Source organism: Burkholderia sp. Bp8984, from assembly GCF_003853755.1.
Lineage (GTDB): Bacteria > Pseudomonadota > Gammaproteobacteria > Burkholderiales > Burkholderiaceae > Burkholderia.
Genome location: NZ_QTQN01000001.1, coordinates 57672 through 172623, shown reverse-complemented (window position 1 = coordinate 172623; position 114952 = coordinate 57672). Strand labels below are relative to the sequence as shown.

General features: G+C 66.6%; 101 protein-coding genes (1 of these 101 running past the window's edge). 54 read left to right on the top strand and 47 right to left on the bottom strand.

All coding sequences use genetic code 11. The features are described 5' to 3' along the window. Window positions 1-74 precede the first annotated feature (74 nt). From DID98_RS00705 to DID98_RS00680, 5 genes are all read left to right on the top strand, one after another. Entirely contained in the window at window positions 75-581 is a 507-nt protein-coding gene (locus DID98_RS00705; RefSeq protein WP_124519580.1) for a cupin domain-containing protein, read from the top strand. Window positions 582-769: 188 nt separating this feature from the next. Further along, a complete protein-coding gene (locus DID98_RS00700) occupies window positions 770-1795 on the top strand; it encodes a DedA family protein/thiosulfate sulfurtransferase GlpE (RefSeq protein WP_124519578.1) in 1026 nt (341 codons plus the stop codon). A 141-nt stretch (window positions 1796-1936) separates the two neighbouring features. After that, window positions 1937-3139, top strand: a complete 1203-nt coding sequence (locus DID98_RS00695; RefSeq protein WP_124519576.1) for an MFS transporter — start codon at window positions 1937-1939, stop codon at window positions 3137-3139. 654 nt (window positions 3140-3793) lie between these two features. Further along, complete coding sequence (locus DID98_RS00685) at window positions 3794-5176, top strand: amino acid permease (RefSeq protein WP_124519477.1); 1383 nt, start codon at window positions 3794-3796, stop codon at window positions 5174-5176. Window positions 5177-5435: 259 nt separating this feature from the next. Further along, window positions 5436-6371, top strand: coding sequence for a universal stress protein (locus DID98_RS00680; RefSeq protein ID WP_124519574.1), 936 nt, complete (start codon window positions 5436-5438; stop codon window positions 6369-6371). Window positions 6372-6903: 532 nt separating this feature from the next. Here DID98_RS00680 and DID98_RS35670 read toward each other — a convergent pair. Beyond that, a complete protein-coding gene (locus DID98_RS35670; protein WP_185500291.1) occupies window positions 6904-7314 on the bottom strand; it encodes a hypothetical protein in 411 nt (136 codons plus the stop codon). 614 nt (window positions 7315-7928) lie between these two features. Between DID98_RS35670 and DID98_RS00675 the strand changes: the two genes are divergently transcribed. Together DID98_RS00675 and DID98_RS00670 are read left to right on the top strand one after the other, a co-directional pair. Next, window positions 7929-8183, top strand: coding sequence for a DUF3562 domain-containing protein (locus tag DID98_RS00675; protein WP_124484851.1), 255 nt, complete (start codon window positions 7929-7931; stop codon window positions 8181-8183). Between the two features lie 238 nt (window positions 8184-8421). Continuing rightward, complete coding sequence (locus tag DID98_RS00670; protein ID WP_124484850.1) at window positions 8422-10221, top strand: methyl-accepting chemotaxis protein; 1800 nt, start codon at window positions 8422-8424, stop codon at window positions 10219-10221. A 44-nt stretch (window positions 10222-10265) separates the two neighbouring features. Here the strand turns inward: DID98_RS00670 and DID98_RS00665 are convergent, their stop codons facing one another. After that, window positions 10266-11303, bottom strand: coding sequence for a sigma-54-dependent Fis family transcriptional regulator (locus DID98_RS00665; RefSeq protein WP_124519903.1), 1038 nt, complete (start codon window positions 11301-11303; stop codon window positions 10266-10268). 378 nt (window positions 11304-11681) lie between these two features. Here DID98_RS00665 and DID98_RS00660 point away from each other — a divergent pair, with 378 nt between their 5' ends. Together DID98_RS00660 and DID98_RS00655 are read left to right on the top strand one after the other, a co-directional pair. Further along, window positions 11682-13649: an ATP-binding protein gene (locus tag DID98_RS00660; RefSeq protein ID WP_124519572.1), complete on the top strand. Its 1968-nt coding sequence runs from the start codon at window positions 11682-11684 to the stop codon at window positions 13647-13649. A 380-nt stretch (window positions 13650-14029) separates the two neighbouring features. Then, complete coding sequence (locus DID98_RS00655) at window positions 14030-14674, top strand: DUF4142 domain-containing protein (RefSeq protein WP_124519901.1); 645 nt, start codon at window positions 14030-14032, stop codon at window positions 14672-14674. 34 nt (window positions 14675-14708) lie between these two features. On the opposite strand, the gene DID98_RS00650 is transcribed toward DID98_RS00655, so the two are convergent. From DID98_RS00650 to DID98_RS00640, 3 genes are all read right to left on the bottom strand, one after another. Continuing rightward, a complete protein-coding gene (locus DID98_RS00650) occupies window positions 14709-15209 on the bottom strand; it encodes a PRC-barrel domain-containing protein (protein WP_124484847.1) in 501 nt (166 codons plus the stop codon). A gap of 63 nt (window positions 15210-15272) precedes the next feature. Next, window positions 15273-15704: a CBS domain-containing protein gene (locus DID98_RS00645; protein WP_044843097.1), complete on the bottom strand. Its 432-nt coding sequence runs from the start codon at window positions 15702-15704 to the stop codon at window positions 15273-15275. A gap of 343 nt (window positions 15705-16047) precedes the next feature. Continuing rightward, entirely contained in the window at window positions 16048-16296 is a 249-nt protein-coding gene (locus DID98_RS00640; protein WP_124519570.1) for a hypothetical protein, read from the bottom strand. 141 nt (window positions 16297-16437) lie between these two features. Between DID98_RS00640 and DID98_RS00635 the strand changes: the two genes are divergently transcribed. The 6 genes from DID98_RS00635 (at window position 16438) to DID98_RS00610 (ending at window position 22532) form a co-directional block, all read left to right on the top strand. After that, window positions 16438-16737 (top strand): hypothetical protein, encoded by a 300-nt coding sequence (locus tag DID98_RS00635; RefSeq protein WP_124519568.1) that lies wholly within the window; start codon window positions 16438-16440, stop codon window positions 16735-16737. Window positions 16738-16826: 89 nt separating this feature from the next. Further along, a complete protein-coding gene (locus DID98_RS00630; RefSeq protein ID WP_124519566.1) occupies window positions 16827-17018 on the top strand; it encodes a hypothetical protein in 192 nt (63 codons plus the stop codon). A gap of 17 nt (window positions 17019-17035) precedes the next feature. Beyond that, window positions 17036-17347, top strand: a complete 312-nt coding sequence (locus DID98_RS00625; protein ID WP_044843100.1) for a hypothetical protein — start codon at window positions 17036-17038, stop codon at window positions 17345-17347. Window positions 17348-17554: 207 nt separating this feature from the next. Next, the gene (locus DID98_RS00620; RefSeq protein WP_044843101.1) at window positions 17555-18433 is read left to right on the top strand and encodes a MipA/OmpV family protein; all 879 of its coding nucleotides are present in this window, start codon (window positions 17555-17557) and stop codon (window positions 18431-18433) included. Between the two features lie 107 nt (window positions 18434-18540). After that, window positions 18541-20235, top strand: a complete 1695-nt coding sequence (locus DID98_RS00615) for a VRR-NUC domain-containing protein (RefSeq protein ID WP_124519474.1) — start codon at window positions 18541-18543, stop codon at window positions 20233-20235. Further along, window positions 20232-22532: an ATP-dependent DNA helicase gene (locus DID98_RS00610; protein WP_124519564.1), complete on the top strand. Its 2301-nt coding sequence runs from the start codon at window positions 20232-20234 to the stop codon at window positions 22530-22532. Before DID98_RS00615 ends, DID98_RS00610 begins: the two co-directional genes overlap by 4 nt. A gap of 54 nt (window positions 22533-22586) precedes the next feature. Here the strand turns inward: DID98_RS00610 and DID98_RS00605 are convergent, their stop codons facing one another. From DID98_RS00605 to shiA, 4 genes are all read right to left on the bottom strand, one after another. Then, window positions 22587-23357 (bottom strand): IclR family transcriptional regulator C-terminal domain-containing protein, encoded by a 771-nt coding sequence (locus DID98_RS00605; protein ID WP_124484841.1) that lies wholly within the window; start codon window positions 23355-23357, stop codon window positions 22587-22589. 301 nt (window positions 23358-23658) lie between these two features. After that, window positions 23659-24030: a DUF4440 domain-containing protein gene (locus DID98_RS00595; RefSeq protein ID WP_124519472.1), complete on the bottom strand. Its 372-nt coding sequence runs from the start codon at window positions 24028-24030 to the stop codon at window positions 23659-23661. A 396-nt stretch (window positions 24031-24426) separates the two neighbouring features. Then, window positions 24427-25728 carry a UDP-N-acetylglucosamine 1-carboxyvinyltransferase gene (locus DID98_RS00590; protein WP_124519561.1) on the bottom strand — a complete coding sequence of 434 codons (1302 nt, stop codon included), beginning with the start codon at window positions 25726-25728 and terminating at the stop codon, window positions 24427-24429. 211 nt (window positions 25729-25939) lie between these two features. Further along, the gene (shiA, locus tag DID98_RS00585) at window positions 25940-27247 is read right to left on the bottom strand and encodes a shikimate transporter (RefSeq protein WP_124484839.1); all 1308 of its coding nucleotides are present in this window, start codon (window positions 27245-27247) and stop codon (window positions 25940-25942) included. 356 nt (window positions 27248-27603) lie between these two features. Between shiA and DID98_RS00575 the strand changes: the two genes are divergently transcribed. Continuing rightward, entirely contained in the window at window positions 27604-28731 is a 1128-nt protein-coding gene (locus DID98_RS00575; protein ID WP_044843109.1) for a 4-hydroxyphenylpyruvate dioxygenase family protein, read from the top strand. 71 nt (window positions 28732-28802) lie between these two features. Here the strand turns inward: DID98_RS00575 and DID98_RS00570 are convergent, their stop codons facing one another. From DID98_RS00570 to DID98_RS00550, 5 genes are all read right to left on the bottom strand, one after another. Next, the gene (locus DID98_RS00570; RefSeq protein ID WP_124519470.1) at window positions 28803-30038 is read right to left on the bottom strand and encodes an NADH:flavin oxidoreductase; all 1236 of its coding nucleotides are present in this window, start codon (window positions 30036-30038) and stop codon (window positions 28803-28805) included. A gap of 107 nt (window positions 30039-30145) precedes the next feature. After that, window positions 30146-31480, bottom strand: a complete 1335-nt coding sequence (locus DID98_RS00565) for a type II toxin-antitoxin system HipA family toxin (RefSeq protein WP_124570029.1) — start codon at window positions 31478-31480, stop codon at window positions 30146-30148. A 2-nt stretch (window positions 31481-31482) separates the two neighbouring features. After that, window positions 31483-31905, bottom strand: coding sequence for a helix-turn-helix transcriptional regulator (locus DID98_RS00560; protein WP_124519468.1), 423 nt, complete (start codon window positions 31903-31905; stop codon window positions 31483-31485). A gap of 198 nt (window positions 31906-32103) precedes the next feature. Beyond that, window positions 32104-33228 carry a bifunctional 3,4-dihydroxy-2-butanone-4-phosphate synthase/GTP cyclohydrolase II gene (gene ribBA / locus DID98_RS00555; RefSeq protein ID WP_124519467.1) on the bottom strand — a complete coding sequence of 375 codons (1125 nt, stop codon included), beginning with the start codon at window positions 33226-33228 and terminating at the stop codon, window positions 32104-32106. Next, a complete protein-coding gene (locus DID98_RS00550; RefSeq protein WP_124519466.1) occupies window positions 33225-34163 on the bottom strand; it encodes an alpha/beta hydrolase in 939 nt (312 codons plus the stop codon). The genes ribBA and DID98_RS00550 overlap by 4 nt, the downstream gene beginning before the upstream one ends. Window positions 34164-34444: 281 nt before the next feature. Between DID98_RS00550 and DID98_RS00545 the strand changes: the two genes are divergently transcribed. Further along, the gene (locus tag DID98_RS00545) at window positions 34445-35635 is read left to right on the top strand and encodes a helix-turn-helix transcriptional regulator (RefSeq protein ID WP_044843154.1); all 1191 of its coding nucleotides are present in this window, start codon (window positions 34445-34447) and stop codon (window positions 35633-35635) included. Between the two features lie 150 nt (window positions 35636-35785). On the opposite strand, the gene DID98_RS00540 is transcribed toward DID98_RS00545, so the two are convergent. The 3 genes from DID98_RS00540 to DID98_RS00530 are packed head-to-tail and all read right to left on the bottom strand — an operon-like array spanning window position 35786 to window position 37755. Continuing rightward, window positions 35786-36631 (bottom strand): PhzF family phenazine biosynthesis protein, encoded by an 846-nt coding sequence (locus DID98_RS00540; protein ID WP_124519465.1) that lies wholly within the window; start codon window positions 36629-36631, stop codon window positions 35786-35788. Between the two features lie 54 nt (window positions 36632-36685). Then, window positions 36686-37315 carry a LysE family translocator gene (locus DID98_RS00535; protein ID WP_124519464.1) on the bottom strand — a complete coding sequence of 210 codons (630 nt, stop codon included), beginning with the start codon at window positions 37313-37315 and terminating at the stop codon, window positions 36686-36688. Window positions 37316-37350: 35 nt separating this feature from the next. Next, window positions 37351-37755, bottom strand: coding sequence for a VOC family protein (locus DID98_RS00530; RefSeq protein WP_124519463.1), 405 nt, complete (start codon window positions 37753-37755; stop codon window positions 37351-37353). 133 nt (window positions 37756-37888) lie between these two features. Between DID98_RS00530 and DID98_RS00525 the strand changes: the two genes are divergently transcribed. From DID98_RS00525 to DID98_RS00485, 9 genes are all read left to right on the top strand, one after another. After that, on the top strand, window positions 37889-39235 hold the full coding sequence (locus tag DID98_RS00525; RefSeq protein ID WP_124484830.1) for a PLP-dependent aminotransferase family protein: 1347 nt from the start codon (window positions 37889-37891) through the stop codon (window positions 39233-39235). Window positions 39236-39481: 246 nt separating this feature from the next. Next, window positions 39482-40492 (top strand): DNA-binding protein, encoded by a 1011-nt coding sequence (locus DID98_RS00520; protein ID WP_124570088.1) that lies wholly within the window; start codon window positions 39482-39484, stop codon window positions 40490-40492. Window positions 40493-40615: 123 nt separating this feature from the next. After that, on the top strand, window positions 40616-41236 hold the full coding sequence (locus tag DID98_RS00515; protein WP_124570027.1) for a TetR/AcrR family transcriptional regulator: 621 nt from the start codon (window positions 40616-40618) through the stop codon (window positions 41234-41236). Between the two features lie 205 nt (window positions 41237-41441). Continuing rightward, entirely contained in the window at window positions 41442-42500 is a 1059-nt protein-coding gene (locus DID98_RS00510) for an NADP-dependent oxidoreductase (protein WP_124570025.1), read from the top strand. A 94-nt stretch (window positions 42501-42594) separates the two neighbouring features. After that, on the top strand, window positions 42595-42894 hold the full coding sequence (locus DID98_RS00505) for a putative quinol monooxygenase (protein ID WP_044843118.1): 300 nt from the start codon (window positions 42595-42597) through the stop codon (window positions 42892-42894). A 141-nt stretch (window positions 42895-43035) separates the two neighbouring features. Next, window positions 43036-43491 (top strand): (2Fe-2S)-binding protein, encoded by a 456-nt coding sequence (locus DID98_RS00500; protein ID WP_124484828.1) that lies wholly within the window; start codon window positions 43036-43038, stop codon window positions 43489-43491. A gap of 84 nt (window positions 43492-43575) precedes the next feature. Next, complete coding sequence (locus DID98_RS00495; RefSeq protein WP_124570023.1) at window positions 43576-45795, top strand: xanthine dehydrogenase family protein molybdopterin-binding subunit; 2220 nt, start codon at window positions 43576-43578, stop codon at window positions 45793-45795. 16 nt (window positions 45796-45811) lie between these two features. Then, on the top strand, window positions 45812-47140 hold the full coding sequence (locus tag DID98_RS00490) for a cytochrome c (RefSeq protein ID WP_185640810.1): 1329 nt from the start codon (window positions 45812-45814) through the stop codon (window positions 47138-47140). Between the two features lie 175 nt (window positions 47141-47315). Further along, complete coding sequence (locus tag DID98_RS00485; protein ID WP_124519460.1) at window positions 47316-48761, top strand: NAD-dependent succinate-semialdehyde dehydrogenase; 1446 nt, start codon at window positions 47316-47318, stop codon at window positions 48759-48761. Window positions 48762-48900: 139 nt separating this feature from the next. Here the strand turns inward: DID98_RS00485 and DID98_RS00480 are convergent, their stop codons facing one another. The 7 genes from DID98_RS00480 to DID98_RS00450 all read right to left on the bottom strand — a co-directional run bounded on the left by DID98_RS00480 (window position 48901) and on the right by DID98_RS00450 (window position 58042). After that, window positions 48901-49770 carry a 4Fe-4S dicluster domain-containing protein gene (locus DID98_RS00480; protein WP_124570021.1) on the bottom strand — a complete coding sequence of 290 codons (870 nt, stop codon included), beginning with the start codon at window positions 49768-49770 and terminating at the stop codon, window positions 48901-48903. A gap of 10 nt (window positions 49771-49780) precedes the next feature. Continuing rightward, window positions 49781-52759, bottom strand: coding sequence for a molybdopterin-dependent oxidoreductase (locus tag DID98_RS00475; RefSeq protein WP_124570019.1), 2979 nt, complete (start codon window positions 52757-52759; stop codon window positions 49781-49783). 54 nt (window positions 52760-52813) lie between these two features. Further along, a complete protein-coding gene (locus DID98_RS00470; RefSeq protein WP_124484823.1) occupies window positions 52814-53551 on the bottom strand; it encodes an OmpW family protein in 738 nt (245 codons plus the stop codon). Between the two features lie 115 nt (window positions 53552-53666). Continuing rightward, window positions 53667-55661, bottom strand: coding sequence for an acyl-CoA synthetase (locus tag DID98_RS00465; protein WP_124484822.1), 1995 nt, complete (start codon window positions 55659-55661; stop codon window positions 53667-53669). After that, window positions 55658-56614: a fumarylacetoacetate hydrolase family protein gene (locus DID98_RS00460; RefSeq protein ID WP_124570017.1), complete on the bottom strand. Its 957-nt coding sequence runs from the start codon at window positions 56612-56614 to the stop codon at window positions 55658-55660. Before DID98_RS00460 ends, DID98_RS00465 begins: the two co-directional genes overlap by 4 nt. Window positions 56615-56650: 36 nt before the next feature. Beyond that, window positions 56651-57721: a VOC family protein gene (locus tag DID98_RS00455; RefSeq protein ID WP_124484820.1), complete on the bottom strand. Its 1071-nt coding sequence runs from the start codon at window positions 57719-57721 to the stop codon at window positions 56651-56653. Window positions 57722-57733: 12 nt separating this feature from the next. After that, the gene (locus tag DID98_RS00450) at window positions 57734-58042 is read right to left on the bottom strand and encodes a hypothetical protein (protein WP_124519454.1); all 309 of its coding nucleotides are present in this window, start codon (window positions 58040-58042) and stop codon (window positions 57734-57736) included. Between the two features lie 149 nt (window positions 58043-58191). On the opposite strand from DID98_RS00450, the gene DID98_RS00445 reads away from it, so the two are divergent. Continuing rightward, window positions 58192-58941, top strand: a complete 750-nt coding sequence (locus DID98_RS00445) for a TetR/AcrR family transcriptional regulator (RefSeq protein WP_124484818.1) — start codon at window positions 58192-58194, stop codon at window positions 58939-58941. Between the two features lie 578 nt (window positions 58942-59519). Here DID98_RS00445 and DID98_RS00435 read toward each other — a convergent pair. Next, window positions 59520-60221 carry a TetR/AcrR family transcriptional regulator gene (locus tag DID98_RS00435; protein WP_124519453.1) on the bottom strand — a complete coding sequence of 234 codons (702 nt, stop codon included), beginning with the start codon at window positions 60219-60221 and terminating at the stop codon, window positions 59520-59522. Between the two features lie 155 nt (window positions 60222-60376). Here DID98_RS00435 and DID98_RS00430 point away from each other — a divergent pair, with 155 nt between their 5' ends. The 8 genes from DID98_RS00430 to DID98_RS00395 all read left to right on the top strand — a co-directional run bounded on the left by DID98_RS00430 (window position 60377) and on the right by DID98_RS00395 (window position 68832). Further along, window positions 60377-61240, top strand: coding sequence for an alpha/beta fold hydrolase (locus tag DID98_RS00430; RefSeq protein ID WP_124484816.1), 864 nt, complete (start codon window positions 60377-60379; stop codon window positions 61238-61240). A 16-nt stretch (window positions 61241-61256) separates the two neighbouring features. Beyond that, window positions 61257-62267 carry a VOC family protein gene (locus DID98_RS00425; protein WP_124484815.1) on the top strand — a complete coding sequence of 337 codons (1011 nt, stop codon included), beginning with the start codon at window positions 61257-61259 and terminating at the stop codon, window positions 62265-62267. After that, window positions 62264-64030 (top strand): bifunctional 3-(3-hydroxy-phenyl)propionate/3-hydroxycinnamic acid hydroxylase, encoded by a 1767-nt coding sequence (locus tag DID98_RS00420; protein ID WP_124570014.1) that lies wholly within the window; start codon window positions 62264-62266, stop codon window positions 64028-64030. The genes DID98_RS00425 and DID98_RS00420 overlap by 4 nt, the downstream gene beginning before the upstream one ends. 26 nt (window positions 64031-64056) lie before the next feature. Then, window positions 64057-64866, top strand: a complete 810-nt coding sequence (locus tag DID98_RS00415; protein WP_124570084.1) for a 2-keto-4-pentenoate hydratase — start codon at window positions 64057-64059, stop codon at window positions 64864-64866. After that, window positions 64863-65810, top strand: coding sequence for an acetaldehyde dehydrogenase (acetylating) (locus DID98_RS00410; RefSeq protein ID WP_124570012.1), 948 nt, complete (start codon window positions 64863-64865; stop codon window positions 65808-65810). Before DID98_RS00415 ends, DID98_RS00410 begins: the two co-directional genes overlap by 4 nt. An 11-nt stretch (window positions 65811-65821) precedes the next feature. Then, window positions 65822-66853, top strand: coding sequence for a 4-hydroxy-2-oxovalerate aldolase (gene dmpG, locus DID98_RS00405; protein ID WP_124570010.1), 1032 nt, complete (start codon window positions 65822-65824; stop codon window positions 66851-66853). A 78-nt stretch (window positions 66854-66931) separates the two neighbouring features. Then, a complete protein-coding gene (locus tag DID98_RS00400; protein WP_124484812.1) occupies window positions 66932-67987 on the top strand; it encodes an amidohydrolase family protein in 1056 nt (351 codons plus the stop codon). Between the two features lie 119 nt (window positions 67988-68106). Continuing rightward, the gene (locus DID98_RS00395; RefSeq protein WP_124484811.1) at window positions 68107-68832 is read left to right on the top strand and encodes an OmpW family protein; all 726 of its coding nucleotides are present in this window, start codon (window positions 68107-68109) and stop codon (window positions 68830-68832) included. Window positions 68833-68995: 163 nt separating this feature from the next. Here the strand turns inward: DID98_RS00395 and DID98_RS00390 are convergent, their stop codons facing one another. The 7 genes from DID98_RS00390 to DID98_RS00360 form a co-directional block, all read right to left on the bottom strand. Next, window positions 68996-69490 carry a TetR/AcrR family transcriptional regulator gene (locus DID98_RS00390; RefSeq protein ID WP_124484810.1) on the bottom strand — a complete coding sequence of 165 codons (495 nt, stop codon included), beginning with the start codon at window positions 69488-69490 and terminating at the stop codon, window positions 68996-68998. A gap of 81 nt (window positions 69491-69571) precedes the next feature. Continuing rightward, window positions 69572-70243, bottom strand: coding sequence for a membrane integrity-associated transporter subunit PqiC (locus tag DID98_RS00385; RefSeq protein WP_260428024.1), 672 nt, complete (start codon window positions 70241-70243; stop codon window positions 69572-69574). Window positions 70244-70269: 26 nt separating this feature from the next. Further along, a complete protein-coding gene (locus DID98_RS00380) occupies window positions 70270-71865 on the bottom strand; it encodes an intermembrane transport protein PqiB (protein ID WP_124570006.1) in 1596 nt (531 codons plus the stop codon). 39 nt (window positions 71866-71904) lie between these two features. Then, complete coding sequence (locus DID98_RS00375) at window positions 71905-73239, bottom strand: paraquat-inducible protein A (protein ID WP_124570004.1); 1335 nt, start codon at window positions 73237-73239, stop codon at window positions 71905-71907. A 129-nt stretch (window positions 73240-73368) separates the two neighbouring features. Continuing rightward, window positions 73369-74835 carry an efflux transporter outer membrane subunit gene (locus tag DID98_RS00370; RefSeq protein ID WP_185640809.1) on the bottom strand — a complete coding sequence of 489 codons (1467 nt, stop codon included), beginning with the start codon at window positions 74833-74835 and terminating at the stop codon, window positions 73369-73371. Beyond that, window positions 74835-78005, bottom strand: a complete 3171-nt coding sequence (locus tag DID98_RS00365; RefSeq protein WP_124570000.1) for an efflux RND transporter permease subunit — start codon at window positions 78003-78005, stop codon at window positions 74835-74837. The genes DID98_RS00370 and DID98_RS00365 overlap by 1 nt, the downstream gene beginning before the upstream one ends. After that, a complete protein-coding gene (locus tag DID98_RS00360) occupies window positions 78002-79168 on the bottom strand; it encodes an efflux RND transporter periplasmic adaptor subunit (protein WP_124570082.1) in 1167 nt (388 codons plus the stop codon). The genes DID98_RS00365 and DID98_RS00360 overlap by 4 nt, the downstream gene beginning before the upstream one ends. 342 nt (window positions 79169-79510) lie before the next feature. Between DID98_RS00360 and DID98_RS00355 the strand changes: the two genes are divergently transcribed. Further along, a complete protein-coding gene (locus DID98_RS00355) occupies window positions 79511-80275 on the top strand; it encodes a TetR/AcrR family transcriptional regulator (protein ID WP_409362326.1) in 765 nt (254 codons plus the stop codon). A 335-nt stretch (window positions 80276-80610) separates the two neighbouring features. Next, a complete protein-coding gene (locus tag DID98_RS00350) occupies window positions 80611-82101 on the top strand; it encodes an ISNCY family transposase (protein ID WP_124489885.1) in 1491 nt (496 codons plus the stop codon). A 241-nt stretch (window positions 82102-82342) separates the two neighbouring features. Here DID98_RS00350 and DID98_RS00345 read toward each other — a convergent pair whose 3' ends face one another. The 3 genes from DID98_RS00345 to DID98_RS00335 all read right to left on the bottom strand — a co-directional run bounded on the left by DID98_RS00345 (window position 82343) and on the right by DID98_RS00335 (window position 85392). Then, window positions 82343-82939, bottom strand: a complete 597-nt coding sequence (locus DID98_RS00345; RefSeq protein ID WP_124569998.1) for a plasmid pRiA4b ORF-3 family protein — start codon at window positions 82937-82939, stop codon at window positions 82343-82345. Window positions 82940-83078: 139 nt separating this feature from the next. After that, complete coding sequence (locus DID98_RS00340) at window positions 83079-84419, bottom strand: APC family permease (protein WP_124569996.1); 1341 nt, start codon at window positions 84417-84419, stop codon at window positions 83079-83081. A 127-nt stretch (window positions 84420-84546) separates the two neighbouring features. Continuing rightward, on the bottom strand, window positions 84547-85392 hold the full coding sequence (locus DID98_RS00335) for a carbon-nitrogen hydrolase family protein (protein ID WP_124570078.1): 846 nt from the start codon (window positions 85390-85392) through the stop codon (window positions 84547-84549). 178 nt (window positions 85393-85570) lie between these two features. Between DID98_RS00335 and DID98_RS00330 the strand changes: the two genes are divergently transcribed. Then, complete coding sequence (locus DID98_RS00330; protein WP_124484799.1) at window positions 85571-86389, top strand: response regulator transcription factor; 819 nt, start codon at window positions 85571-85573, stop codon at window positions 86387-86389. 272 nt (window positions 86390-86661) lie between these two features. Here the strand turns inward: DID98_RS00330 and DID98_RS00325 are convergent, their stop codons facing one another. The 4 genes from DID98_RS00325 to DID98_RS00310 all read right to left on the bottom strand — a co-directional run bounded on the left by DID98_RS00325 (window position 86662) and on the right by DID98_RS00310 (window position 91436). Then, entirely contained in the window at window positions 86662-88149 is a 1488-nt protein-coding gene (locus DID98_RS00325; protein ID WP_124569994.1) for an MFS transporter, read from the bottom strand. An 82-nt stretch (window positions 88150-88231) separates the two neighbouring features. After that, window positions 88232-89251 (bottom strand): cyclase family protein, encoded by a 1020-nt coding sequence (locus tag DID98_RS00320; protein ID WP_124569992.1) that lies wholly within the window; start codon window positions 89249-89251, stop codon window positions 88232-88234. A gap of 66 nt (window positions 89252-89317) precedes the next feature. After that, window positions 89318-90598, bottom strand: coding sequence for a CaiB/BaiF CoA-transferase family protein (locus DID98_RS00315; RefSeq protein WP_044844554.1), 1281 nt, complete (start codon window positions 90596-90598; stop codon window positions 89318-89320). Between the two features lie 73 nt (window positions 90599-90671). Further along, window positions 90672-91436, bottom strand: a complete 765-nt coding sequence (locus DID98_RS00310) for an IclR family transcriptional regulator (RefSeq protein WP_185500287.1) — start codon at window positions 91434-91436, stop codon at window positions 90672-90674. A gap of 228 nt (window positions 91437-91664) precedes the next feature. Here DID98_RS00310 and DID98_RS00305 point away from each other — a divergent pair, with 228 nt between their 5' ends. The 3 genes from DID98_RS00305 (at window position 91665) to DID98_RS00295 (ending at window position 95340) form a co-directional block, all read left to right on the top strand. Further along, window positions 91665-92567, top strand: a complete 903-nt coding sequence (locus tag DID98_RS00305; RefSeq protein ID WP_124569990.1) for a CoA ester lyase — start codon at window positions 91665-91667, stop codon at window positions 92565-92567. A 183-nt stretch (window positions 92568-92750) separates the two neighbouring features. After that, window positions 92751-93833 (top strand): porin, encoded by a 1083-nt coding sequence (locus DID98_RS00300; RefSeq protein WP_124569988.1) that lies wholly within the window; start codon window positions 92751-92753, stop codon window positions 93831-93833. A 46-nt stretch (window positions 93834-93879) separates the two neighbouring features. Beyond that, window positions 93880-95340 carry an MmgE/PrpD family protein gene (locus tag DID98_RS00295; RefSeq protein WP_124569986.1) on the top strand — a complete coding sequence of 487 codons (1461 nt, stop codon included), beginning with the start codon at window positions 93880-93882 and terminating at the stop codon, window positions 95338-95340. Here DID98_RS00295 and DID98_RS35665 read toward each other — a convergent pair. The 4 genes from DID98_RS35665 to DID98_RS00275 all read right to left on the bottom strand — a co-directional run bounded on the left by DID98_RS35665 (window position 95274) and on the right by DID98_RS00275 (window position 97770). Further along, window positions 95274-95495 (bottom strand): hypothetical protein, encoded by a 222-nt coding sequence (locus tag DID98_RS35665; RefSeq protein ID WP_185500288.1) that lies wholly within the window; start codon window positions 95493-95495, stop codon window positions 95274-95276. The two genes, DID98_RS00295 and DID98_RS35665, sit on opposite strands and share 67 nt — an antisense overlap. 94 nt (window positions 95496-95589) lie before the next feature. Next, window positions 95590-96252 (bottom strand): amino acid ABC transporter permease, encoded by a 663-nt coding sequence (locus DID98_RS00285; protein WP_124484792.1) that lies wholly within the window; start codon window positions 96250-96252, stop codon window positions 95590-95592. 29 nt (window positions 96253-96281) lie between these two features. Continuing rightward, window positions 96282-96932: an amino acid ABC transporter permease gene (locus tag DID98_RS00280; protein WP_124484791.1), complete on the bottom strand. Its 651-nt coding sequence runs from the start codon at window positions 96930-96932 to the stop codon at window positions 96282-96284. Between the two features lie 10 nt (window positions 96933-96942). Next, window positions 96943-97770, bottom strand: coding sequence for a transporter substrate-binding domain-containing protein (locus tag DID98_RS00275; RefSeq protein ID WP_124484790.1), 828 nt, complete (start codon window positions 97768-97770; stop codon window positions 96943-96945). A gap of 479 nt (window positions 97771-98249) precedes the next feature. Here DID98_RS00275 and DID98_RS00270 point away from each other — a divergent pair, with 479 nt between their 5' ends. The 12 genes from DID98_RS00270 to DID98_RS00215 all read left to right on the top strand — a co-directional run bounded on the left by DID98_RS00270 (window position 98250) and on the right by DID98_RS00215 (window position 111039). Next, window positions 98250-99188 (top strand): LysR family transcriptional regulator, encoded by a 939-nt coding sequence (locus DID98_RS00270; protein ID WP_124484789.1) that lies wholly within the window; start codon window positions 98250-98252, stop codon window positions 99186-99188. 99 nt (window positions 99189-99287) lie between these two features. Then, window positions 99288-100436: an aromatic ring-hydroxylating dioxygenase subunit alpha gene (locus tag DID98_RS00265; RefSeq protein WP_124569984.1), complete on the top strand. Its 1149-nt coding sequence runs from the start codon at window positions 99288-99290 to the stop codon at window positions 100434-100436. Between the two features lie 52 nt (window positions 100437-100488). Next, window positions 100489-101661: an ABC transporter ATP-binding protein gene (locus DID98_RS00260; protein ID WP_124569982.1), complete on the top strand. Its 1173-nt coding sequence runs from the start codon at window positions 100489-100491 to the stop codon at window positions 101659-101661. 2 nt (window positions 101662-101663) lie between these two features. Continuing rightward, window positions 101664-102722, top strand: a complete 1059-nt coding sequence (locus DID98_RS00255) for an ABC transporter substrate-binding protein (protein WP_124569980.1) — start codon at window positions 101664-101666, stop codon at window positions 102720-102722. Window positions 102723-102809: 87 nt separating this feature from the next. Further along, window positions 102810-104057 carry an ABC transporter permease gene (locus DID98_RS00250; RefSeq protein WP_124570076.1) on the top strand — a complete coding sequence of 416 codons (1248 nt, stop codon included), beginning with the start codon at window positions 102810-102812 and terminating at the stop codon, window positions 104055-104057. Between the two features lie 25 nt (window positions 104058-104082). Further along, window positions 104083-104916: an ABC transporter permease gene (locus tag DID98_RS00245; RefSeq protein WP_124484785.1), complete on the top strand. Its 834-nt coding sequence runs from the start codon at window positions 104083-104085 to the stop codon at window positions 104914-104916. A gap of 485 nt (window positions 104917-105401) precedes the next feature. Then, the gene (locus DID98_RS00240; protein WP_124569978.1) at window positions 105402-106751 is read left to right on the top strand and encodes an NAD(P)/FAD-dependent oxidoreductase; all 1350 of its coding nucleotides are present in this window, start codon (window positions 105402-105404) and stop codon (window positions 106749-106751) included. 55 nt (window positions 106752-106806) lie between these two features. Continuing rightward, window positions 106807-107253, top strand: coding sequence for a RidA family protein (locus DID98_RS00235; RefSeq protein WP_124484783.1), 447 nt, complete (start codon window positions 106807-106809; stop codon window positions 107251-107253). Between the two features lies 1 nt (window position 107254). Continuing rightward, on the top strand, window positions 107255-107932 hold the full coding sequence (locus DID98_RS00230) for a DUF1028 domain-containing protein (RefSeq protein ID WP_124569976.1): 678 nt from the start codon (window positions 107255-107257) through the stop codon (window positions 107930-107932). Beyond that, on the top strand, window positions 107925-109091 hold the full coding sequence (gene argE / locus DID98_RS00225; protein WP_124569974.1) for an acetylornithine deacetylase: 1167 nt from the start codon (window positions 107925-107927) through the stop codon (window positions 109089-109091). The genes DID98_RS00230 and argE overlap by 8 nt, the downstream gene beginning before the upstream one ends. Window positions 109092-109291: 200 nt before the next feature. Further along, window positions 109292-110182: an amino acid ABC transporter ATP-binding protein gene (locus tag DID98_RS00220; protein ID WP_124484781.1), complete on the top strand. Its 891-nt coding sequence runs from the start codon at window positions 109292-109294 to the stop codon at window positions 110180-110182. A gap of 92 nt (window positions 110183-110274) precedes the next feature. Next, complete coding sequence (locus DID98_RS00215; RefSeq protein WP_260428022.1) at window positions 110275-111039, top strand: class II aldolase and adducin N-terminal domain-containing protein; 765 nt, start codon at window positions 110275-110277, stop codon at window positions 111037-111039. A 110-nt stretch (window positions 111040-111149) separates the two neighbouring features. On the opposite strand, the gene DID98_RS00210 is transcribed toward DID98_RS00215, so the two are convergent. The 4 genes from DID98_RS00210 to DID98_RS00195 all read right to left on the bottom strand — a co-directional run bounded on the left by DID98_RS00210 (window position 111150) and on the right by DID98_RS00195 (window position 114329). Then, window positions 111150-111854: a GntR family transcriptional regulator gene (locus DID98_RS00210; RefSeq protein ID WP_124484780.1), complete on the bottom strand. Its 705-nt coding sequence runs from the start codon at window positions 111852-111854 to the stop codon at window positions 111150-111152. An 82-nt stretch (window positions 111855-111936) separates the two neighbouring features. Beyond that, the gene (locus DID98_RS00205; RefSeq protein ID WP_124569972.1) at window positions 111937-112728 is read right to left on the bottom strand and encodes an aspartate/glutamate racemase family protein; all 792 of its coding nucleotides are present in this window, start codon (window positions 112726-112728) and stop codon (window positions 111937-111939) included. Next, window positions 112725-113969, bottom strand: coding sequence for a D-amino acid dehydrogenase (locus DID98_RS00200; protein WP_124484778.1), 1245 nt, complete (start codon window positions 113967-113969; stop codon window positions 112725-112727). The genes DID98_RS00205 and DID98_RS00200 overlap by 4 nt, the downstream gene beginning before the upstream one ends. A 12-nt stretch (window positions 113970-113981) precedes the next feature. Continuing rightward, window positions 113982-114329 carry a RidA family protein gene (locus DID98_RS00195; RefSeq protein ID WP_124569970.1) on the bottom strand — a complete coding sequence of 116 codons (348 nt, stop codon included), beginning with the start codon at window positions 114327-114329 and terminating at the stop codon, window positions 113982-113984. Between the two features lie 306 nt (window positions 114330-114635). Here DID98_RS00195 and DID98_RS00190 point away from each other — a divergent pair, with 306 nt between their 5' ends. Beyond that, window positions 114636-114952: the start of an ABC transporter substrate-binding protein gene (locus tag DID98_RS00190; RefSeq protein ID WP_124484776.1), read on the top strand. 778 nt of this gene lie beyond the right edge of the window; the window shows 317 of its 1095 coding nt (coding positions 1-317); it begins with the start codon at window positions 114636-114638; its stop codon lies beyond the right edge, outside the window.

Genomic DNA, 114952 nt, shown 5'->3' with positions numbered 1-114952 from the left:
CGGTCGATCGCATCGTCGATCGGACGGGCCGCGCGTTGCGTGTCCGGTTCACTCCTTCATCGACGTCATCCGCCATGCCGATCTCCGCCGCCGACGTGATTCAACAGTTCGATCTGCAACCGCACCCCGAGGGCGGCTATTTCCGAGAAACCTACCGCGCGGCCGATACGGTCGTGCGTCCGGCCGACGGCGCGTCGCGTGCGGCGTCGACCGCGATCTATTACCTGTTGTGCGAGGGCGCGTATTCGTCGTGGCACCGGATCCGTTCCGACGAGGTCTGGCATTTCTACGCGGGCGATCCGCTCGAAGTGTGGGTGCTCGACGAGCGCGACGGCCTGACGATCCACCGGCTCGGCAACCCGCTCACGCACCCGGGCACCGTATTCCAGGCGGTCGTGCCGGCCGGGCGCTGGTTCGGCGCGCGCTGCGCGTCGCCGGAGCACGTCGCGCTCGTCGGCTGCACGGTTGCGCCGGGGTTCGAGTTTGCGGAATTCGAACTCGCGGACGCGACGGCGCTGGCCGCCGCATTCCCCGAGTATGCGGAATACGTCGCGGGGCTCGCGCAGCGCTCCGACGCATGAGTGTGCCGGCGGCCATGCCGGCCGCACCGAGCCGCCTTCGACGGCAGCCGTTCCGCGCGGCCGCGGCCAAACCCGTTTAGAATGCACGGTGGTGCAGGATCGGCCGCGGAGGTGCCGCGGCGATCGCTGCTTGCCGTATCGACGGCCGCCCCCGTCGCACGGACCGCATGTCTTCCAGGAGCGCCGCCGTGTGGCACTTTCCCATCGCGATTCCCTCGTCGCTCGGCCCGTGGGCCGTGTTCGCGAGCGTACTGATCACGCAGCTCGGCGTGCCGGTGCCGGCCGTGCCGATGCTGATCCTCGGCGGTACGATGGCGGCGATGGGGCAGGCGTCCTGGGCGAGCATGTTCGTGGCGGCGATCGGCGCGGCGATGCTCGCCGATTCGCTGTGGTTCTTCATGGGCCGCACGCGCGGCCGGCGCTTGCTGAACGGGCTCGTGCGATTCTCGCTGTCGCTCGACACGACGCTGCGCTTCGCGCGTAATGTATTTGAAAGATACGGCGCGCCGCTGCTCGTCCTCTCCAAATTCCTCCCTGGCCTCGGCCTCGTGTCGGCGCCGCTGCTCGGCACGACCGCGATCGGCGTCGGCGTGTTCCTGTTCTGGGATCTGGCCGGCGCGTCGCTGTGGGCCGCGTTCTGGCTCATCGGCGGCGCGGCCGTGCACGACCAGATCGTCCAGTTCGTGCTGTGGGTGCGCGCGAGCGGCGGCACGATCCTCGACGCGTTCCTCGCGATCTTCATCACGTTCCTGTTGTACCGCTGGGTGCGCCGCGTGCAGTTCCGCCGCTACCTCGCGCAAGTGCGCATCTCCCCGCCGCAACTCGTCGAGATGATGACGTCGAACGAGCCGCCGCTGATCTTCGATGCGCGGCCGCGCGCGATTCGCGAACGCGAGCCGTACCGGATTGCCGGTGCGGTGCCGGTCGATCTCGATTCGCCGGACCTGCTGGATCCGGAGCTGCTGAAGCGGCCGATCGTCGTGTATTGCGTGTGCCCGAACGAGGCGACCGCGAAGCGCCTGATCGCGAAGATGCAGCGCAAGAAGATGCTGCACAACATCAAGGCGCTGAAGGGCGGCCTCGACGCGTGGGAGAAGCACGGCTATCCGGTCGAGCCGCTGCCGGCCGATCTCGATTCATCGAGGTATTTCGTGCGGCCGGAACATGCGGCGCTCGCAGGCGAATATACGGTGCGCGCGACGTTGTCGAAGTGAGTCGTGCGCGGGATTCCGTTCATGACGGAAAGTGTCCGAAGCGTGCACCCAATTCGTGTGTGGTCCCGAACAGCCCAAGCGGATCAGTCCCTTTGCCAACACGTCGTGAAGGTGGAATAAATCTGCAGGGGCATACGCGGGATGCGCGTCGATCAGCCGGCCTTTCTGGGTTCTTTCTTTTTGTCGCGGCTCGCAGACCAGATGCTGCTCTTTCTGGTGCCGCTCGTCGTCTTTCAGGTCACTCGGAAAGCGACGTGGTCCGGGCTCGCCTTTTTCGTCGAGGCGTTCCCGCGATTCATCGCCTTTCCGGTCTGTGGCGCACTGAGCGACCGTGTGTCACCGATCCGCGTGCTGCGAGCGAGCCAGACCAGCCGGGCCGTCGCTTGCGTGATCGGCATCGCCGGCTATGTCGCCTGGAGCGGAATCGGATGGCTGATCGCATTGTCCGCCGTATGCGGCGCACTCACGAGCCAAGGTCTCGTCGCTCGTGAGGTGTTGCTGCCGCAGATCTTTCCGCAGCAGCGCTTCGAAAAAGTGTTGTCCTATACGCAGCTCGCCGATCAGTTGGGCGTCGTGCTTGGACCGATCGTCGCGGCGGCGCTGCTTGGGTATCGCGACTGGGAGTGGGCTGTCGCTTCCGCGGCGCTGCTGTTTGTCTCGGCGGATTTGCTGGCATTCGTCTGGCAACGGACCAGCACGGCACGCGTTGCGCCTCCGGAACACCCGGTGGGGCCGTGGTATGCACCGTTCGGTGTGGCGCTGAAGCATGTCGTCACGCTGCCGGGGCTGTTGCGGCTGATCCTGCTCGCAGCGGCGGAAAACCTCGTGATCGGGACGACACTTGCGACGTCGGCTGCGATGGTCACCGGTGCGTTTCGGCAGTCCGGCGGTTTCTATGCCGGACTGCAGGTCACGGGTGCCGTCGCGACAGTCGCGGTCCTGCTGTTCGTCGCGCGTATCGAGGTGGCGCGCGAGCGGCTCGGCATCGTCGCATTCGTCGCGATCGCGGCTGGCGGCCTCGCGATGGGCATGGCCGGTTCGATTGCGATGTACGTCGCCGGTTTCCTTTTGGTCATCGGTTTCGACAAGATGTTCAACGTGTACATACGCAGCGCCCGGCAGGCCATCATTCCCCCTCGGGACTATGGCAAGACGACGGGCGTCATCGTCCTGCTGAATAACGCGACGCAGCCGCTTGCCGGGCTGCTTGTGGGGCTCTTTTCCGGTCACGGGCGCGTTGCGCTCGTCGTGACGCTGACCTCGATCGGCATGGCGATACTGGGTGGCGTGGTCATTGCCGTTGGCGCCGGCCGGCCGCGAGCGACTGCGCGCGTTTCGGACTGACGCGGCGGTACCGCAAGGAATACGGCGCTGGCGACGCGAAACCGGTGTTCGGCGTGGTGCGAGATGAAGTCGCTGCATTCCCGGACGTGATCGTGACCGGGGCGGGGCAGGCGCTCGAACCCGGATGCGGGGCGATCGTAATCTCGCTGCATCGACCGGATCGAGCCTGACGGGTATCGACAGGGTCGACAGTCCGGCCGTTATCGAAGTAAATCGTGCGCGGGATGCCGCGCACGTGCCGATTTCGCCTCCGATCTCACGCTTCCCGTTTCCGGGAAAATCGGCTGGCGCGAAACATCCGATTATTCTTATAATCCCGCCTGCATATTGCGTGCGCTTGATTGCGCACATTCGACGCGCGTTCGTTCGCGCCGAAAGCGATTGATCCCATTGCCGCCCGCCACGCGCACAGCCTTGTCGCGCGGGCCGCACGGGCGTATTCCGTGAAAGGCCAGATCCGTTTTTCCGGATTGTTCCGGAAAATACCGATAATCAACGGTAATTCCAATCGGAGTGACGCAGTATCCGCAGCGTTTTTCATCCGGAAAACGGCGGCGGGGATTTTTCGTTTTCGGTTTGCCGGTATCGGCATGAACGGTCGCGCATTGACATCGACAATGACGGCGGCCCGTTCGCGGCTGCCAGGAGACGGACTTGAAACAACCAGAAGACCAGCTGCACCGCGGGCTGGAAGAGCGGCACATCAACCTGATGGCGCTCGGCGCGACGATCGGCGTCGGCCTGTTCCTCGGCTCGGCCGCCGCGATCCGCACGGCCGGCCCGGCCATCCTGCTGACCTACCTGCTGGGCGGCATCGCGATTTTCCTGATCATGCGCGCGCTCGGCGAAATGGCGATCACCAATCCGGTCGCCGGCGCCTTCAGCCGCTATGCGCGCGACTACCTCGGCCCGCTCGCGGGCTACCTGACCGGCTGGACCTACTGGTTCGTGTGGATCGTCACCTGCATGGCGGAAATCACCGCGGTGGGCGTCTACATGCACATGTGGTTCCCCGGCGTGCCGAACTGGATCTGGGCGCTCGCGGCGCTCACGGCGATGGGCGCGGTGAACTTCATCGCGGTCAAGCTGTACGGCGAATTCGAGTTCTGGTTCGCGCTGATCAAGATCGTCACGATCGTGCTGATGATCGTCGGCGGCGGCCTCATGATCGCGTTCGGCATCGGTAACGGCGGCGTCGCGACGGGCATCTCGAACCTGTGGGCCCACGGCGGCTTCATGCCGAACGGCATCGACGGCGTGATCGGCGCGCTGCCGATCGTGATGTTCGCGTATCTCGGCGTCGAGATGCTCGGCCTCACGGCCGGCGAGGCGCGCAATCCGGAGAAGTCGCTGACGAAGGCGGTGAACTCGGTGTTCTGGCGCGTGCTGATCTTCTACATCGGCGCGCTGTTCGTGATCATGTCGCTCTATCCGTGGGACCAGATCGGCACGCAGGGCAGCCCGTTCGTGATGACGTTCTCGCGGCTCGGGATCCCGGCCGCCGCCGGCATCATCAACTTCGTCGTGTTGACCGCGGCGCTGTCGTCGTGCAACAGCGGCCTGTTCAGCACGGCGCGGATGCTCTACAACCTCGCGCAGCAGGGCCAGGCGCCGGCCATGCTCGGCCGCGTGAATCGCAACGGCGTGCCGGTGTACGGCGTAGCCGTGTCGGTCGCGCTGCTGCTGATCGGCGTGCTGCTCAACTATCTCGCGCCGCAGCACGTGTTCACGTGGCTGACGTCGGTGTCGACGTTCGGTGCGATCTGGACGTGGTGCGTGATCCTGATCGCGCAGATGCGCTTTCGCCGCACGCTGTCGGCCGACAGGATCGCGCGCCTGCCGATCCGCGTGCCGTTCTATCCGCTCGGCTCGTTCGTCGCACTCGGGTTTCTCGCGCTGGTCGTCGTGCTGATGGCGTTCTCGCCGGATACGCGCGTCGCGCTCGTGATCGGCCCGGTCTGGATCGTGCTGCTCGGCATCGCATACGCGGTGTTCCATGCGAACCGGGCGAGCGCGCCCGCGTCGACGAAGTCGTAAGCCAAGCGGCCGAAAGTCGCCGCGCCGCGCGCCGCACAGGCGTGCGCGGCGCATCGCGGCCCGCACGGGTATTGATCGCGATCATGCACGTGCGGGCCGGACGACATATGCTGTCTGAATCGCTTGTCCGCGCTTCGCGTGGCCGTCCGCCGATCCGCGCGACCGCGTCGGCCGTCCGTCCGCCGTTCGTCGTTCGCCGCTGCCCGCGCGAAGCTCCGGTCGTCGTTCGCGACGACGCGTCCGCAAGGAGGCTTTCGCCATGCAGTCCACCCCGACCATCCCGCCGCTCGCGCGGATCTCGCTGGCCGTCGATCTGACGCCGGAGTCGCTGTCCGCCGCGCGCTACACGCGCACGCTGCTGCGTCCCGGCATGCAGGTGCGCATCGTCTGCGCGATCGACAATCCGCGTCTCGTGCTGCCCGACATCCCGCGCGTCGACGCGCTGCTGACCTCCGCGCGCGAGGAGATGACGCGTGAAGCTCAGGCGACGCTCGAACGCATCGCGGAACTGTTCGCCGGCAGCGGCGTGGGGATCGAGCAGATGATCATCGATACGTCGCTCACGGGCGGCACGGTGGCCGATGCGCTCGCGAACGACACGTCGGCATGGCACGCCGACGTGCTCGTGGTCGGCGCCAATCCGCACCATGGGCTGCTGCGGCTCGTCGAGGGGGCGGTGTCCGACACGCTGGCCGCGCGCGCGCGCTGCGCGCTGCTGATCGTGCCCGCCGACTATGTGCGGCCGTCGGACGGGCCGCTGCAGCGCCTGATGTTCGCCGTTGACGGCAGCGAGCCGTCGCTGCACGCGGTGCGCGTCGGGCTCGGCTTCGCGGTGCCGACGACGCTGCTGTACGCGGCCTATGTCGTCGATCGCGCGGTGCGTCTGACGGATCTCGTGCCGGTGCGCGCGCTCGAGGATGCGTATCGCGCGGAGGGCGAGGATGCGCTGGCGCGGATCGGTCCGCTGTTCCATGCAACGGGGAACCCGACCAAGCGCGGCATCGTCGAAACCCGTCCGACCAGCGACGACGTCGCCCATGCGCTGATGCGCGACGCGGTGCACTGGCATGCGGAACTGCTGGTGGTCGGCACGCACGGCCGGCGCGGCATCGCGGCCTGGCTGATCGGCAGCGTGGCGCGCCGGGTCGCGCATCTCGCGCAGGTGCCGGTGCTGCTCGTGCGCGAGGCCGCGTGAGGATTGCGCTGCGACGAATGCGAAGCGGACTTTCATTGACCTGCATCAGAAACGTCGCGCGTTTTGCATGAGATAGTCGCACGAGGTGCGTGTGCATGCGGCGGATGGTCCGTCGTCCGTACCCGACGCCGCGATTCGACACGTCGGTCCGGAACCGCGCGAACCGGCGCATGTCCGACGCCGTTGCGATTCAGCCGATTTCCGGAGCCGTGCCGCGCAGCGCATCGCGCATCGGCCGATCACGAACTCTCTGGCACGAGGGTAGGCAGCCGGCGGCTGCCTTGGATAACGGACGGGGTGCATTGCACCCCGTCCGCTTTCCTGGCCCCGTGCTGACTCTTTTCCTCGCAGGTATTGTTTTCGTCGATGTCGCCGTGTGGAACGGCGCGTGATGCCACGCGATCGCGCGATCGCGGATTCGGTGTGGATCGCGGCATGCGCTGCGCGCCCGGCGCGGTGCCGCGGCCTTCACGCGGCCGCGTGCGGCGTCGGCTGCGTAAAGGCGCTGCGTTCAGGCCCCGCGTCCAGGCCTTTACGCGGAGCGAGGCGCTCGCAGGTCGCGCGGGCGGTGCGCGTCGCGGCATACGCGTGCACCGCGACGCACGCCATGCAGTCGGCCTCGTCCGCCCGGCGTGCGATCGCGCAGCCGCGGCCAGCCGGGGCGCGTCTTGCGGCGCGGCCTCACGACGACCGTTGCGCCGGCACCGGCCCGCGCGCGGAGAGCCGCGGCGAACCGCTGCAGCGCGAGCACCGATCCCGCGACGCTCTGGTACTTTTCGCGGCCGATCTGCCCGTCGAGCGTGATGAGCAAGCCCGATTCGCGCGCGAGTGCGAGCAACGCGTCGAGATCTTCGGGCGGCCGGATTGCTGCCGGCACGGCGGTCGCGGCCAGCATGCGCGTGCGCCGCTGTCCGTCCCGCGCCGGGAAGTTGCGATGAATCATGATGGGTCTCCCTGCGCCCGACCCCGCGTGCCGGCTCGAGGGCCGGCTGAGCGATGACCGGGTATGAACGCATCGTTCATGACATCAGTATCCGCCGCGGAGACCGCGCTGCCAATCGGTGCGTGCTGAAGTCGCTGTCAGACGTTGCGTGCGAGGTATCGGAATCCGCTGACACGTCGGACCGGCGAGCGGCCGCTGCGGCGCGAGGCGGGCAGGCGGGCAGGCGCGATGTGCGGCGCCCCCGATGTGCGGCGCCCCGATCCGGTGCATTCGAACAGACGAATCGCGGCCGTCGCGCGTCGCTTGACGCAGGACTTTCGCGGGTCTAAGGTCCCACACTGCATCGGCATCGCGCGACGGTTCATCGTCCGAGCGATCGCGCGGTGCCGCGCCTCGGGGTGGCGTGGCAATCCTTCCAGTCGTTCGCGGGCCCTGGGCGCCGCGAATCCTGCGCGCGAGCCGGTCCGGCGACGGATCGGCGCGGCGGCACGCAAGGTGCCGTTGATCGCGCGCAACCACGCTTCGGCGCATCGTACGCCGGGCGGCTGTCCAGCCTTTAATCTTCCGATAGCGTCATGTTTTCCTTTCGTTCCTCGACCGTCAGGAGCCCGTCGATGTCACAGGACAATTTGCTTGATGCCTTGAAGGCCGTCGCCGCAGAGCGCGCGATCGGCGCCGATCAGTTGCGCACGATGCTCGACGATGAAGTGCGAGCGTTGTCGTCCGATGCCCGCGTGCACGATTACATCCACGTGTTCGCGATCCGCCACCTGCGCGAACGGATGCGCAGGCAGGACGAACTCGAGCGCGACACGCCGGCCAGTACGCCGCGCGACGAGCCGGATACGCGTACCGGCCGCCGTCTGTAAGGGACGATCGGCGCGACCGGCGCCGCGGTGCCTCATGACAGCGGAAGGCCCCTGAGCGCCGCGCGCGCCTCCGGCACCGCTGCACGCCTGCATACCGACAACGCGCCTGCCTGCCGGTCGCGCCTTTCTTCATATATTTGACCGAATCGACACAACGGCCTCAAGTAAGCGGCGCGGATGCCGTTTACCCGGTGAATTCGTCCACCGGGCGTTCGCGCTCCCTTACCGAGTCGTTGCCATGTTCTCGTCCATCCGCACCCGCATCCTTGCCGCGTGCGTCGCCATCGTCGTGTTCGCGCTCGTCGCCACCACGCTGATCAATTACTTCATCGCACGCGCGTACAACAACGACGCGATAGACCGCAACCTGACCTCCGTCGCGAGCGGCCACGTGGTCGGCATCGGCGACTGGGTCGCGACGAAAAGCCGGATGATCGCGTCGTTGCAGGACGCCGCGCTGTCGCCCGATCCGCTGCCGGTGTTCAAGCAGATGGCCGCGGCGGGCGGCTTCACGAACGTCTACGCGGGCTATGCCGACAAGGTGTTCCATTTCTCCGACCCGACCGGCATCCCGCCCGACTACGACCCGACCGGCCGTCCGTGGTACAAGCAGGCCGCCCAGGCCGGCAAGCCGGTCGTCACGCCGCCGTACGTCGATGCGGGCACCGGCAACCTGGTCGTCACGTTCGCGGTGCCGATCCTGCGCGACGGTGCGCTGAAGGGCGTCGTCGCCGCCGACGTCGCGATGGACAGCGTGATCGCGAACGTGAAGTCGATCCACCCGACGCCCGCGAGTTTCGGGATGTTGATCGACAGCAGCGGCCACGTCGTCGCGCATCCTGACGCGAAGCTCACGCTGAAGCCGGTCGCCGACGTGTCGCCCGACCTCGGCGGCATCGGCGCCGCGACGCTGGCGGCGTCGAGCGCGCCGGTCGAAGTGCACGTCGGCGGCGACGCGAAGCTGGTGCGCGCGCAAGCCGTGCCGGGCACCGACTGGTACGCGCTGGTCCTGCTCGACAAATCGGAAGCGACGGCCGGGATGCGCTCGCTGCTGACCGCGTCGCTGATCACGCTGGTGGTGATCGTCGGCGTCGCGTCGCTGATCGTCGGCGCGATCACGACGACCGCGTTCCGCCGCCTGTCTCAGGTGCGTCAGGCGATGGCGTCGATCGGCTCGGGCACGGGCGACCTGACGCAGCGCCTGCCGGCCGACGGCCGCGACGAGGTGGCCGATATCGCGCGCTCGTTCAACAGCTTCGTCGACAAGCTGAACGACGTGATGCGACAGATCCGCGACGCGAGCGAATCGGTGCGCACGGCCGCGAACGAAATCGCCGCGGGCAACCAGGACCTGTCGTCGCGCACCGAATCGGCGGCGGCGAGCCTCGAGGAAACGGCCGCGTCGATGGAAGAAATCACCGCGACGGTCGGCCAGTCGGCGGCCGCTGCCGGCCAGGCCGATGAACGCGCGGCCGCGGCGTCGCGGATCGCGTCGCACGGCGGCGTGGTCGTATCGGACGTCGTGTCGACGATGGAGAAGATCGAGGAAGCGTCGGGCCGGATCGGCGACATCATCGGCGTGATCGACGGGATCGCGTTCCAGACCAACATCCTCGCGCTGAACGCGGCCGTCGAAGCGGCGCGTGCCGGCGAGCAGGGCCGCGGTTTCGCGGTCGTCGCGCAGGAAGTGCGCAGTCTCGCGCAACGCAGCGCGCAGGCCGCGCGCGAGGTGAAGGTGCTGGTCGAATCGACGGTGGCGAGCGTGTCGGCCGGGTCGGGGCAGGTGCGCCAGGCCGGCGAGACGATGCGCGAGATCGTGTCGAACGTCGCCAACGTGACGACGATCATCTCCGAGATCACGCACGCGGCGAACGAGCAGACGCGCGGCATCCAGGAAGTGAACCGCGCGGTCACCCAGCTCGACGAAATGGTGCAGCAGAACGCGGCGCTCGTCGAACAGTCGACCGCGGCCGCGACCGCGCTGCAGACGCAGGCGAACGCGCTCGCGACGACGGTCGGGCAGTTCAAGGTCGCATGACCTGCGCCGGTTGACGCAGGGCGCGCCGCGGCGCGCGGCGGCGCTCAGGCGCGGCCGTCGTCGCGCATCAGCGCGAGCCGGTTGTAGAGCGTCTTCAGGCTGATGCCGAGCGCTTTCGCGGCTTGCGGCTTGTTGCCGTCGAAGTGCTGAAGCGTCGCCGCGATGAAACGTTGCTGCGCATGGTGCAGCGTCGCGCCGAGTGGCAGCGCCATCGCGTCGTCCGACGTGTGGGCGGGCGGCGCTGCCGGCCTCGGCAACGCGACGTCGATGCCGTCGTCCGCGAGGATGTACGCGCGCTCGATCGTGTTGTGCAGCTCGCGCACGTTGCCCGGCCACGAATAGGCGCGCAGCGCGGCGATCGCCGCGTCGGTCAGCCGCTTGTGCGAGCGGTGCCGCGCGTTGAGCGCATCGACGAACTCATGCGCGATCGCCTCGACGTCGCCGCTGCGCTGGCGCAGCGGCGGCACATACAGCGCGAACGCGGCGAGACGGTAGAACAGGTCCTCGCGCAGCCGGCCGTCGCGCACGGCATCGGCCGGATTGTGGCGGGTCGCCGACAGGATGCGCACGTCGAGCGGAATCGAATCGGTGCCGCCGACCCGAATGATCGTGTTCGATTCGAGCGCCCGCAGCAGCTTCACCTGCAGCGCCGCGGGCATCTCCGCGATCTCGTCGAGCAGCAGCGTGCCGCCGCACGCGGCTTCGAAAAACCCCTCCCGTTGCGCGATCGCGCCGGTGAAGCTGCCTTTTTCGTGACCGAACAATTGCGCTTCGGCGATGTCCGCCGGAATCGCGCCGCAGTTGACGGGCACGAACGGCCCGTCGCGTCGCCCGCTGAGGTCGTGCAGCCGGCGCGCGACGATATCCTTGCCGACCCCGCTTTCGCCGGCAATCATCACGCTCGCGCGGGTCGGAGCGATTTTCTCGATACGGCCGAGCAGCGTGCGCATCGCCGCGGAGCGGCCGGACAGCCGGCGCGCGTCGGCGCCTTGCTTCGGACGGTTTGCGGATTCAGCCATAAGCGTCGGCGGCCCGTTTTGAAAATCGGCACCGCACGTTCCCTTCATTGCAATATCTATCATCGACAGCGAAACCGCACGGAAGGTGCCGCGATTTAGAAATTTACAATGTCCGGTGCGGGGATCGAAGAAATACGCGATCACGGGGGCACGATGCCGACAGGCGGCAGCCGACACCGCGTGTCGATGCTTTTTTGCAGCCGACCGATGAAAAATCGCAAGTCGGCAGCGCCCGCGTTCCGCGCAAATGCGGCAGGGCGGCCGAGCGACGCGGCGCGGCGGCACGCGCAGCGCGCCGCGCCGCGAAGCCGCCGCGCGGCCGTGCCGCGGGTACGCGCGTTGCGCCGGCCCTTGGGCTCGCCCCCGAACGCTCGACGGCACATGCCGGCCGCCGAGGCGGGAGCCGTCGAGCGACGGTCGCCGGGGCGATGCAGGGACACGATGAGGATCCTTACCCGTGAACTGTTCCGGCAGGGCGCATGGGTCGTGCTGGCCGTCGGGGTGGCGTCCGCGCTGCAGGCGTGGGCGATGCACGTCGTCGGCGTACATGCACCGTTTGCACAGCTGCCTTTCTACGCCGGTGTTGCGGCTGCGGCCTGGCTGACGTCGTTCGGCGGCGGCCTGGCCGCGATCGCCGCGAGCGCGGTCGTGATCGGCGCGTTGGGCTGGCGCGAGGTGACGCTGCCCGCGCTGCTCGCGCAGGCCGGCGCCTTCGTCGCGATCGGTTTCGTCGAATGCGTGCTCGTGATGGTCGTCAAGCCGCTGCTCGCAAACGATCGGCTGCACGGCGCCGAGGATGCGGAGGAAAACGACGCACGCATGCCGCGTCGCGAACCGGCACCCGCGGCGCGCTCGCTCGACGACATCCTGCTGCGCCGCGTGGTCGATGCGTCGCCCGACGCGATCGTCGGCGTCGATGCGGTCCGGCGGATCACGAGCTGGAACCCGGCCGCGCGGCGCCTGTTCGGCATCGATGCCGCGGCGGTGATCGGCCACGACGTCACGACGCTGATCGCGCCGCGCTGGCTGCGGTTGCATCCGGTTCCCACGACGTTCGCGAACGCGCGCCCGCCTGCAGGCCCGCTCGACATTCTGTGCCTGCGCCACGACGGCGGCCGCTTTCGCGCGACCTTCGTGGCGGCGCCGATCGTCGACGCGCAAGGCAACTGCACCGGCATGTCGATGACGCTGCGCGAAGCGCGCGAACGCCGCCGAAGCGAGCGGCGCAACCTGCGTTCGTTACGCGGTGCGCGCGACGCGCGCGTGCAGGCCGACGAGTCGAACCGGCTGAAGGATGAACTGCTCGCCACCGTATCGCATGAACTGCGCACGCCGCTGAACGTGATCTACGGCTGGGTCGAGGTGATGCGCAGCGCCGACGGCCAGAGCTTCGCTCACCAGGCGATCGATGCGATCGACCGCAGTGCACGCTCGCTGTCGCGGATGGTCGGCGACCTGCTCGACGCCTCGTCGCTCGCAACGGGGCGGATGCGGCTCGAGCGCGCGCCCGTCGATCTCGTGCGCGTCGTGCGGGAGGCGGTGCGCGAACTCGGCGCGACGGCGGAGGCGAACGGTCTCGAACTGTCGATCGCGTGCGAGATGTCCAACTGCGTGATCTCCGCGGACGGCGAGCGGGTGCGCCAGATGCTGTCGAACCTGCTGTCGAACGCGATCAAGTTCACGCCGCCGGGCGGCAGCATCAAGGTGTCCCTGACCCGGGCCGGCGCGCGCGTGCGGCTGTCGGTCGCCGATACCGGCCAAGGCATTTCGGCGGAACGCCTGCCGCATCTGTTCGATACGTTCAACCGGCCGGAAGGCGCGTCGGCCTCGCCCAAGCGTGGGCTCGGACTCGGCCTGTCGATCGTGCGCAACATCGCACGGCTCCACGGCGGCGAGGTGACGGCTGCGAGCGATGGCGCCGGGTGCGGCACGACCGTGACCGTGATGCTGCCGGTGGACTGGGGCGCCGACATGCCGAACGGCCAGCCGTTACGGCCGAGCGGTGCGTCGACGGCGGTCGCGCTCGACGGCCGGCGCGTGCTGGTGGTCGATGACGATGTGACGTCGCGCGCGAGCCTCGCGGCGGCGCTCGAAACGCTCGGTGCGCAGGTGTCGACCGCGCAATCGGGGCGCGACGCGCTCGACGTGGTCGCGCGGCAGCACCCGAGCGTCGTGCTGTCGGATCTCGCGATGCCGGACGGCGACGGCTTCTGGCTGCTCGACCACATCCGCCATTTGCCGAACGGCAGCGGGCGCCTGCCCGTCGTCGCGGTGACCGCGCATGCGGGTGCGGCGGACCGGAACCGCGTGATGGCCGCCGGCTTCGACGCGTATCTGTGCAAGCCGGTCGACATGCCGACGCTGGCCAGCGTCATCGTCGACGTGTCGAGCGCCGAGCGGCATCGCTGACGCGCGGGGCCTCCGCATCCCGCGCCAGGCGGCACGATGAAGGGATCGAACCTTGCCCGGCGCATCGGCTCCCGGCGGCAGGCCGAGTCGACGGGCGGCGTACCCGACGAGCGGCGACGCGCGACGGCGATTCGGGTCGTGCCCAACATCGACGGTTCGCGCGGTGTGTGCGACAGGCTGCGGATCCGCGGGAAGTCACGTATGACACGACGTTCGCGGAGCGCACGCTGCGGGTAACCGCCGCATTGTCGATCGAGTATGTCGAGGGGGCATGGAGCAAAGGCGCGTGGACCGATTTCCCGCGTCCGCGCATCGTCCCGCATGACGGGCCGGTTGCCGCGTTCGGCAGGGCCGATCCGTCGACCGATACGGAGGTCCGGATGAAAACGAGCGACAGGAATCTCCGCCGATCCGCCGCGGTTGCCGCCATCGTGTGCCTGGTGGGATCGGGTGCGCTCGCGGTGTTGCGCGTGCCGGCGTTCGCGCCGGCGCATGCGCAGGCGCCGCCGGCATCGTCCGTTCAGGTCGCGCCGGGCGTCGTCAGTCCCGGCGCGACCGCCGACGAGGCGGACATGACGCGGCGGCCGAGCGGCATCGACGCCGAATTCATCGACAAGGCGGGCATCGTCGGCAAGACGGAGCTGCAGGCGAGCAAGCTCGCGCTCGACCGGTCGTCGAATCCGCGCGTGAAGACCTTCGCGCGCCGGATGATCGACGATCACGTTCGCATGACCGCGGAATTGCGCCGGCTCGGCACGCAAAAGGGCTTGCCCGTGCAGACGCGGATGCTGGTCGATCCGGCGGTGAATGCGCTGCGAAGCAAGAGTGGCCATGCGTTCGAAAAGGGGTACATCGAGCTGGCGGGAACGAACGCGCACGACGCGGCGATCCGGCTCTACTCAGCCGAGGCGCGCGACGGCCACGACCCGCAGCTTCGCGCGTTCGCGGTCAATGCGCTGCCGACGCTGAAGGCGCACCTGAGCGCCGCGCGCGCACTCGAGCGTGCGATCGCGGCCGCGCACTGATCCGCACGGCGATCCGCGCGCCCCGGCGCGTCCGTCAGTGCGGCCGCGTGTCGCTTTCCGGGCCCTCCGGCGACGCCTCGAAGGGCGGCGCATCGAGTACCGTTTCGCCTTCCTCGATCAGCCAGTACGGCGATGCGCCGTAGTACGCGTGCAGCCCCTCGGCCCAGGCGGGATCGGCCATCGTCGGCCAGCGGTCTTTCTCGAAGCCGGGCGCGTCGCGCACGCGCTCGGTCGAAACGGGCAGCACGAAGCAGCGGCGCCCGGCGTCGAGCGTCAGCACGTTCCACGGCACCGCGAGCAGCTTGTCGCCGATCCCGAGCAACCCGCCCGACGACACGACCGCATACGCGATCCGGCCCGAGCGGATATCGAGCATGATGTTCGTGATCTTGCCGATGTCGTCGCCGTCCAGCGTCAGCACGCGATCGTCTTCCAGCGTGCTGGCGGCCATCACGTCCGGCCCCGGCCCGCCGGCCGAACGGCCGCGGTCGCCGACGATGCGCGCCTGCGTGCGCGACGGTCTGTCCGTTGTCATCGCTGTTCTCCTGGTCGAAGCGGCGCGGCGCACACGGCGCGCGGGCCGGGTGAGGTGCCGCGGTCAGCGGCGGCGCGGCAGGGACACGTCCTCGAGCGTGTTCGCCAGCTCGTCGCGCGCCGGGCCGCCCGCGCGTGTCGCGATGTCGCCCAGCGACACGATGCCGACGATCTGGTGATTGGCGTCGAGCACCGGCATCCGGTGCAACTGCACGTCGGCCATCCGCTGCTGGACGTCGCCGACGCCGTCATCTTCCACGCACCACTGCACCGGCGCGGATGCGACCACCTTCACCGGGGTATCGGACGAATGCCCGTGCGACAGCGCTCGCACTGCGAGGTCGCGGTCCGTCACGATCGCGACGAGCCCGGTGTCGTCGCAGACCGGCAGCACGCCGATGTCGAAGCGCTGCATCAATTCGGCCGCATGGCGAATCGTGTCGGTCGGCGCGACGCAGACCACGTCGCGCGACATGATTTCATTGACGCGATACATGAACGCCTCCTTCGTGAACGAGACGACATGGAAGCAGAACGCGTGCCGCGTTCAATCGGCACAGGCCGGGCCTGCGCGGCCGGGCCACGGAGAAATTTGCCAGCCGGCTTGTACATCTTCCACGGCGCCAGCCGCGGCCGGGCCGCGAGCGACGCTCAGTGGCCGACGCCCGTCATCACGACGATTGCGAGGACCAGCGCACTCTCGATCGCGGCGAGCGCCGCGACGCCTGCGGCGCCGCTGACTTCGTGCCATGCACGTTCGATGCGTTTCATCACTTCACTCCGGTTGGGCCGGCCGGGCGACGCTACGCTGCCGCGCATCGCGGGCCGGGGTGCCGCCGTCAGCCGTGATCGCGGGGCGGTGGCGGGGCGTCGGGCGCGCGACGTTCGCGTTCGCCGGACGGCCTGGCGGGGTCGATGCGGGTCGCACCGCCGACGGCGGGCGGATCGCTGGCCGGGAACGTCTCCTCGAGCCCTTCGTCGATGCGCTCTTCCGTCTTGTCGTCGGACGGCTTGCGCGACGTGGCTAGGGAGAGCGGGCTGGCAGCCGGTGACACGGCGTCTCGGCTACCGGGGGCGGATGCGGTCATGATCGAACCTCCTTATGGGTACGAGGGGTGCAAGCACCGTACCCGCGCAGCGCGGGCGGCATGACGCTTGCAGCCGTCGAACCGGCCGAGCGGGCTGAGACGTGGCCGGCCCGCCGCCGGCGTGGACGAGAGGACATCGTGATGAATGAACCCAGGGAAAGAATACGTTACGACGCGAACGTGTGCGGCGGCGATTTCAGTCAAGTGCGCGAGCGTTTCGACACATGGAAGCGCGAATCGCAGATCCACCGGCCCGAGCGGCGCATGTTCGACGGGAAGGACGAGGTTCGCGAGCTGAACCCTACCGTCTACGCGGGGCCGGAAAGCGCACGGCGGGCGCTCGCCGCGCGATGCGCGCCGTCCGATCGATTCGCACTCGCGGCGCGCCTCGCCGCCGAAGGGCGCACGCTGTGGCTGGTGATGGCGGCCTACGATGCATGACCGGTGCGCGGCTGCCCACCGGGCAGGCACGCCGCTTGCGCGCGCTCGCCGCACCCATCGACACGCGCGAGCCGCCGCGCAGGAGCGACATGAGTACACGATCCATGCTGCACCGTCCGGAGCCGACGCCCGACTTCGATCCCGATCCGGCGCTGCCCGAGCACGACGATCCGTTCGATCCGCCCGTGCTCCCGGGCCTGCCGCAAGGCGATCCGCCGTCGCAGCCGCCGCCGATGCGGATGCCGGGCGAGGGCAGCGAACCGCGGCCGGCCGCGCGATGATCAAAAGGAGGACCATCATGGACATTCACGTGCAATCGCCCGACAAGCGCGCGATCGCCCAGGTGCTGGGCCGCTATTTCGAGTCGCGTTCATTGCGTTACCACATCGAGGAGTTGCCGGGCGGCGTGCTGCATATCGGCTTTCGCGCGAGCGGGCGCCCGGTCGCCGTCACCGTGTCGTTCGACGACACCGCCTACGACACCTACACGCACTGGGACGCGAGCCAGAAGCAGCTCGCGCTCGGGCGTCTCGCGGACGGCTTCTCGCGCATGATGGCGAAGCGCAGCCCGGCCGCGCTCGCCGGCGACTATCACGTCGAGCGTTTCTGATTCCGCAACCCTGCGCCGGTTCATGCCGGAATACGGCAAAGTGCCCGCGTTCAACGGGCGCTTTGCGGCTTCGCGCGCGCCAGCGTAGGATGTTCACAATTCAGCGCACGCTACGTTCGCGCCGTCGGCTGCTCGCCGTTGCAGCCGGCCAGGCTGCGACGCGCTTTCCCTCAGGTTCGTTTCGTGCAACCGACGGAGACCGCCTTGATGACAGTTGCCCGCCCGTTGTTGTCGCCCGGCACCCGCCGGTTCGTGTCCGGCCTGTCGGCCTTCGCCGCGCTCGCGGCGGCCGGTGCCCGCGACGCGTCGGCCCAGACGCCGTCGCCGCTCGGCGAATGGCAATACTCGGCGGGCGTCCCGCTGCAGAAACTGTTCAGCCCGACCGTCCCCACGTGGCAGGTCAGCGTCGGCGCGGCGATGACGCTGCAGCCGCGCTACGCGGGTTCCGATCGCTATCGCGTGATGGGCGGCCCGAATCTCGACGTGCGCTATCGCGACCTGTTCTTCCTGTCGACGGGCGACGGGCTCGGCGCGAACGTGTTGCGCGGGCCCAACTGGCGCGTGAGCCTGTCGGTCGGCTATGACCTCGGGCGCCGCTCGGCCGACGACCTCGACCACCTGAACGGGCTCGACAACATCAACGCGGCGCCGGTGATGAAGCTCGCGGCCGACTACGTGATCTCGAAGGATTTTCCGCTCGTGCTGCGCGCGGATGTGCGGCGCAGCATCGGCGGCTCGAACGGCTGGGTCGGCGATTTCTCCGCGTACATGCCGATGCCGGGCAGCAACGAACACTTCTTCTGGTTCGCCGGGCCGACCGTGTCGTTCGCCGATTCGCGCTACATGAACAGCTGGTTCGGCGTGCCCGCGGGGGCGTCCGCGCGCTCGGGGCTGCCGGCCTATTCGTCGGGCGCGGGGATGAAGTCGTTCGGCGCGGGCGTGACGATGGTGTGGTTCGTCAACAAGCACTGGTTCGTGACGATGGACGGCGCGATCGAACAACTCGTCGGCCGCGCACGGCGCAGCCCGATCACGCAGCAGTCGACGAACGGCGTGTTCGACATGTCGGTGAATTACCAGTTCTGACCGGGTCGGCGCCGGCGGGGCAGCCGCATGGCGGTGCGCGGCATGCGGCATTTTTCGTCACATTTGATATGATTCCGACCTGTACAAACGTACAGTGATCGATCCCCGTGACGCCTGCATCGCCGACGCCCCCGGCGTTTTACTACCTGACCAATTTCGAACGCGCGCTGGCCTGGCTCGGCGAGCGCTACGACGACCTGCTCGATGCGAGCGAACATGCGTTTCTCGCGCATTTCGCGCAACTGCCGAAAGCGTCGCGTGCGTTGCTCGTGCGGATGCTGATGCGCAGCGGCACCGACTTCCGCGCGAGCAAGCTCGCGTACGACGAAATCGGCAGCACGCTCGACGCGGCCGCGCCGCTCGTCGAGCTCGGCTGGGTCGATCCGGCACCCGCGCTCACGCTCGACGAGTTGTTCCTGCTGTCGACCAAGGCCGACCTGCTGAAGATGTTCCCGTCGCTCGCGGCGCACGCGGGCGAGCGCAAGCCCGAGTGGCTCGAGCGGCTGCGGCCCGCGCACGACGTGGCGCAACCGCTCGACGCATGGTGCGCGCAGGCCGACGATTGCGTGCTGCGCGTGACGGTCGGCGCGCTGTGCGACCGCCTGCGGCTGATGTTCTTCGGCAATCTTCATCAGGACTGGAGCGAATTCGTGCTCGCCGATCTCGGCGTGTTCCAGTACGAAAGCGTGCCGTTCGCGCCGTCGTCGCGCGCGTTCCAGCAGCGCGACGACGTCGACGCGTATCTCGCGCTGCAGACCTGCCGAGAAGCACTCGACGCATGGCCCGACGACCAGCCGTTCGACGATCTGCTGCAGGCGATCGACGCGGTCGGCTGCGCGCAGCCGTGGCTCGCGACGCGCCGCGCGAAGCTGCTGTTCACGCTCGGGCAGACCTGCGAGCGCCGCGCCGACTGGGCTGCCGCGCTCGACGCGTATGCGCGCAGCGCGTGGCCGGGCAGCCGGCACCGGCGCATTCGCGTGCTCGAACGCTGCGGCCGCGACACCGATGCGCTCGCGCTGGCGCTCGATGCGCGCGGCGGCTTCGAAAGCGACGAGGAGCGCCAGCGCGTCGAGCGGATGCTGCCGCGCCTGCAGCGCCGTCTCGGGCAGCGGGTCGAACGCGCGGGCAGCACGCCCGACGTGCCGCGCGAGACGCTCGTGCTGATGCGCCCTGAAGCGTTCGTCAGCGTCGAATACGCGGTGCGCGACCATCTTGCGCAGCCCGATGCGCCGGTTCACTACGTCGAGAACACGCTGATCAATTCGCTGTTCGGCCTGCTGTGCTGGGAGCCCGTGTTCGCGGCCGTGCCCGGCGCGTTCTTTCACCCGTTCCAGCGCGGCCCGGCCGACCTGCACGCGCCCGATTTCGCCGTGCGCCGCACGGACGCGTTCGCCGCCTGTTTCGCGCAACTCGACTCGAGCGCGTACCGCGACACGATCCGCCGGCACTTCGCGACGAAGACGGGGCTGCAATCGCCGTTCGTGTTCTGGGGCGTGCTGACCGGCGAACTGCTCGACGAGGCGCTGGCCTGCCTGCCGCCCGAGCACCTGCGGCTGTGGTTCACGCGCCTGCTCGCGGATATCCGCGGCAACCGCTCGGGGCTGCCCGATCTCGTCCGTTTCTGGCCCGGCGAGCGGCGCTATGAATTGATCGAGGTGAAGGGCCCCGGCGACCGGCTGCAGGACAACCAGACGCGCTGGCTCGCGTACTGCCTCGCGCACGGCATGCCGGTGCGTGTCGTCGATGTCGAATGGGCCGGAGCCGGTGTCGAGCAGGCCGAAGCGGCGGGATTGTCCGCATGAGCTACGTCGTCGCGGTGCGGGCGATGTGCGAATTCACCGCGCGGCGCGGCGATCTCGACCTGCGCTTCACGCCCGCGCCGACCGCGCTCGAAGGCATTGCCGGTCATGGCGCCGTCACGTCGAAGCGCGGCGCGCGCTACGAAACCGAGATCGCGTTGACCGGCACGTGGGGCACGCTCACCGTGCGCGGGCGCGCGGACGGCTACGACCCGGTCGCGAACCGGCTCGAGGAGATCAAGACCTACCGCGGCAGCCTCGACGCGATGCCGGCCAATCATCGCGCGCTGCACTGGGCGCAGGCGAAGGTCTATGCGCACCTGATGTGCGACGCACGCGGACTCGCGGAAATCGACGTCGCGCTCGTGTATTTCGACATCGTGTCGGAGCGCGAGACCGTGCTGACCGAGACGCTCGGCGCAAGCGCGCTCGCCGCGTTCTTCGCCGAGCAGTGCGCGTGCTTCGTCGGCTGGGCCGAGCGCGAGACCGCGCACCGCTCGGCCCGCGATGCGGCGCTGCGCGCGCTGACGTTTCCGCACGGCCGATTCCGCAGCGGCCAGCGCGAGCTGGCCGTGTCCGTCTATCGCGCGGCGCGCGACGAGCGCTGCCTGATGGCGCAGGCGCCGACCGGCATCGGCAAGACGCTCGGCACGGTGTTTCCGCTGCTGAAGGCGTGCGGCGAGGGCGAGCTCGATCACGTGTTCTTCCTGACCGCGAAGACGCCCGGTCGCGCGCTCGCGCTGGAAGCGGCGACCACGCTCGGCGCCGGCACGCCGGCGCTGCCGCTGCGCGTGCTGGAGTTCGTCGCGCGCGACAAGGCGTGCGAGCATCCCGACCGCGCGTGTCACGGTGAATCGTGCCCGCTTGCGCAAGGCTTCTACGACCGCCTGCCGGCGGCGCGCGACGCGGCGATCGGCGCGGGGCTGCTCGATCGCGATACCGTGCGCGAGGCGGCGCTCGCGCACGACGTCTGTCCGTACTATCTCGCGCAGGAGCTGGCGCGCTGGTCGGACATGGTGATCGGCGACTACAACTACTACTACGACGGCAGCGCGATGCTGCATACGCTCGCGCAGCAGAACCAGTGGCGCGTCGGCGTGCTCGTCGACGAGGCGCACAACCTGCTCGATCGAGCCCGCAAGATGTATAGCGCATCGCTCGACCCGTTCGCATTCGCGGCCGCGCGCGAGGCGGCGCCCGCGGCACTGCGCAAGGCGTTCGACCGGCTCGCGCGCGCGTGGGGCACGCTCAATCGCGCACAGGCCGCGCGCTATGCGGCATACCCCGAGATTCCGGGGCCGATCGTGTCGGCCGTGCAGAACCTCGTCGCGGCGATCGGCGAACACCTGACCGATGCGCCGCGCGCGAACGGCGACGCGCTGCTGCGCTTTCATTTCGAGGCGATCCAGTTCGGCGTGCTCGCCGATGCGTTCGACGGCGCGTCGATCTTCGACGCGACGCTGCACGGCGAGCCGCTGCCGCGCCAGGCCGGGCTCGACGGCGTCGCACCGGCCGGGCGCCGGCGCCGCATCCAGTCGACGCTGTGCGTGCGCAACGTGATTCCGGCCGGCTTTCTCGCGCCGCGTTACGACGCCGCGCGCGCGACCGTGCTGTTTTCCGGCACGTTGAGCCCGTTTCATTTCTATCGCGACACGCTCGGGTTGCCGGCCGACACCGGCTGGCTCGACGTCGACGGGCCGTTCCGCGCCGAGCAACTGATCGTGCGCGTCGCGAGCCACGTATCGACGCGCTGGCGCGACCGCGACCGTTCGCTCGAACCGATCGTGGACCTGATCGCCGCGCAGTATGCGACACGGCCCGGCAACTACCTCGGTTTCCTCAGCAGCTTCGACTATCTCGGGCGCGTCGTCGCGCTGATGCAGACGCGTCATCCGGACGTGCCCGTGTGGGCCCAGGCGCCCGGCATGGCCGAAAGCGAGCGCGACGCGTTTCTCGCGCGCTTCGACGCGGGCGGGCGCGGAGTCGGCTTCGCGGTGCTGGGCGGTGCGTTCTCGGAAGGCGTGGATCTCGTCGGCGAGCGGCTGATCGGCGCGTTCATCGCGACGCTCGGGCTGCCGCAGGTCAACGATGTCAACGAACAGATGCGGCGCGCGATGGAGGCGCGCTTCGGCAACGGGTACGACTACATGTATCTGTACCCGGGCCTGCAGAAGGTCGTGCAGGCGGCCGGGCGCGTGATCCGCACCGAACACGACGAGGGCGTCGTGCATCTGATCGACGATCGTTACCGGCGGCGGGAGGTGCGCGATCTGTTGCCGCGGTGGTGGCGGATCGGGTGACGGGCGTGACGGATGTCGTGCGCGGGATGTCGTGCGCGCGGCTCGCGTGAATCCCTAAAGCACGTTGAGCATCGCGAGCGCGGTTTCCTGCAGATGCGGCAGCACGCGCCGCACGGCCGCGTCGGTCGTCTCCGCGCCGATCGGCATGTTCGTGCTCAGCGCGGCGACGACTTCGCCGTGACGGTTCTTCAGCGGCACCGCGATGCCGCGCACGCCGACCTGCAATTGCTGCTCGATCACCGCGAAGCCCGCGTCGCGCGCGTGGTCGACCTGTTCGAGCAGGCGTGCCTTGTTGGTGATCGTGTGCGGCGTGAACGGCGCGAGTTCGGTGTCGTCGAGCCACGTGCGGACGGCCTCGCGATCCGGTTGATGCGCGAGCAGCACGACGCCCGGCGACGTCAGCGGGGCGGGCACGCGCGCGCCGAGCACGAAGCCGGTCGTCATCACGCGCGACACGCCGTTGCGGGCGATGAACACGAGTTCCCAGCCGTCGAGCACGCTCACGTACGCCGATTCGTTCAGCGACGCGCTCAGTTGCTGCAGATAGGGCTGGACCGTGCGCGGCAGGCGCGCCGAATCGAAGTACGACCAGCCGACCCGCAGCACGCGAGGCGTGAGGCCGTACAGCTTGCCGTCGGTGTACACGTAGCCGAGCGATTCGAGCGTCAGCAGGTAGCGCCGCGCGGCCGTGCGCGTGAGGCCGGTGCGGGCGGCGGCCTGGGTCGGCGTCATCCGCGCGTGCTGGCTGTCGAATGCCTCGAGGATCATCAGGCCCTTTTCGAGGCCGGCAATCCAGTCGCGTCGGTCGAGGTCGGGCTTTTTCATGGTCGGGGGCGCGTCGTGCGCGGTGTTCGTGCGGGAGTGGGCGATTATCGCGCGGCGCGGCGGACAATGCGACATGCGGCCAGCCGGCGCTATCCGTTCGGCCTTGCAGCCCGTGCATCGTGGCAACGGCCTCGATCGAGGGCTGCGAGTACCTGTACACCGAAGATATGCATGACGGCTTGCGGGTGGAGGGTGATCCAGTATTGCGGAATCCGTTTGTCTGAGCGCCGGCGGTTTCGGGCACGCGCTCGTCCGGCGTTCTGGTCGCGACGGGCGGTCAGGCAGCGCGAGGTTCTCGGGCTCACGTGTGTTCGTGACAAAGCGCGGCAATCCGCCATCGGGTGTCGCTCACGCACCACAGCTCCAGAAAATCGAAGCGAGAATCCATCGTTCCGTCGTGCCAGACGAATCCAGTTCCGGATATCGTCGCCCATTGCGCGTGCTCGGCGATCTGTATCGCGTCATCCCGGTATGCAACACGACGTGTGACCGTCGCCCGTTCGGCCGACAGGGCGCGCATTCGAGCGAGAAACTGCGCTTTCGGACGAAAGCGATTTTCGTGCTGGATAAAGAAGTGCGGGCTTGCCACGAAATCGAGTTGCTCGACGTCGGCGTGGCGATACGCATCGATCCAGACTTCGCGCATCTGCATCAGTGTGAATCGAGGTTCCATGTCGCTTGCATTCCGGTTGAAGTGCGAGTTGCCGTGTGTGCGGCTATTCGCTTGGGAAGGAACGCAGCCTATGGCTTCGACAGGTGTTTGGGCAATCGGACAGGTCTGAATCTGGCGTTCGGCGAGCGATGCAATGCATTGGCGCCGGCGACATCCAGCTCATGCGCTCGAGCAATCCCGGCCGAGGGGCCGTGACCGTAATGGTGTGATCGATGCTGCCACGTCGACGCGAACGACGTCGATGCCGGGACGGGAAGTGAGGCGGGGGCGTGGCCGATACGCACCCGACGGCGGCCGATGGCTGAAGAGGGGGCAGCGGCGCGTCGGCGCCGCCGGTCGAATGCAAAAAGCGGCGGATGCGGCGCGCCTGTTACGCCCGCCGCATCCCGATTGCCATTACTCGCTGCTCGTCCACTCGACGTTCGCACCGACCGAACGCAGGTTTTCGACGAAATGCGGGTGCGCGCGGCGGATCGGCAGCGCGTTCATGATTTCCGAGCGGCCTTCGATGCTCGCGGCCACCATCAGCAGCGCGATCGCGACACGGATGATGTACGGGCTCTCGACGCGCGCCGGCGTCAGTTGCAGGCCGCCGAACGTGATCAGCCGGTGCGGATCGGACAGCAGCACGTGCGCGCCGAATTTCGACAGTTCGCCGGACCAGCCGAGCGCGCCGTCGTAGACCTTGTTCCAGAACATCGCGCTGCCTTCCGCACGCACGCCGAGCGCGATGAAGATCGGCAGCAGGTCGACCGGCAGGTACGGCCACGGCGCGGCTTCGACCTTGGTCAGGATGTTCTGCGTGAACGGCCGGCGCACGCGCAGCGGGCCGTCGCGTTCCGCACGGGACCAGCCGTCGCGGTGCGTGACGGTCACGCCGAACTTCGCGAACGTGCGGTCGATCAGCGGGAAATGCTCCGGCGACGAGTTGCGCACCGTGATGTCGCCGCCGGTGATCGCGCCCAGCGCGAGGAACGTCGCGATTTCGTGGAAATCCTCGGCAAAGCGGAATTCGCCGCCGCCGAGCTTGCCGCCGCCCGTCACGCACAGGCGCGACGTGCCGATGCCTTCGATCGCGACGCCGATCATCGCGAGGAACTGGCAGAACTCCTGCACGTGGGGCTCGGACGCCGCATTCATCAGCGTGGAGGTGCCGCCGGCGGCCGTCGCGCACAGCGCGAAGTTTTCGGTGGTCGTCACCGATGCGTAGTCGAGCCAGTGATCGTTGGCCGTCAGCGGGCCGTCGGCACGGACGATCAGCGAATCGGGCGTGCGCTCGATGTGCGCGCCGAAGCGCTCGAACACTTCGACGTGCGGATCGATTTCGCGCACGCCGAGCGTGCAGCCCTTCACGTCGTTCTCGAGGCGCGCGACGCCGAAGCGCGCGAGCAGCGGCGGAATCAGCATGATCGACGAACGCATCGCCTCGGGCAGGCGGTGAACGGCCGGGTCGAACGTCGTGTTGCGATGGTGGAGTTCGAGAATGCCGGTCGTGAAGTCGACCGACACGTCGCTGCCGAGCGTGCGGAAGATGTCGAGGATCTTGCGCACGTCGGTGATGTCCGGCACGCCGACGAGGCGCAGCGGCTGATCGGTCAACAGGGTGGCGCACAGGATCGGCAGGACGGCGTTCTTGTTCGCGGACGGCTTGATGTCCCCGCGCAGCGGAGTGCCGCCGTGGACGATGAGATTCGACATGATATGGGGGCGTATCTGTGACTGACGTAGGCCCATATGATGCCATTGGTCGGCGGGTGACGTGGAATGTTCAGAGGGCAAAAAGGGCTTCTGCGCGCGGGATTGACCGTGTTTGACGTTGGGCGAGGGCCGGGCCCGTCCGGCTCGCCGGGGATAGTAGCCGGTGTGAAAATGGCCGGCGCGTATTGCGGCCGGCCCTCCGGTCATCTCCTCACTCCGCCGCCCGCATCCGCGCGGCGACCACCAGCGAGATCAGGCAACCCACCGCGAGATAGCCGGCGACCAGGTGCCATGAACCGCCGGCCAGGCTGACCAGCGCCACCGCGATGAACGGCGTGAACCCGCCGCCGACGACGCTCGCGAACTGATAACCGACGCCCGCGCCGCTGTAGCGGTATTCCGCACCGAACAACTCGGTGAAGAGCGGCTGCTGGACGCTCACGATCATGTCGTGCGCGGCATTGGCCAGCAGGATCGAGAAGACCACGATCCACGCGATCGAGCGCGATTCCAGCGCGACGAAGAACGGCACCGCCGACGCGAGGCCGATCAGCGCGCCGATCAGGTAGATGCGGCGCAGGCCGAAGCGGTCCGCCAGCCACGCGAAACACGGGATCGTCACGCAGCTGACCGCGCCGACCAGCAGGCCGATGTTCAGGAACAGGTCGCGCGACATGCCGAGGTTCGACGTCGAATAGCTGAGCGCGAACGCGGTGACGATATACATCGTGAACAGTTCGGCGAGCCGCAGCGCGACGATCAGCAGGAACGCCTTCGGATGGCGCGTCAGCGCCTCCAGCACCGGCAGGCGCAGCTTGCGATTGCCGTGCTCGACCTTCTCGACGAATTCCTGCGACTCGTCCATGCTCTTGCGGACCCACAGCCCGATCAGCACCAGCACGATGCTGAACACGAACGGCAGGCGCCAGCCCCACGACTTGAACGCGGCCTCTCCGAGCGTATGGCTCAGGATCGACACGATCCCCGTGGCCAGCACGAGCCCGACGCCGTAGCCGACCTGCACGCCGCTGCTGTAGAACGCCTTTTTCTGCTTCGGTGCGCTCTCGACGGCCATCAGCGCCGCGCCGCCCCATTCGCCACCGACCGCGAAGCCCTGGATCGCACGCATCAGCACCAGCAGCACGGGCGCCCACCAGCCGATCGTCGCGAAGCTCGGCAGCAGGCCGATCGCGACGGTCGACAGCCCCATCAGCATCACGGTCAGCACGAGCATCCGCTTGCGGCCGAGCCGGTCGCCGTAATGGCCGAACACGACGCCGCCGAGCGGCCGGAACAGGAAGCCGACGCCGAAGGTCGCGAACGCCGCGAGCGTGCCCATGGTCGGGCTGACCTTCGGAAAGAATTCGGAATTGAAGACGAGTGCGGCGACGATCCCGTACAGCAGGAAGTCGTACCAGTCGACGACGGCACCGACGAAGCTGCCGATCGCGGCCTTGCGGGCCTGGCTGCGCGCGCGGGCGCCGGCGGCGGCGTCGAGGGTGTCGAAGGTTGGGGTCATGGCGAAGTCTCCTGGCATGGCGCATCGTGGAATCGTGGCGGCGCCGCGTCCGATGCTGCATTGAAGTCGATGGGTGGACGGAGAATAGGGCGCGCGCCGCGCGACGGCAATTGGCCGATCGGACAAAATGCGCGATTATCGCTCTTTTATGTGCGATTATCGAACGAATCCCGGGTTTGCACTAGGCGAGGCATTCGTATCCCGTTCGGCCAGGGTGTGCCGGCGTGAACGATCTGGTTAAAATCGGGACCATCAAAACCTTGCCCGAATCGGGCGGACACCCGGCCACCCCATCGGCCGGGGATGCCGCACGCGCGGGCGTCATCCCCATCGACCGCATACCCCCGGAGACTGTAATGCCCGGCAATTCCCACCCCCTGTCCAGCGATACGCCGCCCGTTGCCGATCCGGCCGCCAATCCGCTCGGGATGGCCGGACTCGAATTCGTCGAGTTCGCGGCGCCGGTGCCGGACGCGCTCGCGCAACGCTTCGAGCAGCTCGGATTCAAGGCGATCGCGCGCCATGTCAGCAAGAACGTCACGCTGTACCGGCAAGGGCAGATGCAGTTCCTGATCAACGCCGAGCCCGATTCGTTCGCTGCGCGCTATGCAGAGGAATACGGGATGGGCGTGTGCGCGATCGGGCTGCGGGTGGCCAGCGCACGGCGCGCGTTCGAGCGTGCGATCGAGCTCGGCGCGTGGGCGTTCGAGGGCGAGCGGATCGGGGTCGGCGAGCTGAAGATTCCGGCGATCCAGGGGATCGGCGATTCGCACCTTTATTTCGTCGATCGCTGGCGTGGGCGGGACGGCCAGCGCGGCGGCGTCGGCGACATCTCGATCTTCGACATCGATTTCCGGCCGATCGACATCGCGACCGCGCATACCGATCTCGATTGCGCGGGCACGGGCCTGCAGCAGGTCGACCATTTCACGCAGACGGTCGGCGCGGGGCGCATGCGCGAGTGGCTCGACTTCTATCACGACCTGCTGCACTTCCGCGAAATCCATGAAATCGACGCGCACTGGCATGTGTCGGAAGAGTCGCGCGTGATGGTGTCGCCGTGCGGCGCGGTGCGGATTCCGGTCTACGAGGAAGGCACGCGCCGCACCGAGCTGATGCACGCGTATTTGCCGGACCATCCGGGCGAAGGCGTCCAGCACGTTGCGCTGGCGACCGACGACATCCTGGCGAGCGTCGATGCGCTGCGCGCGAACGGCGTCGAATTCATCGAACCGCCGGCGCGCTATTACGACGAAGTCGATGCGCGGCTGCCGGGGCACGGCGTCGATCTCGACGCGCTGCGCCGCCGCGCGGTGCTGGTCGACGGCGAAATCGGCAGCGACGGCGTGCCGCGCCTGTTCTTCCAGACCTTCGTCAAGCGCCGGCCCGGCGAGATCTTCTTCGAGATCGTGCAGCGGCAGGGGCACCACGGATTCGGGGAAGGGAACCTCGCAGCGCTGGCCCGCGCCCGCGACGCCGGGTGAGCGGCAGAGGGCGTGGTCGCGGTAGTGGCGACGGCTGCGAGTGCGACTGAGAAATCAGCGACCGCGTAACGTCACCCGCCCGCGGCCGGCACACGGTTCGGCGCCGGATCGTTCGGCGCCTTGAGCGCGCATGCGGTACCGCCCGGCGTGTACATCGACACGACGCAGCGATTGCATGACGTGCAGCCCGATTGCGCGATGCGGCCGTCGCGCAGTTCGTTCACGAAACCCGGCTCGAACACGAGCGCGCGGGCGAGCGCCACCGCGTCGAATCCTTCGCGCATCGCCAGCGCGACGTTCTCGCGCGAGCGCACGCCGCCGAGATAGGCGAGCGGCATCCGGACGGCCGCTCGCACCTGCCGCGAATGCTCGAGGAAATACATCTCCCGAAACGCGCCCATCTTCGGCTCGGTGAGCTTCTGCAGCGCCATCGCGGTGCGCACGATCGCGTTGTCGGCGTTCGCGCGCGCCTCGCCGGGCAGCGGGCTGCCGAACAGCTGCCACACCGACTCGACGTTCATCCCGCCGCTCAGCACCAGCAAGTGCGCGCCCTCGGCCTCGAGCCGCCGTGCGATCTCGGATGCGTCGTCGGGCGTTCCGCCGCCACGCACCCCTTCGGTCACGCCGATCTTGCAGACCACGGCGAGATCGCGGCCGACCGCATCGAGCACGCGGCGCAGCACCTCGACGGGGAACGTCGCGCGACGCGCCGCATCGCCGCCGTATGCGTCGCGGCGGCGGTTGTACAGCGGCGACAGGAACTGGCTCAGCAGATAACCGTGACCCATATGGATCTCGACCGCGTCGAAGCCCGCGTCGCGCGCGTGGCGCGCCGCGCGTGCGAATTCGTCGGCGATGACGGTCATCTGATCGCGCGTCATCGCCTGCTTCAGGAAGCGGCCGCTCATCACGCCGACCTTGTTGAACCCGCCCGACGCACTCAACGGACGTTTCGTCGACAGCGACGGCAGGAACGTGAAGCAGCCGCCGTGGGTGATCTGCGCGGACGCCGCCGCGCCGTGGCGATGCACCGCGTCGGTCAGCGCGCGGAATTGCCGGACCGTGGGCGCATCGAGCCGCGCCTGGTCGACGAACGTGCGGCCGTCGTCGCTGACCGCGCAGTACGCGACCGTCGTCAGCGCGGCGCCGCCCGCGGCGATGCGTTCATGAAACCCGACGAGCGCACGCGACGGCACGCCGTTCGGCGTCATCCCTTCGTTGGTCGCGGATTTGATCAAGCGGTTGCGCAGCGTCAGCGGGCCGATCTGCAGCGGGCTGAATGCAGTATCGAGGGCGGCAGGTTCCATGTCGGGCGTGCGTCGGAATGGGGATGGCGACCATTGTGCGGAGCCGACGCCGGATCGCATCGTCCACGTGGATGATCCGCCGCCCGCCGCCCGGGCGCCCGCACCGCCTAGTCGGCCGCGCCCAGCTTGCGCGCCTGGCGGCGCATCCCGTCGAAGATCGCATCGGCCACGTCTGACGGGAAATCCGCCGGAATGCGCGACGCGACGCCGGCGATTACCGGTTCGGTGCGTGCCGCCACATCGGCCATGGCCGCGCGTACGACGTCTTCGGTCAGACCGACACGCGCGCCTTGCGCGATCCAGTGACGCGGCTGGATGTCGCCGATCACGTAATGGCGATTCTTCCCGCACACGGCCATCGCGAGCCGGGCGCGCCGCGGCGGCAGTTGGTTGCGGCGCGTGCCGATGATCGGATGCGCGGACAGCACGTCGTACAGCGGCGTGCTGCGATACGTGTTGCCGGGCAGGTGCGCGATGCTGAAATTCTTCGCGTGGCCGTCGATGGCCGCGAGCACCCAGAACACGAGCTGCGTGACGAAGAAGTTCGTCCGGTCCCGCGCGGCCTCGGCGGAATTCGCGAGGATGCCCATGATCGTCGCGATGCCGGGGCCGCCGTCGGATTCGTATTTGGCGCCCGACGGCGTGCCGGTCGCCTGGCACATGTCCTCCTGCGGCAGCCGCAGGATCCAGATGCCGTCGCGGGACGGACGGCGGTCGAAACGCTCGACGATCAGCGCCTTCTGGTCGTCGAACCGGCCGATGTCGCACGCGGCGACCGGCAGGCCGTACGCGGCGACGATCTTCGAACACAGCCATTCGTTCTCGACCGACGTGCGCATGTCGGCCTGCATGTTCCCGACGCGCCCCAGCGGCAGCTTGAAGATATGCGTGGTCGGCGTGCTGCCCGCCGGCAGCAGCCAGCGATCGCCGTCGCGCAATAACGCGGTTTTTTCCTGCGCGCCGGCGATCGACAGGCGCAGCTCGCCGTCCGGCTCCGCGTGGCCGGGCAGCGGCGCGGCGGTCGCGTGGCGCAGCACGTCGGCCACGGCCGTATCGTCGAGCGCGGTGCCGTCGATCGATTCGAGGTCGACCGGTGCTTCGTCCGGGGGCAACAACTGCAGCGCCCCGACGCAATCGCGGCCGATCGACGCGAGCAGTTCGAACGGCGCCGTCGACCCGAGCCGGTAGCGCTGCGCGATGCGGCGGCGGATCGGCTGGCTGTCCGGCAGCAGGTTGTCGAAGTAGTCGGCGACGATCGCGCCCTGGTGCGGCTGATTGCCCGGCGTGAACGGCAGCGACAGCGACAGCGGACGGCCTTGCGGATCGTCGACCCACGCCGGCAGGTAGACGAGGCGCTCGACGCCGCGCCGGACTTCCCAGTAGCCGACCGGGATGCCGTTCATCCACAGGTCGAGGCGGTCGTGGCGGGGGCGGCGGGCCATCGTCACCAGTCCTCCCGCGTGGTGCCCCGAGGCTTGCCGGGCGTGGCGGCGGCGGGCCGTTTCCGCGTGGCGGCGGATGGGGCCTTCGCAGCGGCCGGCGGGCGAGCCGGCAGCTCGGACGAACCGGGCGAACCGGACGAGCGACCGCGCGCGGCCGGCGTGCGCTTGGGCGCCGGCGCGGTGCCAGCTGGCGCCGCTGCGTCGTCCGGCGTGCCCGGCTCGAGCGCCAGGCGAACGCCGAGCACGTTCAGCACCTTGAAAAGACGTTCGATACTGACCGTGGACGGATTGGCTTCGAGCTGCGCGTACGACTGTTGCGTCACGCCGAGGCGGGCAGCGAGCTGCGCCTGCGTGAACCCCGCCGACTTCCGGAAGCCGACGAGGATCGGGCGCAACTGGCTCAAGGTCTGGACAGGGAATGCCATGGGCTCTCCGCGCAATGACAGGCGATCGTTTGTAATCGAAAAATACAGTCTATGGTATGTATCGTCAAAATACAAACCTCAGACTGTATTTCATAAAAACAAACGATAGCCCGTCAAGCGGAAACCCGTGGGGCGGCGCCAGGACGCGCGGCACGCGCCTGTCAGCCTGTCGCCCGTCAGCCCGTCAGCCCGGCATCATCACGCCGCCCGCAGCGGGCTCGCATCGGCGGCGCCCGCGCTTTCCGGATCGTCGTCGCCGAGCGGGATGAACGCCATGATTTCCAGGTCGTGCCCCGACAGCGCCGGCAGCCGGAACGGACTCGACAGCACGTTCAGCCGCCGCACGCCGAGCTCACGCAGGATCTGCGAGCCGATTCCCGTCACGCGGCCGTCACGGCGTGCGTGGCCGGCCGGCGTTCGCATCGCGTCGCCGCGCATGTCGCAGTCGAGCAGCACCGCGACGCCGCAACCGGCCGCGTCGATCCGCTGCAGCGCCGCGTGCAGCGGCCACGAATGCGCGGACGGTTCCGCGTCGAGCAGGTCGAGCAGCGAATGGCATTCGTGCACGCGCGTCAGCACGGGTGTCGACGGATCGGGCTCGCCGCGCACCAGCGCAAGATGTGGCGCACCGTGCACGGTGTCGCGATACTCGATCGCGCGGAACCGGCCCCACGGCGTATGCAGCGGCCGTTCGCCGACACGTTCGACGAGCGACTCGTGCTCGCGGCGGTAATGGATCAGGTCCGCGATCGTGCCGATCTTCAGCCCGTGATGCGCGGCGAACGTCCGCAGCTCGGGCAGCCGCGCCATCGTGCCGTCGTCGTTCATCACCTCGCAGATTACCGACGCGGGCGTGAGCCCGGCGAGCGCCGCGAGATCGCAGCCGGCCTCCGTGTGTCCCGCGCGCACCAGCACGCCGCCCGGGCGCGCGGCGATCGGAAACACGTGGCCGGGCCGCACGAGATCGTCGGGACGCGCGCCCGCGCGCACCGCCGCGCGGATCGTTCGCGCGCGATCGGCTGCCGAAATGCCGGTCGTCACGCCTTCGGCCGCCTCGATGCTGACGGTGAACGCGGTACCGAATGGCGTGCCGTTGCGATCGGCCATCGGCGGCAGACGCAGTTGCTCGCAGCGCTCCGCGGTCAGCGTCAGGCAGATCAGCCCGCGCCCGAAGCGCGCCATGAAGTTGATCGCGTCGGGCGTCACGTGATCGGCCGCGATCACGAGGTCGCCTTCGTTTTCGCGGTCCTCCTCGTCGACGAGCAGGACCATCCGTCCCGCACGCAGCTCGTCGACGATTTCCCGCGTACCGGCGAGCGTCATTGCGCCTCCGTCGCGTCGAAGGCGCGGCGCAGCGCGTCGGCGCCGAAGGTCAGCACGCGATCGGCCGCGTCGATTGCGCCGAGCATGCTCGCGAAGCCGTGCAGCTGCCCCGGCCAACGCACGAGCGAGACCGGCGTGCCGGCCTGCGCGAGGCGCAGTGCGTACGCTTCGGCCTCGTCGCGCAACGGATCGAATTCCGCGCTGACGATGGTGGCCGGCGCCGCGCCCGACAGGTCCGCCACGGCGAGCGGGCTCGCGAGCGGCGATGCGCGGTCGGCGCCGTCGTCGAAATACTGGCGCTTGAACCAGCGCATCGCGTCCGCCGTCAGGAAATAGCCTTCGCCGAGCGATTCGTACGACGGATGCTCGTTCGCGCAATCGACGACCGGATACAGCAGCAACTGGTGCGCGATCGCGATGCCCGAGCCGCGCAACTGCAGCGCGGCGACCGCGGCCAGGTTGCCGCCCGCGCTGTCGCCGGCCACGGCGATCGCCCCGGCGCGCGCACCGAGATCACGCGCACCGGCGGCGGCCCAGCGCACTGCGTCGCAAGCGTCCTGCGCGGCTGCCGGGAAGCGCGCTTCGGGCGCGAGCCGGTAATCGACCGACAGCACGAGCGTGCGCGCCCGCCTGGCAAGACTGCGGCACAGGTTCGCGTGCGAATCGATCCCGCACGCGACGAAGCCGCCGCCGTGGAAAAACACGGTCAGCGGCAACGGCCCGTCGGCATCGGGCCGATACAGTCGTGCGGATAACTGACGACCCGGCGCCGGGATCTGCCAGTCCTCTTCGGCGGCAATCGCGTCGCCGGGCGCGAACGCGCTGCCTCCGGCGAGGCTCGCACGGTACGCGGGCACGGTCAGTGGATCGAAATCGATCGGGGGCACTTGGGCGAGCGCGGCGAGCAGCGCCTGCGCCTGAGGGTCGAGCGGCATTGGAACTCCTGTCTGAATCGGATGCGGTCTGAATCAGGTAAACCCGCATCGCGGTTTTCCCTGAGCCCGCGCCGGATGCTTGCCGGCACGGCCTGACGGGCATTCCAGCGCAGCGGGCAGGGTGCCACATCATCCGATTGGACGATGGTTCGCGCGTCCGGATGGCCAAAGCTCACCATTCAGTGAATGTCCCGATGACGCCGGAATTAAGACACGTCTTAATCATGGCGGCGCGGATGAATCGCACCGAACACAAGTTGCATGGAGGATGGAGCGTGCTGATGGAGACGAGATGGGCCCCGCAAGAGAGCCAGTCAACGAGCGAGGAGGCCGACATCGGCGTCGCTGATTTCAGCGAGCTGATGGCGCGCATCTACCAGGGGCCGATGGAAACGCCGCCGTGGGCCGGCGCGCTCGAGATGGTTCGCCGGCTGCTGCAGGCCAGCTACGTGACGCTGATCCTGCGCGCGGCCGCGAGCGACCGTCGCGCGCCGCTGTCCGTGCATGCATCGGAGTTCGGCCCGGTCGTGCCGGGGGACGGCGAGGCGTCGTACAACAATTACTACTATTCGCTCGACCCGTTCGTCGGCCTGCCGGCCGATCGCGTGGTCACGGTCGACGACGTGTTCGGCGATACGGGCTGGCTGTCGAGCGAACTGTACAAGCAGTTCCTGAAGCCGCAGGACGTGCGCTACATTCTCGGCGCGGACCTGCGCACGCCGTCGGGCGTCGAGTGCCGGTTCCGCGTGTGCCGCAATCATGCGTCGAAGCAGTTCTCCGCGCGCGACAAGGCGATCTGCGCGCTGCTGCTGCCGCACCTGAAGCGGGCGGTCGAACTGCATTCGCGGCTCGACACGGCCGAGGTCGAGCGGTCGATCTATGCCAACGCGATCAACCGGATGCAGATCGGCACGATCACGCTCGACGAGAACGGCACGATCATCGACATGAACGGCGTCGCCGACGAGATCCTGAAGCAGAACAACGGTCTGACGATTGCGCGCGGCACGATCGAGGCGACCGATGCGCAGGAGAACCGCACGCTCAAGCGGCTGATCCGCCACGCGGTGATGGGGCATCACGGCACGGCCGCGGCGATCGTCGAGGCGATGCCGATCACGCGCGGCTTCGACAAGCCGCGCCTCGGGCTGCTGGTGCGCACCGTGCTGCTGTCCGACTGGTCGGAGGACAACAAGCGCCGGCCGGCCGTCACGCTGTTCCTGCGCGACCCCGACCGCAAGCCGCAAGGCGCGCAGGAAATCATCCGCAAGCTGTTCGACCTGACACCCGCCGAGACGTCGCTCGCGCTGCTGCTGACGAACGGGCTGACGCTCGAGGAGGCGGCGGAGGAGTCGGGGATCAGCAAGAACACGGCGCGTACGCACCTGCGCGCGATCTTCTCGAAGACGGGCGTGACGCGCCAGGCGACACTCGTGCGAATCCTGCTCGGGAGCGTGGTGCCGCTGGGATAAGTAGAGGCCGATGTCGATCCGTCGGAGTCGGCCGCATTCCTCTGGCGAGCCAGCGACAACGGTCGACGGGGCACGTGACGCTCGGCGATGGAGGCATCATGCAAAAGAGGCTCGCCCGTACATCCGGTTGCCGCTTTCTCGTTTGCCCTTTCAAAGGCCGCGGAGCCGGCCTTCGACATGCGTGCGGGTCTTGCCGCCGACCCAGATTTGACCAGCCTCGTCGCGGGTCAAATGAATGCGGCCATGGCGGCCGAGGCGTGTCCCCTGGGCGGCGACATAGTCGTCGTCAACCACACCTGTCGCGAACAGCCACTGCGCCATTGAAGCATTGAGGCTTCCAGTGACCGGGTCTTCGACGACGGTGCCCAGATGGTCGCTGAAGAAGGCGCGAACCTCGAAGGCCGCGTTGCCGCCTGTTGCATGAGGGCCGATAACGCCGACATCGATCCGGCCGGGCCAACCGCGGAGCGGATTGAGGGCGAGCACCGTTTCCGCCGATACCAGCCTGATGCCCAGCCATCCGGGACCGTTGTCGATCCAGGCGGCATCAAGGACATCGCCGGATTCGATCCCCAGCAGTCGCCGGGCCTGGTCCAATTCATCCTGTGTCGGCGCGCCGGAGCGGATCAGCGGCGGGGCGGCGAAGGAAAGCCGCTCGTGATTGCGTCGGATCGGAACCAGCCCGGCTCCGCATTCCTGGACGATTTCCGCTTCGCTCTTCGGCACGCGGCCCGTCGAGAGCCACGCATGACAGCTGCCGAGCGTCGGGTGCCCGGCAAAAGGCATCTCCCTGTCCAGCGTGAAGATCCTGACCCGGTAGTCCGCCTCAGGATGCGTGGGTGGCAAGAGAAAAGCGGTCTCGGACAGGTTGAACCACCGCGTCAGCCGCTGCATGTCATCCGTTGCCGGGGCATCGGCACCGATGACGACCGCCAGCGGATTGCCCGAAAGCGGCCCGGCGCCGAAGACATCGATCATATGGATCGCAAAGGTCATGACATCGCTCTTTCAATTCAGGTCAGTTCGTGATGGCGCCGACAAGCCGGGATATCAACGTTGCCAGGCAAGCAGATTGACTCCCGCAACGGCGAACACCGCGGATAGCGTGCCTTCGATCCAGCGCCGAAGACGGGTATACAGGGCGATCATCCGAGCGGTCGAGAAGAGGACCGCATAACCACCGAACACGATGACGCCGAGGAACGCGCAACCACCGATGATCGCCGGCAAGGTGCCGCCGGGGGCGTGCTCCTGAAGCCCAAGGGACATGATTGCCATCCAGGCCAGAACCGCCTTCGGGTTCCCGATATGCATGAGAATGCCCTGGCGGTAGAGCCGCCGATAGCGAGGTGTCGAGCGTCCTGGTTCCATCTTCGCGAAGCCGGAGCCCAGTTTCAGCGCCGATCTGCCCGTGCGGAACGCCAGGTAGAGCAGATAGACACCCCCAACCATCTTGATGACGAAAAGCGCCTCGGCATAGGCGGCCAGCACGGCGGAAACGCCGGTCGCCGCCAGGATCGCCCAGAAGAGTGAGCCCGTGATGACGCCGGCAGCCAGAACGAGGGCCGGCAGACGGCCGTCGCGCATCGCTGTTCCCATGATCGCCATGTTGCTCGGTCCGGGGCTGGCGGTGGCGATGAGGTAGGTGCCGTAGGCGAGTGCGATCTGACTGGCGATCATTCGAGTTTCTCCAAAGATGCGGGGCGTCTCCAGCGTTACGGCTGGAGGTCTCCGCGATGAACGATATGGACCTTGTTCCCGTCGGGGTCGCGCAGATACGCGCCGAAGTAGCCGTCACCGTAGTGGGGGCGTAACCCGGGTGCGCCGTCGTCCGTCCCGCCGTGCGCGAGACCGTTCGCGTAGGCCGTGTTCACGGCTTCTTGCGAGGGGGCCAGAAAGGCGACCATGCTGCCGTTGCCGATGGTCGCCGGCTCACCGTCGTACGGGATGTAGACATAGAAGCGCGGCAGCGGCGATTGACCGGTTACCCAGCAAAGCGCCGGAGGCCCGCCATCGGACGTGACGACGCGACGCTTCAGTCCGAGCGGAGCGAGCAGCGCGTCATAGAAACGGCCTGCCCGCCCAAGATCACGCGCCCCAACAGTTACATGGCTCAACATTCGACTCTCCACACGCCTGTCATGGCGATCAGGCGCCTCCAGAAATGCATGACCTCATCCAATCACATCGCGCATGTTACGCTTGTTGCTTTCATAAATAGTGTCACGTGACACTAATATTTGGGCGGCGAACATGCTTCTGCAATCCCCTTGGTCACCACGACTTGCCGACATCGACGCGAATACCGCCGAGCGGTTGGTCCTCGCCCTCGCCGACGACATCATCGAGGGGCGGCTGACGGGAGGCGACCGTCTGCCCGCTCATCGCGATCTCGCGTTGAAACTGGGGATTGGCCTTGGCACGGTGACGAAAGCCTATGCCTCGCTTGAACGGCGAGGCCTGACGCGCAGCATCAAGGGCCGAGGAACTTTCGTGGCGATCCGCCAGGCGCATCACGATCGCCAGATCGACCTTTCGTCCAATGTGCCGCCAGCCATGCTCGACGCGCGCTTGCTGGCGCGAACGTTGACGGGGATCGCACGCAAGATCGATGCGGACCATCTCAATCTCTATGCCCCGCCCGCCGGACATATGGAGCACCGACGTGTGCTGGCTCGCTGGCTCGAAACGCTGGGCCTGATGGTGGAACCGACGCATCTGGTGCTAACGAGCGGCGCCCGTCAGGCGCTATCGTTGGCCTTCGATCTTGCCTGTGGCTCGCAGGGGCTGCTTCTGACCGAGCGGATCACCTATCCTGGCGCGATCGCGCTGGCTCGGCGTAGCGGATATCGGATGCAGGGCGTCGAGACCGACGCGCAGGGGATGGCGCCGGGGGCACTGGCGGACGCACTCGACGGCATCGCGTCGACCGGCAGCAAGGCGGTCTATCTCACGCCGACGCTGCACAACCCGACCACCGCAACGATGGGCACGGAACGAAGGCAGGCCATCGTGGATATTTGCCGCCGGGCGGGCGCGTGGATCATCGAGGACGGCGTCTATGCGTCGGCAGAGCCGGCTTCGCCACCGCTTGCGGCGTTGGCGCCCGAGATCACCTTGCATGTGAACGGGCTGTCCAAATCGCTCGGCCCCGGTTTGCAGATCGGCGTGCTCGCGCTGCCGGCCGGACTCAACGACGCAGCGGAAGACGCGCTGCGGGACCTGCCAATGGCGCCGTCGGCGCTCTCTTGCGCAGTGGTTGAGGAGTGGCTGGCCACCGACGTCATCTCCTCGATCCAGCGGGACCTCCACCACGAGGCGCGGCGTCGATCCAATCTGGCCATCTCTCTGCTCGGCGCGAGCGAAGTGGTCTCGCATCCCGGCGCCTACAACGCGTGGCTGCCGATGGAGCGTGACGCTGCCAATCGTGTCGCATCCGTCGCAGCAGCGATGCGTATCAAGGTGACCCCTCCGGAATCCATGATGGTGAACCCGGAGGATCGGGCGAGCGGAATTCGACTTTGCCTCGGCGGCCCGTCGTTCGACGATCTGACAGAAGCACTGACCCTTCTGGCAGGGCTGATGAAGCAGCGCGCGTGACGCCACCGGGCGAGCACCGTACTAGCCGTTTGGTCGCAGGGTTTTGTATCTCTCCCCACTAACGGTAATTGGCGGCTCTTTGGTCCGGCGATTACCAAATCGTGCAAACGATCTGCTTCGATTCCACACGCCACACGCCTCGCTCATTTCAACATTATAGAAATAATGTCAAACAATTGGGGTGTGATAATTGGATATTTAACGGTTTACGTTATATTATTAACGAAACTACCGACTCAAACCGTCATGTCCGACCTCGTTGCCGACGAATCCCGCCTGATCGCCGAAATCGACCGCCTGAGAGCCGATTTCCCGAAGACCCGCGAGCTCTATCGCGAGGTCTGCGCGTTGATGTTCTTCCGTTTCGGCGTCACGCCCACCGCGAACCGCCTTTACCAGCTCGTGCGCAAAGGCAGCATGAGCACGCCGACGGCGGTTCTCGGCGAGTTCTGGGCCGAGTTGCGGGAAAAGAGCCGGGTGCGCATCGAGCATCCGGATTTGCCGGCCGATCTGCAGGCGGCAGCCGGTGAGCTCGTCGCCGCGTTGTGGCGCCGCTCGAGTGCCGATGCCGCCGCAGCGCTCGATGCACTGCGCGCCGAAGTCGAAGCCGAGCGGGCCGCGGCGAAAGCGGAGGTCGCGGCATTGCAAGCCGACCTGTCCCGCACCGAAACCGCGCTGGAGCACCGCACGAGCGCGTTGCTGGCGGCCCAGGTGCGCATCCAGGAACTCGAGCAGGCGAGGGCGGCCGACGAAGCATCGCGCCGCGCGCTGCAAGCGGAAATCGAGCGGCTGAAGTCCGACAACGCGGACGCCGATCGCGCGCTGGCGCAGGCGCGTGCCGATTTCACGTCGCAACTCGACCGGCTGCGCGACGACGCGGGACGGGCCGAGGAACGCTTGCGTGCAGCGGAGAAGCGAGCGCTTCAGGAGATCGACCGCGAACGGCTCGCGGCCGCACGCGTTCAGAAGGAGTTCGACGCGGCCATGGCACGCGCCGAACAGCGCGATACGCAGCACCGCAAGGATCTCGCGGCATTGCAGGCGCAACTGGCCGATACGCAGCACCGCTGCGGCATGCTCGAAGGCCAGCTCGACGGGGCCCGCGCGGCCAATGCCGCGTACGTCGGCGAACTCGACGCATTGCGTGCCGAACGCGCGTCACGCGCCCCCGCGCGCCGGGCGCCGGGTCGACCGGCGGGCGGCACCCTGCGTGCGGCGAAACCGGTCGCGAGGAAGCGCGCCCCGAAACCCGCGTGACGTGGGCGCCACGGTGCGGCGACGACGTGTCCGCGACGCGGTGCGATTCGGGTAAAGTGCCGCTCAACTTGCCGGCTCGACGTTACTAGACGACCGGTCTAATCGTTGCTAAGATACGCCATCATGAATGCATCTTCAGGCGCGGAAGTCCGCCAGCACATCCTGAATATCGCGAAGCCGATCATGCTCCACAAGGGGTTTTCGGCGGTCGGTCTGAACGAGATTCTCGCCGCGGCGGGCATCCCGAAGGGCTCGTTCTACCATTACTTCGGCTCGAAGGAGGCGTTCGGCGAGGCGCTGCTCGAATCGTATTTCGAAGGCTATCTCGAGCACCTCGACAACCTGCTCAAGCACCCGGCCGGCACGGGCGCGCAGCGCCTGATGACGTACTGGGGCAACTGGCTGCGCACGCAGTGCGCGGACGATCCGGAAGGCAAGTGCCTCGCGGTGAAGCTCGGTGCGGAAGTGTCCGATCTGTCGGAGGCGATGCGCGCGGTCCTGCGGCGCGGCACCGGCCAGATCATCGAGCGGCTCGCGGGCGGGATCGAGGCCGGGTTGGCCGACGGTTCGCTGAGCGGCGTCGACGATCCGGCGCATACGGCCGCGATCCTTTACGAGCTGTGGCTGGGCGCGACGCTGCTGGAGAAGATTCACCGCGACCGCAAACCGCTCGAGCGCGCGATGCTCGAAACACGGCGGATGCTGAACCTGCCGTCCTTCGAGCCTGACGGAGTGCAGTCGTAATGTGGGCGCGCGCAGGCGCGCCTTGTTTTTTGCGTGAGCGCTAGACGACTGGTCTACTTACGCTGAAGTCACATTGTTTTACCCGCGAGGCGGCGGCCCCGCTGCCGGCTGATTCGCCGGCAACGCCGCAGCCTCGCGCATCACGGTTGTCCAACGTTGATCCGATCGTGCCCGTGCACGTCCCTTCCTGTTGACGGAGGTTCCCATGCCGCAAGGCAAGGCAGCAAACCGCAGAATCATTCTGAATGCGCGCCCGGTCGGCGCGCCCACCCCGAACGACTTTCGTCTCGAAACCGGCGACGTACCGGTGCCCGGTGCCGGCCAGATGCTGCTGCGCACGATCTGGCTGTCGCTCGACCCGTACATGCGCGGCCGGATGAGCGACGCGCCGTCGTATGCGCCGCCGGTCGAGCTCGGCGACGTGATGGTCGGCGGCACGGTCAGCCGTGTCGTGGCGTCGAACCTGCCCGCGTATCGCGAAGGCGACCTGGTCGTCGCGAGCGGCGGCTGGCAGGACTATTCGCTGTCCGATGGCAGCGGTCTCATTCCGCTCGGCCGCGACTTCGCACACCCGTCGCATGCGCTCGGCGTGCTCGGCATGCCGGGGTTCACCGCGTATACCGGGCTGCTGAAGATCGGCGAGCCGAAGGCCGGCGAAACCGTGGTCGTCGCCGCCGCGAGCGGGGCGGTCGGTGCGGTGGTCGGCCAGATCGCGAAGCTGAAGGGCTGCCGCGTGATCGGCGTCGCGGGCGGCGCCGACAAGGTCGCGTACGTGAAGGGCACGCTTGGCTTCGACGATTGCGTCGACCACCGCGATCCGCAATTCGCCGCCCGGCTGAAGGAAGCCTGTCCGAAGGGCATCGACGTCTATTTCGAGAACGTCGGCGGCGCCGTGTTCGATGCGGTGTGGCCGCTGCTCAACGAGCATGCGCGCGTGCCGGTGTGCGGAATCATTGCGCATTACAACGACGCGGCGTACGACGACACCGCGGTATCGGGCGGCCGCGATCGGGTGCCGGCGCTGATGGGCACGATCCTGCGCAAGCGCATCCGCATGCAGGGGTTCATCATTCTGGATCACTATGCGACTGGCTACGCGCCGTTCCTGAAGGAGATGAGCGAGTGGGTCGCGCAGGGCAAGGTGAAGACGCTAGAAGATGTGGTCCCCGACCTGGCTGACGCGCCGCAAGCGCTGATCGGCTTGCTCGCCGGCAAGAATTTCGGCAAGGTCGTCGTGCGCGTGGGTCCGGACGAACTGGCCTGACACCGGCGCAAGACGACACACGACGATTGCACGCTGGCGTCGCGAGACGCCGGCTTGTGGCATGCTCGATTCCGTTTCGAAAGGAGTGACAAAGATGGCGCTTCACGTGATTGCTTCCCTGTTCCTGAAACCCGAACACGCGCAGGCCGCCGAGGCCGAATTGCGCAGCATGGTCGCCAAGACGCGCGTCGAGCCGGGCAACCGGCGCTACGACCTGTTCCGCGAGCAGGACGGTTCGCCGAACCTGCACCTGTACGAGATCTACGACGACCAGGCCGCGTTCGACGCGCACCTCGCCAGCCCGCATTTCACGGAATTTCGCGTGAAGTCGGCCGACTGGTTCGCGGCGCCGCCCGTCATCAAGGTGCTGTCGGGCATCGACGTGGCCGAGTAACGACGCGGTACCCCCGTCACGGCCCGTTCTCGCCCGGGACCGTGCGGCAGCCGTCACGCATGACGCAACGGCGATGACAACGACAACGCGGCGCAGCGCATCGTTCGCGCCGCTTCCCCAATACACCGCCCCGGAGGCTGAATGGTCACCCTCAACATCAACGGCGAGAACCGCACGGTCGACGCCCCCGACGACATGCCCCTGCTGTGGGTCCTGCGCGACGTCGTCGGCCTGACCGGCACGAAATTCGGCTGCGGGATCGCGCAATGCGGCGCGTGCACCGTGCATCTCGACGGCGTCGCCGCACGTGCGTGCGTGCTGCCGGTCGCGGCCGTCGCGGGCCGCAGGATCACGACGATCGAAGCCGTCGGCGCGACGCCGGCCGGGCAGAAGGTCCAGCAGGCATGGCGCGAGCTCGACGTCGTCCAGTGCGGCTACTGCCAGTCCGGGCAGGTGATGGCGGCCACCGCGCTGATCGCATCGAACCCGAACCCGAGCGACGCCGACATCGACGCGGCGATGGCCGGCAACATCTGCCGCTGTGGTACCTACAACCGGATTCGCGCGGCGGTCAAACACGCCGCGAAGGGGGCATGAGATGAAACAGTCACCACGCTCACTTTGTTCGCTGCCCCGCGAGGGGGCGGTCAGCCTCGTTGAGGCGGCTCTGCGGAGGCTGACATGTCGCGAGGACTGATCGAAGCAGGTCGGGCCGGCGCGGGCGTGTCGCGCCGTTCGTTTCTCAAGGCGGGCATGTCGCTCGGCGCGGCGGCGGGCGGCGGCCTGCTGCTCGGCTTCAGCATGCCGGCGGCGGGCGATGATGCACGCCGCTCGGTGATCGGCGGCGATGCGGACGAAAGCGCGCGCGCCGGCGTATTCGCGCCGAACGCGTTCGTGCAGATCGACCGCGCCGGCAAGGTCACGCTCGTGATGCCGAAGGTCGAAATGGGCCAGGGCGTCTACACGGCGCTGCCGATGCTGATCGCCGAGGAACTCGAGGTGCCGCTGTCGAACGTCACGCTCGACCATGCGCCCCCGAACGAGAAGCTGTTCCTCGATCCGCTGCTCGGCGGCCAGCTGACCGGCGGCTCGACGTCGGTGCGCTACGCGTGGGAACCGCTGCGCCGCGCGGGCGCGACCGCACGCACGCTGCTGGTTTCGGCGGCGGCGAAACAATGGAACGTCGATCCGGCCACCTGCCGGGCGGCGAACGGCGAAGTGCAGCACACGGCGAGCGGCCGGCGCGCATCGTACGGCCAGCTCGCGGACGCCGCGTCGAAGCTGCCGGTGCCGAAGGACGTCGCACTGAAGCAGCCGGCCGATTTCAAGCTGATCGGCAAGCCGGTGAAGCGGCTCGACTCGCCGGAGAAGGTCGACGGCACCGCGCAGTTCGGGCTCGACGTGCGCGTGCCCGGCATGCTGTATGCGGTGATCGTGAACAGCCCGGTGTTCGGCGGCACGGTCGCGAGCGTCGACGACACGGCCGCGAAGAAGATCCCCGGCGTGCGCCAGGTGGTGCGCGCGGACAACGCGGTCGCGGTGGTCGGCGATCACACGTGGGCCGCGAAGCGCGGCGCGTCGGCGCTCGTCGTGAAGTGGAACGAAGGCGCGGGCGCGAAGGTGTCGACGAAGGACATCGTCGCCGATCTCGCGCAGGCCGCAGCGAATGGCAAGGGCGCGGTCGCGCGCAAGGACGGCGACGTCGGCCGCGCGTTCGCGAACGCGAAGACGCGCATCGATGCCGTCTACGAACAGCCGCTCCTTGCGCACGCAACGATGGAGCCGGTGAACTGCACGGTGCACGTGCGCGGCGACGGCTGCGAGATCTGGGTCGGCACGCAGGTGCCGACGCGGGCGGTCGACACCGTGCAGAAGCTCACGGGTCTCGCGCCCGACCGGATCGTCGTGCACAACCACCTGCTCGGCGGCGGTTTCGGCCGACGGCTCGAAACGGACATGATCGGCCAGGCCGTGAAGATCGCGAAGCAGGTCAACGCGCCGGTGAAGGTCGTGTGGACGCGCGAGGAAGACATCCAGCACGACATGTATCGCCCGTACTACTACGACCGGATCTCGGCCGGCCTCGACGCGAACGGCAAGCCGGTCGCATGGCAGCACCGGATCGTCGGTTCGTCGATCCTCGCGCGCTTCGCACCGCCGGCCTTCAAGGACGGCGTCGATCCCGACGCGGTCGAGGTTGCCAACGACCTGCCGTACGACCTGCCGAACCAGTTGATCGACTACGTGCGCCAGGAACCGCGCCACGTGCCGACCGCGTTCTGGCGCGGCGTCGGGCCGACCCGCAGCACGTTCGTCGTCGAGAGCTTCATCGACGAACTCGCCGCGCAGGCCAAGACCGATCCCGTCCAGTACCGCCGCGCGCTGCTCGACAAGACGCCGCGTGCGCGCAACGTGCTCGACGTCGCGACGAAGGCGGCGGGCTGGGGCACGCCGCTGCCGAAGGGGCAAGGGCGCGGCGTATCGGTGATGCACGCGTTCGGCAGCTTCTTCTCGATCGTCATCGACGTCGCGGTGGAAGGCGGCGAAGTGCAGGTCAAGCGTGCCGTGTGCGCGGTCGACTGCGGGATGGCCGTGAATCCGAGCACGATCGAGGCGCAGGTGCAGGGCGGCATCATCTTCGGGATCACGGGCGCGCTGTATGGCGAGATCACGATCGAGGACGGCCGCGTCGTGCAGAGCAACTTCACCGACTACCGGGTGATGCGCATCAACGAGACGCCGCCGATCGAGGTTCATCTCGTCAAAAGCGCCGAGGCGCCGGGCGGAATCGGCGAGCCGGGCACCGCGGCGACCGCGGCTGCCGTGTCGAACGCGATCTTCGCGGCGACCGGCACGCGGCTGCGCAAGCTGCCGGTCGGCAACCAGCTGAAGACGGCTTGAGGGGAGGACACGAACCATGCGAAACCTCACCTCGAATCGTCCGAACCGCCTGAATCGCGCCGCTCGCACGTTCGGCACGTCGTTGATCGCGCTGTCCGCACTGATGGCCGGCACGACGGCGCACGCCGCGCAAGCGGCGGCCGCCGACAGCGCGCTGGTCGCACGCGGCGCGTATCTCGCGAAGGCCGGCGATTGCGTCGCGTGCCACACCGCGCCGCGCGGCACGCCGTTCGCCGGCGGCCTGAAGATGGTCACGCCGATGGGCGCGATCTACACGACCAACATCACGCCCGACCCGGACACGGGCATCGGCGGCTATACGGAAGCCGATTTTGCGAACGCGTTGCGCAAGGGCGTCGCGAAGGACGGCCACAACCTGTATCCGGCGATGCCGTATCCGTCGTACGCGAAGCTGAAGGACGACGACGTGAAGGCGCTGTACGCGTACTTCATGCACGGCGTCGAGCCGGTGAAGCAGGCGAACCGGGCGTCCGACATCCCGTGGCCGCTCAACATGCGCTGGCCGCTCGCGTTGTGGAACATGGTGTTCCTCGATACGACGCCTTATGCCGACAAGCCGGCCAAGGACGCGATGTGGAACCGCGGCGCGTATCTCGTGCAGGGGCTCGGGCACTGCGGATCGTGCCATACGCCGCGCGGTGTCGGCTTCCAAGAGAAGGCGCTGGACGAGGGCGGTTCGGCGTTCCTGTCGGGCGCGCCGATCGACAACTGGTTCGCGTCGAACCTGACCGGCGAGCACAATACCGGGCTGGGCCGCTGGAGCGATGCGGATATCGCGCAATTCCTGAAGACCGGCGCGAACCGGCATGCGACCGCGTTCGGCTCGATGGTCAGCGTGATCAACCACAGCACGCAGGAACTGACCGACGACGATCTGGCGGCGATGTCCCGCTACCTGAAATCGCTGCCGGCAGCGGGCGGCACGGGCGCGCCGCCTTACCGTTATGAGCCGAAGGCGACGCAGGTCGTGTTGGGCCGGCCGGCGAACGATCCGGGCGCAAAGGTGTATAACGCTTACTGCCTGCATTGTCATGGCGCGGACGGCCGCGGCTACGCGCCGCTGCTCGCGCCGCTCGCCGGCAACCCGAACGTGCTCGAGGCCGATGCCGCGTCGCTGATCAACGTGACGTTGAACGGCAGCGAGTCGCTCGTGATCGGTGGCGTGCCGTCCGCGTACCCGATGCCGGCGTTCGCGAACCAGCTGAACGACCAGCAGATCGCCGACGTGCTGACGTTCATGCGCGCCGGCTGGAACAACGGCGCGCCGGCCGTGCAGGCGGCGGAGGTCGCGAAACTCCGCAAGGCGACGGCGGCCGCGCGCTGAGCGCTGAGCGCCGAGCGCGGCCGACCGTGGCGGACGACGACGGGCATGCGTGCCGCACGCCGGTCGTCGCACATTGCCGGGTGCAGGGCGCCCGGTGGCGCAGCTCTTTCTGTCAACCGGCGTGCGGCCGTTCGCGGCCGCGCGCGTTTTATCGACGTAAAACTGGGGTGTCTGGATGGCTAACGTGACTTATACGGATACGCAACTGCTGATCGACGGCGAGTGGGTCGACGCCGCGAGCGGCAAGACGATCGACGTCGTGAACCCGGCGACGGGCAAGGCGATCGGCAAGGTGGCCCACGCGGGCATCGCCGATCTCGACCGCGCGCTGGCCGCGGCGCAGCGCGGTTTCGAAGCATGGCGCAAGGTGCCCGCGCACGAGCGCGCGGCGACGATGCGCAAGGCGGCCGCGCTGGTGCGCGAGCGCGCCGACACGATCGCGCAGCTGATGACGCAGGAGCAGGGCAAGCCGCTCACGGAAGCGCGTGTGGAAGTGCTGTCGGCCGCCGACATCATCGAATGGTTCGCGGACGAAGGCCGCCGCGTGTATGGCCGGATCGTGCCGCCGCGCAATCTCGGCGCGCAGCAGACCGTCGTGAAGGAGCCGGTCGGACCGGTCGCGGCGTTCACGCCGTGGAATTTCCCGGTCAACCAGGTCGTGCGCAAGCTGAGCGCCGCGCTGGCGACCGGCTGTTCGTTCCTCGTGAAGGCGCCGGAAGAAACCCCGGCATCGCCGGCCGCGCTGCTGCGCGCGTTCGTCGACGCGGGCGTGCCGGCCGGTGTGATCGGTCTCGTGTACGGCGATCCGGCGGAAATCTCGTCGTACCTGATTCCGCATCCGGTGATCCGCAAGGTGACGTTCACGGGCTCGACGCCGGTCGGCAAGCAGCTCGCGGCGCTCGCGGGCCAGCACATGAAGCGCGCGACGATGGAACTGGGCGGCCACGCGCCGGTGATCGTCGCCGAGGACGCGGACGTCGCGCTGGCGGTGAAGGCCGCCGGTGGCGCGAAGTTCCGCAACGCGGGCCAGGTGTGCATCTCGCCGACGCGTTTCCTCGTGCACAACAGCATCCGCGACGAATTCACGCGTGCGCTGGTCGCGCATGCGCAGGGGCTGAAGGTCGGCAACGGCCTCGAGGAAGGCACGACGCTCGGCGCGCTGGCGAACCCGCGCCGGCTGACCGCGATGGCGTCGGTCGTCGAGAATGCGCGCAAGGTCGGCGCGAGCATCGAGACGGGCGGCGAACGGATCGGCTCGGAAGGCAACTTCTTCGCGCCGACCGTGATCGCGAACGTGCCGCTCGAAGCGGACGTGTTCAACAACGAGCCGTTCGGCCCGGTCGCGGCGATCCGCGGTTTCGACAAGCTCGAGGATGCGATCGCCGAAGCCAATCGCCTGCCGTTCGGGCTGGCCGGCTATGCGTTCACGCGTTCGTTCGCGAACGTGCACCTGCTGACGCAGCGCCTCGAAGTCGGGATGCTGTGGATCAACCAGCCGGCGACGCCGTGGCCGGAAATGCCGTTCGGCGGCGTGAAGGATTCGGGCTACGGGTCGGAAGGCGGGCCGGAAGCGCTGGAGCCGTATCTCGTCACGAAGTCGGTGACGGTGATGGCGGTCTGACGACCGGGTGGTCGCGTGCGTGCCGCCGTTTGCGCGGTGCGCACGCGGCATGGCGTTGCCGAGAGCCGGGTGTTCTGCCCGGCCTTGTTTTTTCTGATTCGTTCACCGTCGGTCACCGCGGCGTCCAGTCTCGCCCGGATCACGAGCACTCCATCGCCACGGCGTTTGTCGATTGACTGAGCCTGATCTCGCCCAGGTAGGCGCTGTCGCCCAATCTGCACTCGCGCCAGGCATTGCCGCGGGCATGCCGGATTTGGACTCTGTAGAGGCCGCTGCCCCTGGCCAGGCCGTCGAACCGGAAATCGCCGAAGCCGTCCGAGACGGTTTCGGCTACCTGCCGATTACCTGCATATAAGACGACGACCGCATCCGTGACACACTCGACCACGTCTCCTGCCTGGGCACTGACACTTCCGCCGACGAAGCACGTTTCCCACCGCTCGAGGCCGCTATACCACACGCGGGGCTTCGTGCTCAGGTTGGCTCGCAATACCTTGAGTCCCTCGCGCCTGGCCTTCTCGGCCATCGCCGTGTCATCGAGCTTGACCGTCTCGAAGACATCGGTGGGGCACGACTGCTGACAACGCGGGCGGGACCAGCCCTGGTCGAGCAAATGCGCATCGAAGATCCAGATCTGGGGCAGTTGCAGTTCTTCGTTCCACACGATCGCCTTGTAAGGGCACGCCTTGACGATGTCCTTTCGGCCTCGCGCCTTGTCCGGATCGATGATGACGATGCCGTCGGCGCGCTTGCGAATGGCGCTGCCGCCCACACGCATGCAGGGCGCGTCGTCGCAGTGGTTGCACATGACCGGCAGATAAGTGGTCTCGATCATGTGCGAAGCACCCTGTACACGACGCAGGATGCGGATGGGGCTTTCGGCACTGGCCGAAGCGGGTGCCGCGTAGCCGGGGAAATCATTGCCGACGTGCTCGTCCCGCGCGGCGATCACGCAGTTCTGGCAGTTCTCGCAACGGCCGACGTTGATGATCAGGTTCCACTTGCTCATTTGAAATTCCTCACGCTGCGCGACCGAGCATGAATGCCTCGGCACCGCGCCATTTCTCGACCTGCACCAGGCAGGAATTCGGGCTCATGCTGCTGGTGCCGGCGGTCTGAGGCCGGTCGGGGGTCAGCATGTTCATGCAGCCGCCGATCTCGACCTGCTCGCCATCGATTTCGATCAGCTGAAACTCAGCGCTCGCCTCGTAGGATTTCACCACTCCGGCGTTCACCAGGGGCGAGACATCGGCCGCACAGATCACGGCGCCGCGGTCGTTGTGTACTTTGACGAGATCGCGATGGGCGATGCATCGAACAGCGGCGTCTGCCGGGTTGAGCCTCAGCAGCCAGAACCGGTGCCCCGCGATCAGCGCGCGATGATCGTCGATGCCGTTCACGGCAGAATTCTTTCCGTCACCGTGGGTATGAAAGCTGTAGCGGCTGTGGGTGGCGATCAGTTGCAGCGGGTAGCGCCGGGCCAGGTCCGAGCGCAACCCCTCCCAGGAGGGGATATATCGGTTGAGCGGGGGGCGCTCCGGATTGTCCGCGGTGTGCCGCTTCAGCAACTCGGGCACGAACTCCAGCTTGCCGCTCGGCGTCTGCAGGCCCTTGCCGAACCGTTCCGAGAACTGTGACGGCAGCGGATGAGGTTCCGGCAGGTCCTTCTTCCTGTCTTCCGCAAACCAGCGCATATCCACGGGATGGCGCAACTCGGGCTTTTCGGGCGGCACGACGAAATAGCCTTTGCGGCAAAATTCGCGCCACGAAATGTGATCGGGCAGATCCGACGAGTCGAAGACGCGCTTGACCCAGTCGAGATCCCCGCAGCCTTCGGTGAAAATGCCACCCAGGCCCAACCGGGTCAGGATGGCAGTGAAAATGTCGTAGTCGGAGCGGGACTCGCCCAGGGGTTCGATGCACTTGTGCTGCAGCGTCAGCATGCGATGGTTGACCGTGCCATACCCGTGGTGGGCGTAGCCGCCCGAATTCGCCCATTCTCCGATGTCCCAACGCTCCAGCGAAGTGCACGCGGGCAGGATGATGTCGGCGAACTGGGCTTCGCCCTCCATCCAGATCGACTGATTGACGACGAACTCGATGCTCGAGTGCCGGTAGGCCTGCGTCCAGCGTCCGGAATTCGTCACGGTACTGAACGCGGATCCGCCGTAGCGATAGATCATGTGGATCGGCGAATAGCCGGGCATCGGGTAGGTGAACGGTGCAAACTGGGCTTCCTGCGACATGCCGTCCCAGAGATAACCGGTGGCGTGACCGTTGAGGATCGCATCGGGCATCTGCTGTCGCGGCACCATTTGCTTGACGGGATTCATGGTCAGGATATGCGGCATGCGCTGGTAGTTGTCCACCGCATTGGCGGTCCACGCCAGGTCGCCTGAAATGCCGCCGTCCGCGTAGCCGGGGAAGTAGAACTGGAGATCGTGCGGGACGCCGATTTCGAGGCAGCCGAAATTCACCCCGGGCTTGCCCCAGCCCTGCATGGACATCATCATGATCATGCAGCGCGCCCATTGCGCGCCGGTCGCCCCGCGGCCTGCGCCGCCGAATCCCGCGCCGGTCATCCCGACGGCGAGATGCACCTTCTTCTTCCCCCACAGGCGCGCAAGCGCACGGGCGTCCTTGGCCGGCACGCCGGTCTCGCTCTCCTGCCACTCGGGCGTCTTGGGGGTACCGTCGGTTTCGCCCAGCAGGTAGGCTTTCCAATCGTCGAAACCGGTCGTGCGCGTCGCGACGTAATCCTTGTCGTACAGGCCCTCCACGGTCCAGACGTACATGATGGCGGTTGCCAGGGCAGCATCGGTTTGCGGCCGGATCGGGATCCAGCGCCCGCCCAGCAGCTGTGCGGTGGGATTGCAGTGCGGGTCGATGTGAACGAACTCGATGCCGAGTTCCTTGGCCCACAGGCGGCGCGGGGTTCCCTCGAATCCTGCGTAGGCTCCGTTGGTACTTTCGGGGTCGCAGGACCAGAAGACGATCATTTCGGCCTCCTTGAGACCGTCCTCGAGGCCGCCGTAGCCGGAGGGCACGCCGACGCGCATCGAGTTGCCGAAATGATGCATCGCGCCCCAGTACCAGCCTTCCCAGCTGTCCGGATTCGCGGCGACCCGGGTGAAGCCGATCAGGTTGGCGAAGCGCGTCAGCGCGCTGAGGTAGTAGCCGACGTTGCCCCACTGGTGGTGGGACGACATCGGGAAAGTGATGGAACCGGGGCCGTGAACACGCTTCTGCCGGTTGATCTCCCTGGCGACGATGTCCAGGGCCTCGTCCCAGCTGATACGCACATAGCCGGACTTGCCCCGGTTCTGCGGATTGCGCTCGCCGTCCGGGTCGAAGTCGACCCGTTTCATCGGGTGAAGGATGCGCTTGTCGGAGTAGACCAGCGACTTGAGGGTCAACGCGTGGGGCGCGACCAGTCCGCGCCGTGGCGGGCTGAAGCGGCGTCCACGTGCCTCGATCACCCAGCTTGACGCATCCGTATCGTCCAGCTCGATGGGCGTCACGCGGACGATGCGGCCATCCTTGACGTAGACGAACAGGGGGCCGCCATTGGTGCAGGTGGTGTAGCGTCGGGTGCCGTCGCGCATGGGCGTGCCCATCGTCAGGCCGACCGTGCGCATCATGCTCAGGGTTTGCATGAGCCAGACCAGCAGTTCGTCCTCGCCCTCGGTGACCACCTTGAAGTTCTTGGCGGCGTGGACGATCTCGCCCTGGTCCGGGTTCGGGGAAAGGAACTTCAGGGCGGTGGCGACGTCCTTGAAGGCCATGCGCACATCGGGCCGCGCATGCTTGCCGGCGCGCGACCGAATGCGGCCATTCCTGAACTCGATGGCGCGACCGATGCTTTGATCCATGAGCCCGATCCACGCGACGAGATTGCGCTCCTTGAGGCGATCGCGGTAGGCGGGGAAGCGGCGCGCCGTCAGGTCCAGAACCTTGGGCAATGCAAAAAGAATGGTCTTGAGAGCCTGTCGTTTCATCGTTCGATCCAAAGTGTTGCTTCCATGCGGGGGGCTGGCATCGGGACGCACCCGCTAGAACGTGTAAGCGACGTTCAGGAAAACGTTGACGGGATTGAGTCGGAGCGTCGATGTGGAAACGATCTGCGTGCCGGTCGCGGTCTGTCCGTATAACGTGAGGTGGGTCTTCACCGGCATGTAGCCGACGGAAGCACCGACCGACCAGTGTTTGGTCATCGCGTAACTCGCGCCGAGCTCGAACACCGGGTTCCACGATGAACTGAGTGTCGCGCGCGCCGAGCCGCCCGGCCCGAAGCTGTCGGTGACGAACTGGCGATTGGTCGCCCGAACCTGGGTGAACCACGTGTAGTTGACGCCAAGTCCTACGTACGGACGGAATTTCGATTCGGCTGAAAACAGGTGATATCGAAGTTCGACGGCGGGCGGCATCGGCCTTGTCGTGCCGAGGGTTCCGTACTTCTGCAACGTCCCGTCACCGACAAGATTGACTGTCAGTGGCAGTCCGAACAGCATGGCGACACCAATGTTGTCGGTGACGTAGTACTCGGTGGTGATGCCCATCGTATCCGTCGAGCTGGCATGCGCCCCGGTACCACCCATTTGCTGATTCACCGTTACGCCGCCGACACTTTGCACGGTCAGGGGCGTCGCGTCGCCCTGGGGCGCGACGTGCAGCCATCCAACCGACGTAGTGATGCTTCCGGCCGTCTGCGCATCTGCGTTGTCGGCAAGTGCAGCCGTGCAGATGCAAACCATTGCACCTGCGAAACTCGTCGTTCGCCTCAATTTCATCTTGCGTCTCCTCTGTCTCGGTCCGATTAAATAACTACAGTTGCTTTGGATACCTTATTGATAGTGACAAGCCGCTCTCGGAATTTGTGTTGTCGCGGCTAGTCACGCGCCACCGTCACCGCAGATCTGTTGCTGCCGGACCGGACGACCGAAGGGGTTCCGCTGCGAACGAGATCGAAAACGCAAACGGAAAACGCCCCAGCACGAAGCGCGCGGCAGTCTCGAGCCCGGGATTGCTCAGCTCGACCGAGACCGACATTCCGCCGGAATCACTGGTCGAGACGTCGACTGATGCGCCGGGCGCTCCGCCCTGGTCCAATGCCGCGCGGAGTGCGTCACTCGTCTCGCGGCGCTTGAGTTCGGGTTTGAATATCTTGCCGACGCCGGTGAGCGGGATCGCCTCGACGATTCGGACGTGCTTCGGCAGGGCGGCGCGTTCAGCGATCTCCTGCTGCATGAACACTTCCAGATCGTGTTCGCTAGCCGTCATGCCCGGCTTGAGCTGAACATACGCGACCGGCAACTCGCCGGCATAGGCATCGGGGCGCCCGATCGCCGCTGCGATCTGGACTGCCGGGTGTCGATGCAGCGGTTCCTCGATCGTCGCCGGGTCGATATTGTGTCCGCCGCGGATGATCAACTCCTTCTTGCGGCCGGTCAGCCAGAAGTAACCGTCGATGTCGCAGCGGCCGAGGTCGCCCGTGTTGAGCCAGCGCTTGCCGTCGCCGAGATCGAGCCACAGGGCCTCGTTCTGGTCGGGACGCGTGTAGCCGGTGAACACGTTCGGCCCGGAGATGACGAGCAACCCCTCTTCGTTGGCTGCGCAGTCGCGCAGATACCGTCCCGCATCGTCCACGACGACCGCCTTCATCGCCTGGAAGGGGATGCGAAGCCCGATTGATCCCAGCCGACGCTCGCCGTTCGGCGGGTTGACGCTGCTCACGCACGTTCCTTCGGTCAGGCCGTAACCTTCGAGAATCCGGATGCCCGTTTTTTCCTGGAAGGACCTGAAGACGCCGACCGGCATCGGCGCGGCACCGCACAGGCCGTATTCGAGCGAGTCGATGACATGATCCTCGGAGGGAATGTCGAGCAGCGAAGCATAAAGCGTCGGGACGCCACTGAAGAAATTGATGTGGTGATGTTCGACGATTTCCCAGAAGCGTTTGACGACGCCGTCGCCCCGGTAACCCTGCGGTGTGCCGAGCACGACATGGGCACCGCGCGAGAATGGCAGGAGGCCGGTCACCATCGCGGCGTTGACGTGAAAGAGCGGCAAGCCGCAAAAAGTCGTTTTGCCGGGGCCGATACTGTCGCCGAAGAACCGGCCGGCGCTCCAGGCATTCGCCACTTCGTTGCCGTGACTGCGCATCGCGATTTTCGGCAACCCGGTGGTTCCACCGGTACAGAAGTAAGAGGACATGTCGCCGGGTCGGATGCGGCGCGCACTGTCGAGCGCCGTACCGGATTCCTGCGCGATTGCCGTACCGAAGTCGTGGATCTGGATGTGCGCAGGCACGGCGCTGCGCAAACCGCCAGCGCCGTACAACTGCGCACACGCGTCGTGCTGGAGCGTGCGTGCCGCCGACTGCGCCATGCCCCGCACGCGATCGGCCAGGTTGACCAGCACGAGATGCCGCAGCGGCTCGACCTCATGAAGGATGTCCGCGACTTTTTGCCAGAGATCGGTCCCGGGAAATGGCGCGAGCGTCACGAGCACGCTGGCGCCGGCGGCTTTGAGCAGCTGACCGATCGCTTCGCCTTCAAGCAGCGGATTGATCGCGCATACGATGCCGGTTGCCTGTCCGCCCCAGATCACGAAATGCGTTTCGGGCAGATTGGGCAGCACATAAGCGATCACCGACTGCGAATTCACACCGAGGCGCGCGAACATGTTGGCCGTGCGCGTGATGTCACGGACCAGCTCGCGATAGGTCCAGCACTCGGCGTCGCGGTGCGCGTCGGCGGTCATGAAAAAGGAGAGGGCGGGGGCGGACGGATCGATGGCCGCACCGGCGCAGATCATCTCGTACGTGCTGGCTGGAAGGTCCGGCGGAAGGCCCGGCGCTTCGATCGCCAGCACGTCGTCTTGGGTCGCGATGCCGTTCATGCTGCTTCGTCCACGATCTCGTTACGTTGCACGCCCAGGTCGATCGTTCCGTCGCGGCTCGCGATCCGGGCTTCGACGATGTCTCCGGCCTTCAGATACTGCGCTCGCCCCGCCTGCACCTTCATGAACATCTTCCATTTGACGGATTCGGGGAAAAGCGCGACGGCCCGCTGCTTGAGCGGCGACGGGATGCTGAGTGCGCAGCCGGCCGGCGTGCCGGTCGCGAGCAGGTCGCCGGCGTGAAGGTCGTGCACGCCCGACAACTCGGTCAACGTTTCCGCCGGACCGTAGACGAGGTTCGATGTCGAGTCCTGCTGGCGCACCGCGCCGTTGACGGTCAACGTCAGGTCGAGCGTCTTCAGCTTCGGGAAGTCATGCCGCTCGAGCAGGCACAGATAGGGGCCGACCGGGCCGAACGTCCGGAAGCTCTTGCCCTTGTAGAACTGCATCTGCGGGATCTGGACATCGCGCGCGGAATAGTCGTTGACGATCACGGTGCCGGCGACATAGTCGTGCAGGTTCGCGTCCGTGATCTGCCGATGAGACGTGATGTCGCGTTTGAGGATGAGGCCGAGCTCGATTTCGTAGTCGAGAAACCGGACGTGCCGGGGTTTCACGACTCGTGAGTCGGCGGCGACGATGCAACTCGTCGCCTTCGTGAAGATCATGTTGAATTTTTTCGCGTCCGGATCCATGCCGGATTCGATCATGTGCCGACGGTAATTCGCCCCCTGGCAAACGAACTGCTGGTTGGCGGTCACCGGTGGCAGCCACTCCACGTCCGACTCCGGAATCGTCGGTCCGTCGAGCGAGACGAGTCGTTCAACCGGATTCGCCGCGAGAAAGCTCGCGGTTGTCTCGAAGTCGCCGGGAATCGGCGTGACGGCGCCGTTGGCGACCACGCCCCATTGGGCGCGGCCATGATGCCGGAAGTGCAGGACATGCAGTGACATGAATGATCTCTCGTGAGTCGAATGGGCGGTTGGGGATCAGGCGAACAGCTTCGCCAGGGTCAGCAGCTTGCCGACCGTCAGATCGGGACTGCGGCGCAGGTTGCGGAACAGCGCCGCAAGGCTCGACGGCGTGAGCCGGGGCTTCGTGAAGCTGCGCGGCATCGTCGGGCCCCACTGCGCCATCGCTTCGCGGCTGACCGCGTGCACGCCCGTCGGCTCGTCGGCCGTGAACAGATCGCCGTCGCAATAGTGTTCGTGCTTGTCGCCCCACGGGTCCTGCCAATAGTCGAAGATCTGGCTGCCGAGAATGTGTCGGCCGATGCCCCACGCGTGTGCCCATCCGTTGTCGTGCAGCATGCGCTGGCCCATGCCGACGGCATCGGCGTCGACCAGTTCGTACGCGCTGTGGCTATAAGTCGGCACGAACCCCTGGGCGAGCGCGAGCGTATGGTGGTCGGCCGGCCGGTCGCCGAGATCGAGCCGCATGAAGGCAACCGCGGGTGAGCCGTCCGGCAGCACCTGGACATCGCTGGGGATGAACCCGAAATGTCGCGTGTACCACGCGCAGGTTTCCTGGTAGTCGGCGAGTTCGAGCACGACGTGTCCGAGCCGAATGACTTCAGGCGCGCTCGCCGGCGGCCGCTGCGTTTCGTTGATCCGCAACGGCGTGTCGACCGAGTTGAATGAAAGCGCGGCACGGTGCGGCAACGTGTCGGCCCGGGTCTGGCCGGCAATCGCGTCGACCCGAAAACCCGACGGATCGGCGAGCCGCACCCGGAGGCCGCCGCCTGGCCAATCCGATGCCTCGATCTCCGACGCGCCAGGGATTTTGGCGAGCGCCTCGAGATCGGCACGACTGTCGACCTGCAATCCGAAGCCTACGAAGCGGGCCTTCGGCGCGTGGCGAACGACATAACAGAAGTGTGCGCTGCCGGTTCCGCGCAGCAGCAATTGCGTGTCATCCCGCAGCACCGTTCGGAGACCGAAATCGTTGAGAAAGTGCTCTGCTTCGTCGAGATCGGGGCGATCGAAGATCAGATAGGCGAGCGCCGATGCCTTCGTTGTGGGGTGCGGGTGGCGAGCCGGTTGTGTGGTGGTCAGTTTCATGGCGGATGACAATCAGGCAGGTCGAATGACAATCGCGAAGGCGGGCGCCGTCGCATCGAGGGGCTTGCCGCGCAACGGCGGGCATGCAATCTCACCGTCGCAGGACATCACTGGCCGGACCATGAATGTCGCGAGGTCGCTCGTCGATTTCGCATGGGAGCGGCGCGCCTCGCCGCCGGCGCCGTGACTGGCCGAAAAATGGCCCGATGCGGCGCCGACCGGCGTGAATCCTGCGATCAATACGCCGAGCATCGATGGCAGCCCGCACTTCGGCGACGCGTGCGAGCTGTTGTGAATGGACGCGCTGGCGCCCGTGTGCATGTGTGTCTCCACCGTATCTCCATTCGTCGTTCGATCGGTTCTCGAGGCCGTGTTCTGCCGCCATTGATGACATTAAAATCATAGATGATGACTTTGTCAATGTAGACATTTGAATCTATACTTGGGCACGAACAAGGATCGAAAACGTCATGACGAATACACCGAGCCGCCGGACACCAAAGCGCTCCGCTCCGGAAGCATCCAGTCCCGCGGTCGCCGAAGAGCGCGAGCCGCGTGGCGCGCGCCGCAAGCGGGAGACCCGTGCCCGCCTGCTGGATGCCGCCCTCAGACTGATGGCCGAGAAGGGCATGGAAGGCGTTGCCATCAACGAAATCACCGAGGCCGCCGACGTCGGCTTCGGCTCGTTCTACAACCACTTCGAATCGAAGGAGGCGATCTACGCGACCCTCGTGGAATCGGTATTCGAGGAGTTCGCGGATTCGCTCGATCGCCTGGCCAGCGGCTTGTCCGACCCGGCGGAGATCATTTCCGTCTCGGTGCGACATACGCTGATGCGCGCGCGGCGCGAGCCGGTGTGGGGACACTTCCTGATACGCGAGGGCTTTTCGGCGCGCGTCCTGACGCTTGGCCTGGGTCAACGCCTGCTGCGGGACATGGAGCGCGGTATCGCCGAGAAACGCTTCGTGGTCGCCGACCCATTCGTCGGCTTCCTTTCGGTTGGCGGTACGGTGCTGACCGCGATTGCCGCCGAACTCAACTTCGTCGCTCCGGGCGCACCGGCTGCCGGTGTCCTGAAGGAACTCGGATTCAACGGAGAGCATTTTCCGGAACGCACGGCGGCGACGCTGCTGCATACGCTGGGGCTCAAGCGTGCGGAAGCCGAGAAGATCGCGAGCCGGCCGCTGCCCGTTGTGGATGCGGCCGAGACGGCGCAGTGACGTAATGGGGTGACGCAGGCGGCGGCCAAGCCACCCCGAGCGCTCGTGCGGTACCCGTCAGCTGACGGGGGCGATGCGACGCCTGCGCTGTTCAGCCGGCGCTTGTCGAAGTGGAATAGCGCGCGGCGATGTCGTGGGCGTCATTTCGGACGCAACCCACGCGGGCGTCGCATGAAAGACCGGCTTCGCGACTATCCCGCGAATACCGACGACTACCTCACACGCAGTTTCTTGCAGTGCCGGACGGTGACTACCGACGAGCGTATCGCTGTCTTTGGAGCGTTTTCCCGGATCTCGCCGTGGCAAGTAGGCGTTTGCCGGTCGTGCGCCTGGCGCGCGCTCCATCTCGCATCAATCAGGACCTGCGAACCTGGCGACGATTGGCATCGCCGAATCGAGATGGCAACACGCTATACAGGGAAGGTCCTCGTCGTGCCGGACACCATGCACGTCGATCGCGCTCGGCCGGTGCGTTACCAGGATTGAAGGCATACCGCGAAACTCGTCGCCGACGGCTGAGGCCCGGCGATCGTCATCGAGCATGACGCTTCGTGCCGGACCGAGCATTCCCGAAACGGTCAGATCGCGGGCTGCGCCTGGGCCTGCATCCGTGCCTGTCCGCGTTCGAGCAGTGATGCAACGGGCGTTTCAATCGGCGGCAATGCCGTTTCGACCAACTTTTCCGCCTCGAGGTGCCCGACGCCCAGTGCGCGCAGAATTGCTGCGACCACGGGCTCCGGAACGACGTTTTGCGGGCCTTCGTTGGTGATTCTGAGGATCGTCGCGAGTGAGGTTCCGGCGATCACGTCGAGTGCGGTTCCGACGCCGACATCGCTGAAACGTCCCAGCGCCAGCCCCTGTTCGATGTGGGGTGGCAGGAACACGTAAATCAGGCTGCTCGGCCCCGCCGAATGCAGGCCGGCCGCGCAAATGAAGCGCGCCAGCAGCGGATACGCGCGCGCGGCGTGCAGGAACATGCGCACACCGCACGCGATGCGCAGCGCCGGATCCCCATAGCCGTGGACTTCCGTTTCGATCAGGCGCAGCAACTCGTCGTTCAGCTCCTGCGTCACTGCCGCGAGCAGATCCTCGTTGGTGCGGAAGTACTTGTAGAACGTGCCCTGTGATACGTCCGCGGCCGCAATGACGTCCTGGATGACGCTTGCGCCGACGCCTTTTTCCGCGAACACCAGCATCGCACTTTCGATCAGCCGGGCACGCATGCGCTCGCGACGCTCTGCCGCCACACGGGTCCGATGGTCAACGGTCGTTTCATTCATGGCGGAATTATAAGGCGACGCAGCAGGCGCTCCGAGACGCTAGGTGAAAACGAGAATATTGTCATGATGACAACTATCTCATTATTAACACCAAGCAAGTTCGATCAACCGTCTGGAGCGACCACGCCGTGAATGCCCCGTCCATGACTCACGCAATGATTCAACGTACCGTTCGGGTCGGTGCGCGGACCATTTCCTTTACCGAAGCAGGCGAGGGTCCGGTGGTGCTCATGCTCCACGGCGGCGGCCCCGGCGCTTCCGGCATGTCCAATTACGCCCGCAATGTCGGCGCGCTCGCATGCGTCCACCGGGTCGTCGTGCCCGACATGCCGGGCTACGGCAAATCGACGAAGGGGCTGGATCGCGGCGATCCGTTCGGCGACCTGGCGGCGAGCATGCTCGGCATGCTCGATGCGTTGCGCATCGAGCGCGCGCACGTCCTCGGCAACTCGCTCGGCGGGGCATGTGCGTTACGCATGGCGATCGAGCGTCCGGCCGCGGTGGGACGCCTCGTGCTGATGGGGCCCGGCGGCGTGGACACGACGCGCGCATTGCCCACGCCCGGCCTCAAACGTCTGCTGAACTATTACAAGGGCGAAGGCCCGACACTGCAAAAGCTCGCGGCGTTCATCCGGGGCGACCTCGTCTACGACGGCAGCCTGGTATCCGATGCGACGCTCCAGGAGCGCTTTCAGTCCAGCATCGATCCGGAGGTCGTCGCCAGCCCGCCGTTGCTCGGGCCCAAAGGCATTCCGAATTTCAGGAATCTCGATTTCACGCGCGATCCGCGCCTGGCCGCCGTACAGAATCCGACGCTCGTGCTGTGGGGAACGGAGGACAAGGTCAATCGACCAAGCGGCGCACGCTCGCTGCAGCGGCGCATGCCGAACTGCGACGTGCACCTGTTCAGCAAGACCGGCCACTGGGTGCAGTGGGAGCGCGCCGACGAATTCAACGCGATGGTCGTGGCGTTTCTGGCCGAGGACCGCGTTGACGCGCGCGTCGTCCGCCGCGTCTGATCCGGAGCGCGTCGCCATGCCCACCATCGCCAGTTCGCCGGCCGCGCCCGACAGCTTGTTCGGTCGCGTGCATCTCGGCTATTTGCTGATCCAGTCCGTCCGCCTGGACGCATGGAGCACGTTCGTCACCGAGGGGCTCGGGCTGCATGCGGATCGTCCGCTACGCACGGTGCTCGCGTGTCGGATCGATGCGCACCAGCGCCGATTGATTATTCATGAGGGGCAAGCGGAAGACGTCGCCGCGATCGGCTGGCAACTGGCCGATGACGCGGCGTTGCAGCTCGTGCTCGCGCGGCTGTCCGTACTCGGCATCGATGTCCGGGAGGGCAGCGCGAACGAAGCCGCGCTGCGAGGCGTGCAGCGATTCTGGCACTTCACCGGACCGAAGCGGCTGCGCACGGAGCTGTTCACCGATGCGGTGCTGAGCGATTCGCCGTTGCAGATGAAGGCGAGCGGATTCGTGACCGGCGCATCCGGCCTGGGGCACGTCGCGATCACGACGCGTCGGCCGGAAGCGATGCAGGCGTTCTGGAAGAAGGTGTTCGACGCACGCCTGTCGGACGAGATCGAGGACAAGATCGACGGCCTGAATCTCGACTTCGCGTTTCTTCGACTGAACGAGCGCCACCATTCGCTTGCAACCGCGTCGACGCGCGGCATCCGTATGAATCCGCTGCGCACGCAGATCCACCACCTGAATCTTCAGTGCGTATCGCTGGACGACGTGACTCAGGCCTACTTGCGATGCCGGTCGATGGGATACCCGATCGCCAATGCGATCGGCCAGCATCCGAACGACCGCGAGCTGTCGTTCTACGTTCGGACACCGTCGGGCTTCGAGATCGAACTGGGCTGGAACCCGATCGTGGTGGACGAGCGCGCGTGGCGCACGACGACCTACCAGGGGATCAGCCTGTGGGGCCATCGCCCGGAGAACCTGACCTTGCGCGGCCGGCTGGGCCGTGCCCGGCGCGCGTTCGCATCGCTGCTGCATCCGGAATTCATCATCCAGGGAGACCAACCATGAACGCAGTGCATCAGGGCGATGCGTGCGACGTCGCGATCGTGGGGCTCGGACCGACCGGCCTCGTGCTTGCGCACCTGCTCGGCCAGGCTGGCCATCGCGTCGTGGTGCTCGAGCGCGAGCCGGTGTTTTACGGCAATGCCCGCGCTGTTTATACCGACGACGAATGCATGCGGATCTTCCAGCATCTGGCGGTAGCCGACGAATTGCAGGCACGGATGATGATGGAAACGCCGGTGCAGCTCGTGCGCCCCGACGGCACGCCGATCACGCAATACATGCCGCGCAAGCGGCCGCTCGGCTGGCCGATCATCAACTTCTTCTACCAGCCGTATCTCGAAACGACGCTGTCGGACACGCTGTCGCGCTATCCGAACGTCACGATCCGGCGCGGGCGCGAAGTCGTCGATTTCTCGCAGGACGCCGACGGCGTCGGCATCGTGCACCAGGCCACGCGTGAAGCGCGCTTCAGCGATGCGACGGATGCGCGCACGAGCATGAACAACGATCCCGACGTGCAGTCGTTGCGGGCGCGGTACATGGTCGGCGCGGACGGCGGGCGCAGCATCGTTCGCACGCGGCTCGGCATCGACATGGCCGGCAAGAGCTTTCCCGAGCCGTGGCTCGTCGTGGACATCGAGCGCAAGCCGGGTACCGACGCGCTGCGTCACCTGCCGTACTTCAATTTCGTCGTCGACCCGAAGCTGCCGGTCGTGAGCTGCGTTCAGCCCGACAAGTTCCACCGCTTCGAATTCATGCTGATGCCAGGTGAAACGAAAGAGAACATGGAACGGCCGGAGACGGTGCGCGCGTACCTGTCCCGGTTCGTCGATCCGGACCAGTTCGTCGTCAAGCGCAAGCTCGTCTATACGTTCAACGCGCTGATCGCGGCCAAATGGCGGGTCGGCCGCGTGCTGCTCGCGGGCGACGCGGCACACATGACGCCGCAGTTCATGGGGCAGGGGGCCAGTTCCGGTGTGCGCGATGCGTACAACCTCGGATGGAAGCTCGACCTCGTGCTGCGCGGCGCCGCCGGCGACGCACTGCTGGACACCTATCAGTCAGAGCGCCACGCGCACGCCAAGGCGATGATCGACGTGTCCGTGCTGCTCAAGAACGTCGTGTCCGTGCGCAATCCGCTGGGCACGCTCGTGCGCGACACCTCGCTCGCGGTCATCCGGATGATCCCTCCGCTCAAGCGCTGGTTCCAGGAGGGGGGCTTCAAGCCGGCGCCGGTCTATAAAAAGAACGCGTACGTCGGCTTGCCGCGGCGGCGCCGCAACGGCCCGGAGGGCGCGCTCGCCCCGCAACCCGACGTGCGCCGGTTCGACGGCGCGAGGCAACGGATGGACGACGTGCTCGGGCGCGGGTTTTCGCTCGTCGGCCTGAACGTCGATCCCGCACGGTATCTGGACGATGCGTCCGCCGAAGCGCTGCAGGCATTGTCGGTGCGGTACGTCACGCTCTATCCGTACGGCGGCCGCCCTCAAGGGCTCGAGGGCGTCGAACGCGACAACCGCCACGGCGGCACGACCGAGGTCGAGGACATCGACGGCAACATGATCGCGTGGTTCGCGAAGGCCGGGTTTCGCGACAAGGCCGTGGCGATCCTGCGGCCGGACCGGTTCGTATTCGCCGTCGTGCCCGTGACCGAACTCGATCGCACCGTGGCGCGCCTGCGCGACCAGCTCGGTGTGCCGAATACCCCCAGCGGCACCCGTGCAGCCACGCCGGCCGAGGCATCGTCGCTCGCCAGGGCCGCCTGAATTCCGACTCTCTCGTTCCATCAATCATGTCTCCATTGCCCGATCACTCCCGTATTCACGCCGCCGCCGACGCGTTGCGCGGTGCGCGCGCGACGCGCATCCCGATCGAACCGATTGCCGAGCGGTTCGGCATTGCCGGGGGCGCTGCCGCGTATGCGGTGGCCGAAACGAACACGGCGGCGCGGATCGCTGCCGGCGCGCGCATCGTCGGCAGGAAAATCGGCTTGACGTCGCGCGCGGTGCAGCGGCAACTCGGTGTCGATCAGCCCGACTTCGGCGTGCTGTTCGACGACATGGCGCATCTCGACGGCGACGATGTGCCGATGAATCGCCTGCTGCAACCGAAGATCGAGGCCGAGATCGCATTCGTCGTCGGGCGCGATCTCGACGACGACGCGCCGAGCTATGGCCGCGTACTGTCATCGCTGGCCTATGCGCTGCCGGCGCTCGAGATCGTCGACAGCGCAATCGCCGATTGGCGGATCACGCTCGAGGACACCGTCGCCGACAACGCGTCGTGCGGCGCATACGTGCTCGGTCATCAGCCCATTGCACTCGGCCGGCTTTCGCTCGGCGAACTGGGAATGACGATGACGAAACAGGATGCAGTGGTATCGACGGGTGTCGGCGCCGCCTGTCTCGGCCATCCGTTGCGCGCGGTTTACTGGCTCGCCTGCACGATCGCGCGTCACGGACAGAGGCTGCGCGAGGGCGACGTGATCCTGTCCGGCGCGCTCGGCCCGATGGTGGCGGTGGCGAGCGGGGACGTCATTCGCGCGCAGATCGGCGCGCTCGGCAGCGTGCATTGCCGCCTGGGCGAAGGAGCGTCGCGATGAGCAGGAAACTCAAGGTCGGTATCGTCGGCAGCGGCAACATCGGCACGGATCTGATGATCAAGATCCTGCGGCACGGCGAACACATCGAGATGGGCGCGATGGTCGGCATCGACGCGGCGTCGGACGGGCTGCGGCGTGCGGCACGGATGGGTGTCGCCACGACGCACGAAGGCGTCGAAGGGCTTGCGCGGATGCCTGGCTTCGACGACATCGACATCGTGTTCGACGCGACGTCGGCGTCGGCCCACGCGCACAACGATGCGTTCCTGCGTGCGCTCAAGCCCGGCCTCCGCATGGTCGACCTGACGCCGGCGGCGATCGGCCCGTACTGCGTACCGGTGGTGAACGGCGAGCGCCATCTGGATGCGCCCAACGTCAACATGGTGACGTGCGGAGGACAGGCGACGATCCCGATGATCGCGGCGGTGTCGCAGGTCGCCAACGTTCACTACGGCGAGATCGTCGCATCGATCTCGAGCAGGAGCGCAGGGCCGGGTACCCGCGCCAATATCGACGAATTCACCGAAACGACGGCGCGCGCGATCGAAACGGTCGGTGGCGCCGCGAGAGGCAAGGCCATCATCGTACTCAATCCGGCCGAGCCGCCGCTCATGATGCGCGATACGGTGTACGCCCTCAGCGATTTCGCCGACGAAGCGCGCATCGAAGCCTCCGTCGCGCGAATGGTGGAAGCGGTGCAGTCGTACGTGCCGGGCTATCGCCTGAAACAGCGCGTGCAGTTCGATCGCATCGAATCCGATCGGCCGATCCGCATTCCGGGCGTCGGCGAACGCATGTCGGGCCTCAAGACTTCGATCTTCCTCGAAGTCGAGGGGGCCGCCCACTACCTGCCTGCCTACGCCGGCAACCTCGACATCATGACGAGCGCAGCCATGGCGATGGCCGAACGGGTCGCCGCCCGCATGCTGCGCGACGCAACGTGAGTTTCCCGACCATGGACAAGAAGATTTACATCTCCGACGTGACATTGCGCGACGGCAGCCACGCGATTCGCCACCAGTACAGCATCGCGCAGGCGCGGCAAATCGCCATGGCGCTCGACGCTGCGCGGGTCGATTCGATCGAGGTCGCGCATGGCGACGGCCTGCAGGGCGGCAGCTTCAACTACGGTTTCGGCGCACATACGGATGTCGAATGGATCGAAGCGGTCGCCGGTTCCGTCACCCACGCGAAGGTCGCCACGCTCCTGCTGCCCGGTATCGGCACCGTGCACGATCTGCGCGCCGCGTACGACGCGGGCGCGCGCATCGTGCGGGTCGCCACGCATTGCACGGAAGCCGACATTTCCCGCCAACACATCGAATCCGCGCGTGAGCTCGGCATGGAGGCCGTGGGCTTCCTGATGATGAGTCACATGCACACGCCCGTCGGGCTCGCCGAGCAGGCGAAGCAGATGGAAAGCTATGGCGCGACGTGCTGCTACGTCGTGGATTCCGGCGGCGCGATGAACATGAACGACGTGCGCGATCGCGTCCGCGCGTTCAAGGACGTGCTGAAACCGGAAACGGAGGTGGGCATTCACGCGCATCACAACCTGAGTCTCGGTGTGGCGAACTCGATCGTCGCCGTCGAGGAGGGCTGCGATCGCGTCGACGCGAGCCTGGCGGGGATGGGGGCCGGGGCGGGGAACGCGCCGCTCGAGGTATTCATCGCGGCGGCCGAGCGCCTTGGTTGGCGTCACGGTACGGATCTGTACCGGCTGATGGATGCGGCGGACGAAATCGTTCGGCCGCTGCAGGATCGCCCGGTGCGCGTCGACCGCGAAACGCTCGCGCTCGGTTATGCCGGGGTGTACTCCAGCTTCCTGCGCCATGCCGAACTGGCCGCCCGAAAGTATGGCCTCGGCACGGTCGATATCCTCGTCGAGCTGGGGCGACGCGGCATGGTGGGTGGGCAGGAAGACATGATCGTCGATGTTGCGCTGGATCTGTCGAACGCACGGGCCGCATCCGGGCATGCGACCTAGCGACCGACTCGTTTTGCGCGAAGACGCGCCTGAATAATATTTTGTCATCCATATCAATGTTTCGCGCCGGAGCAGATCGTGCACCGAATCGACGTCCATCATCATTTCGTTCCGCCGGCCTATCGCGACGCCATGTCCAGGCATGGCATACAGAAGGTCGCCGGCGCGGCGTTGCCGGAATGGCATGCGCAAGCGTCGCTCGACGTGATGAACGTGAACGGGATTCAGGCGGCACTGCTGTCGATCTCGGCGCCGGGCGTGTATTTCGGCGACGTCGAAGAGGCACGCACGCTCGCTCGTCAATGTAACGAATATTCGGCGCAGCTCTGCGATGCGCATCCCGGCCGCTTCGGTTCGTTCGCGGTTCTGCCGATGCCGTTTACCGAACTGGCCTGCGCGGAAGCCGTTCATGCGCTCGACGTGCTGAAGGCGGACGGCGTCGTGCTGCTCGGCAGTACGGAAGGAAAGTTTCTCGGCGCGCCGGAATTCGACGAACTGATGGCCGAACTCGATCGCAGGCAGGCCGTCGTGTTCGTGCATCCGAACCTGCATCGGACAAGCGAGGCGCTCGGGCTGGGTGCGCCGGGATTCCTGATCGAATTCCTGTGCGATACGACGCGCGCGGCGGTCAATCTGCTGCTGACGGGGACGCTGGCGCGTTACCCGAACATTCGCTGGATTCTCGCGCATGCGGGCGGATTCCTGCCTTACGTCGCGTGGCGCGTGTCGCTGGCCAACCTGATGCCGGAATACCTTGCTGCGGTACCGGACGGCGTGCTCACGACCATTCGTCGATTCCACTTCGACACGGCATTGTCGCCAGCCGCGTATCCGCAGGCCGCATTGCGCGAACTGGTCGAGCCGACGCAGATCCTCTTCGGCAGCGATTTCCCGTTCGCGCCGGCACCGGTCACCGCCATGCAGCGCGACACGCTCGAACGGTCACCTGTTTGGGATACCGACGCGCGCGCCGGCATCGAGCGCGGCAACGCATTGCGCCTGTTCCCGCGTTTTGCCGGCGGCGCGGAGCGTGTCGCCGGTACGCCCTCGCCCGAGGACGGCCCGCTGGCGTCGCTCAGGCGTGCGGCTGCCGGCGCGGGCGTCCGGTTGATCGACCGGCTCAGAGACCGCTGAATCCCGTTTCGTCCGGAACCCTGGACGCGCATGCCGGGCGGATGACCTCCGTCCGGCGGCGACGCATGCCGCCGTTCCCCGGCGGCGCCATCCTGCACATCACAACAATCGGAGACACCATGAAGCATACGAGCGCGGCAATTCTTCTGTCGATCGCGGCGATGTCGTGCGCCCGCGCGCAATCGGCCGGTCAGTGGGTCATGAACGCCGGATGGCTGCACATGGCGCCGCAGGATTCGAGCGAGCCGCTGACGGTCAACGCGCTCGGGCGCTCGGGCACCGTACCGGGCAGCGGCGCGAGCGTGGCCGATACCGATACGTTCGCGCTGACGGCGACCTATTTCGTCACGGATCACGTCGCAGTCGAGACGATCCTGGGCATTCCGCCGAAATTGCATCTGAGCGGCACGGGCTCCCTGTCGTCGCTCGGCGAACTGGGGACGGCTCGCGCATGGAGCCCGGCGATTCTCGCGCAATATCATTTCGGCGAACCGTCGGCCCGGTTTCGGCCATACGTCGGCGCGGGCCTCACCTATGTATGGTTCAGGGACGTACAGCTGAGCGACAAGGTCGCGAGCGGCGCATTCCTGTATTCGCCGACGCTCGGCAATCGCCTGGAGGGCCCCACGTCGGTGGCGCTGAGCCATTCCTTTGCGCCGATCGTCAACGCCGGGCTCACGTACAACATCGATCCGCACTGGTCGGTCGGCGTGTCGGTCGCCTACGTGTGGCTGTCGACGAAAGCCGACCTGAGCACGCGATCCGCGGTCGGAACCGTGACCAGTTCGACGCGGATCAAGATCGATCCGATCACGACATTCGTATCGGTAGGGTATCGGTTCTGAGCGGGATCAAGCGGCCGGCGCCCATTCGACAGCCAGCCTGTGTGGCAGGCCGGCGTCCGCCATTGTCCGGATAGTCGTTCGGGACGGTCGGATTGATGGACCGGGCGGCCGCCCGAACGGCGCGCATCACGGTGTCTTGCGTCGGCTCGTCGTAACGTGCGTACTACGCACCGGCACGCATCAGCGCAACGCCGAGCACTGCCGCCCATTCGGCCGACGATGGCATGCGCTCCGAGGTGTCCGCCGCACCGCTTGCCGCAGCCGGCGGCGCCGGCTCGGCGTGCAGCCGGTCGACGATCTGCCGGATCCCGGCATCGCGCAGCGCGTACAGGTGCACCTCGACCCACAGCGGGAAACATTCCCAGCCGGCGGCGATGTCCGCGGAGCCGGCGGTGCGGGAGCCTCGGTGCTCATGCGTTGCCGGCCGCATTTTCGCCAGTAATTTCGGGCGGTCGCGACGCAGGATCTCGATCAACAGCTCGCGCTTGTGCCCGAAGTTCGCATAGAACGCGCCGCGCGTGTAACCCGCGCGCTCGACGATATGTTCGACAGTCGTGTCGGCGAAGCCCTTCGCGATGAAGCATTCGCGAGCGGCGGCGACGAGCCGCTCGCGAGTGTCGAGCCGGCGTTGCATGCGGGTCAGGCGGGCGGGTTTCATCCTGTGCTGTCCGTGCGGTGGAAATGGCTGAAGCGGAGCAATATCGCGCCGCGGGAAATGTCGCGTCGTCACGGCGCCGATTCAATCGTCGAGCGCGTCCGGCGCGCCGCGATCGACAGCGGGGCGTGCGATCGGGCGCCCGGGTGCGCCCGCGCGGCAATCTGCCGGTGGCGCGGCGTGCGCAGCCGCCGCGCGAATGCCCGCGGCGATCCCGAGCGCGAGCGCATCGAGCGCGCGACGCTGCGCGTCGACGAGTGCTTCGTAGCCCGTCGACGCACCGGACCGCACGATGCTGCGGCACGTTAGTGCCGGCTGTCCGGACCCGGAACTCACACTCCACGTTGCATCGAGCAGCACGTGCGATGCCGGCCAGGATTCGATTCGCTGAACGTCCACCGCGACCCGGTAGACGGGCGCGCCGTCCGGGTGGGCGACGCGATGAACATCGATCGTGCCGAGCCGGGACGCGACGCGCGTCGACAGTCCGCCGCGCATCTCGTCGCCGAGCGGCGCGGCCCAGCGCTCCTGCTCCAGGATGTCGGTCCGATCGGGGCCGCGTTGCACGACGAGCCGGTTGCCGTCCGCAGGCGCCGCGACGTGCACGGCCTGGATGTCGATCAGCCAGGCGGGATGCGCGACGGTGGCCTCAACACCCGCATCGTCTGTCACCGCGAGGGTATGGAAATGCACCGGCGGCGACGCGCACGCGCTCAGCACCGCGAGTGCGACGCACGTCGCGATGCGCGCCGGCATACGGAGACGACCAAACGAACGCGCTTTCATTGGCGGTCCCCCTTCTTGCCGAACAGCAGCGATTCGGGATGACGTTCCAGATAGTCCGCAAGCGCATTCAACGACTGCAGCGTTTGCGTGAGCGACTGCATCGCCTCATGAACGTCCGACTGCATCGGCGAATTCTGCCCCAACGTCGACTCTGCCGCGCTGAACGTGCGTTGCGCGGCGGCCAGCGTGTCGCGCGCCTGCGGCACGACCTGCTCATCGAGGTGACCGAACAACTGGTTCGCATGCGCAAGCGCGCCGTTCAGATTGTTGCCGATCCGGTCGAACGGCACCTGATCGAGCTTGCGCGCGATGTCGGCGATCTGCACCTGCAGTTCGTCGAGCGTGTTGGGCACGGTCGGCAGTTCCACCGGCGTGCGGCGCGCGTCGACGCTCGCGTGCGGCGCCTTCGGGAACATGTCGAGCGCTACATAGAGCTGACCGGTCAGCAGGCTGCCGGTACGCAACTGCCCGCGCAGCCCCTGGAGCACCAGGTGTTGGAGCAGTTCGTGGCCGCCGGCCGTATCGGGCGCGGGCAGCGCCGTATCGCTGTGTCGGCTCAGTCGCGACGGATACAGCGCCATCGCGACCTTCATGCTGAAGTTGCGCGTGTGTTCGTTGTACTCGATCCCGATGTTCGTGACCTGACCGAGTACGATGCCCCGCAGATCGACCGGCGCGCCGACCGACAGCCCGCGCAGCGACTGGTCGAAGCGCATGACGACCATCAGCGGCGTGCCGTCGGGGTCGCGCATCGCGTCGGCTTCGTCGGGGGCGAGCCGGAACGGCGTGTTGTCGGCTGCCTGCGGCGCGTCCGCTTGTCCGGGCGGCGACTGAAACGCGAGACCGCCGACGATCACGGTCGCCAGCGACTGCGTGTTGAGTTTCAGGCCGCTCGAATCGAGCCGAAGATCCACGCCGCTCGCGTGCCACCAGCGCGTATTGACGCTGACGTACTTGTCGTAGGGCGCTTTCACGAACGCCTGAACATCGACGCCCGTACCGTCCTTGTCGAGCGAGAATCCCACGACCTGACCGACCTGCACATGCCGGTAGAACACCGGCGAGCCGATGTCGACCGAGCCCAGCGAGTCGCCGTGCAGCAGAAAGCGTCGGCCCTGCTGGTCCGCGGTGACGGCAGGCGGCGTCTCGAGACCGGTGAAATCGGTCTGCTTCTGCGGCGAGCGGCCGAGATCCGCGCCGATGAATGCGCCGGAGAGCAGCGTGCCGAGGCCGGAAATGCCGGTGGCACCGACGCGCGGTCGAACGACCCAGAAGCGCGTGTCGCGGTTCGCGAAGCGCGCGGCGTCGTGCGTCAGCTGAATGCCGACGACCACGCGCTTGAAGTCGGGCGTGAGCGTGATGGTCTGGACGGTGCCGATGTCGACGTCCTTGTAGCGGACCTTGGTCTTGCCGGCTTCGAGGCCCTCGGCGTTGGCGAACGTGACCGTGATCGTCGGACCGTTGGCGGTGACGGTCCGGATCACGAGCGACAGCCCGATCAGCGCGCACACGAGCGGCACGATCCAGACGAGAGACGGGATCCAGCGGCTGCGCGGCCGGATCTCGGGTGGCGAAAAATCGAAAGAAGACATCGTTTTGGAATTCGAAATAAAGCGGGCGCTTGCGCCGGTTCAAGGTTGGTGATGGGCGGCGGCGGGGCGGGGCGCGCCGTCCCAGATGAGCCGCGGATCGAACTGCATCGACGCGCACATGGTCAGCACGACCACGGCGCCGAACGCGAGCGCGCCGGGGCCGGGCGTGATGTCGGCGAACGAGCCGAAATGCACGAGCGCGATCGTGAGCGCCACGACGAATACGTCGAGCATCGACCAGCGGCCCACGCGCTCGACCAGCCGATGCAGCCGGGCTCGTTCGAGCGGCCGCCATCGCACGCCGCGATGGGCGGCGATCGCCTGGAATGCGAGGGCCGCAAGCTTGAGCATCGGCACGAGCACACTCGCGATGAACACGATGACGGCGAGTGCCCAGTCGCCGGACGTCCAGAAGTACGCGACACCGCCGAGGATCGTGTCGTCCTCGGCCCGGCCGAGCGAGGTCGCGTGCATGACGGGCAACAGGTTCGCCGGGATATAGAGCAACGCAGCGGCAGCGACGAGCGCGCCCGTGCGCGCGATGCTGTGCGGACGGCGCGCGTGCAGCGGCGATCCGCAGCGCGTGCAGCGCTCGCCGCATGTGTGTGCCGGTTGCACGCGCGCGCAGAGGTGACAGGCGATCCATCCCGCGGCGCGGGCCGTCATGCCCGCCGATCCGCTGCTTTCCGCGGCCCGGGGCGCCGCATGTCGCGTCGTGTCGGGGCGGGGCGGTTTCGCACGCTCGGCATCGCCTGGCCGCAGTGCGACGAGTTCGTCGTGCGCTTCCCACAGTCGGGCCGGTTCGATCGTCGACAGCACGCAGAGCATCACGGTAAGCCCGGCGAACGCGAATAGCGCGGGCCCGGCAAGCACGTGTGCGAGGCTCGTCAGTTTGACGATCGTGATGAGCACGCCGAGCATCAGCACCTCGACCATGCTCCACGGCCGCAATCGGTGAATGCCGCGCAGCACTTGCGCGAAGTGGCGCGGTACGCGGCCCGCGCGCAACGGCGCGAGCAGGTACAGCCACGCGGCGAGCTCCAGTATCGGAAACAGCATCGTCGTGCAGAACACGAGCGCGGCCACCAGCGGCTGACCGTTCGACCATAGCGCGCGAACCGCGTCACCGAGCGTCGCATGCGACGCGATGCCGGCCGCATCGAGCGCGACGATCGGAAAGGCCTGCGCGACGCAACACGTCACCAGCGCGGCGACCGTCAATGCGCACAGCCGGTCGAGCGAGCGGCGGCCGTGCGCCGCACCGCTCACGCGAGCGTGGCATCTCGGGCAGTGCGCCGTGAGCGCGCGCAGGCGCGGCGGACGCTGAATCAGCAGGTCGCATTCGTGGCAGGCGACCAGGTTGTCGGATTTCATCGGGAATCAACCATGCGGGTAATGAAGGCCCGGCGCCGCGCGATGCACGGTACGCCGGGCATCGGGCTTCGAGACTGCGGACCGGTGCGGCCCGAAGGCGCGCAGCCGGTCCATCGACGCAAGCAGCGGCTATTGCCGGGCCGCGACCGTCGTGCCGGTGGCGGGCGGCAGTTCGCCCATTGCCTGCAGCAGCGCCGCGGTATCGGTCATCCGGCGGCTCGCGGCACGCACCGCATCGAGTTCCGCGTTCAGATAGAGCTGTTCGCTCGACCGTTGCGCGGACATCGGAACGGCACCCAATGTGCGGCGTTGCGCCGTTTCGTGGAAAGCCTCGCCTGCCGCGCGCGCCGCGAGTTCGTTCGCGGCCAGTCCTTGCGCGTCGTTGTCCAGCGCGGCGAGCGAATCGGCGACGTCGCCGAATGCGGACAGCACCGCCGCCTTGTACTGCAGCACCGCGGCGTCGTATGCATCGCGCGACGCCCGCCGGTGTGCCAGCAACGCACCGCCGTGGAAGATCGGCTGCGACAGCCCGGCGCCGACGGCCCACAGCCCGCCCGCGCCCGACAACAGCGCTGGCCAGCTGAAGCCGCCGCGCCCCATCGTCGCGGTGAGCGACAGGCTCGGGAACAACTGGGCGGTCGCCTCGCCGACGTCCGCCGATGCCGCCTTCACGGCTGCCGCGGCCGCGCGGATGTCCGGCCGTGCCTTCAGCAGGTCGGACGGCACGACCACGGGCACGTGTTCCGGCAGCGACAGTCCTGTGTAGGAGGGGACCGGCGGTGGCGCGTCGGGCGTGCGGCCCAGCAGGATCGCCAGTGCGTGAACCGCGCTCGCACGCTGCTGGCGCAGCGGCGGCAGCGTCGCGGCGAGCGACGCCGCACCCTGTGTCGACGCCAGCGCCTGCACGTGGGACACCGCGCCGAGCGCGTAACGCTGCTGGTCTTCGAGCGCGGATGCCTCGGCAACGGCGACCAGGCGCTCCGTCAGCAGGATCTGGCGGTCGAGCGTCGCGGCGCGGATGGCGGTGCCGACGATGTTGGCCGCCAGCGCACGCCTTGCCGCTTCGAGCTCGCAACCGCGCACGTCGACGCGCGCGGCGCTCGCCTCGTTCGCATATCGCGTGGCGCCGAACAGGTCGAAGGTGTAATGCGCCTGCAGTTGCCCGACGAAGACGTTGTAGCGCAGGCTTTGCGCGCCCGCGCCGGAGATGTCGGGCGTGCGCGTGCGGGCCACCTGCGCGTTCGCGTCGATCGACGGCAGCGTCGACGCCCCGATCTGCGCGCGCAGCTCCTCCTGCGCGGCGGCGAGCGTCTTTTCCGCCGCGGCCAGAGTCGGGTTCGCGCGCAGGCCTTCGTCGACCAGCGCGTCGAGCGCGCTGGACCGGTACAGGCGCCACCATTGCGGGACGGGCGCGGCGCCGACGTCGAACTGCTGCGCGACGCCTGCCGCTTCGGCGGTGCGCGGCGCCTGAGGCGTCGCGCCGTAGTGCGCCGGCGACGGCATCGCGGGCGGCGTGCTGCTCGGGGCCATTGCACAGCCGCTCAGGCAGAGCGCCGCGCTCGCGGCGAGCACCGACGTGGTAAGGGGAAATTTCATCAGCATGTCTCCGAGGACGCGACGTCCATTGCGTGCGACTCGCGTTCGTCGCTGCGCACCTTGAAGCAGGTCGCATAGAGGGCCGGCAGGAAGAAGATGGTCAGCACCGTCGCGATCGTGATACCGCCCATCAGCGCGGTGGCCATCGGGCCGAAGAAGCCGGAACGCAACAGCGGAATCAGCGCGAGCACGGCGGCCGCGGCGGTCAGCATGATCGGCCGGAAGCGGCGCACGGTCGCGCCCACGATCGCGGTGAAGCGTGGCTGCCCGGCCGCGATGTCCTGGTCGATCTGGTCGACCAGGATCACCGAGTTGCGCATGATGATCCCGAACATCGCGATCACGCCGAGCAGCGCGACGAAGCCGAACGGCTTGCCGAACAGCAGCAGCGCCGCGACCACGCCGATCAGGCCGAGCGGGGCCGTCAGCACGACGATGAAGGTGCGCGAGAAGCGCTTGAGCTGGATCATCAGCAGCGTCAGCACCGCGATGATCATGAGCGGCATCTGCGCGTTGATCGACGTCTGGCCCTTCATGCTCTCCTCGGCTGCACCGCCGACCTCGATCCGGTAACCGGTCGGCAGCGTGGCGCGCAGCGTCGCCAGGGTGCCGTCGATGGCGCGCGTCACGCCGATGCTCGGCGCTTCGCCACGAACGTCGGCCTGCACCGTGACGGTCGGCTGGCGGTCGCGTTCCCAGATCACGCCGTATTCGAGCGTGTCGCGCACGTGGCCGATCGTGCCGAGCGGCACGGGGCCGTGCGGCGTCGGGATCGCCAGGCCGGCGAGCTGCGACGGGTCGATCCGTTCGCGCTTCGGCGCGCGCAGGTCGACGTCGATCAGCTTGTCGCGTTCGCGATACTGCGTAACCGTATAGCCGGACAGCGTCATCGCGAGGAAACTCGACACGTCTTCCGACGTCACGCCGAGCTGGCGTGCCTTCAGTTGATCGATTTCGAACGACACCGATCGCTCCGCCGGCTCGTCCCAGTCGAACTGCACGTTGCGCGTGCGGGCATCGGCGCGCATCTTGTCCGCCACTTTTTCGGCAATGCCGCGAACGGTCGAGATGTCGTCGCCGCTCACGCGGAACTTGATCGGAAAGCCGACGGGCGGCCCGTTCTCGAGGCGTGCGACGCGCGTGCGCACGGTCGGGAAACGGCTTGCCAGCGTCGACTCGAGCCAATGCGACAAGCGGTCGCGCGATTCGACGTCCTTGGCCGTGATCACGAACTGCGCGAAGTTCGGCTGCTGGAGCTGCTGGTCGAGCGGCAGGTAGAAGCGCGGGGCACCGGTGCCGACGAAATCGACGACGTGATCGATTTCAGGCCGACCGTCGAGCACCTTCTCGAGCCGCGTGGCCTCACGCAGTGTCGCGTCGAACGAAGCGCCTTCCGGCAGCCGCAGGTCGACCAGCAGCTCGGGGCGCTCCGAGTTCGGGAAAAATTGCTGTGGCACGCGCGTGAATGCCGCCATCGCGATCGCGAACAGCACGGCCGTTACGCCCAGCACCACCCAGCGGCGCTCGATGCACGCCGAGATCCATCCGGACAGCCGCCGGTAAAAGCCCGTTTCATAAACGTCCTGCCCATGTGCATGAGCGTCGTGATGCTGCTGCTCGGGCAGCATGTGGTAGCCCAGCAGCGGCACCAGCACGACGGCCGCGAACCACGACACGATCAGCGAGATCGCGGACACCTCGAAGATCGACCGCGTGTATTCGCCGGTGCTCGATTTCGCGAGCGCGATCGGCAGGAAGCCGGATACCGTGACGAGCGTGCCGGTCAGCATCGGGAACGCCGTGCTCGTGTAGGCGAAGGCCGCCGCGCGCGCGCGGCTCCAACCCTGCTCGAGCTTCACCGCCATCATTTCGACGGCGATGATCGCATCGTCCACCAGCAGCCCCAGCGCGAGCACCAGCGTGCCGAGCGACACCTTGTCGAGGCCGATGCCGAACACGTGCATGCACAGTGCCGTCACGGCGAGCACGATCGGAATCGTGATGACGACGACCATGCCGGTGCGCAGGCCCAGCGACACGAGGCTGACGACGAGCACGATCGCGACGGCTTCGCCGACCGCTTCGACGAAGTCGTCCACCGAGTGCTTGACGGCATGCGGCATGCTCGACACCGCGGCCAGCTTCAGTCCGGCCGGCAAGCCGGCCCGGAGCTCGGCTGCCTTCGCGTCGAGCGCCTTGCCGAGGTCGATCACGTCACCGCCTTTTTGCATCGTGACGCCGATGCCGAGCACCGCGTGACCGTTCGTACGCATCTGCGTGACGGGCGGATCGTCGTAGCCGCGCGTGACCTTCGCGACGTCGCCGAGCCGGAACGTCCGGCCGTTCACCGTGATCAGCATGTCGGCGAGCGCCTGCGTGTCCTTGAACGCACCGCTCGGCCGCACGAATACGCGGTCGTCCGATGTCGTGATCGTGCCGACCGGTGCGACGGCGTTTTGCGCGTCGATGGCCTGCGCGAGCTGCTGCGGCGTGATCGCGAGCCGCGTCAGTTGCGCGTTCGAGATCTCGACGAATACGTGCTGGGCGGGGTCGCCGAAGTAGTCGACTTTCGCGACACCCGGCACGCGCAACAGCACGGTGCGCAGCTTGTCCGCGTAATCGTGCAGTTGCGCGGGCGAGTAGCCGTCGCCTTCGAGCGCATAGATGTTGGTATAGACGTCGCCGAATTCGTCGTTGAAGAACGGGCCGACAGTGCCCTTCGGCAGCGTCGCCCGGATGTCGCCGACCTTCTTGCGCACCTGATACCAGGTTTCCGGCACCTGGTCGACCGGCGCCGAATCCTTCATCGCAAAGAAGATCATCGACTCGCCGGGGCGCGAATAGCTCTTGATGTTGTCGACGTAAGGCGCGGCCTGGAGCTGGCGGCCGATCCGGTCCGTGACCTGTTCCTGCACTTCGCGCGCCGTGGCGCCCGGCCAATAGGTCTGGATCACCATGGTTCGGAACGTGAACGGCGGATCCTCCGATTGCGCGAGGCGCGTATAGCCGATCATGCCGAAGATCGTCGCGAGGCCGATCAGGAAGATCACCAGTTGCTGATGCTTCAGCGCCCATGCCGACAGATTGAAACCGCCGTCGTCGCGCGACGCGGCACCGCTTTGTGCGCCGAGCGCACCGTCCGTCGAGGACCGGTGTTCTGGACCGTTCATGATGCGAAGTCCTCCGCATGCAGCGGCGGCACCACGCGCACGTGCTGGCCGGTACTCACCGTATGGACGCCTTGCATCACGACACGCTCGTTTTCCGCGAGGCCGGACGTGACCGTGACCGTACGCTCGTCGTAGCGTCCGACCGTTACCGGGCGCAGTTCCAGCGTGTCGCTGCCTTTGCGAATGACCCAGACCGCCGGCGCTTCGCCGCGATGGAAGAGTGCGGTGGCCGGCAGCGTGATCGCGTGGTCCACGGCGGTGTCGGCGGCGCCGTCGAACGAGATGCTGGCGGTCATCCCGGAGCGGACCTCCGGCACCGGCGCGACCAGCGTCAGCTTCACGCGCCAGGTGCGGCTTTGCGGATCAGCGGCCGCCGCGACTTCGCGCACGCGTGCGTCGAGCACCTTGCCCGGCAGTGCCGTCAGGCTGACGTGCGCGGTGCGGCCGACCGCGAGATCGCGCAGATCGCGCTCCGCGACGTCGCAGACGATGTCGAGGTCGCCGCTCCAGTCCAGATGAAACACCGCCTGGCCGGGCTCGACGTTCTGCCCGGTATCGGCATCCTCCGACGTGATGACGCCGTCGTGATCCGCGACCAGCGTCGCGTAGCGCAGGTGATCGCCCGCGAGCGCCATTTGCGCGAGCGCGGAATCGCGTTGCGCGACCGCCGATGCATACGCGTCCTGCGTTGTCTCGAGCTGAGCGGGCGCGATCAGGTTGGCCTGGGCCTGGGCGCGGTCGCGATCCAGTTGCTGCTTCGCATAGGCGAGGCGATGCTCGGCGGCATCGAGCTGCGCGCGCGCGTTCAGCAACGTGTTGTGCAGATCGGCCGGATCGAGCATCGCGAGGGTCTGGCCGGCCTTGACGGTGTCGCCGATTCGCACGCGCCGCTCGACGATCTTGCCGCCGACCCGGAACGACAGCGGCGTCGAATATCGCGCCTGAACCTGCGCGGGCAGCACGCGCTGCACGGCGCCATTGTCCGCATGAACCGGCAGCGCGACCACCGGTTGCAGTTCGGGCGCCGGGGCCTCGTGCGAGTGGCAAGCCGCGAGAAGAATCGCACAGCAGGCGAATGCGATCGGGGCGCGCCGAAGCGGTGGCGCGATGCGTGTCAGAAACGGGCGCGTTGAAGTCCGCGCGTCAAGTCCGGGTGATTTCACGATGTTTCCAAGACAAGTGAGGGTCAAACTAAAAATGATTCGGCGACCACGGCAGGTCACCCCGGTTTATGCAGGCGCGCGCGGGCGTCTCCGCCGACGGTGCGCATGACGATCAATCAGTACTCCGATGTTCGAGGTGCAGATCGTTCCGATTGCCGACATGACACGGCTTGCGCACGACGATCGCCGCCGAGTGTGCCGACGGGGCCGCCTGCGCGTCACCGACGCTCGCTGGCGTGGGTCCGGAACAGTGTCCGGACAGGAACCGGTTCTGCTATTTTCGAGATTAGACTCATAACTGATAATGTTGTCAAGTATGAGTGAGTCATCTAGAATTGCGTCATGCAGAAAATTCTTATGGAAAGGGAAGGTGCGCTCGTGGACGACAAACCGGTCCGGCCGCGTCGCCCGAATGCGTCAGTGGCCGAAGCGGAACAGCGTCAACCGCGCGGCGCCCGGCGCAAGGAGGCGACACGTATGCGCTTGCTGCGGGCGGCGTTCGGCCTGATGGCGGAAAAGGGCAGGGACAACGTCGCGATCAGTGAGATCACCGAGGCGGCGGATGTGGGGTTCGGCTCGTTTTACTACCACTTCGAATCGAAGGACGGCATCTTCGCCGCGCTGACCGAGTGGGTGTTCGACGATTTCGCGGACGGGCTCGAGCGTCTTGCGAGCGGTTTGTCGGATCCGGCCGAGGTCGTGTCGGTTTGCGTGCGTCACACGCTGATGCGCGCGCGCCGCGAGCGGCTCTGGGGGCGGTTCCTGATGCGGGAGGGCTTTTCCGCGCGTGCGCTCGACCACGGGCTGGGCCGGCACTTGCGGCGGGACAGCGAGCGCGGAATCGCGGCACGCCGCTTCGTCGTCGGCGATCCGTTCATGAGCGTGCTCGCGATGACGGGGACGATCCTGGCGGCGATCGCGGCGGAGTGCTACGCGGCCGACACGGCTGAGGGCGAAGCGAGGAAGCCGGCGGGAGACGAAGGCCGGCTCCCCGAGCGGGCCGCGGCGATGGTGTTGCAGACGCTAGGCCTGACGCGCGCCGAAGCAAAGGACGTGGCGAACCGACCATTGCCGCCCGGCGACTTCACCGCTGCGGAGAGCTATTGACGGTTGGTTGCCGTCGGCGCGGGGCTGGCTCGTCGAGCCGGGCAACGAAGGCGGTGCCACTGTCATGTCCGGTGGCGAGCGTACTGCCGGACTCGAATTGATCCGCGGTTGCGGGATGTCACTGCAATAGTGTTGGGCGACTCGGCACGCGGTAGGAAAAAAGCAGGGTTTGACCGTCGAGCGTGTCGACGGCCTTCGGCTTATTTGACATAACGTGAATTATCAAAGTCAAATTGTGTAGTAGCTTTTTAGAAATGTCGTGTTCTGGCTACTTAGAAATGTCGCGTTTGGACCTCGGTAAGCTTGTCGGCCCCCGTCAGATCATGGAGCCGGCGATGCACCGAACAGCATTGGTGACATTGAACATGCGAGAACTCGACCGTCTGAAGGTGATCCAGGCTGTGGTGGATATGGGCCTGAAGCCCGGCCGTGCAGCCGAACGGCTGGGGCTGACAGTGCGGCAGATCGAACGCCTGGTGATCCGCTATCGGGAATCCGGCGCAGCTGGACTAGCTTCGCGTAAGCGTGGCGGTCCCGGCAACCGTCGCCTGGACCCAGGGGCCGCCGACCGGGCTCTGTCGATCATCCGCGATCGCTATGCCGATTTCGGGCCGACGCTGGCCTGCGAGAAGCTCTGGGAGTGTCACGGCATTCGGCTAGCCAAGGAAACGGTCAGGAAGCTGATGACGGACGCTGGCTTGTGGATTCCGCGCCGACAGCGTCCGCCGAAGGTCTACCAGCCGCGAGCGCGGCGCTCTTGCCTCGGTGAACTGATCCAGATCGACGGCAGCGATCATCGGTGGTTCGAGGAACGGGCGCCGGCCTGCACGCTGCTGGTATACGTCGACGATGCGACGAGCCGGTTGATGATGCTGCACTTCACGCAGACCGAATCGACCTTCAGCTACTTCGAGGCGACGCGAGCGTATATCGAGTGCCATGGCAAACCGGGAGCGTTCTATAGCGACAAGTACAGCGTGTTCCGCAATTCGACGCCGGGCAAGACTGGTAATCGGGTAACGCACTTTGGCCGCGCGATGTACGAGCTGAACATCGATACGTTTTGCGCAAACAGCAGTCCGGCCAAGGGGCGAGTCGAGCGAGCACATCTGACGTTGCAGGATCGCTTGGTCAAGGAGATGCGGCTGCGTGGGATCAACACGGTGGCCGACGCCAACGCTTACGCGCCCTCCTTCATGGCCGCCTACAACACACGCTTCGCAAAGCCGCCGAAGAGCGACTTCAATGCACACCGATCGCTGCGCGCCGACGAGAATCTCGACTTGGTGATGACGTGGCGCGAGCCGCGGAAAGTGACGAAATCGCTCACGGTGCAGTACGACCGAGTGATGTATTTGCTGGACGATACGCCGGAGAATCGGAAGCTGATCGGTCGAACGATCGAGGTATGGGAGTACCCGGACGGGCGCATCGAACTCCGAACAGAGGGTCGCATGTTGCCCTGTAGACAGTACGACCGGCTGGCCGAGATCGATCAAGCTGCTGTTGTCGAACACAAGCGCCTGAGTCATGTGCTCCAGGTTGCGCAGACGATCCAGGCGCAACGCGATAACAGTCGAATCGGTAAAGCCCCATCTCGAACGCATCGTGGCGACGCGACGCGAACCAATCGAAACGAGGCTGAACCGGGCAAGAAGAAGCAACGCGAGATCACGCAGGCCGACATCGAGCATGTGATCGTGGATCTGGCGCACCGTCGGCAAACCGCAAAGCCGCCAAACAAACCTAGCCGTCGGTCTGCAAAAGCTGGAGAAACGAACGTGAGCGCCCTGCCCGTTCAGGCGCCGACCTTCGACACTGCGTAACGCTCAAAACGAGGAAAGAGACGCAGCCAACCAACCTTAAAACCGGACATTTCTATCTGGCTGGTGCCCCGACATCTTGAAATGGCTACGACACTGGTGCATTTGGCGGTGTTGCGTCCCGCGCCGAAGATCAGCCGCTTCAGCGCAACACTAAGGTTCTATCGGCATACTGCGGTCTCGTTAGAGTCATGAAGTCCATCAGCTCGTCTTCATGCCGTCCAGAGTCTTGACGCAGTTTGAGTTACCGATTGCCCCAACGGTTGGAAGCCATGCGCAACAGCGCTGCATTGGCAGCGCGCAAATCGAACAATTCCGCGTCGAAGCCGGACCCGATCCAGTTTCGGTAACGCTCTGCCTTTTCACTGTCCGGATCGTTGGATAGCGTATTCAGGAACGCCTCATAGCCGGATGGACCGCCAACGTCCTCCGGCGGACAAGCACGGGCGCCGCCAATGACTTGGGCTTCTCCCCAAGGTTGGCCCTCGATCGTTTCCATCTTCTCGACGACGACGCTGTGATTCCAGCCGTCCCCGAAGTCGTATCGGTAAACGAAGCGCGAACCTGGCTTCAGGACCGCCTGCAGACGAACCTTTCGGTCATCTGCAGTCGTGCCCGAGTCAGCAAAGTCCACCACATCATCGATCTCGAACATGGCGTAGGTCATGCCATCGATCAGGAAGTCGTGAAGATGCGTGTCTTCCCATCCGAAAGCTGCTTGCAGAATGTGATGCAGCTTGCGCAGCGATTCAGTTCCTTCGACTTCGATCTGACGCCAGATGGGCGGATCGATGTGCTGAAGCGCCACTTTGAGGGTGAAGCGCGGGAACGATTTCGGCATTCGATCTCCTCAGAACGCGAACCTGCACTATTATTGCCTCGCAATGGTCACCTGAAGCAAGCACTGTAGGATCGCCGACGCTGGAAGGGACGCGAAGCATCCGCGCATAGCAACCTCACTGCAGCCCGCCTCACCTCGATCAAATCGCCACTTCCGGCGGCGCCTGACGAAACAGCCGCGTAATCCAGCACAGATATACCAGCCCGAGCACGAACCACGCGATGCCGAGGACCAGTGCCGCCTTCTCGAGACTCACGAGCAGCCAGATATCGGACACCGCGCCGATCACCGGGAACACGAGCCCGCCGAACACCCCGATCCGGCGCTCGCCATGATTGCCCGACAGATACAGGCGAACCACGCACAGATTGACGGCCGTAAAGGCAAGGAACGCGCCGAAGTTGATGAAAGACGTCGACGTGGCGACGTCCAGCTTCAGCGCGATCAGGCCGACCACGCCCGCCAGCGCGATGTTGATCGCCGGTGTCTTGAAGCGCGGGTGAATGAATCCGAATACGCGTTTCGGCAGGATTTCGTCGCGCCCCATCGCATAGAGCAGCCGGCCGACGCTCGCTTGCGCGGAAATACCCGACGCGAATTGGGCGAGGATCAGGCCCGCGAGGAACACGGTGACGAACACATCGCCGCCGATCATCTTCGCCACTTCGAACGCGGCCGAATCCGTATCCTTGAATTCGACGCCCGGGTGCGCGAGCTGCATCGTGTATGCCGCTATCACGAAGATCGCGCCACCGATCAGCGCAATCAGCAAGATCGCACGCGGCATGTTCTTTTTCGGCTCGATCGTTTCCTCGGTCAGCGTCGACACCGCGTCGAAGCCGAGGTACGAATACGCAGCGATCGCGGCGCCCGCCATCGTCGCGCCGAACGGCACGTGCGGCTTGAAGAACGGCTCCGCCATCGCGATGCCGCCCGGCCCGGCCGCGGCCGACGCATAGTGCCAGCACAGCGCCACGAACATCACGACGATCGCGAGCTGCACGATCATCAGCACGATATTGAAGCGCGCAGCCAGTTCGATACCGACGATGTTCAAGCCGCTCGTCAATACGATGAACGCGACGATCCAGATCCAGGTCGGCACATGTGGAAAGGCAGCGTTCAGATATGCAGCGCCGATCAACCAGATCACCATCGGCAGGAAGAAATAGTCGAGCAGCGTCGCCCAGCCGATCATGAAGCCGAGGTGCGGGTTGAACGTCTTGCGCGTGTACGTATAGGCTGAACCTGCAGTCGGATAGAGCCTGGCGAGCTTGCCGTAGCTGAGCGCGGTGAACGCGATGGCGATCAGCGCAAGCAGATAGGCGAGCGCGGCCGTGTCGTCGCTGGCCTTGGCGAGCACGCCGTAGGTACCGTAGACGATCAGCGGCGCCATATAGGCGAGGCCGAACAGCAGCACGGACGGCAGGCCGAGCGTGCGCTTCAGGCTCGGCGATTCATGGGATGACGACGCTTGCATGTTATCTCCTGGACCTTCGGGGCCGATGCGAATGCCTGTGTGCCTTCGGCCGACATTTCGATTGAACGGGCACGCCCGGGCGACGCATGACGCCCGCGCGATGCCGTGAACGGACTGCGAAACCGGATTATTCGCCGCGCTGACAACGCGCTTCGATCATGAATGCGCGATGGCCGTCCGACTGCTCGAGCGGCGCGAGATCAAGCGCCACGCGTGTGTCGTGCAGGTAGTTGTAGTGTTCGCGGCTCGCTTCGAGACGCGTGAGATCGAGGTTCGCCTGCACGACCGCCTCGTCCCTGCCCAGTTCCAGCGCGGTTTCGCCGAACGGATCGACGAGCGCGGAAAGGCCTGCGAACGTCAGATTGTCGTCGCCGGCCCCGCAACGGTTCACCATCACCGCGAACATCTGGTTTTCCATCGCGCGTGCCGCGATCGCGCGGCGATGCACCGGGCCGAACGGGTCCATGTTGCCGTTCGTGACGATCAGCAGATCGGCATCGAGCGCGCCGACGGCTCGCGCCGTTTCGGGAAATTCGATGTCGTAGCAGATCAGTAGACCGACCGTCAGGCCGTTCCAGATGCACGTCGCGAAGCGGTCACCCGGCGTGAAGACACCGACATCCGATGCCCACAGATGCGTCTTGCGATAGCGCAGCACGATGTCGCCCTGCTCGTCGACAAGTACCGTGGTGTTGTAAAACCGGTTGCCGTCGTGCTCGGCGAGGCCCACGGCGACAGCGACGCCCTTTTGTCGTGCCGCGTCGCGTACCGCGGATAATCCGGGGCCATCGAGCGTCTGTGCGACTTCGGCGACATTGTCGCGGGTCGGAAAGCCCGACAACGTCGTCTCGGGGAACACGATCAGTTTCGTGCCGCCTGCCACGTCGACGCGCCCGATCGTGTCGATCACCTTGCGCGTGTTGTGCGCGACGTCGCCGTCGATCAGCGAGAGTTGCGCGAGTTCTACCTGCATGAAAACCGTCTCCTTCCAATAGCCTTTCATCGGCGCGTCGTCTGCCCTGCCCTTCTGATACGACGCGCGGTCGAGCGAAACAGGCCGTGTACCCCTGCCTGTCGAAGTGAGGCCGATTATCGGGTTATTATTTTTGACCTGAAATTCCCCGCCAGGGTTACCCTCACCGGAGCACACGATGGACTTCGAATGGCGAGATCTCGCTTTTCATCGGGAGATTGGCTCGGCCATCGACGCCCTCGATGGCCCGCATTTCTGGGCACGCCTCACGCGTGTGCTCGAGCGGCATCTCGAGTTCGACAACTGGGTCGCGCTGCGTTTCGCGCGCGCCGCGCCGCCTCTCGTGCTTGCCGAGCAGGCCATGCCCGACGGCAAGATCGACCTGATGTTTCAGGACTATCTGGCCGCCCTCTATCAACTCGATCCGTTCTATCTCGCCGCGTTCGAAACGCAGGCGTCGGGCTTCTACACGCTCGCCGACGTCGCGCCGGACAATTTCCGGATGACCGAGTACTACCAGCGGTACTTCAGGAAAAACATCGTCGGCGACGAAGTGCATTTCAACGTCATGATCGATCGCGATCACACATTGGGCTTTTCGCTCGGCAAGACGAGCAAGTACGACGATCGCGAGATTGCGTTGCTCACGCTGTACACGCCCTGGGTCCTGTCGTTGATGCAGCAGCGCTTGCGCTTCGAGACGTTCGCGATCAAGGATGCGCCGCGCGTGACCGAAGGCGAAGCGCCCGACCCGCAGGCGCGCTTCGGGATGCTGACCGGAAAGAGCGGGCGCGGCGCGTTGACCACGCGCGAAATCGAAGTCGCGATGCTGTCATTGAGCGGATTTTCGTCACGCGCGATCGGGGAAAAGCTGTCGATTTCGTTCGAGACCGTGCGTGCGCACAAGAAGCACATTTACGCGAAGCTGGGTGTCGGATCGCAATCCGAATTGTTCGCGATGTTCTACGATCGGGGCAGATCCGGCGAATCTGCGTGATTCGCGTCTCGGTGTCACGGCACGAATACCGGCAGGCGCGCTGCCGCTTCAGGCTTCGCCGGTGAGCATGGAATCACGTGCATCCAGATTGAGCCGGAGATTCGTGATGGACGCGAATTCCGGCTCCCGGGATAAGTGGCATTGCCTTGCGATGCGTTTTTGAACCGGGCAATCCTGTCACGACGCGGCGACGCTCGATCGACTACGCCGACGGTGTCTGCCGTCTTGAAACCGTTCGAATCCGCGCCTTGCCCCCGTTGCTGCCGGTGCCATTACACCGCCCCATCCCCGGCTCCTTTATGCCGCCCATCGACACGCCGAGTCGGCAATGCGGCGAGCCCGCGCACCGCCGCCGCGCTCTCGGCGCCATCGTCGCTGCGGCCGGTGATCTCGTCCAGCGCCCGGTTGTTGGTGTACGGCCCGAACACACCGATCGACACCATCACGATCAGCATGCTGCCGCCGATCAGCACGAACACTGCGGACACCCCGGCGCGCTCGAGCAGCAGCGCGACGATGAAACTGCTCGCGATTCCGGTCAGGCGGCCGATCGAATGCACGAATCCGAGCGCGCGCCCGCGGATCTCGGTCGGAAACACTTCCGACTGGTACGCGGTGCCGTTGCTCGCGAGCACCGTGTTGGACAGCGTGACGAGCAGGCCGAACGCGATCACGAATGGTGCCTGCGCCGACATCGCGAACGCGGTGCCGAACAGCGCGACGCCGAACGCCGACGCGACGATCAGCCACTTGCGCTCGATGCGGTCAGCGAGCACGCCGGCAACGAACGGCGACACCGGATACGCGAACGCGATCACGAACGCATACCAGAGGCTCTTCGTGACGCTCGCGCCCTGCGCGGCCAGCAGCGTCGGCAGCCACTGGCTGAAGCCGAAGAAGCCGATGCTCAGGAATGCGTTGAATACGATCAGCATCGCCGTGCGGCCGCGATGCCGCGCATCCCACATCGACGGCGCGCGCCGCGCGGCCGGCGTTGCGATGGCCGGCATCCGGACCGCGGGCAGCGGCCGGCCGGATTCCCGCTCGACCGCCTGCTCGAGCCGCTGGAGCACGGCTTCGGCGTCGGCCTCGCGGCCGGTGCTGGCAAGCCAGCGCGGCGACTCCGGCAGCCGCGACTGCAGCCACCAGACGACGACCGCGCCGCTGCCGCCGAGCAGCACGACCCAGCGCCACCCGGACACCCCGAGCGGATCGCGCGGCACCCATAGCCACGACACCAGCGCGAGCACCGGCATCGCGAGATAGCCGATCGCGAAGCACAGCGCGAACGCACGCCCGCGCACTGCTTTCGGCACCAGCTCGGTCAGGAACGTGCCGATCGTGATCAGCTCCGCACCGATGCCGCAGCCCGCGACGAAGCGGCACACGAGAATGCCGAGCGCGTGCGTCTGCACGCACATCGCAAGGCTTGCCGCCGTGTAGAGCAGCAGCGCACCGGTGAACAGCGCGCGCCGTCCGATGCGGTCCGCGAGGCGCGACACGAACATCTCGCCGACAAACAGCCCGGCGAACGTCGCCGCGCCGAGTGCGCCCTGGTCCGACATGCCGAGCACGCCGTGCGAGCCCGCGTGAAAGATGCCGTCGCGGATCAGCCCGGGCGGCAGGTAGGTCATCTGGAACAGGTCGTAGATCTCGAAAAAACCGCCGACGCTCAGGAACATCACGAGCGTCCAGATGCTGGCCGTCGCGGGCAGGCGGTCGATGCGCGCGGCGATCGACGCCGCATGGGAATGGGACATGGCGATTCCTCGGTGATCCGCCCGCGCGGTCTGCGCGAAGCGGCGGACAGGGCGCCGGCGCGGGTGCGCGCGGCGCCGGCGTTCATACGGTGGCGACCGGATTGACCGGCGACCCGACGAGCCCGCGCAGGTGCAGCGGCGGCGCGGTCAGCAGGAAGCGGTTGCGCCGATGCGCGCGCAGCCAGTCGGCGAGCGGCGTCAGATGCCACAGCTCGCCGAGATGGATGCCGAGCTTGAACAGGCACAGCTCGTGCAGCGGCATCAGCGCGCCGGGCCGCTCGCGCGCCGACGCATGGCGCGGGCGCTCCTCGACCGCATGGTTGTCCGCCGCGAGCGCGGCGAGCCCCGATGCGTCGATCCATTCGAGCAGGCGCGGATCGTTGCCGTCGAGCACGCAGCACACGTCCGGCGCGGCGGGCTCGCCGAGCGCGTCGGCTTCGATCAGGCGATCGGCGAAGCCCGTATGCACGCATACGATGTCGCCGCGCTCGACGACCACATCGTCCGCGCGCAGTACCGACATCCATTCCGCGTAGCCGATCTTGCGCCGCTCGTCGCCGAAGTGGCGGCGCAGGTCGACCATCACGCCGCGCCCCTGCACGCCGGTTTGCGCCATCACCTCGATGCCGAGCGCGCGCGCACCGCCGCGCGGCGCACCCGCTTCGGGCACCCGGATGTGCTCGTCCATCCGGTAGCCGTTGTAGAACACGCGGGCGCGCTCGCCGTTGCCCGCGTGATCGAACAGCGAGCCGACGTGCGACAGTGCATCCCACTGCGTCGAGAACTGCGAGTGCATGCAGAACGAATCGTCGCAAACCACATCGGTTGCGTTGGCAACCTGTTCGTCAGCCCGATAGCCGAAGTACGGCTTGTCGCCGTGCAGCGCCGGCATGATCGCCGGCGGCCGGCGCCGCGCGTTCAGCCCGCCTCCGCGCGGCACGTCGAGCGGCAGGCTCAGCGAGAACACGCGGCCTTCACGCACCTCCGCGACGCCGCGCAGCACCGCGTCGGGCGTCAGCCAGTTCAAGCGCCCTTTCTGATCGTCAGGGCCGAAATCCCCCCAGTTCGAGCCGGGCGGCCGATGGGTCCAGCGTGGCTTCATGGTGTCTCCTCCATGCAATGTCCAGGGTGCGGCGGCCGTCGTTCGCGGCCGCCTCGCACGGCGCGCCTAGCGCGTGCGGATCACGCCCAGCCCGGCGAGCCGCTCGTATTCGCGTTCGCCGAGCAGCGGCAGCAGGATCTCGCGATTGTTCTCGCCGAGTGCTGGTGCAGGCCGGCGGAACGCGCCGGGCGTGGCCGACAGGCGCGGCGTGATGTTGTGCATCGGCAGGCTGCCGACGTCGTCGTCCGGCAGCTCGACGAGCGCCTCGCGCTCGATCACGTAGTGATCCTGAACGATCTGCGCGATGTCCTGGATCGGCCCGACCGTCACGCCGGCTTCTTCGAAGAACGCGAGATTGGCGTCGAGATCGCGCACGGCGATGAATTCGCCGACGATCGCATCGAGCGCCTCCGCGTGCTGCACGCGCTGCACGTTGGTCGCGTAGCGCGGATCGTCGATCAGGTCCGCTCGGCCGATCGCGCGGAACAGCCGCTCGGCCATCGCCTGCGTCGAGCTCGACAGGCACAGCCACTTGCCATCGCGCGTGCGATACGCGTTGCGCGGCGCGGTGTTCGACGAGCGGCTGCCGGTGCGCGCCTTGATCTCGCCGGTCATCACGTAGTTCGCTGCAGCCGGCCCGAGGATCGACAGCAGCGGCTCGAACAGCGACACGTCGATCACCTGCCCCGCCGCGCCGTGCGCGTCGCGCGCATGCAGCGCGACCAGCACGGCGATCGCGCCGGACAACCCGGCCGTCATGTCGCCGAGGAACATCGGCGGCAACACCGGCTCGCGATCGGCGAAGCCGTTGATCGCCGCGAACCCCGCATACCCTTCCGCGAGCGTGCCAAAGCCCGGCTTGTGGCGGTACGGCCCCGTCTGCCCCCAGCCGGAGATCCGCGCGATCACCAGCTCGGGACGGATCGCGAGCAGGTCGTCCGGGCCGAGCCCCATCTTCTCGGCGACGCCGGGCTTGAAGCTCTCGACGAACACGTCCGCGTCGCGCACCAGCCGGCGGACGATGTCGATCCCCTCGGGCGCGCGCAGGTCGACGCACACGCTGCGCTTGTTGCGTCCGTACACCTTCCAGTTCGTGCTGATCCCGCCCGCGCCGACCGCGCGCAGCGTATCGCCGCGCTCGCTCTCGACCTTGACGACATCCGCCCCGAAATCGGCGAGCTGCACGCTCAGCATGTTGCCCGCCATCAGGCGCGACAGATCGACGACGCGCACGCCCGCGAGCGGCCCCCGCGCGCCGGCGTCGAACGGTTTCGGATGGATCGGGCCGGTGGACGCGCGACGGCGCGCGCCGGCCGCGTGAGCGGCCTGCGGGTCGGGAACGAACATGCTGGTCTCCTGGTTGGTGGGTGAGTCGTTCGATGCGGACTTCGAAGTGCGCGCGCTCGGCCGCGCGCCGGCGCTACTCGAGCAGCGCGCCGAGCTGGTCGGCTGCGCGAAACGCCGCGCCCGCGGCGGGCAGATCGCCGCCCAGCGCACGCGTCAGCTCGGCGGCGGCCGCCTGCACGCGCGGCAGGTAGTCGGCCAGCACCTTCTTGTTGAAGCGATAGCGCGGCACGCCGAGCGAGATCGCGCCGCTCAGCACGCGTCCGACGCCGAACGCCGGGCACGCGATCGCCGCGCTTTCCGGGTCGCGCTCGGCGATCGATACCGCGTAGCCCTGTTCGGCCGTCTTCTCGTAGTCGCCGCCGCGCGTGCCGCTGAACGCGAGCAGCACGCGCCCGGCCGCGCCGACGTCGAGCGGAAAGCGGTCGCCTTCGCGCAGGTGCGTGCGCACCGAGCGCTGCGCCTGGATGCGGAACAGGCACACACGCTGATCCCCTTCGCGCACGTAGAACGCGGCCGTCTCACCGGTTTCCGCCGACAGCGTCGACAGGATCGGCATCACGTACTCGCGCAGCTGAAACGACTCGCGATACATCATCCCGAGCTGGAACACGGCGGGCCCCAGCACGTAGCGCCCATCCGGCAGGCGCTTGATGAAGCGGAACTGCTCGAGCGACTCGAACATCCGCAACAGCGTGCTCATGTTGAGCCCCGTTTCCTCGCTGACCTGCGCGAGCATCAGCCCGCCGGGCGCGTTGCCGAACGCCAGCAGCGCGGTCAGCGCGCGGTTGACCGCGGCCACGCCGCCCTCTGCGGGATTGCTTGTCTCCATCTTGCTCATGTCCACCTCGTGCGATGCCGGCCGAGTCGTGCTGCGGCGGCCGGCATATAAAAATGAAAGTTGCTTTCATTATACGCAGATCGTCGACGACAGCAACATGAATCAACACAGATTCACTCGCTCGTCATTTCTGAAAATCCCCTTGAAAACTAGGCGTTAACGATAATCTTGACGAATGCCAGCATCCGCCACAAAAATGAAAGCGACTTTCATTTTCGTTGATCATCGATGGAATTCTCGTCTCAACCGGTCTGGCGCTCGCTGCTGTACGTCCCCGCCCACGTCCCCCGTTTCGTCGCTTCGGCTGCCGCGAGCGACGCCGACGCCCTGATCCTCGATCTCGAGGACAGCGTCCCGCCAGCATGCAAGGAGGCCGCCCGCGACGGGCTGGCCGATGCCGTGCCGGCGTTGCGCGCGCCGGGCCGCGACGTGCTGGTGCGCGCCAACGGCCCGCTCGACCTGCTGGTGCCCGACCTGCGCGCGGCCGTCCGGGCCGGCGTGGACGGCGTCGTGCTGCCGAAGGTGCGCGGCGGCTCGCACGTCGAGGCGATCGACGAACTGCTGGCCGCGCTCGAAGAGGAAAGCGGCGCGCCGCCGGGCCGCACGCGGATCGTCGCGATCGTCGAAACGCCGCGCGCGTTCCAGGCGATGGACCGGATCGCGCAGGCATCGCCGCGCGTCGTCGCGATGATGCTGGGCGGCGGCGACTTCGCGCTGAACTGCGAAAGCGCCGCGAGCGCCGACGTGCTGCGCGTGCCGAAGCAACTGCTGATCATCGCCGCGCGCGCCGCCGGCGTCCTGCCGCTCGGCCTCATCGGCGGCCTCGACGAGCTACGCGATCTCGACGCGTTCGAGCGCGTCGCGCGCGCGTCCGCGGAGCTCGGCTATGCGGGCGCGACCTGCATCCATCCGCTGCAGGTCGGCGCGCTCAACCGCGCGTTCCGTCCCGACGAAGACGCGGTGCGCGACGCGAATGCGGTGCTGGCCGCCTACGACGACGCGCGCGCGAACGGGCGCGGCGCGCTGCGCGTCGACGGCAGGATGGTCGACGCGCCCGGCGTCGCCCGCGCGAAGCGCGTGCTCGCGCGTCACGCGGCCGTGCAGGCGCGTGACGACGGCGCGCCCCGGTGATGCACGCGCCGCCCTGCATCGCCGTGCTTCACCCCGGCACATGCGCACGTCGCGCGTGCGTCCCGCCGCGACGCAGCCGGTTCGCCGCCCGGCCCGGATAGCGCCGCCCGCGGCACCGCCGCGCCGCTCGACCAGCGCGGCGCCGCAATCAAACAAACAACAAACCCTCGAAGGAGACTAGCCATGGGCAAGCGAATGTCCGCATTGTGCGGACTGGGCCTCGTATCGGCCGGCGCCTGCGCGCAAAGCACGATCACGCTGTACGGCGTGGCCGACATCTATACGGAATTCCTCACCCACCAGGCCGCGCCCGGCGACAAGTCGTCGGCATCGCTCGTGCGGATGGCGTCGGGCGGCAAGAGCGGCTCGCGCTGGGGCCTGAAGGGCGTCGAGGATCTCGGCGGCGGCTGGCAGGCCGCATTCCGGCTCGAAAGCGGCATCAACCTGAACAACGGTACCGGCACCGGCGCGGGCGGCTTCGACCGCTCCGCGTGGATCGGGCTGCAGCACGAGCGCTGGGGCACGCTGCGACTCGGCCACCAGTATTCGACGCTGTTCGACGTCATGGAGCGCTATTCGCCGACGGGCGCGTACTCGACGCTGTACGAGCCGGCCGGCGCGATCGTCGGTGTCAACTTCCGCGAGAACAACGTCGCCAAGTACCTGGCGAAGATCGGCTCGCTGACGCTCGAAACGCACTATTCGTTCGGCGGCACGCCCGGCGCGTTCCAGGCGAATGCCGCCTACGGCGCCGGCTTCGATTATGCCGGCGCCGCATTGTCGTTCGCCGCCGCATTCGACAACGTCAACACGCCGCAGCCTGGCGGCTTCGCGCATTTCCGCCGCTACGCCGCCGCCGCGATCGTGTCCGTCGACCGCGCGCAGCTGCTGGCCGGCGTCACGCACGGACAGAGCGGCGTCGCCACGCGGTCGGTCGTGACGAACTACACGTTCTGGTGGGCCGGCGTGCGCTACATGATCACCCCTTACCTGCAGGCGCTCGGCGCGTTCTATTACGAGGACATCCGTGCGCAGAATCCGCCCGACGCGCAGGCGAGCGCACCGCACCCGGCCAACCCGCAGCAGGTCACGCTGCAGCTGAACTACTTGCTGTCGAAATCCGTCACGCTGTACCTCGCGGGCGGCTACGCGCGCCGCGCCGCGCTCGATTTCGACAACTACAACTACAACTTCCTCCACTACACGCTGGCCGCCGACCGCGCCGGCAGCGCGGGCGTGGCGCTCGGCCTGCGCAAGCTGTTCTGAGCCCGCCCTCTCGCGCCCTTTCAGGAACCTTCGGAGTCTTCAAACCATGAACCGCCGCCACTTCCTTTCTACGCTGACCGGCGCCGCGCTCGCGCTACCACTCGCCCGTGCCCGCGCCGTCTCGCTGCCGGCGACCGCCGGCCGCCCCGATCTCGCGCAACAGCTCGCCGACTACGCGGCCGGGCTGCAGTATCGCGACCTCGACGCCGCGACGATCGAGACGATCAAGGCGCATCTGATCGACGCGCTCGGCTGCGCGATCGCCGCGCACGACGAACGCCCGGTGCGGATCGCGCGCGACGCGGCGCTCGCGTCGCCGGACGGCGTGTCGACGATCGTCGGCACGAACCGACGCACGAGCCCCGATCTCGCCGCGTTCGCGACCGGCACCGCGCTGCGCTACTACGATTTCAACGACGCGTACGCCGGCAAGGAAACCGGCCATCCGAGCGACAACATGTCCGCGTGCCTCGCCGTCGCCGAAGCGCAGCATGCGAGCGGCCGCGACCTGATCCTGTCGATCGCGATCGCGTACGAGATCGCGTGCCGGCTGATGGACGCCGCCGCGATCAGCCCGCGCGGCTGGGACCACACGTGCTACAGCCTGCCCGCCGTCGCGCTCGCCGCCGGCAAGCTGATGCGCATGCCCGCGCCGCAACTGGTGCAGGCGGTCAACCTGTCGATCAACAGCCATCTCGCGTTGAACCAGACGCGCGTCCAGCAACTGTCTAACTGGAAGGCGCTCGCCGATGCGGACGCGGCGCGCAACGCGGTGTTCTCGACGCAGCTCGCGCGCGCCGGGCTGACCGGCCCCGCGCCGATCTTCGAAGGCATGGCGGGGTTCTTTCCGCAGGTGTCCGGGCCGTTCGCCGTCGACACGCGCGAATTCGGCGGGCGCGGCGGCGCGTTCCGGATCGGCAAGTGCTTCGTGAAGTTCTATCCTGCGCAAGGACTCACCCAAACCGCGATTCCGGCCGCGCTCGACGTCGCCGCGCAGGTCGGCGACCTGCGCCGCATCCGACGCATCGAGATCCACACCACCGCGGTCGGCTACGTGACGGCCGGCCGCGACCGCGAAAAATGGGCGCCGTCGACCCACGAGACCGCCGATCACAGCCTGCCGTACATCGTCGCGCGCGCGATGCTCGACGGTGACATCACGACCGAGAGCTACCGGCACGACGCGCTGCACGATCCGGCGCTGCGCGCGCTGATCGAGCGGGTCACGGTGCAGGAGGACCCGGCGCTGACCGCCCGCTATCCGGCGCAGGCGCCGAACCGGGTGACGGCCGTGTGCGAAGACGGCACGACCTGCGCGAAGCAGGTGGACGAGCTGCCCGGCTCGCCGACGCGGCCGATGCGGCGCGACGACTACGAGGCGAAGTTCGCGAAGAACTGCCGGCGGCACTGGAGCCCGACGCAGATCCGCGCGGCGCTCGATTACCTGTGGCGGCTCGACGAGCAGCCCGACGTCGCGACGCTGCCGCCGCTGCTCGTCGTAGGCTGAGCCGCGTGCCCCGCCCAGGCCTCCGCCACGACGCCATGCCGCTCGAGCACTTGCGCGACCTCGACGATGCGGCCGCGCAGCCACGCGTGCGCGTCGCTGCCGTCGTAGCGGCGGTGCCGGTACAGCGACCACGCGACGTGGCTCCATGGTGGCACGGGGATCGCCAGTCAAAACGAAATCGACCTCGCTTTCATCGGCGAGGTCGGTCATCTGTATTCAACCGGCGACTATGAGCCGCCGCGAACAGCATCAGGCGAGCCGGCGCGCGACGCGGCGCTCGACTGCGGTGCCGGCCCAGGTCGACATTTCGACCAGGAGCAGATAACAGACGGACAGCGCAAGCAATGTCTCGACGAAGGCAAAGCTCGCGGAGCCGATCCCGGTCAGCACGAACGTCAGCTCGGGAACCGTGACGATCGACAACACAGCGGTCTCTTTGCTCAGCACGATCGTCAGGTTGGTCAGCGCCGGCAGGATCAGTACCGTCATCTCCGGCAATTGCACACGAAAGGTCGTTTGCCACCATGTCATGCCGAGGCACGAAGCCGCTTCGACATGGCCGCGCGGCACCGCCTCGAAGCCGGAGCGGAACGCCTCGGTGAAATAGGCACCGGCATAGAGTGCGAGACCCACCACGCCCGCCGTCAACGGATCGAACGTCAGGCCGAACGACGGGCCGCCGTAATACAGCAAAAACAGTTGCACGAGAAACGGCGTGCCTCGGAACAGCTCGATATAAACGCGAATCGCCGCGCGTACATAGCGGCCGCACGCCTGCTGGGCAAGCGCGCAGCCAAAGCCGATCGCTGCACCCGCCAGCGTGCTCGCGACCCAGGCGCCCACCGTCGTCGCGAGCCCCGCGCCGATCTGCGGAAGGTTATTCGTGATCACATGGGGATTGAAAGTCAGCATCGAAAGCTCCGGCAAGGATTAGGGCCCGTTCATGCGGCCCGCAGGCGCCGCTCCGCACCGTGCGCGATCAACGCGAGCGCACCGCACAGCAGGAAATAGATCATGCCGGCCGCCACATACGCTTCGAGAGGCTGATACGTGCTGGCCGCGATGTTCTGCGCGGTGCGCGTGATTTCAGCCACGCCGACCACCGAGATCAACGACGATGCCTTGATCAGCAATACCATTTCGTTGACGAGCGACGGCAGCGTCATCCGCACCGCCTGCGGCACCTGGATCCGCCACAACCGATCCTTCGCCGACAGGCCCAGCATCGTCGCAGCCTCGATCTGGCCGCGCGGCAGGTTCACGAATCCGCCCCGCAGGATTTCCGCGATGTAGGACGCCGAGCACAGCGACACGGCGCTGACGGCGGCCGTCACCGGCGATACGTTGAGCCCGACGAACGGCAGGACGTAGTAGACGAGCAGCAACTGCACCAGCAGCGGCACACCGCGAAACACGCGTACGTATGCCCCCGCCGCGGCGCGGATCGCCGCTTGCGGCGCAAGGCGGCCGCAGCAGATCACGAGACCGATGAAGAAGCCGAGCACCAGCCCCGCCGCCGAGACTTCGAGCGTCATCGACGCTGCGCGAAACAAGAGCGGCAAGCCGTCAATGAAGGTGGTCAGACTGAACATGGCGTTGCGCTCAGTAGTTTGGCGTCGGCATCTCGGCCGGCAGCGCCGTCGCGACACCGAACCACTTGCGCTGCAGCGTGGCGAGTGTGCCGTTCTTGTCCAGCGTGACGAGCGCCCCATTGAATGCGCTGGCCAGTGACGTGCTGTCGGCATCCTTGCGCAGCGCATAGGCGAAATAGACTTTCGTGCCGAAGGCGGGTTGCACGACGGAGAACACGGCCGGACGCTGCTTCGCGACATAGGCGACGTTGGTCAGCGAGTTCGCGACGGCGGCGAGGCGTCCGGCCGCGAGATCCGCATACGCCTGGTTGTTGTCGACATATTCGCGGATCGTCGGCGGCTTCGGCAACGTCGCCGCGTAGCTCTTCAGCTGTTCGAGCTGCGCACTGCCCTTGCCCGCCCCCACCACCTTGCCGGCGATATCGGCCGATATTTTCAAGCTGCCGTCGCTCGCGCGTTTGAGCAGCGCGTCGGTAGCCTCGGCGATCGGCAGCGAGAACGCATAGCGCTCCATCCGTGCCTTCGTTACGGTCAGCGGACCTGCAACCATATCGAACTTGCCGGCGTCGAGACCCGGCAGTACGCTTTCCCACGGCAGATCGACGAAACGCACCTTGACGCCGACGATCTGCCCGACCGCCGCGAACAGGTCCTTGTTGAAGCCAGCCTGCTGGCCGTTCTCCAGAAAATCAAACGGTGCGAACTGCATCTCGGTGCCGACGACGAGCTCGCCGCGCTGCTTGACGCGATCGAGCATGCTGTCCGCATGCGCGGCCACGCTGCCTGCCGCCAGAGTCAATGCCACGAGCAGGGAAGTCCAGGGTTTGAATCGTTTCATCTGTCGTACTCCAGTCGAGGTCGAAATGATGGGATGAAATGCCGGACGTTCGCCAGATCGGCCCTTGGCCGAGCGCATCCGCCGCCGTCAGCTGAATCTACGTGGACAATTTGTCGGCGAAAATATTGTTTTCCGATCCACACGGAAGCTTTTATCTATGAAGCCCGTGTAGCCGAGGCATGCCAATGGATCACAGTGGCCGTTCGCCACGTCGATCGCAAAAAATCGGACCATGGGCTTCCAGGGCAGCGCACACGCGAATTGCACGATTTTGACGCGCGCCGCACCAACACGATTCATTCTTCCCCCCGATAAAGTGCATTGCCCGAAAGAAGCGGAACCCGATAAATCGTCGGCATAAAAGCGCAAAGCAAAAAATTATGAAAGACTCCCATATCAATGTTTTTGGCTATGCAAAATGAGCGGCACGTCCCGTCAAGCGGACCGTTCCCGATTGAATCCTGTGCGAGCCCTGCTTCATGGAAAACATTGCATTGCGGTATTCGCTGCGCCAGTTGCGCTACTTCGTCGTCACCGCCGAAACCTTGTCGTTTACCGCGGCGGCACGTCAGCTGCACATCTCGCAACCGTCGATCTCGACCTCGATAGGCGAGCTGGAATCGTCATTCGGCATCCAGCTGTTCATTCGCCATCGCGCGAGCGGTGTGTCCTTGACGCCAGCGGGACGCGACGTGCTCGGCCAAGTGCGCAACCTGCTGAAAAACGCAGAGGAACTGCAGACGATGGCGCGTGAAATGGACGGCGGCATGACGGGCACGATTGCGCTCGGCTGCCTCGTCTCGCTTGCGCCGCCGCTGATGCCGGCGATCATGAGCCGCTTCGTCACCGAGCACGGCGGTATCGGCTTTCGCACCATCGAGGCCAACCAGGACGATCTGCTGCAGGCATTGACCAACGGCACGCTGGACATGGCGCTCACCTACAGCCTCGACCTGACCGAAGACATTGCGTTCACGCCGCTCGTCACGTTGCCGCCATATGCGATCCTGCCGCTCGGACACCGGCTCACGCGCAGCAAGAAGGTTGCGCTCGCCGATCTGCTCAACGAGCCCTATGTTCTGCTCGATCTGCCGCACAGCCGCGAGTATTTCGCCGGACTGTTCGATCCGCTCGGCCGACGCCCGTCGCCGACGTTCCGCTCGTCGCAGCCGGAAGTCGTGCGCGGCATGGTGGCCAATGGTCTTGGCTTCAGCATTCTGAATTTCCCGCTTCGTTCGACCAGCACGGTCGACGGTTCAAACTTTGCCATCCGGCCGTTTCGCGACGACGTCACGTCGATCACCCTCGGCATCGCGATGTCCCGCTACATGAAGCCGCGCCAGCTGGTCACGCGCTTCGCGCAATTCTGCGAGACCTACATACCGGAAGTGCACATCCAGGCAACGCCAGCTGAATAGGAAAAAACTGGCAGTCACATCCGAAAAGAATAGTTGGTCTTGGATTTTGACTTGCTAAATTGCTCGTCACTTGATCAGTGTCCTTGTTTCGGAGCCAGGATGAGCACCATTCCCGCAGCACGTCAGGCTGTCGACGCGATCGTGCGCGATCTGAAGGGCAATTGTGAACGCGACTTTGGCGATGCCCGCGCGATGCCGCCGGCGGTCTACACATCGCCGGAATTTCTCGAGCGCGAACAGCAAACGATCTTCCGCAACGAATGGCTGTGCATGGGGCGTACGACAGCGCTGCCGAATCCGGGCGACTTCCTGACCGCCGAGATCGCCGATCAGCCGATCATCGTGATCCGCCGCGAGGACGGCACGCTGCGCGCGATGTCGAATGTCTGCCTGCATCGGATGTCGACGCTGCTCGAAGGTCGCGGCAATGTGCGCCGGATCGTCTGTCCATACCATGCATGGAACTATTCGCTCGACGGCGATCTGCGGGGCGCACCGATGATGGACAGGCAGGACGGTTTCTGCAAGGACACCTACAAGCTGCCGCAGGTGCGCTGCGAGATCTGGCAAGGCTGGATTTACGTCACGCTCGATCACGACGCTCCGCCCGTCGCGACGCAGTTGAAGGAACTCGACGAGCTGATCGCCGACTACGATATGTCGTCCTATGTCGAGACCTTCCACGAGGAACACGTGTGGAACACGAACTGGAAGATCCTCGCGGAAAACTTCATGGAAAGCTACCACCTGCCGATGCTGCATCGCGCGACGGTGGGCCCGCATTCGAAGCTCGACGAGATGGAGTGCCCGCCGGGGCGGCCGGCCTTCAACTATCACTGGATCACGAAGGAAGCATCGCTGCCGATCGGCAACGCCCATCCAAACAACACCCGTCTGCAAGGCCAGTGGCGCAAGACGACTGCCCTGCTCGCGATCTACCCGACCCATCTCGTCACGCTGACACCGGGCTATTTCTGGTATCTGGTCCTGCAACCGTTGGGCGTCGATCGCGTGCACATCCGCTTCGGCGGCGGCTTGTCGCCGGAATTCATCGACGATCCGCAGGCAGCCGGATACATGGCAACGCTGAAGACACTGCTCGACGAAGTCAATCTCGAAGACCGGCGCGGTGTCGAGGCAGTGTTCCGCGGCGTGCACGCACCGCTCGCGAAACCCGGCCATCTGAGTCACCTGGAACGGCCGAATTACGACTTCGCACGTTATCTCGCGTCGCGCGTGGCAACCTGAAACGTCGCCGGATCGCGACGCAGTCCGACACATCATCTCATTGAATCTTTCGATGGCCAGTCAACCCTACATTTCGTTCGTCGGCGTCAGCAAGTCTTACGACGGCCGGCATGCGGTCGTCGACGGACTCGATCTCGACATCGCTCAGGGTGAATTCGTGTCGCTGCTGGGGCCGTCCGGCTCCGGCAAGACGACGACCCTGATGATGCTCGCCGGCTTCGAAACACCGACCGACGGCACCATCCTGCTCGACGGCCGCCGCCTCGACGACAAGCCGCCGCACCTGCGCGACATCGGCATGGTGTTCCAGAACTACGCGCTGTTTCCGCATCTGACGATCGCGGAGAACGTCGCGTTTCCGCTTTCGGTGCGCAAGGCCCCGCGCGACGAACGCAAGGCGCGGGTGAAGCGCGCGCTCGACATGGTCGAGCTGTCGCATCTTGCATCGCGTCGTCCGGCGCAGTTGTCGGGCGGCCAGCAGCAGCGCGTCGCGCTGGCGCGCGCGCTGGTGTTCGAGCCGCGCGTCGTTCTGATGGACGAGCCGCTCGGCGCGCTCGACAAGCGGCTGCGCGAAACGATGCAATATGAAATCATGCGGCTACATCGCGAGCTGTCGCTGACCGTCGTCTACGTGACGCACGACCAGAACGAAGCATTGACGATGTCGGATCGCGTCGCGGTTTTCTCGGACGGTCGCATCCAGCAGGCAGCGACGCCGACCGAACTGTACGAGAACGCCCAGAACGCGTTTGTCGCGAACTTCGTCGGCGAGAACAACGGTTTGACCGGGCGGGTCGGCGCGCTCGACGGCGAACTCGCCACGCTCGTGCTCGCCACCGGCATGACGATCCGCGGGCGCCGCGGCAGCCATGTCGAGTCCGGTGACGCCGGGACGCTCGCGTTGCGTCCCGAGCGAGCGCAGGTGTTCGCCGCCGGTGCGACCAACCTGCCCGCGGACGTGAACGCACTCGCCGCGACGGTGCGCGACATCGTGTACTGCGGCGATCATCATCGGGTGCTGCTCAAGCTCGGCGGCGACGCCACGATAGTCGTCAAGGTGTCGAACACGCGTCTCGTCGCGCTGCCGCCGATCGGCGCCGCAGCTACGATCGTGTGGCGTTACGACGATTGCAAGGTGCTGTCGTCGGCGGTCGCCCGGGTCTCCAGTTCCGCCGTTCGCTTACCCGTTCCACCCGTTGCCGTGCCCTTCGCCGCTGGAGTCTGAAAATGAAAAACCCCCACTACGCCGTTCTTCGCCGCACCGCGGCGGTTGTGATCGCGCTTGCCGCGCTGCCCGCCACCGCTCATGCAGCGGACACGCTGTCCGTCGTCACGTTTGGCGGCGCCTATGAGACGGCCGCGCGTCAAGCGTGGTTCGATCCGTTCACTGCGAAGACCGGTACGAAATTCGAAACCGAGTCCTACGACGGCGGTCTCGCGAAGCTGCAGGCCATGGAACAGGCGAAGAATCCGACCTGGGACCTGATCGACATGGAGACCAACGACGCGATCAATGCATGCGACGAAGGTCTACTCGAGAAATTCGACAGCAAGACGATCGGCAATACCGCGGATTTCCTGCCCGGCGCGCTGCGAGATTGTTCAGTTGCCGCGATGGTCTGGTCGACCATCTACGCTTATGACGCGTCGAAGCTGAAGACTGCGCCGACCACGATCGCCGACTTTTTCGATCTGAAGAAATTCCCCGGCAAGCGCGGCCTCAGGAAATCGCCGAAGGTCACGCTCGAATGGGCACTGATTGCCGACGGCCTGGCACCGGCCGACGTCTACAAGGCGCTGGTCACGCCTGCCGGAGTCGACCGTGCATTCAAGAAGCTCGATACGATCAAGTCGAGCATCGTCTGGTGGGAAGCCGGTGCGCAGGCGCCGCAACTGCTCGCGGACGGCGCGGTGACCATGGTGCAGGCCTACAACGGCCGGATCGACAGCGCCGTTCACAAGGACAAGAAGCCGTTCAAGACCGTCTGGGACGCGCAGGTGTACGACTACGAATGGTGGGGTGTGCCGAAGGGCGCGAAGCACGCAGCGCTCGCCAAGCAATTCATCGCCGCGTCGTCGCAGCCGCAGGCATTCGCCGACCTGTCGAAGTACATCGCTTATGCGCCTCCGCGCAAGGCCTCGCTGAAACTGATCGACAAGACCCGCCTTGCCGACCTGCCGACCGCGCCTGCGAACTTCAAGCGCCCGATTCAGATCGACGCGAACTTCTGGGCCGACAACGGCGATACGCTGAACAAGCGCTTCCAGACGTGGCTCAGCCAGTAAGCCGAATCTCATCGAAGTCGTAGTGGTTTTGCGCGACGCGTTCCAGCCGGGCCGCGTCGCCCTGGAGTTCCGATGAACGACTCGACCATGCCCCCCGTGACGGCAGCCGGGCCGGCGCTCGCCGGCGCGCGCGCCGCCAAATTCCGCCAGGCGCGGCGCAAGGCGGCGATGCGCGCGCTGCTGCTGACGCTGCCTCTCCTCGTGTTCCTGCTCGCGACGTTCATCGCGCCGATCGCCTCGCTGCTCGCGCGCAGCGTGCGCAATCCGGAGCTGTCCGATGCCATGCCGGCTTTCGCGCAAACGCTGCGTCAATGGGACGGCCGGGGCTTGCCGGGCGAGTCCGCCTTCGCAGCGCTCGCCACCGCGCTGAAAAGCGCGTCCGACGCCGGCACGCTCGGCAACGTGGCGCGCCGGATGAATTTCTACCAGCCGGAATTCCGCAGCCTGCTGCTGAAGTCGGCCCGAGCGGTGCGGGCTCAGGACGTCGTCACGGCCTGGAAACCGGTCCTGCTCTCTGCCGATGACCGCTGGGGCGAGCCCGAAACCTGGCGCCTGCTGAAACGCGCATCGTCGCGCTGGACGCCCGACTATTTGCTGAACGGCGTGGACGCACAGGTTTCCCCCGCCGGCGCGATTCATGGCGTGCCCGCGAGCGGCGCGGTGTATCGCACCGCGTTCGTGCGCACGGTGTCGATTAGCGCAACCGTCACGCTGCTGTGCCTGCTGTTCGCGTATCCGGTGTCGTGGCTGCTCGCCAATCTGCCGGCGAAACAGGGCAACCGCCTGATGCTGTTCGTGATCGTGCCGTTCTGGACCTCGCTGCTCGTGCGCACGACGGCGTGGTACGTGCTGCTGCAACCGGGCGGCGTGATCAATCGCGTGCTGCTCGCACTGCATGTGGTCGATCATCCGATGCAACTCATCTTCAATCGCGCCGGCGTGCTGATCGGCATGACTCACGTACTGCTGCCCTACATGATTCTCGCGATCTACTCGGTGATGAAAAGCGTGCCGCCGATCTACATGCGCGCCGCGCAGTCGCTCGGTGCCCACCCGGTGGTGGCGTTCTTCCGCGTGTATGTGCCGCAGACGCTACCCGGCATCGGCGCCGGCTGCTTTCTCGTGTTCGTGCTGGCGCTCGGTTATTACATCACGCCGGCGCTGCTCGGCGGCGCCGGCGACGAGATGATCAGCCAGTTGATCGCGTCGCAAACCAACGACCAACTGAACTGGGGTCTTGCGGGTGCGTTGTCCACGTATCTCGTGATCTTCACCGCCGTGTTCTATTTCATCTTCAACCGGCTCGTCGGCATCGACCGGCTCCGGTTCGGCTGACGCCTGACGTCACTGGAGTCGCCCCGTGTCCGTCAATCCCAACAGTCTTCCGTCGACGCGCGTTGCTACCGCATGGGTGCGCATTCATTGCGCGCTCGTGCTGTTCTTTCTGGTCGCGCCGATCCTCGTGATCATTCCGCTGTCGTTCAACTCGGGGGCGTACTTCTCGTATCCGATGGACGGCTTCTCGCTGCGCTGGTATGCGCAGGCATTCGGCAGCCCGGACTGGCAGCGTGCGTTCATGAACAGCATCGCGATCGGCTGCGCATCGACGGCGATTGCGACCGGTCTCGGCACACTCGCCGCCATCGGCCTCGCACGGGACGACTTCCCGTTCCGTTCGCTGATCATGCCGCTCCTGATTTCGCCGATGATCATCCCGATCGTCGTGGTCGCGGCCGGTTTCTATCTGATCTTCGCGCCGCTTGGGCTGGTCAATTCGTATCCGGGCGTGATCCTCGCGCATGCGGCGCTCGGCACGCCGTTCGTGGTGATCACGGTGACGGCGTCCCTGCTGTCGTTCGATCAGAGCCTGTTGCGCGCGGCCGCCAATCTTGGCGCCGCACCGTGGACTACCTTTCGGCGCGTGACGCTGCCGTTGATCCTGCCCGCCGTCGCGACGGGCGGCGTGTTCGCGTTCGCGACCTCGTTCGACGAGGTGATCGTGATCCTGTTCATCGGCGGGCCGGACCAGCGCACCGTGCCCCGGCAAATGTGGAGCGGCATTCGCGATCAGATCGATCCGTCGATTCTCGCCGTCGCCACCGTGCTGATCGTGTTCGCGCTTCTGCTCTTCACCAGTATCAACTGGCTGCGCGGCCGAGCTCAGGCAGCGAGCGCCGCGCGCGAGCCGGCCTAGTTGGCTTTCCGTCCTGGCCGGCCGCCGCTGCGCGACCATTGCCGTGCCGCCGCGCTTTCACGAAACCCGCGCGCCTGGCGCGATTGCCCGCACCGTCCCGGCTTTTGCCTTTGTCCAATGATGGCCCCGGCGCGCCCAGGCTTGCGCGTTCACCGCGCAACTTGATCGAAACGGGCCGTCAGCGTCCGGTGCAAGTGGCTTCGGACCGAGGTGCCTTATTCATGTACATGTCTGCATAGCCAAACCTGATGCAAAGCATTTTTTAAATATATTTTTCGGATTCTCTCGACAGGCGTAGATTTTCCCGAAGACCGCGCAATTCAACGCGAGGAAGGCCTTGCGACTCGGATCGGTTCGAACTGCGGATTCACTTCCGTTCCTTGCCCGCACGATACAAGCGTTGACCCGTCGCGTCGTGAGCGTTGTGACGAAGACGGATTCCAGCCCATGAACAACCAAATCGATACGCATCAGGAAGAACCATCATGACCGTGGAAGTCACATCAATCGATACGCTGGTGGTCGGCGCCGGGCAAGCCGGTGTCGCGATGAGCGAACACCTTGGTGCACTCGGCGTGCCGCATCTCGTGCTTGAACGCGATCGCATCGCGGAACGCTGGCGCACCGGCCGCTGGGATTCGCTGGTTGCAAACGGTCCGGCCTGGCATGACCGCTTTCCGAACCTGACGATCGGCGGCGTCGATCCGGACGGCTTTGCGACGAAGGACCAGATGGTCGACTACTTCGTCGAATACGCGAAGATGATCGACGCGCCGATCCGCACCGGCGTCGAGGTCAAGCGCGTGGTGCGCGATGCCGGCCGCCAGGGTTTCGTCGTCGAGACTTCCGACGGGACCCTCCACGCAAACCGGGTCGTGGTTGCGACCGGCCCGTTCCAGCGGCCGATCATTCCGGCCATCGCACCGGTCGACCCGGCCCTGACGCAGATTCATTCGGCCGACTATCGCAATCCCGCACAACTGCCCGCCGGCAACGTGCTGGTCGTCGGCGCCGGCTCGTCGGGTGTACAGATCGCCGACGAGTTGCAACGTTCGGGCCGCCAGGTCTATCTGTCGGTCGGTCCGCACGACCGTCCGCCGCGCGCCTATCGCGGCCGCGATTTCTGCTGGTGGCTCGGCGTGCTGGGTCTGTGGGACATGGAAGTGATGAGCCCCGGACGCGCGCACGTGACGATCGCCGTCAGCGGCGCGGATGGCGGCCACACGGTCGATTTCCGTCGCCTCGCGCACCAGGGCGTGACGCTCGTCGGCCTGACGAAGTCCTTCGATCACGGTGTCGTCACGTTCGAAGAGGATCTCGCCGCGAACATCGCGGCCGGCGACGAAAACTATCTGTCGCTGCTGGACGCGGCCGACGCCTATGTCGCGAGCAACGGTCTCGATCTGCCGGAAGAGCCCGACGCGCGTCGGATCCCGGCCGATCCGGCATGCGTGACCCACCCGGTCGCCGGCCTCGACCTCGCTGCGGCGGGCGTTACGTCGATCATCTGGGCAACCGGTTACGCGAACGATTACGCGTGGCTGCAGGTCGATGCCTTCGACGAGAACGGCAAACCGAAACATCAACGCGGCGTGTCGAAGGAGCCCGGCGTCTATTTCGTCGGTCTGCCGTGGCTGTCGCGTCGCGGCTCCGCGTTCATCTGGGGCGTCTGGCACGACGCGAAGCATGTGGCCGGGCATATCGCGACGCAGCGCAGCTATCAGAGCTATCACGAATCCGCGGCGCAACGTGTGACGAAACCCGCGCAGCACGACGTCGCTCCGGCTGAGCCGGAAGTCACGCTACCCATGGTGACCCGGGCCGCCGCGCACTGATCGTCGCACCGAGCCGAACCGCGTAGTTTATTGAACCCCCTTCCCGGAATTCACGATGAGCCAGCCTACCCACACCCGTATCCGCATGTTCAATACAAAGGATACCTATCCGAACCAGACGCTCGACAACGACCTGTGCCAGGCCGTGCGCGCCGGCAATACCGTGTACGTGCGCGGTCAGGTCGGCACCGATTTCGACGGCAACCTGATCGGCCTCGGCGATCCGCGCGCGCAGGCCGAGCAGGCGATGAAGAACGTGAAGCAGTTGCTGGAGGAAGCCGGCAGCGACATCACGCACATCGTGAAGACGACGACCTACCTGATCGACCCGCGCTATCGCGAGCCGGTGTATCAGGAAGTCGGCAAGTGGCTGAAGGGTGTCTATCCGATCTCGACGGGACTCGTCGTGTCGGCGCTCGGCCAGCCGCAGTGGCTGATGGAGATCGACGTGATCGCCGTGATTCCCGACGGCTGGCAGCCGGCGCCCGCGACCGGAGTGTGACATGACGTTCTCGATCGTCGGACGGTGTGCCGAAACCGGACAACTCGGCATCGCGATCAGTTCATCGAGCATTGCGGTCGGCGCGCGCTGTCCATGGGTTCGCGCCGGCATCGGCGCCGTGGCGACGCAGAACGTCACGCTGCCGTCGCTCGGCCCGCAGGTTCTCGATCTGCTCGGCGGCGGCGCGCCGGACCCCGCGCAGGCGCTCGAGGCCGCGCTTGCCACCGACCGCTGGCGCGACTATCGGCAACTCGCCGTAGTCGATGCGCAGGGGCGGACCGCGTTCCAGACCGGCGCACATGCGCTCGGTCTGCACCATGCGGTGGCGGGCGAGCAATGCATCGCCGCCGGCAACATGCTGGCGAGCCGCGACGTGATCGACGCCATGGTGCCTGCGTTCGAGAACACCCCCGGCCTGCTCGCCGACCGTCTGCTCGCCGCGATGCAGGCGGCGATCGACGCCGGCGGCGAAGCCGGCCCGGTCCATTCGGCCGCGCTCAAGATCGCCGATACGCAGGTGTGGCCGCTTGTCGACCTGCGGGTCGACTGGACCGATGACGCGCCGATCGCCGCGCTCGCCGCGATATGGCACGCCTATCGTCCGCAGATGCAGGATTACGTCACTCGCGCGCTCGATCCGACCGCGGCACCGAGCTACGGAGTACCAGGCGATGAGTGAGTCGACCCGCCCGACCAGCCGCGCGCTGCTCGCCAAGCTGATCGCATTCGAAACGGTCAGCCGCGATTCGAACCTCGCGATGGTCGAGTTCATCCGCGACTATCTGGCCGGCTACGGCATCGACAGCGAGCTGTTCTACAACAACGAGCGCAGCAAGGCCAACCTGTTCGCGACCATCGGGCCGCGCGATCGCGGCGGCATCCTCCTGTCGGGCCATACGGATGTCGTGCCCGCGGACGGCCAGGCGTGGACCGTCGAGCCGTTCGAGATGAGCGAGCGTGACGGCCGGCTGTACGGCCGCGGCACCGCGGACATGAAAGGCTTTCTCGCTTCGGTGCTGGCGGCAGTGCCGATGTTCGTCGAGCGCCGGTTGACGCTACCGATCCATCTGGGCTTTTCGTATGACGAGGAGATCGGCTGTCTCGGCGTGCGCCCGATGCTGGCCGAACTCGCAACGCGTCCGCACCGGCCTGTTCTGTGCGTGATCGGCGAGCCCACCGAACTGAAGCCGGTGCTGGGCCACAAGGGCAAGCTGGCGATGCGGTGCCACGTCAAGGGTGCCGCGTGCCATTCGGCGTATGCACCCTACGGCGTCAATGCGATCCAGTACGCGGCCCGTCTGATCAACCGGCTGGAGGAGATCGGCGACCGCCTCGCTCAACCGGAACATCACGACGAGCGTTTCGATCCGCCGTTTTCGACGGTGCAGACCGGCGTGATTCGCGGTGGCAAGGCGCTCAACATCGTCCCCGAGGCGTGCGAGTTCGATTTCGAAGTGCGCACGCTGCCGGGCTTCGACGCCGACCAGGTGATCGACGAATTGCAGGCCTACGCGCAGGAACACCTGACACCGAAGATGCGCGCGGTCCGCGCGGACTGCGACATCCGGATGCAACCGCTGTCGGCCTATCCCGGCCTTGCGACGCCCGACGACGGCGACGCAGCCCGCCTGTTGGCGATCCTCAGCGGATCCAGCGCGTTCGGCACCGTTGCGTTCGGCACCGAAGGGGGGCTGTTCGGAGCGGCCGGCATCCCCACCGTGGTCTGTGGGCCCGGCAGCATGGATCAGGGCCACAAGCCGGACGAGTTCGTCACCGTCGAGCAATTGCGTGACTGCGATTCGATGCTGCGGCGCCTGGCGGATCATCTTTCCTCATAAAGACCGGCGGCCCGCTTGGCCCGGCTCGCGGCAGGTCGGGTACGGCGCCGGTTTGCATAGGGAAAACTTTCGACCTGCATCCAAAATGAGTTTTTTCTATCAATATCGACCGCGTAAAGTCGATCCATCGCCTTGGCATCCCGTCTATTGCGCCGCATCGGGCCCGCACGGCTCGATGACCCTACCTGATCGAGGTATTTATGAACGCAGTCAGCCACATTCACGAAAGCGAGCTTGCCGTGACGCGTGCCTGCGCATCCGCGTCACCGCTCATCGAGGTCGACGGCCTGCACAAACGTTTCGGTGACGTCGATGTGCTGCGCGGCATCGACATCTCGATCGAGCGTTCCGAGGTGGTCTGCCTGATCGGCCCCTCGGGCTCGGGCAAGAGCACGCTGCTGCGCTGCATGGCGGCGCTCGAAACCTACGATCACGGGACGATCCTGATCGAGGGCGAGACGCTCGGATATGTCGAGCGCAACGGCGCGCGCGTGCGCGCCTCGTCCGGCGAGATCAACCGCGTGCGCCGCAACATCGGCATGGTGTTCCAGCAGTTCAACCTGTGGCCGCACATGACCGTCCTCGGCAATGTCACCGAAGCACTGCGGCGCGTGCGCCGGATGCCGGCCGCCGCGGCGAACGAGATCGGTGGCCGCATGCTCGAGATGGTCGGGATGTCCCACAAGGCGGATGCCTATCCGCTGAAACTGTCGGGCGGCCAGCAGCAGCGTGTCGCCATCGCTCGCGCGCTGGCGATGGAGCCAAACATCATGCTGTTCGACGAGCCGACTTCCGCACTGGATCCGGAACTCGTCGGTGAAGTGCTGCAGGTGATGAAGCAGCTCGCCCGCGACGGCATGACGATGGTCGTCGTCACGCACGAGATGGGCTTCGCTGCTCAGATGGCCGACCGCGTGGTGTTTCTCGATCATGGCCGGATCGCCGTGAGCGGCGCGCCGGGCGAGGTGTTCCGCCGCTCCGAGAATCCGCGCCTGCAGCAGTTCTTGCAGAACTACCGCGACCGCAACGCGTTCTGGAACGCTACCGACACGAGTGCGGCCACGGACAGCGTCGTCACCGGGAGTCGGTGAACGAACCCCGCAACCCACGCACGCCGGTTTTGGCGAGGCCGGCATCTCTGCCACAGCCTCTTTAGTGTGGCGATCAACGCAAAATCCTTCACTTGCACCTGCACGTTCGGCGCCCTTCTCTACCGATCTTTCCCATGAACGAACTCCAGCTTCGCATCGATCTCGCGGCCGCCTTCCGCTCTTTCGCCCGCTTGGGCATGCATGAAGCGGTCGCGAACCACTTCAGCCTCGCCGTTTCCGACGACGGCTGCCGCTTCCTGATGAACCCCAAATGGATGCACTTCTCGCGCATCCGTGCGAGCGATCTGGTCCTGCTCGATGCCGACGATCCGTCGAGTCTTCAGAACGGCAGAATCGATCCGACCGCGTGGGCGATCCACGGTCAGTTGCACAAGCGCTTGCCGCACGTGCGCGTGGCGATGCACCTGCACCCGGTGTTCGCCACCGCGATCTCTACGCTGAGCGATCCGACCATCCTGCCGATCGAACAAAATACCGCACGTTATTTCAATCGCGTCGCGCTCGATACGGCGTTCTCCGGCATGGCCGACACCGAAGACGAGGGCGCGCGCCTCGTGGCGCTGCTGAAAGACAAATCGCGCCTGATGATGGGCAACCACGGCGTGCTGGTGACGGCGCCGACGGTCGGCGAAGCCTTCGACGACATGTACACGCTCGAACGCGCCTGCCAGATCCTCGTCAACGCATATGCGACGGGCAAGCCGATCAACGTGCTGTCCGACGAAGTGGCCGAGAAAACGGCTCGGGACTGGGAACGTTTCCGCGATTTCTCGATCGCTCATTTCGACGAGATGAAGCGGATTCTCGACGTCGAGGAACCGTCTTATCGCGAGTGACCGGAAGGGCTGCGCCGGAGGTTGCGGTTGAAGATCCGCGCCCCGTCCTCCTTTGCCTTGCGTCTCGTCGGTGCGGCCCCGCGATGCGCGTGTGCGTCGCGGACCGCCCGTTATTTCGCGTACAGCTTGACGACGCTCGCTTCCACGACCCGCGTGATTTCCTCCATCCGCCAGCGGATGTGCGTGTCGGTCAACGCAACGCACCGTTCGGTGTCGCGCGCGGCGAGCGCGTCCAGGATCTCCAGGTGCTCGGTGAAGGCCTCGTCGCGCCGTTGATCGACGTCGACCCATCGCACGTAGTGAATCCGCGCGTTGATTCCCTGCAGTACGCGCCCGATCTCCGCATTGCCCGACAGCGCTGCAAGCTCCAGGTGAAACAGTTCGTCCTTCAGGACGAGCTCCGACGACGGCATCCGCGATGCGCTCTTCATCACCTGCCGCCAGAAGCGGCGCAGTGTCTTGATGTCGTTGTCGGACGCCCGTTCGCACGCGAGCATCACCGCGGTCGACTCGATCGAACGCCTCAGCTCAAAGAGATCGAACACGTCTTTCCCTTCCAGTTGGCGGATGAAGAATCCGCGATTCGGCACGAAGACCAGCAGGTTCTCCGCGACGAGACGGTTCAGTGCTTCCCGGATCGGCGTGCGGCTGACGTCGAACCGTTCCGCCAGTTCAAGCTCGTTGACCCGCTCGCCCGGCCGGATCTTGTACAGCACGGCCATCTGCTTCAACTGCTCGTAAATCTCGTTGACCGTAAGGCCCGCGCGCCTGGGCGCCATAGCCTCGCGGCCGCCAAGCACGGAATTCGCTGCCATCTCGCCTCCTCCTTCGTCTGTCGGCGACCGTCATTATCGACCATGGACCGGCCTGCGGACGCTTCGGGTGCTTCTGCCCGCGTCATTGCATCAACAGGCGTCCGAAGCCCGCCACCGGATCGTCGACGCCCGCGAGCCGCAGCGCATGCCACGCGAGCGCGTGATTGCTCGACAGGACCGGCTTGCCGGCGCGCGCCTCGATCTCCGCGAGCGCGTCGACTAGCCTAAGACTCGTGCACGACACGAACACCGCATCCACCGCCGGATCGGCGGCCAGCGCCAGCACCGCGCGCTCGATGGAAGCGCGGTCGATCCGTGCCACCTCGTTGTCGTCGCGATGCTCGAACGAACCCGCCCTGACGACGTCGACGCCGCGCGCGCGCAGGTAGGCGGCCATGGCTTCGTTGATCGGGCGCTCGTACGGCGTGAGAAGCGCAACGCCGCGCGCACCCAGCGCGCCCAGCGCGACCCGTGCCGCGGTGATCGGCGTCGTGCACGCCACGCCCGGCCGCGCTTCGCGAATCCGCTCGAACACGCGCTCCTCGCCGAGCACCGTCGACGCGGACGTGCAGCCGAACGCGACCACGTCGAGACGTTCGCCGGGGCGGATCAACTCGACGGCCGCCGCGATCCCGCCGTCCATCCGCGCGAGCGTCTCCGCGGTGATGTCGGCGGAGTTCGCGATCCGGCTCTCGTAGAACGCGACGCCGTCGAGCGCGAGCACGCGCCGCCATTCGTATTCGATCGTATGGTCGGTCGCGAGCACGACGAGCCCGATCGCCGCGCGGCGCGCGATGCCCGCATCGAGCGAGAAGCCGAAGCGCGCGTACGAACCGGCGCCATGCTGCACTGGGGTCGAAAGAAGTTCGCTCACTGGAGTGTCATCCCGGTAATGTCGATGTCGGGCTGCCGGCCGTGGATCAGGTCGGCGACGATCTTCGCGGTACCGCACGACATCGTCCAGCCCATGTGGCCGTGCCCGGTGTTGAGAAAGAGATTGCGATGGCGGGTCGCACCGATGATCGGCGTGCCTTCCGGCGTCATCGGCCGCAACCCCGCCCAGTACGACGGCTTCGTGTAGTCGGCGCCGTTCGGAAACAGCGCCCGCGCGGTCGCCAGCATGTGCGCGAAGTCCGCGGGCGTGTGGGTCGTGTCGTAGCCGCTGAATTCGGCTGTCGCGGTCAGGCGCAGCCGATCGCCGAACCGCGCCCACGCGACGAGCTGGTTTTCCTCGACGCCGCCGAGCGTCGGCGGCTCGTGGCGTGCATCGATCGGCAGCGTGACCGAATAGCCTTTCACCGGATAGATCGGCAATCGGTAGCCGAGCGCGCGCGCGACGAACGGCGAGTACGAGCCGAGCGCGAGCACATAGCGGTCGCCGCTCACGCGGCCCTGCGACGTCTGCACGTAGTCCACCGCATCCGCATGCGCGCGCACGCCGTCGATCGTTGCGCCGAAACGGAACTCGACGCCGAGCGCGCGGCAGCGTTCGGCGAGCGCCCGGGTGAACAGGTGCGCATCGCCGCTCTCGTCGGACGGACAGTAGATCGCACCGGCAATCGCGTCCGCCGCGCCGGCGAGCGCGGGCTCGCGCTCGATCACCGCGCGCAAATCGAGCGTCTCGAGCGGCAGGCCGTTGTCGGACAGAATCCGCATGTTCGCGACGCCGCGCTCGAACGATGCGGGATCCCGGTACAGGTACAGCAAACCGCTGCTGATCCGGTCGTACGCGAGGGCCTCGTCGCGGGTCGCCGACTGGAGCTGCTGCTGCGCATAGCGGCACAGCCGCACCTTGATCGACGTGTTCCTGCGCGAGCGCTCCGCCGTGCAGTTCCGCAGGAACAGGCGACACCACGCCCACATCCGCCAGTCCGGCGACCATTTGAGACGCAACGCCTGCCCGTCCGAAAACAGCGACTTGAGCAGGATCTTCGGCGCCCGCGGGGATGCCCACGTATAGGAATGCCCCGGCGCGATCAGTCCCGCGTTCGCGAAGCTCGTCTCGAGCGCGACGCCGTCGCGCCGGTCGACCACCACGACCTCGTCGCCGGCCTTCGCGAGAAAGTACGCGGTCGTCACACCGACGATGCCGCCTCCGAGCACGACCGTCCTCATGACTCGTCTCCGCTAGAGCGCAGCGATCGCCGCGATTTCGACCGTGTACTCGGGAAGCGCGAGCGTCGATTCCACGCATGCGCGCGCCGGCGCATCGCCCTGCGCCACCCATGCATCCCAGACCCGGTTCATGTCGGCAAAGCTCCGGTGATCGGCCAGCCAGATACTCGCGGACACGATCCGGCGCTTGTCGAGCCCCGCGCCGTCGAGCAGCCGGTCGATCTTGTCGAGGATCTGGCGTGTCTGGCCGGCGACGTCGAGCGCGGTGTCATCGGCCACCTGTCCGGCAATGAACGCGAAGCCGCCCGCCACCACGAGCTGGCTCATCCGTTCCCCCGCGCCATAGCGCTTGATGTCCATCGCACTGCCTCCGTTTCCGTGTCGAGTCGGTTGAATTCTAAGCATCCATATTCATCACTGTATACACTTTTTTCGAAAAGATTCGACATTGACCCAATCTGGCGCATCTGCCCGTCGCTGGTGTTTACAGTCGCTCTTGTTGTGCGTCTAGTGCGCTAAAACAAGGCATTTTCTTGTTCATTCCAAGGCACTTTACGGACCTCGCAACATTCGTCCAAAAAATGTTTGCCAACGATTTTTGTTCTGTGATTCTGTCGACACTTCTGTATTTCAAACGCAATTCAACGCATGTTCAGGAGCGCAAAAATGAAGCTGGGTTGCTGGAGTCTCGGGATCTGCGTCGCGCTCGGCGCGTGGACAACATTTCCTGCGTACGCCGACGTGAGCGTCGGCGCCGTGTTGCCGCTGACAGGCGCGAGCGCGTCGATCGGCGAGGACCAGCGGCGCGGCATCGAGCTCGCGGTCGCGAAGATCAACGCGCAAGGCGGCGTGCTCGGGCAGAAGCTGCAGGTACGGATCGAGGATTCGGGCGGCACGGCCAACACGGCGCTCGACGCCGCACGCAAGCTGGCGACCGTCGAGCGCGTGCCGCTCGTGCTCGGCGAATTTTCGTCGTCGGTGAC

What these genes read in the sequence shown, in the direction of transcription:
- DID98_RS00705 (WP_124519580.1), top strand. Translation starts at nt 75, where the DNA reads ATGCCGATCTCCGCCGCCGACGTGATTCAACAGTTCGATCTGCAACCG.
- DID98_RS00695 (WP_124519576.1), top strand. Translation starts at nt 1,937, where the DNA reads ATGCGCGTCGATCAGCCGGCCTTTCTGGGTTCTTTCTTTTTGTCGCGG.
- DID98_RS00680 (WP_124519574.1), top strand. Translation starts at nt 5,436, where the DNA reads ATGCAGTCCACCCCGACCATCCCGCCGCTCGCGCGGATCTCGCTGGCC.
- DID98_RS35670 (WP_185500291.1), bottom strand. Translation starts at nt 7,314, where the DNA reads ATGATTCATCGCAACTTCCCGGCGCGGGACGGACAGCGGCGCACGCGC.
- DID98_RS00675 (WP_124484851.1), top strand. Translation starts at nt 7,929, where the DNA reads ATGTCACAGGACAATTTGCTTGATGCCTTGAAGGCCGTCGCCGCAGAG.
- DID98_RS00670 (WP_124484850.1), top strand. Translation starts at nt 8,422, where the DNA reads ATGTTCTCGTCCATCCGCACCCGCATCCTTGCCGCGTGCGTCGCCATC.
- DID98_RS00665 (WP_124519903.1), bottom strand. Translation starts at nt 11,303, where the DNA reads ATGATAGATATTGCAATGAAGGGAACGTGCGGTGCCGATTTTCAAAAC.
- DID98_RS00660 (WP_124519572.1), top strand. Translation starts at nt 11,682, where the DNA reads ATGAGGATCCTTACCCGTGAACTGTTCCGGCAGGGCGCATGGGTCGTG.
- DID98_RS00655 (WP_124519901.1), top strand. Translation starts at nt 14,030, where the DNA reads ATGAAAACGAGCGACAGGAATCTCCGCCGATCCGCCGCGGTTGCCGCC.
- DID98_RS00650 (WP_124484847.1), bottom strand. Translation starts at nt 15,209, where the DNA reads ATGACAACGGACAGACCGTCGCGCACGCAGGCGCGCATCGTCGGCGAC.
- DID98_RS00645 (WP_044843097.1), bottom strand. Translation starts at nt 15,704, where the DNA reads ATGTATCGCGTCAATGAAATCATGTCGCGCGACGTGGTCTGCGTCGCG.
- DID98_RS00640 (WP_124519570.1), bottom strand. Translation starts at nt 16,296, where the DNA reads ATGACCGCATCCGCCCCCGGTAGCCGAGACGCCGTGTCACCGGCTGCC.
- DID98_RS00635 (WP_124519568.1), top strand. Translation starts at nt 16,438, where the DNA reads ATGAATGAACCCAGGGAAAGAATACGTTACGACGCGAACGTGTGCGGC.
- DID98_RS00630 (WP_124519566.1), top strand. Translation starts at nt 16,827, where the DNA reads ATGAGTACACGATCCATGCTGCACCGTCCGGAGCCGACGCCCGACTTC.
- DID98_RS00625 (WP_044843100.1), top strand. Translation starts at nt 17,036, where the DNA reads ATGGACATTCACGTGCAATCGCCCGACAAGCGCGCGATCGCCCAGGTG.
- DID98_RS00620 (WP_044843101.1), top strand. Translation starts at nt 17,555, where the DNA reads ATGACAGTTGCCCGCCCGTTGTTGTCGCCCGGCACCCGCCGGTTCGTG.
- DID98_RS00610 (WP_124519564.1), top strand. Translation starts at nt 20,232, where the DNA reads ATGAGCTACGTCGTCGCGGTGCGGGCGATGTGCGAATTCACCGCGCGG.
- DID98_RS00605 (WP_124484841.1), bottom strand. Translation starts at nt 23,357, where the DNA reads ATGAAAAAGCCCGACCTCGACCGACGCGACTGGATTGCCGGCCTCGAA.
- DID98_RS00595 (WP_124519472.1), bottom strand. Translation starts at nt 24,030, where the DNA reads ATGGAACCTCGATTCACACTGATGCAGATGCGCGAAGTCTGGATCGAT.
- DID98_RS00590 (WP_124519561.1), bottom strand. Translation starts at nt 25,728, where the DNA reads ATGTCGAATCTCATCGTCCACGGCGGCACTCCGCTGCGCGGGGACATC.
- shiA (WP_124484839.1), bottom strand. Translation starts at nt 27,247, where the DNA reads ATGACCCCAACCTTCGACACCCTCGACGCCGCCGCCGGCGCCCGCGCG.
- DID98_RS00575 (WP_044843109.1), top strand. Translation starts at nt 27,604, where the DNA reads ATGCCCGGCAATTCCCACCCCCTGTCCAGCGATACGCCGCCCGTTGCC.
- DID98_RS00570 (WP_124519470.1), bottom strand. Translation starts at nt 30,038, where the DNA reads ATGGAACCTGCCGCCCTCGATACTGCATTCAGCCCGCTGCAGATCGGC.
- DID98_RS00565 (WP_124570029.1), bottom strand. Translation starts at nt 31,480, where the DNA reads ATGGCCCGCCGCCCCCGCCACGACCGCCTCGACCTGTGGATGAACGGC.
- DID98_RS00560 (WP_124519468.1), bottom strand. Translation starts at nt 31,905, where the DNA reads ATGGCATTCCCTGTCCAGACCTTGAGCCAGTTGCGCCCGATCCTCGTC.
- ribBA (WP_124519467.1), bottom strand. Translation starts at nt 33,228, where the DNA reads ATGACGCTCGCCGGTACGCGGGAAATCGTCGACGAGCTGCGTGCGGGA.
- DID98_RS00550 (WP_124519466.1), bottom strand. Translation starts at nt 34,163, where the DNA reads ATGCCGCTCGACCCTCAGGCGCAGGCGCTGCTCGCCGCGCTCGCCCAA.
- DID98_RS00545 (WP_044843154.1), top strand. Translation starts at nt 34,445, where the DNA reads ATGGAGACGAGATGGGCCCCGCAAGAGAGCCAGTCAACGAGCGAGGAG.
- DID98_RS00540 (WP_124519465.1), bottom strand. Translation starts at nt 36,631, where the DNA reads ATGACCTTTGCGATCCATATGATCGATGTCTTCGGCGCCGGGCCGCTT.
- DID98_RS00535 (WP_124519464.1), bottom strand. Translation starts at nt 37,315, where the DNA reads ATGATCGCCAGTCAGATCGCACTCGCCTACGGCACCTACCTCATCGCC.
- DID98_RS00530 (WP_124519463.1), bottom strand. Translation starts at nt 37,755, where the DNA reads ATGTTGAGCCATGTAACTGTTGGGGCGCGTGATCTTGGGCGGGCAGGC.
- DID98_RS00525 (WP_124484830.1), top strand. Translation starts at nt 37,889, where the DNA reads ATGCTTCTGCAATCCCCTTGGTCACCACGACTTGCCGACATCGACGCG.
- DID98_RS00520 (WP_124570088.1), top strand. Translation starts at nt 39,482, where the DNA reads ATGTCCGACCTCGTTGCCGACGAATCCCGCCTGATCGCCGAAATCGAC.
- DID98_RS00515 (WP_124570027.1), top strand. Translation starts at nt 40,616, where the DNA reads ATGAATGCATCTTCAGGCGCGGAAGTCCGCCAGCACATCCTGAATATC.
- DID98_RS00510 (WP_124570025.1), top strand. Translation starts at nt 41,442, where the DNA reads ATGCCGCAAGGCAAGGCAGCAAACCGCAGAATCATTCTGAATGCGCGC.
- DID98_RS00505 (WP_044843118.1), top strand. Translation starts at nt 42,595, where the DNA reads ATGGCGCTTCACGTGATTGCTTCCCTGTTCCTGAAACCCGAACACGCG.
- DID98_RS00500 (WP_124484828.1), top strand. Translation starts at nt 43,036, where the DNA reads ATGGTCACCCTCAACATCAACGGCGAGAACCGCACGGTCGACGCCCCC.
- DID98_RS00495 (WP_124570023.1), top strand. Translation starts at nt 43,576, where the DNA reads ATGTCGCGAGGACTGATCGAAGCAGGTCGGGCCGGCGCGGGCGTGTCG.
- DID98_RS00490 (WP_185640810.1), top strand. Translation starts at nt 45,812, where the DNA reads ATGCGAAACCTCACCTCGAATCGTCCGAACCGCCTGAATCGCGCCGCT.
- DID98_RS00485 (WP_124519460.1), top strand. Translation starts at nt 47,316, where the DNA reads ATGGCTAACGTGACTTATACGGATACGCAACTGCTGATCGACGGCGAG.
- DID98_RS00480 (WP_124570021.1), bottom strand. Translation starts at nt 49,770, where the DNA reads ATGAGCAAGTGGAACCTGATCATCAACGTCGGCCGTTGCGAGAACTGC.
- DID98_RS00475 (WP_124570019.1), bottom strand. Translation starts at nt 52,759, where the DNA reads ATGAAACGACAGGCTCTCAAGACCATTCTTTTTGCATTGCCCAAGGTT.
- DID98_RS00470 (WP_124484823.1), bottom strand. Translation starts at nt 53,551, where the DNA reads ATGAAATTGAGGCGAACGACGAGTTTCGCAGGTGCAATGGTTTGCATC.
- DID98_RS00465 (WP_124484822.1), bottom strand. Translation starts at nt 55,661, where the DNA reads ATGAACGGCATCGCGACCCAAGACGACGTGCTGGCGATCGAAGCGCCG.
- DID98_RS00460 (WP_124570017.1), bottom strand. Translation starts at nt 56,614, where the DNA reads ATGTCACTGCATGTCCTGCACTTCCGGCATCATGGCCGCGCCCAATGG.
- DID98_RS00455 (WP_124484820.1), bottom strand. Translation starts at nt 57,721, where the DNA reads ATGAAACTGACCACCACACAACCGGCTCGCCACCCGCACCCCACAACG.
- DID98_RS00450 (WP_124519454.1), bottom strand. Translation starts at nt 58,042, where the DNA reads ATGCACACGGGCGCCAGCGCGTCCATTCACAACAGCTCGCACGCGTCG.
- DID98_RS00445 (WP_124484818.1), top strand. Translation starts at nt 58,192, where the DNA reads ATGACGAATACACCGAGCCGCCGGACACCAAAGCGCTCCGCTCCGGAA.
- DID98_RS00435 (WP_124519453.1), bottom strand. Translation starts at nt 60,221, where the DNA reads ATGAATGAAACGACCGTTGACCATCGGACCCGTGTGGCGGCAGAGCGT.
- DID98_RS00430 (WP_124484816.1), top strand. Translation starts at nt 60,377, where the DNA reads ATGATTCAACGTACCGTTCGGGTCGGTGCGCGGACCATTTCCTTTACC.
- DID98_RS00425 (WP_124484815.1), top strand. Translation starts at nt 61,257, where the DNA reads ATGCCCACCATCGCCAGTTCGCCGGCCGCGCCCGACAGCTTGTTCGGT.
- DID98_RS00420 (WP_124570014.1), top strand. Translation starts at nt 62,264, where the DNA reads ATGAACGCAGTGCATCAGGGCGATGCGTGCGACGTCGCGATCGTGGGG.
- DID98_RS00415 (WP_124570084.1), top strand. Translation starts at nt 64,057, where the DNA reads ATGTCTCCATTGCCCGATCACTCCCGTATTCACGCCGCCGCCGACGCG.
- DID98_RS00410 (WP_124570012.1), top strand. Translation starts at nt 64,863, where the DNA reads ATGAGCAGGAAACTCAAGGTCGGTATCGTCGGCAGCGGCAACATCGGC.
- dmpG (WP_124570010.1), top strand. Translation starts at nt 65,822, where the DNA reads ATGGACAAGAAGATTTACATCTCCGACGTGACATTGCGCGACGGCAGC.
- DID98_RS00395 (WP_124484811.1), top strand. Translation starts at nt 68,107, where the DNA reads ATGAAGCATACGAGCGCGGCAATTCTTCTGTCGATCGCGGCGATGTCG.
- DID98_RS00390 (WP_124484810.1), bottom strand. Translation starts at nt 69,490, where the DNA reads ATGAAACCCGCCCGCCTGACCCGCATGCAACGCCGGCTCGACACTCGC.
- DID98_RS00385 (WP_260428024.1), bottom strand. Translation starts at nt 70,243, where the DNA reads ATGCCGGCGCGCATCGCGACGTGCGTCGCACTCGCGGTGCTGAGCGCG.
- DID98_RS00380 (WP_124570006.1), bottom strand. Translation starts at nt 71,865, where the DNA reads ATGTCTTCTTTCGATTTTTCGCCACCCGAGATCCGGCCGCGCAGCCGC.
- DID98_RS00375 (WP_124570004.1), bottom strand. Translation starts at nt 73,239, where the DNA reads ATGAAATCCGACAACCTGGTCGCCTGCCACGAATGCGACCTGCTGATT.
- DID98_RS00370 (WP_185640809.1), bottom strand. Translation starts at nt 74,835, where the DNA reads ATGAAATTTCCCCTTACCACGTCGGTGCTCGCCGCGAGCGCGGCGCTC.
- DID98_RS00365 (WP_124570000.1), bottom strand. Translation starts at nt 78,005, where the DNA reads ATGAACGGTCCAGAACACCGGTCCTCGACGGACGGTGCGCTCGGCGCA.
- DID98_RS00355 (WP_409362326.1), top strand. Translation starts at nt 79,511, where the DNA reads ATGCAGAAAATTCTTATGGAAAGGGAAGGTGCGCTCGTGGACGACAAA.
- DID98_RS00350 (WP_124489885.1), top strand. Translation starts at nt 80,611, where the DNA reads ATGCACCGAACAGCATTGGTGACATTGAACATGCGAGAACTCGACCGT.
- DID98_RS00345 (WP_124569998.1), bottom strand. Translation starts at nt 82,939, where the DNA reads ATGCCGAAATCGTTCCCGCGCTTCACCCTCAAAGTGGCGCTTCAGCAC.
- DID98_RS00340 (WP_124569996.1), bottom strand. Translation starts at nt 84,419, where the DNA reads ATGCAAGCGTCGTCATCCCATGAATCGCCGAGCCTGAAGCGCACGCTC.
- DID98_RS00335 (WP_124570078.1), bottom strand. Translation starts at nt 85,392, where the DNA reads ATGCAGGTAGAACTCGCGCAACTCTCGCTGATCGACGGCGACGTCGCG.
- DID98_RS00330 (WP_124484799.1), top strand. Translation starts at nt 85,571, where the DNA reads ATGGACTTCGAATGGCGAGATCTCGCTTTTCATCGGGAGATTGGCTCG.
- DID98_RS00325 (WP_124569994.1), bottom strand. Translation starts at nt 88,149, where the DNA reads ATGTCCCATTCCCATGCGGCGTCGATCGCCGCGCGCATCGACCGCCTG.
- DID98_RS00320 (WP_124569992.1), bottom strand. Translation starts at nt 89,251, where the DNA reads ATGAAGCCACGCTGGACCCATCGGCCGCCCGGCTCGAACTGGGGGGAT.
- DID98_RS00315 (WP_044844554.1), bottom strand. Translation starts at nt 90,598, where the DNA reads ATGTTCGTTCCCGACCCGCAGGCCGCTCACGCGGCCGGCGCGCGCCGT.
- DID98_RS00310 (WP_185500287.1), bottom strand. Translation starts at nt 91,436, where the DNA reads ATGAGCAAGATGGAGACAAGCAATCCCGCAGAGGGCGGCGTGGCCGCG.
- DID98_RS00305 (WP_124569990.1), top strand. Translation starts at nt 91,665, where the DNA reads ATGGAATTCTCGTCTCAACCGGTCTGGCGCTCGCTGCTGTACGTCCCC.
- DID98_RS00300 (WP_124569988.1), top strand. Translation starts at nt 92,751, where the DNA reads ATGGGCAAGCGAATGTCCGCATTGTGCGGACTGGGCCTCGTATCGGCC.
- DID98_RS00295 (WP_124569986.1), top strand. Translation starts at nt 93,880, where the DNA reads ATGAACCGCCGCCACTTCCTTTCTACGCTGACCGGCGCCGCGCTCGCG.
- DID98_RS00285 (WP_124484792.1), bottom strand. Translation starts at nt 96,252, where the DNA reads ATGCTGACTTTCAATCCCCATGTGATCACGAATAACCTTCCGCAGATC.
- DID98_RS00280 (WP_124484791.1), bottom strand. Translation starts at nt 96,932, where the DNA reads ATGTTCAGTCTGACCACCTTCATTGACGGCTTGCCGCTCTTGTTTCGC.
- DID98_RS00275 (WP_124484790.1), bottom strand. Translation starts at nt 97,770, where the DNA reads ATGAAACGATTCAAACCCTGGACTTCCCTGCTCGTGGCATTGACTCTG.
- DID98_RS00270 (WP_124484789.1), top strand. Translation starts at nt 98,250, where the DNA reads ATGGAAAACATTGCATTGCGGTATTCGCTGCGCCAGTTGCGCTACTTC.
- DID98_RS00265 (WP_124569984.1), top strand. Translation starts at nt 99,288, where the DNA reads ATGAGCACCATTCCCGCAGCACGTCAGGCTGTCGACGCGATCGTGCGC.
- DID98_RS00260 (WP_124569982.1), top strand. Translation starts at nt 100,489, where the DNA reads ATGGCCAGTCAACCCTACATTTCGTTCGTCGGCGTCAGCAAGTCTTAC.
- DID98_RS00255 (WP_124569980.1), top strand. Translation starts at nt 101,664, where the DNA reads ATGAAAAACCCCCACTACGCCGTTCTTCGCCGCACCGCGGCGGTTGTG.
- DID98_RS00250 (WP_124570076.1), top strand. Translation starts at nt 102,810, where the DNA reads ATGCCCCCCGTGACGGCAGCCGGGCCGGCGCTCGCCGGCGCGCGCGCC.
- DID98_RS00240 (WP_124569978.1), top strand. Translation starts at nt 105,402, where the DNA reads ATGACCGTGGAAGTCACATCAATCGATACGCTGGTGGTCGGCGCCGGG.
- DID98_RS00235 (WP_124484783.1), top strand. Translation starts at nt 106,807, where the DNA reads ATGAGCCAGCCTACCCACACCCGTATCCGCATGTTCAATACAAAGGAT.
- DID98_RS00230 (WP_124569976.1), top strand. Translation starts at nt 107,255, where the DNA reads ATGACGTTCTCGATCGTCGGACGGTGTGCCGAAACCGGACAACTCGGC.
- argE (WP_124569974.1), top strand. Translation starts at nt 107,925, where the DNA reads ATGAGTGAGTCGACCCGCCCGACCAGCCGCGCGCTGCTCGCCAAGCTG.
- DID98_RS00220 (WP_124484781.1), top strand. Translation starts at nt 109,292, where the DNA reads ATGAACGCAGTCAGCCACATTCACGAAAGCGAGCTTGCCGTGACGCGT.
- DID98_RS00210 (WP_124484780.1), bottom strand. Translation starts at nt 111,854, where the DNA reads ATGGCAGCGAATTCCGTGCTTGGCGGCCGCGAGGCTATGGCGCCCAGG.
- DID98_RS00200 (WP_124484778.1), bottom strand. Translation starts at nt 113,969, where the DNA reads ATGAGGACGGTCGTGCTCGGAGGCGGCATCGTCGGTGTGACGACCGCG.
- DID98_RS00195 (WP_124569970.1), bottom strand. Translation starts at nt 114,329, where the DNA reads ATGGACATCAAGCGCTATGGCGCGGGGGAACGGATGAGCCAGCTCGTG.